This window comes from Acetobacter cibinongensis (assembly GCF_000963925.1).
GTDB classification, from domain to species: Bacteria; Pseudomonadota; Alphaproteobacteria; order Acetobacterales; family Acetobacteraceae; genus Acetobacter; species Acetobacter cibinongensis.
Map to the genome: position 1 here is coordinate 170,520 of NZ_BAMV01000011.1, position 108,973 is coordinate 279,492.

Genomic DNA, 108,973 nt, shown 5'->3' on the forward strand with positions numbered 1-108,973 from the left:
GTACCGTCTGAAATATCCAGCCCGATAAACTCACCATCGGTTTTTACCTCGGCAGGGTTATTCCCTTGTTCGGCATAGAGGGGAACTTTACCGGGGACGGCAAACGGCGTGATGGTAAAACCGGCAGGGGTAAGGGCAAGCGGCTGCTCAAGTGCCATGCTGTGGCGTGGCACGAGCGTGCGGTCGAGCGCTTCAAATATGGGGTTGGCATCAAGCTGGGCCAGCACAGGTGCGGCCGCATAGAGATCGAAAGCCTGTTTTTCCCGCATGGTCAGCAGGCCGGTAATGGTATCAATCTCCCCGCTTGTCAGCACGACACCGCTGATGGGGGTGGAGCGCAAACCTGTTTTGGGGTGCAAAGCCGGTGTCTGGTTAATTTGCGTACGCAGGTCTGGTGACGCATTGAGCACATACCAGTGCGTACCATCACCACTGACAGCCAGAGACGCCTGCGTGCGGGCCGGTGCTGTGGGATCCTGAGCACGGGCGCGGTTACAACCCGGTGCGTTGGAGTTCCATTGAGGGAAACCGCCACCAGCGGCAGCGCCTAGAACGATAATATCAAGCATGGTGAAGGCTTAAACTAAAAATGCCGCCAGTGGGAACCCGAAAGGGCTGCACCACTGGCGGCATAGGGGAAGAAGATCTTACTTCTTCTGGCCGCAAACGTAGCTGTTGATTTCTGCGCCCAAAGGAATTTCGGTAACCTGTGGTGTGGTCCAAGCCATGATATGCTCCTGTCTCTGGTTCGTTAATGAGTGTGCCATGCAGGGAGATAACCCGGAAGCAGCCCCTGCAACCACGCTTGAATTTGGAGAAAACGAGCCCAAACGCAACCTCTGGCTGCGACACATGGGGGGATTTTCATGTTTTTCACGAGACTGTGAAAAGCGCTGTCTCAAGTATGAAACAGGTCTGGTTCTGCTTGGTAAAAAGGCCACCCCATCAGGAGTGGCCTTTCTGTAAGCGGTTTACTGTGCAGGGGGTGCTGGAGGCGGAGGGGGCGCACCGTCTTCACCCGGAGGAGGCGGGGGAGGAGGGCAGGTTGGGCCTTCGTCCTTGTGCTCAGCAATTTGTTTGAGCTGCTTTTTGGTCAACACGTCATGAATCTGCACTTCTTTTTGCAGTTCACGCTGCATGCGCTCGGTTTCATGTTGCGTGTGCAACGTAGAAAGTTGCTGCTGAAGTGTGCTGATCTGGGCAGTGTCAACAGGGCCTGGGGCCGTTAACAGGGCACGGATCTGCTGATGCAGGGCGCGTTCCTGTGTCATGTCTGGTTTGGTCGTGGGGCGGCTTGCCTCACGGATGGCGTCAATTTTCTTTTTCTGGGAAGCCGTCAGCTTAATATCATCGAGAGGCAGCATGGAACCGTGATGATGGCACAGACCATGGTGCGGAGGTGGTGGTGGGGGAGGTGTCGCTTCATCAGCCCGTGCGAGAGAACCCGCTGCGGTGAACATGCCAAAAGTCAGGGCGGTGGCTAGTAAAGCCTTTTTCATTTCAAATGCCTTTGTTGTCATTCAAAGAGAAAAATCCAGCAGTTTGGATTTCCCTGCTCTCACAGGATGCTCCAAGTTATGTGGTGACAAAATGGCGTTTTCGTGAACGAATGTAGAAAACATGACATCTATAAGAGGGGATGTCAGGAAAAATATAAAAAACGCCAGATGCTGAATATAAGTAATTAAAATTATTATTTTATACATAAATAACGGATTATCAGTGGGTTTAGGAAGAATTTTTATAAAATAGGGACGTTAAATCTTCCATTCTGCACTGTGCAAAACAATACTCGCCCGATTTTTAGAAATTGATAACGGGCAAGTATGGTCTGGAGATCTAAACTATGAGCGTATTTGTTAATTTTATTCTGATAGCGCTGGATATATTGGTGGTGGGGTTAAAATACGACACCATGAATTTTGTAGAATTCAGCGTAGCTTTTATTGTTCCTGTACTCCTTATGAGCACTTATGTCGCCTATGGTGCGAAACAGGACAATATTGATATTATAAAGCAACAATAAAAAAGGGTCCGATAGTCTGGTGCGGTGCGCCCTCTACCCCTGAAAACTAGGGGCTTGCTAGCAGGGGAGTTGGCGCACAGAACGCAGGGGTTTTGTCAGATATCAGATAAAATCAATATATTTAAAAATAAAATAAATAGAGGCTTTATATTTACAAAAACAAGAAAATAACGCCAAAAAACAGGACTAATTTGGTTCATTTATTCAAAAAATAGAATAAAGTTTGACTTTTTTGAATAGCAGAGGCAGATTTGCGCACATCAAAACACTCTTCTCGACAGGAATTGTGAGCGGGGATGTTTCTGAAAATTTTGGCAACACTTCCCGGCAGTTGACATAATCAACTGCAAGGCAAGAGCAGTCGTCTGGAAAGTATAAAGCAATGAGCTTATTTGTGTGCCTGATTATTTTTGGCCTTGATCTGATGCTGGTTGGGATCAAGCTGAATGATATGAGCTTCCCGCTCTTCTGCGTAGCATTCGTTGTGCCCGCTCTGCTGATGGGCGGATACGTCATTCAGGGCGTAAAGCAGGATAATATCGAACAGGCTTAACGCTTGGATTGGTCTACACGACAGGATACTACAAACACCCGTGTGGCACGCCGCCACACGGGTGTTTGTGTATTAGGTGTCCGTCACACTGTAGCAGGGCAAATCATTAAGACATGTTCGTTGTTTTGGGGGCCACAGGCCATATTGGGGGTGCCGTTGCACGGGCGCTGCTAAAAGCGCAAAAACCGCTCACAGTTGTAACGCGTAATGCGCAAAAAGCTGACTTATGGCGGCAGAACGGGGCGCAGGCTGTGGTGCTTGATCTGCTGGACACACCGGCCCTAAGCGCGCTGTTTCAGCAGGCTGAACGGGCGTTTGTGCTCAATCCTCCCGCCGCGCCAGACCAGAATACAGATTATGTAGAACGGCAGTCCGTACAGGCTATTCTCGCGGCTCTGAAAGCAGCCTCACTCCAAAAGGTGGTTGTGCAATCCACTTACGGTGCACAACAAGGTGAGCACTGCGCAGACCTTGGCGTGCTGTTTGAGCTGGAAGAGGGAGTGCGGCAATTAGGTGTTCCTGCCAGTTTCATACGCGCGGCCTATTACATGAGTAACTGGTGCACGGCTTTTGAGCAGGTACGCACCACAGGCCAATTGCTGACTTTTCTTCCGGTAGAAGAGCGCTTTCCGATGGTCGCACCTGAGGATGTGGGATTATACGCAGCCCATCACCTTTTGGCACCTGTAACAGAGACAGGCACGTTCTCCATCGAAGGGCCGAGTCTCTATACACCAGCAGATGTAGCGCGGGTTATGGGCCAGCTTGCGGGGCGTGACATACGTGTAACGACCATTCCGCAAAGTGAGTGGCTTGCAGCTTATCGGCAGAATGGGTTTTCGGAGCAGGCGGCCCACTCCTACACGACCATGACGGACATTTTTGTTCATAAACGCTATCCGTTGCCCGTAGCGCCTCATAAAGGGGGCACATCGTTGGCGCGTTATTTGCAGGCTGCATTGGCTGGTTAGCGCAGGAAAGTGCGTACAGACGGTTTACCTTCTGGCATGCTTCGGGAATAAGTGCCCGCACCTTTAGCCAGAAAGACCCCGTATGATCCGCCTTGATAACATCAGCAAACATAATGGCCAGCGGCTTATCTTTATTGAAGCCTCGGCCGCGCTGCAAAAAGGTGAGAAAATAGGGCTGGTCGGGCCTAACGGGGCTGGTAAGTCCACACTTTTCCGCATGATTACCAAGCAGGAAGAACCTGACGAAGGGCACGTGCTGACAGACCGCGGGGTGACAATCGGCTTCTTCAGTCAGGATGTGGGGGAAATGTCCGGGCGCTCCGCCGTGGCGGAGGTGATGAACGGGGCGGGTGCGGTCTCGGAAGTGGCGGCGGAACTGGCCCAGTTGGAAGCGGCTATGGCCGACCCGGAGCAGTTTGATCAACTGGATGCCATTCTGGAACGCTTTGGTGAGGTACAGGGCCAGTTTGAAGATCTGGGTGGCTATGCGCTGGATGGCCGTGCAAGGGAAGTGCTGCACGGGTTGGGCTTTAGTCAGGCCATGATGGACGGGGATGTTGGTAATCTGTCCGGTGGTTGGAAAATGCGTGTGGCCTTGGCCCGCATTTTGCTCATGCGCCCGGATGTGATGCTGCTTGACGAACCAAGCAACCATTTGGACCTTGAGAGCATGATCTGGCTGGAGCAGTTTCTGGTTGGGTATGACGGGGCGCTCCTGATGACCTCCCATGACCGTGCTTTCATGAACCGCATTATCAATAAGGTCATTGAAATTGATGGTGGCAGCCTAACCAGTTTTTCAGGCGACTATGAGTTTTACGAGCAGCAACGCGCCATTACGGAGAAGCAGCAGCAGGCCCAGTTTGAGCGGCAGCAGGCCATGCTGGCAAAGGAAGTCAGCTTTATTGAACGCTTCAAGGCGCGTGCCTCTCATGCGGCGCAGGTACAAAGCCGGGTCAAGAAACTGGATAAAATTGACCGGGTTGAGCCCCCGAAACGGCGGCAGGCCCTGAGCTTTGAATTTCCACCGGCCCCACGGTCAGGGGATATTGTAGCCAATTTTCAGGGCGTTGATAAAAGCTACGGTGAAAAGGTCATTTATAAAGGGTTGGACCTGTTGATCCGCCGTGGAGAGCGGTGCTGTATTATGGGGGTAAACGGGGCTGGGAAATCAACCCTGTTGAAGCTTGTGGCGGGCACCACCCAGCCAGATGCCGGTACGGTTACAATCGGCAGTAACGTCAAAATGGGCTATTTTGCCCAGCATGCCATGGACCTGCTGGACGGTGACCGGACGATTTACGAAACGCTGGAACACGCCTTCCCGCTGGCCAATCAGGGCGCCTTGCGGACTCTGGCTGGCGGGTTCGGTTTTTCAGGCGATGAAATAGAAAAGAGCTGCCGTGTATTGTCAGGGGGCGAAAAAGCCCGCCTTGTTATGGCGCTTATGCTGTACGATCCGCCAAATTTTCTGGTGCTTGACGAACCAACCAACCATCTTGATATGGCAACCAAGGAAATGCTGGTCAAAGCACTGGCCAACTATGAAGGCACCATGCTGTTTGTCTCGCATGACCGGCACTTTCTGGCGGCACTGTCCAACCGTGTGCTGGAGCTGACACCGGAGGGCATTCATCAATATGGTGGCGGCTACACGGAATATGTTGCCCGCACCGGGCATGAAGCGCCGGGCCTTCATTAAAACCGTCATGCAACGGGGCGGGGGATTATCCGTTCAGGTCTCGTTTACCACTCAACCCGGAAGGCAGCATCTTTGAGCGTGACATGGAACGAGCCTTATCTGGAAACCTGTTGCCGCTCGGCCCTGCATCGGCTGTGCCTGGCTGGGGCTACAGGCCGCCCGACAGGGCTGCGGGACGACCCCTGCCTGGAGCGTATGGAACGTATGGGTTTTGTAACCCGCCTGCCACAAGGCCGGTTTGTTGCGACAGATGCAGGTAAGGCCCGCCACGCGCAGGAAGTGCTGACATCGGGTAAAAAACTTACCTTGCACCCATGAGCATCACGCCGCTTGCCCTATGGCAGGCATTAGATGATCTGGCTTTTCAGCGGGGGCTTAGTCCGTCTGGTCTGGCAAAGGCGGCAGGATTGGATGCAACAACCTTTAACCCATCCCGCAGGCGTGGGGCACAAGGCGCTTATCGCTGGCCTGCCCTGAGCAGCCTTCTGGCCGCACTTGCTGTTTTAAACGTGTCTCTGTCTGCATTTGCACGGCATGTTGAGGGGGGCGAGGGTACAGGCGTATCCCAACGCTCCAGCCGCCTTATTCCCAGCCTGTATTTTTCCCAGTTATCCGGCAACAGCCTTTTTGATGAGTTGGGGCATCCTGCCGGGCTGGAATGGGAGCCTGCGGCCATACCCGGTGGGGCACCGACGGGGGCCTATGCAGTGCGCGTAGATAACGCCATGCTGGAGCCTGTTATACGGGAAGGTAGTTCGTTGATTGTCCTGCCAGACCTGACGCCGCGTTTGTCAGACCGCGTGCTGCTTACGCAAGCCGGGCAGCCCCCGCATGTGGGGATATGGCATGGCGGAAGCCCAGCCAGCATTGCCCCATTGCTGGAGACTTTGCAGGACTCGGCCCCTCAGGGGCAGATGATCGTGTCGGAAGGGCCTCCTGCGGTGTGGGTACACCGTATTATTATGATCACCCTGTAGGGAGAGGCGGGATAAAACAGGCTTTGGCATGGCTGACACCGGGCAATGCGTAAAAATTTACAGCAAAACAGACATTGCTGAGGATAGAACCGGCTGACTTTTGTTTCCGTATCGCTTAAAGGGAGCAGCATGACCGACACACCCCTTTCGCTGATCCGTAATTTCTCGATTATTGCTCATATTGATCATGGCAAATCGACACTGGCAGACCGCCTGATTCAGGCTTGCGGCGCATTGACTGCCCGCGAGATGTCTAATCAGGTGCTCGATAACATGGATCTCGAGCGCGAGCGGGGCATTACCATCAAGGCCCAGACCGTACGTCTGACCTACCCGGCCAAAGACGGCAACACCTATGTGTTGAACCTGATGGACACGCCCGGACATGTTGACTTTGCCTATGAAGTCAGCCGCTCGCTTGCCGCGTGTGAGGGGTCTCTGCTGGTGGTTGATGCGTCACAGGGTGTGGAAGCGCAGACACTGGCCAACGTGTATCAGGCCATTGATGCCAACCACGAAATTGTGCCCATTCTCAACAAGGTTGACCTGCCTGCGGCAGAACCTGAGCGCGTAAAAGCGCAGATTGAAGAAGTTATTGGCATTCCGGCCGATGATGCCGTTGAAATTTCCGCCAAGACAGGCCTGAATATTGAAGGCGTGCTGGAAGCCGTGGTGACCCGCCTGCCGCCGCCTGTGGGCGATGCAGAAAAACCGCTTCAGGCCATGCTGGTAGATAGCTGGTACGACCCTTATCTGGGCGTTATCGTGCTGGTACGTATCAAGGAAGGCCGCCTGAAGCGCGGCATGAAAATCCGCATGATGTCCAACGGCGCCGTTCATCTGGTGGATCAGGTGGGTGTGTTCTCCCCGCGCATGACCAACGTGGAAAGCCTTGGGCCGGGTGAGATGGGCTACATTAACGCCGCCATCAAAACCGTGGCGGACTGTAACGTGGGTGATACCATTACGGATGACCGCCGCCCGGCAGAAACGGCTTTGGCAGGGTTCAAACCCTCCATTCCGGTGGTCTGGTGTGGTCTCTTCCCCATTGTCGCAGATGACTTTGAAAAACTGCGTGACAGCCTGTCCAAGCTGCGCCTGAACGATGCGTCTTTCCATTATGAGGCCGAGACATCAGCCGCACTTGGGTTCGGGTTCCGCTGTGGCTTCCTTGGGCTGTTGCATCTGGAAATTATTCAGGAACGCCTGTCCCGCGAATTTGACCTTGACCTGATCGCGACAGCCCCATCTGTTGTTTACAAGTTAACCTTGACCAACGGTGTTGAGGAAGAACTGCACAACCCGGCGGATATGCCGGACCTCTCCCAGATTGAGACCATTTACGAACCGTGGATCAAAGCCACCATCATGGTGCCGGACGAATATCTGGGTGCCGTGCTGACCCTCTGCACGGAGCGCCGTGGTGTTCAGGTTGACCTGACCTACGTTGGCACACGCGCCATGGCCGTGTACCGCCTGCCACTGAACGAAGTGGTGTTTGATTTCTATGACCGCCTGAAGTCTCTGACGCGCGGCTATGCCAGCTTTGACTACCAGATGGATGGATATGAAGAGAGCGACCTCGTCCGTATTTCCATTCTGGTGAATCAGGAACCGGTAGATGCGCTCTCCTTCATTGCGCATCGTTCAGCAGCGGAAACCCGTGGCCGTGCTATTTGCGCCCGGCTTAAGGACCTTATTCCGCGCCAGCTCTTTAAAATTGCGGTTCAGGCTGCCATCGGCAGCAAAGTTATTGCGCGTGAGACCATCGGCGCTCTTTCCAAGGACGTGACGGCCAAATGTTACGGGGGGGATATCTCCCGTAAGCGCAAACTGCTTGAAAAGCAGAAAGAGGGCAAAAAGCGTATGCGGCAGTTTGGCAAGGTGGAAATTCCACAAAGCGCCTTCCTTGCTGCCCTGAAAATGGATAGCTGATTTTATACGGCGAGAGGGAGCAAAAAGCCTCTCCTCTCGCCTGTAAAAGGGTGGACGCAGGGGCTTTTGCTCCCACGCAGCGCTTCTTCCTCACCCTGTTGCCGCACCTATGTTGGACCTCATCCTGCTGGAGTTGTAGAGCAAGCCATGAACAGCACAGCCCCTCTTGATGGTGGTGACCATCCTCATTTTACTTTTCCGGATGGGTTGGACCTTGAATGTGGTGCCCATCTGGCATCGCTGGATGTAGCCTACTGCACATACGGCACACTTTCCCCCAAGCGCGATAATGCCATTGTTGTCTGCCATGCCTTCACTGGGGATCAGTATGTGGCGGAAAATCACCCGCACACAGGCAAACCCGGATGGTGGTCCCGGATGGTGGGGCCAGGGCGGCCAATAGACACAAATCGTTTCTTCATCATCTGTATGAACGTGTTAGGCGGATGCATGGGGTCAACTGGCCCCAGATCTTTGCGTACAGATGGCAAGGGCCATGGCACAGAACGGTGGGGGACAGATTTTCCGCCCATTACCATCCGTGACATGGTGCGGGCACAATACAAATTGGTCCGGCATCTGGGGATAGAAAAACTGTTTGCCGTGGTGGGTGGCTCCATGGGCGGCATGCAGGTGCTGGAATGGACCGTCACCTACCCGGACATGATGCTGGCGGCCATGCCCATTGCCACAGCGCCGTATCATTCTGCCCAGAATATTGCGTTTAACGAGGTTGGGCGTCAGTCCATTTTTGCAGACCCGGACTGGCATGCAGGGCGCTATTGGCAGCAGGGGGTTGTGCCCGCCCGTGGTCTGGCCGTGGCGCGCATGATGGCACACATCACCTACCTGTCCGAGGAAGCTCTGACCCGTAAATTTGGCCGCCGGGTGCGCAGGGACCCTGCAAATGCGCAGGCACCAGAAGCGTCACTCTCCATGTTCAGTGATGTGTTCGAGGTGGAATCCTACCTGCGTTATCAGGGCTCGTCTTTTGTACGGCGTTTTGATGCCAACTCCTATCTGACCATCACGCGGGCTATGGACTGGTTTGATCTGGCAGCCGACTATGGCGGGGAACTTCCCGCAGCGTTTGCCGGAACACAGGTAAAGTTCTGTGTGGTCTCTTTTTCTTCTGACTGGTTGTTCCCCACGTCCAGTTCACGTTATCTGGTGCGTTCGCTCAATCAGGCGGCGGCCAACGTGTCCTTTGTGGAGATAGAGACAGACAAGGGCCATGATGCCTTCCTGCTTGATGAACCGGATTTTGACCGCACAGTAAGGGGCTTTCTGTGTGGTGTTGCTGACCGTGCGGGGCTTGCCTGATGCGTCTGGACCAACGCCTGATTGCTGAGATGATTCAACCCGGAACCCGCGTGCTGGATATTGGCAGCGGTGATGGCGCTCTGCTGGACCATCTGTCCCGCTTCCGTGGGTGCGATGCGCGAGGGATTGAAATTGATATGCGGGAAGTGTCCCGCTCCGTGGCGCATGGCCTGCCGGTGGTTCATGGGGATGCTGACCACGATCTTGCACATTACCCCGATAGCGCGTTTGACTATGTGGTGCTGCAACGCACGCTTCAGGCAGTGGAGCGGCCCCGTGAAGTGCTCCGCCAGATGCTGCGTATAGGCCGCCATGCCATTGTGTCCTTCCCTAACTTTGGTCACTGGCAATTGCGTTTGATGATGCTGTTTAGCGGCCGGATGCCCATGACAACCGTGTGGCATACCCCGTGGTATGAGACACCGAATATCCACCCCTGTACCATTCGTGACTTTCTGGCGCTCTGTCAGGAGGAGGGATATTGTGTGCAACAGTGGATGGCCGTGGATGAAGACGGGGAGCGCGCACCGTGGCGGCGGTCTATCCGATTGGCTAATTTATTTGGGGAGCAGGCTCTTTTCCTGCTGGGCCGGAAGGAAGACTGCCTGCCAAAATAGTGGAAGGCCCCTTAAATTCTGACCCGCACAGGCGCGGCCAGAGGTTAGAACGATTCATAGGTTGAAAATTTCTTCTTAAAAATTTGTTAGGTTTCATATTTTTGCCGGATTGAAGTAGAGTAAAAATCTGCCCGTTCCGCAAAAAAGTGAATTAAAACATCCGAATATCAAGTATTCAAAAAAAAATCAGAGTAAAGCCTTGCTCTGTGCGTGCAGGGGAACGCCATCGCCTTTCAGTACCATTTTGGTACTGAAAGCTTGCGGGACCAAAAAAGTCCTCTTATATGAAATGCGAGAGGGCAGGGTTTCAGACGTTTTTTCAAAACAGGCGACACTGCCAGCATTATTACAAAAGTTTCATGAGCGTGTATGCGGGTTTGAATCCTCAAGCCAGCCAGAGAGCACGCTTTGAAAAATAGCAGTGCGAACTGAAGCAAGCTGGTTTTGCCTTGTCTTGTCAGGTGGCACAAAGAGGTTTTCGCCCCGATGACGACGTTCTTAGACCTGAAACTTGAAGCCCCATTATTAAAAGCTCTGGCTGATGAGGGGTATGAAACACCTACCCCTATTCAGGCGCAGTCCATTCCGCACCTTTTGCAAGGGCGCGACTTACTTGGTTTGGCACAGACAGGCACCGGTAAAACCGCTGCTTTTTCTTTGCCAATTCTCGATTATCTTATCAAAAACCCTAAAGCTGCAGGCCCTAAAAAAGCCAGAGTTTTGGTGCTGGCGCCTACCCGTGAGCTGGTTTCCCAGATCAGCGACAGCTTTAAGGCCTATGCCCGCTACATGAAGTGCACACAGGCTGTTGTGTTCGGTGGTGTAGGGCAGGGCCGTCAGGTTGAAGCCATGCGCCGGGGTGTGGATGTTCTGGTAGCTGCTCCCGGTCGTCTGCTGGACCTGATCGGTCAGGGTTATATTGATCTGTCCGCACTGGAAGTCCTGGTGCTTGATGAAGCTGACCGTATGCTGGATATGGGGTTTGTGCGCGATATCCGCCGCATTATGACCTACCTGCCAGAAAAACGTCAGACCCTGCTGTTCTCTGCCACAATGCCCCGTAGCATTGCAGATCTGGCAAGCTCCCTGCTGCACGATCCTGCACAGGTTGAGGTAACGCCGCCGTCCAGCACGGTTGATCGTATCCAGCAGGCTGTCATGTTCGTAAACAGCCCTGACAAGCGCGATGCGCTGCTGACCCTGGTTGAATCACCCAAGGTGGCACGTGCCGTTGTGTTCACGCTCATGAAGCATGAAGCCAATAAGGTTGCTGAGTTTCTGAACAAGAACAACATTGTTGCGGAGGCTATTCACGGCAACAAGTCACAGGGGGCTCGTGAGCGTGCCATGAAAGGTTTTCGCGCCGGGAGCGTGAAGGTTCTGGTCGCGACCGATATTGCCGCTCGTGGTATTGACGTTGATGAAGTCAGTCACGTTTTCAACTACGACCTGCCAAATGTGCCGGAAAGCTATGTGCATCGCATTGGTCGTACCGCGCGTGCTGGCCGTGATGGATGGGCAGTGTCTTTCTGTGACCCAGAACAGCGGGCTTGGCTGCGTGACATTGAAAAGACAATTGGCAAGCCCATTCCTGTTGTTCGGGATCACCCTTGGCACTCAACCGATGCAGAGAATTCTACCCAGCGCCCACCGGTCCTTGGCGGTGGTGGTGGCCGTGGTCGTGGTGGCCCGCCGCGCGGTGGTCGTCCGGGTGGCGGTGGCGGTCGTGGTGGCCCACAGAGTGGTGCGCCGCGCAGGTCAGGCAGTGGCGGTGGCCGCGGGCATGGCGGTCGTGCAGCGGCTGGCCCACGTTAAGTTCTGTTTAAAAAACTGGACGGCTACCATGCCGGTTAGGTGAGAAACTAGGCCACTTCGGGGAAACCGAGGCGGCCTTTTTCTTGTGCTAGTCAGGAAGTTGCAGGTGTACGGAAACAGGACAGTGGTCTGACACAACGGCCTGTTCATCAGGGGTGTAGAGCATGGTGCGTAAAGAGTTGGGTTGCAGCCAGCCAAGCGCTGCTCCTCCCACCAGAACATGGTCTATAAAATAACTGCCGCCTGCGCAGGGGCTGGCAAAGCCTGCGGTCGCCAGTTTTAGTGTGCCAGCCTTGCCCAGTACCTGAAAAAACGGATCATGCTGTGTCATGCGGCGGTTGAAGTCACCCAAAATGACAAAGGCTTCGCCGTTTTTCTGGCGTTCTGAAATCCAGTTTTGCAAAACAAGGAATTGTTGCAGGAGGAGGGGGCAAGCGTGAGCTTTCTCTGTGGGGGGATTGTCCCAGCACCCTGTTTTTAAATGAACAACCAGAAGTCTGAGCGTTGTAGCCCCGTGCACAACCGTGAGGTCCAGCCCGCTGCGAAGGGGGTGAGGTGCATTTTGCCCCGTGACGTTCAGCGCAGTCAGGTCAGGGTGAGTAACAACCTGTAGTCCACGCCTGAGCGCCACGCCTGTGCGTTGCAGCACTGGGTCGTGAGTTATGTAGAGCGTATAGCGGTCGGGTGGGAAAATATGTGCGGCAATTTCCGGTGTCGCCACTTCTTGAAAGCCAACAATATCCGCGTTCAGGTGGCGGGCGTAAGCAGCGAGAGTTGTGAGGTCTGCTGGCGTACGATGTGGAATGCCAGGCGGTGCCGTAGCGGCCAGAGGCGCGTTAGCGTCCAAAAGCCAGTCCATATTCCAAGTAGCAATTTTTAGGGGGAATGCTTGCGCGGTAAGTGGCAGCAGGAGGCTGGCAACAGCGCAGAGAGTGGGAATGCCACAGTAAAAAAGGGTCGAGAGAAGAGGGGGAAACCGACGGCACGTTTGTGCCGCCGGAGCCAAAATCAGGGTATCAGGCTGTTTCTTCCGCGTTTTCCAGCCGTGTAATGGTATCAGCAATAGAGACAGTCTTTCGGCTCTGTTCATCCAGAATGCTGATGACACCTGACCCGATGTCATAAAACCAGCCCTGTAGATACAGTGTGCCACGGGCCAGCCCGGCTGCAACAGCAGGATGTGTACGCAAATGCGCAATTTGCAGCAGCACGTTCTGTTCAGACAGGCTGCGTACCGTGGCTGGGCCAGCATCTTCTGCATTGAAGTCACCCAGTGATGCGCGGGCAGCTTCAGCATTACGCAGCCAGGAGGCAACGGTCGGCATTTTGTCCAGACCGGCTTTTTCCGGAGCCATCAGGGCTTTCATTGCGCCACAGTCTGAATGACCGCAGACAATGATGGCAGACACACCAAGACCCAGAACCGCGTATTCAATTGCGGACGAGACGCCGCCCAGCATTTCGCCGTAAGCGGGAACAATGTTGCCAATGTTACGCAGAATGAACAGGTCGCCCGGTTCGGTCTGGGTAATCAGGTTAGGGTTAATGCGGCTGTCAGCGCAGGCAATGAACAGAGCGCCGGGTGACTGGCCGTCTGCGAGGCCTGCAAACAGGCTCTCTTTGGCGGGAAACACCTCAGTATTGAAATGTTCAACGCCGCGAAGCAGCGAGATAAGGCTGGATCGGGCTTCAGAACATGTGGGCATACGGCAAACTCCAGATAAATAATCAGCATTCAGCCCGTGATGAGCGTGTGCTCATCATGGTAGAGTTGCTTTAAACGCATGACATCCCTTTTTTTTCCAGAACTTTAAAAATAATTTTAAAGGACATTTTTTCCGGAAATAATGTTCTTTATCAAAGAGGTAATAGGGAAATGCGCCTGTGTTGATAACAAAAACGTGATGGCCTTCCAGGAAAACCATCACGCTTCTCTTGAGAACCTACCCCAAAATTTCTGGCTTTACACCAGTGGATCGTCTTCTTCCGGTTCACTCATCTGGTCTGCCGGGTGCCGGATGGGGTTTGCTGGCCGTGTGGCCCGGACCGGTGCTTCCGTCTGGCGGCGTGTAAAGTTGGCCCCCAGCGTTGCCAGTTCCAGGAACTGATCAGCCTGACGGCGCAGGTCATCGCCAATCAGGGGGGGGCTGGACCGCATGGAAGACACAACGGACACGCGTGTTCCCTGCCGCTGTACGGCCTCCACAACCCGACGGAAGTCTGAGTCGCCAGTAAACAGTACAGCGTGGTCAATATGGGGTGCCATTTCCATCATATCGACGGCAATTTCTATTTCCATATTCCCTTTGACGCGGCGCTTGCCAGTGGCATCCGTAAATTCACGCGCAGGTTTGGTAACCAGAAAATAGCCGTTATAAGACAGCCAGTCCGTCAGAGGTTTAAGAGGAGAGTAATCTTCCGTGTCCAGAATGGCTGCGTAATAATAGGCGCGTATAATATGGGTTTTTGAGGCAAAGAAATCGAGCAGCTTTTTATAATCAACATCAAAACCTAGACTTCTTGATGTGGAGTAAAGGCTTGATCCATCAATAAAAAGACAAGTTCTTTCATCTTTTTGTAGGTTCATTTGATGTGTGTCCTTTAATATAACATCCGAGGATATTGTGAAAATTTGTTAAAAATTAGTCCATGTTAGACCGTGAAAACATAAGAACTGCTAACTTATACTATCGTTTCATAAAAAAGATATATTCCTGAACATGAAATTCTGGAAGGGAACTGGAATGGTCCTGATTGCTGTTGGTGCCAACCTACCGCTGGGTGAGGGGAGTGCACTTTCAACGTGCAAGGCCGTTGTGAAAAACCTACAGGCGACGCCCAATCTGGAGGTTTTAGCTGTCTCTCACTGGTACGAGAGCGCCCCTGTCCCGCCCTCCGGTCAGCCGCCTTATGTAAATGGTGTCATAAAGGTTCGGACCAGTTTGTCGCCCGATGCGCTTCTTGCGCTATTGCAGCGTATGGAGGCGGAGTTTGGGCGTGAACGGTCTGTGCCCAATGCGGCCAGAACGCTGGATCTGGATCTGATTGCTTATGATGACCTGTGTCAGGATGACGCTCATTTAACCTTGCCTCACCCCCGCGCGCATGAGCGGGCTTTTGTGTTGCTGCCACTGTATGACGTTGCGCCAGACTGGGTACACCCTGTCTCTCAGCGGCCTGTTGTAGAGTTGCTTGCAGCGGTCTCAGGGCAGGAAATAAGCAGAATCAAGTAAACAGCCCTTCCTTGTGGTGGTTTGATGCGCTACAATGCTCTTTCTATCTTTTATAGCTGAATTGTCTGGAGGCTCTTCGTAATGGCCCGCGTCACCGTCGAAGACTGCGTAGAGAAAGTCCCTAATCGTTTCGAACTGGTGCTGTATGCAGCCCAGCGCGCCCGTAACATCTCTCGTGGTGAAGAGCTTACCATCGATCGGGATAATGACAAGAATCCGGTTGTCGCACTGCGTGAAATTGCAGACGAAACCGTGAAACTGCCAGAACTGCGGAACGACCTCATCCGGTCTCAGGCTCGTGAGCCCGAGCCAGAACCTGTGGATGAAGAAGTGCAGGATCTGGTGCCGACCGAACAGAACATCTTTGGTCTTCAGGAAGTCTCTCCAGAAGAAGAAGCCGCTGACGATGCTGGCGCTGTTGAAGCTGCACTCAGCGGGCGTACACGTCGGTAAGAGCGTGTGACGCAGGCGGCGCGCGATACTCTGACGGGCACCCTGGCAGTGGTGCCTCAAGACGCAAAAGACACGCTGCCGCCTGATGTGCATAAGGATGCACAGGACGCTTCCCCCATAGCACGGCCTGAAAAGGTGCGGGGGGACGTAGGCTGCGAGCGCCTGCTCTCTGTGGTGCGGGACTACGCACCACAAGCGGATCTGGACTTGATCCGCCATGCTTTTGATGTGGCCAAAGCGGCCCACGAAGGCCAGCTTCGTGACAATGGTGACCCCTACATAACGCACCCGTTGGCTGTGGCGATGATTCTGGCCGGTTTCCGGCTGGATGTGCCCTCCATTCTAACGGGGCTTCTGCATGATACGGTGGAAGATACCGGTATTTCGCAGGAAGAGCTGCGTACCCAGTTTGGTGGAACTGTAGCTGATCTGGTGGATGGCGTAACCAAGCTGACCCGGCTTGAGCTACAGTCAGACCGCACCAAACAGGCTGAGAATTTCCGCAAGCTTGTGCTGGCGATGTCTAAGGACATTCGCGTTCTGCTGGTTAAACTGGCGGACCGGCTGCACAATATGCGCACCCTCCATTTTGTGGAGCGTACAGACCGCCGCCAACGCATTGCGCGTGAAACGCTGGATATTTATGCCCCCCTTGCCGAGCGTATCGGTATGGATAGGGTCAAGACCGAACTCCAGAATCTGTCCTTTGCCCAGCTTGAGCCAGAAGCTGACGCGACCATTCGCGCCCGCCTGAACTATCTGCGCGGTCAAGGGGCCGATGTTATTGAAGAAGTGCGGCGCGAACTGCTGCGTTTGTGCCATGAAGCCGGCCTGCAGAACGTTCACGTCTCCGGGCGTGAAAAGTCTCCTTATTCCATTTGGGAGAAAATGCAGCGTCGGAATGTAGCGTTCGAGCAGCTTTCAGACATCATGGCGTTTCGTGTCCTCGTGGAAACACGGGAAGACTGTTACATGGGGCTGGGTGCAGTTCACGCGGCCTATCCGGTGATTGCTGGCCGGTTCAAGGACTATATCTCCACCCCCAAGGCCAACGGTTATCAGAGCCTGCATACGGGTGTTACGCTTCGTTCCCCGCGCAACCAGAAGATTGAGGTGCAGATCCGGACCTCAGCCATGCATGACGTGGCTGAAAACGGTGTGGCAGCGCATTGGGCGTATAAGGAAGGTACTGCGGAGGATGAAAGCGGTCCGGCTGCCTTCCGCCGCCCGCGCTGGGTGCAGGATCTTCTGGAAATTCTTGAAGCCTCGTCTGCGCCGGATGAGTTTCTGGAAAATACCAAGCTTGAACTGTACCAGGATCAGGTTTTCTGTTTCTCACCCAAAGGTCAGCTTATCTCTCTGCCACGCGGGGCTACACCGGTTGACTTTGCTTACGCCGTGCATAGTCAGATTGGGGATTCCTGCGTAGGCGCAAAGATTAACGGTCGCCTCATGCCTTTGCGGCATGAGTTGCAGAACGGTGATCAGGTCGAGATTATGACCGCACGCGGCGGTGCGCCATCGCCGTCGTGGGAACGGTTTGTGGTGACCGGCAAGGCGCGGGCGCGTATTCGCCGCTTTGTGGCAGCGGCGCAACGACAGACCTATCTGGATAACGGGCGCGCCGCTCTGGCCAAAGCCTTCCGGCAGGAAGGGGTTGATGGCTCTGAAAAAATTATTGAGACAACCCTCAAGGGCCTGAAGCAGAGCAGCCTGCAAGATCTGTATGTGTCGGTCGGGAACAATAATCTCGGGGCGCGGGATGTTGTCTATGCCGCCTATCCTGAGCTTCGCCGGGCCTCCCGTGCGCCGCGTATGGTGCCCGGCCTGCCGGGTGTTCTGGGGACAGCCGGTCCACGCCCACGCGGGCAACTGGGTACAGGCAGTGGTGGCCGCCGTGCCGGTGCGAGCATTCCGCTTATTGGGCTGGGGCCGGGTGTTGCTGTGCATTTTGCAGCCTGCTGCCACCCTCTGCCGGGTGACCGGATTGTCGGGGTTGTGGCAACGGGGCGGGGTGTGACCGTCCATACCCGCACATGCCAGACGCTGGAAAGTTTTGCCGCAACGCCGGAGCGTTTTCTGGATGTTGACTGGGACTACGATGCCATGTCCCGTGTTGGCACTGGTGAAATGCGGATTGGGCGTATCAGTCTGGTGGCAGAAAATGAGTCGTCAGTTCTGGCCACAGTCACCAATACCGTTTCCAAATGTGATGCCTCTGTCGTTAACCTGAAAATTGTTAACCGGCAGCTCGATTTCATGGAAATTCTAGTGGATGTCGAAGTACGGGACCTACGGCATCTGTCTTCAGTTATCGCCGGTTTGCGGGCTGCATCTGGTATTGCTCAGGCTGACAGGGCGCGGTCATGACCTTGATTGCCGCCGGTGTTGATCTGTGTGACATGCGCCGCATTGAACAGGCTATTGAGCGGTTTGGTGAGCGGTTTCTGCTGCGTGTGTTTACCCCGGCGGAGCGTGCACGCGCAGAGCGCCGCTCCGGGCAGGCGCGTATTGGCGCGTACGCCAAGCGATGGGCCGCCAAAGAGGCCTGCGCCAAAGCGTTGGGCACTGGTTTTGCCGAAGGGGTGGCGCATAGCCTGATAGGGGTTGAAAACCTGCCGTCCGGTCAGCCGACCCTTGTGCTGAAAGGGGGCGCGCTTACACGGTTGCAGTCCCTGATGCCGGCAGGAACAGTGCCGCATATTATGCTGAGCATGACGGATGAGCCCCCTTATGCCTTTGCTGAGGTGATTATATCGGCCAATCCGGGTTGACATCACCCGGAGCGCACGGCTTGATCCCGTCATATTTTCTTTTTCCAACACCACCACAAAACAGGCGATGCAGGACATGATCAAACCGGAACATCCTCCCCTAGAGGCAGGCGTGGATCGTCCCGCATCAACCGGGCAGGTCATTTTGGAATATGCCCGGACCATTATTACCGTGGCTATTGTGGTGACGTTTGTCCGGACATTTCTGTTCGAATCCTTTGTCATTCCATCCGGGTCCATGATCCCCAGCTTACAGGTGGGGGACTATATCTGGGTCTCCAAATATAGTTACGGCTATTCAAAATACGCTCTGCCGTTTTCGCCCAACCTGTTTGAAGGGCGGATTTGGGGGAGTGAGCCGCATCGTGGGGATGTCGCTGTGTTCCGCTTCACCAAGGACACGTCTATTGACTATGTGAAGCGTGTTGTCGGCCTTCCGGGTGACCGTATCCGCGTGACACAGGGGCATTTGTTCCTGAACGGTGAGCAAGTACCGTGTGTTGATGTGCATCCATATACCGCCATAGATGAATCCCATGTCGCTATGGAAGGGGAAGCCTGTCAGGAAACGCTGCCCGGCAGCGGCGGACATGCGCCTGTTCAACACGCCATCCTGAAACTGATGGATGACGGCCAGCAGAACAACACCCCAGAATATGTGGTGCCTCCCGGCTACTTTTTTGCCATGGGCGATAACCGTGATGATAGTGCGGATAGCCGGTTTATGGGCGATGGCCCAAAAGACCTTGGGTTCGTGCCACAACAGAATTTGGTGGGCAAAGCGCAGATCGTCTTTTTCTCAACAGATGCCACGGCACCTTTCTGGCAGTTCTGGCATTGGCCAGCGGAAATTCGCTGGGGTCGTCTGTTTAGGGGTGTCTCGTGAGCCGTACTGGCGCGGAGCAACCCGTGTCGTCACAGGTTGAACAACTGCAACGGCGTCTTGGGTACATATTTAAGAATCAGGCCCTGCTGCTTGAAGCACTGACGCATCGATCTGCGGCTTATCAGAATGCTGGTGGCCGCCGTAGAGGGCAAAAAGCCAAGGGCGCTGGGTCTAACGAACGTCTGGAATTCATGGGCGACCGCGTTCTGGGGTTGCTGATGGCAGAATGGTTGCTGGAGCGGTATCCGGATGAGCAGGAGGGAGCCTTGGGGTCCCGGTTGGCGCATCTGGTCTCGCGCACAACGCTGGTTGCCATTGCTGAACGTCTGGATATAGCAACCAGCCTCACGGTTGCGGTGCATGAGGCCCGTGTGGGGGTTCAGGCAACAGCCAGTGTGGTGGCAGATGCTATGGAAGCCATTCTGGGGGCTGTTTTTCTGGATGGTGGGCTTGAGCCTGCCCGCAAAATCATGCGGACAGCGTGGAAGCCCTTGCTGGATGCGCAAGCCAAGCCGCCGAAAGACCCTAAAACTGCCTTGCAGGAATGGGTTCTTGGCCGGGGGCAGGCCTTACCTGTTTACAAGACTATTGGGGCAGATGGTCCGTCACACGCGCCTCTGTTTGTTATGGAAGTTCAGGCCGGGGGCCAGAGTGCTGAAGGTCGGGCTGGCAGTAAACGTGCGGCGGAAAGTGCTGCAGCAGCCAGTTTATTAGAGAAATTAGGGAATACTCGGCATGGGTGAAACAACACGTTGCGGTTTTGCAGCATTGGTGGGGGCACCAAATGCGGGCAAATCAACCCTGCTGAACTGCATGGCAGGGGCTAAACTTTCCATTGTCAGCCCCAAGGCGCAGACAACCCGTTTCCGGGTTCTGGGTATCCTGATGCGTGGCCTGACGCAAATCCTGCTGGTAGACACACCCGGAATTTTCCAGCCGCGTCGTAAGCTGGACCGCGCTATGGTGGCCGCTGCGTGGACCGGTTCTGATGATGCCGACATCACATTGCTGCTGATTGATGCCAAGACTGGCATGACAGATGCCGTGCAGGAAATTATGGACCGCCTTGCCAGCACAGGCCGTAAGGTGTGGCTGGTCTTGAACAAGACAGATCTGGTGCAGCGTGATGCATTATTGCCGCTGACTGCGGCCATAACAGAAAAACTGCCAGTTGAGCATGTCTTTATGGTCAGCGCCAAGTCAGGCAACGGCGTAAATGACCTTCTGGACCGCTTGGCCGCGACTCTGCCCGAAGGCCCTTACCTGTATCCGGAAGATGACCTGACCGATCTGCCAGACCGTTTGCTGGCTGCAGAACTGGTGCGCGAGCAGGTGTTCATGCAGACGCATGAAGAAGTGCCGTATGGTGCCACGGTCGAGACAGAGAGTTATAAAGAGCGTCCGGACGGATCTGTGCGTATTGACGCCACCATTTATGTCTCCCGTGCAGGCCACAAGGCCATTCTTATTGGCGAAAAAGGGCAGAAAATCCGCCAGATTGGGGAAAAAGCCCGCAAGCAGCTTTGTTCTCTGCTGGAAAGGCCCTGCCATTTGTTCCTGAACGTCAAGGAACGGTCAGGTTGGGATGAAGAACGGGCGCGTCTGCGGGCCATTGGCCTGGATGATGTGCCCTAAGCTGCCTCTTGCCCGCTTGTGGCCTGCGGCCATGAAGGATAAGAGAAGGGCACCATGCCCTGCTCCTTGTTGAGCAGGGCCTTCTTCAGACTGTCTGCATGATCGAGGGCTAATGACTGCTTCCACAGGCGAAACGCCAAGCCGCAAACGTGTGTTGCTCAAGGTTTCCGGTGAAGCCCTGATGGGCGACGGAGCCTTCGGGGTCGATCAGAAAACAGTAGAACGTATTGCCGGAGATGTCTCTGACGTTGTGCGGGGCGGAACGGAAGTCTGTCTTGTTGTTGGCGGCGGCAATATTTTCCGTGGGGTTGCTGCGGCAGCCAAAGGCATGGACCGTGCACAGGGTGACTACGCCGGTATGCTTGCAACGGTTATCAACGCGCTCCTGTTGCAAAATGCACTGGAACGGGAGCAGATTCCCACCCGCGTCATGTCCGCTATTCACATGTCTTCCATTGCTGAGCCCTATATCCGCCGCCGCGCCGTGCGGCACATGGAAAAAGGCCGCGTGGTTATTTTTGCGGCAGGTACGGGCAACCCGTTCTTTACAACCGATACGGCTGCCGCCCTACGCGCTGCGGAAATGGAATGTGATATTCTGCTTAAGGGTACACAGGTAGACGGCGTCTATTCTGCAGACCCTAAAAAGGACCCCACCGCAAAACGCTATGACCAGCTGACCTACATGGATGTGCTGGCCAACCAGTTGAGCGTTATGGATGCTGCGGCCATCAGCTTGTCGCGTGAAAACAAACTCCCCATTATTGTGTTCAATATTGGAGAATCTGGGTCTTTTGGCCGCGTGTTGCGTGGCGAAGGGCCGTTTACACAAATTATCGAAGCCTCCTGAGGAAAAATCCCTCAGTTTTTGCTTATGGAAAGAGCGGTAAAATGGCCGCTCGGGAAACGGGAGAAAAAGAACCGTGTCTGATCTGAATGCTCTTATGGATGACCTGACGCGCCGTATGGATGGCGCTCTGGAAAGCCTGCGTCGTGACTTTGCTGGCCTGCGCTCTGGCCGTGCCAGTCCTGCGCTGCTTGAGCCCGTGCGTGTGGAAGCCTATGGCGGTGAAGTGCCGTTGACACAGGTTGGCTCCATTGCTGTGCCAGAAGCCCGTATGTTGACGGTGCAGGTGTGGGACCGTGTCCTGGTTGGTGCGGTTGAACGCGCTATTCGCGATGCAGGTCTTGGCCTGAACCCTGCTGCTGATGGTCAGGTTGTGCGCGTACCCATTCCGCAGTTGACAGAAGAACGCCGCCATGAACTGGCTCGTGCTGCGGCCCGTTACGCTGAAGGGGCAAAGATTGCTGCCCGTGGTGTGCGTCGTGACGGTATGGACAAAGCCAAGGCCTTTGAAAAGAAGGGTGACATCAGCCAGGATGACGTCAAAACCTGGTCGGATGCCATTCAGAAGCTGACAGACCAGTATGTGAAAAAAATTGACGACATGCTGAGTGATAAAGAGCGCGAGATCAAACAGGTCTAACGCTACGTGGCGTCAAGCATATTTTCCTTGGTTCGTGGTAATGGGTCAGCGCCAACTATGTCAGCGGTAAAAGCAGACAGAAAAGCTCCGGTGCCAGCGCATGTTGCCGTCATTATGGACGGTAACGGGCGGTGGGCGCTGGAGCGCGGGCTGCCGCGTCTGGCCGGGCACAAGGCCGGGGCGGAAGCTGTGTCCCGCTGTTTGCGGGCCGCTATTACCCGTGGCGTAAAATATCTGACACTCTACGCATTTTCCTCAGAAAACTGGTCGCGTGAGCCTGCTGAAGTCGCTGACCTGACCAGTCTTCTGCGCTATTATCTGCGGCATAAAGTTGCAGAATTACACCGTGAAGGTGTGAGAATCCGCTTTATCGGTGACCTTGCGCGTTTTGACGAAAGCCTGCGCGCAGAGCTTGCCAAGGCGGAAGCAAAAACGCGCGATAACACGCGTATCACTCTTCTATTGGCCCTGTCCTATGGTGGCCGTGGAGACATTGTTCAGGCAGCCCGCAGGCTTGCGCAGGCCGTGCAGAAGGGTGACTTGCAGCCTGAAAACATTACCGAAGCCCTTTTTACCGATAAGCTGTGGACTGCGGGCGTGCCGGACCCGGATGTTGTGGTGCGTACAAGCGGTGAATACCGGCTTTCCAATTTTCTTCTGTGGCAAAGTGCTTATGCAGAACTGATGTTTCTGGATGTGTTCTGGCCTGATTTTAACGAAGGTCATTTTGCGACAGTGCTGGACAATTTTGCCCGCCGTGAACGGCGGTTTGGGGCGCGGCCTACGGTATGAGCACGGCTAAACCGACAGCATGGCGTGACCTCAAACCCCGCCTACTTTCTGCCCTTGTGCTTGTGGCTGTAGCAGGGCTGGCTATTGGGGCAGGCGGCTGGGTCTATAAGGCTCTTATTCTTGCAGCCATGGCTGGCATGGCTGTTGAGGCCGCAACACTCTTTGATCTGCGCGTAAAGTCCTGGCGCGGCTGTCTGTATGTCTTGTGGGCCGTGGGTGCATGGCTTGCGGCGGCAACAGGCCGGTGGGATGCCTTTCCGGCTTTTTGCGTCACGGCGCTCGTGTTCGGGGCACCTCTGTGTCTTATCATGTGTATTGTCGTTCTTGCGGGCAATGCGCTGCTCTGGCTGCGGGTTGGCGGTATAATGCCGGTTCTGTTTGTCATATGCGTTGTGGTGGCCAGTGATAGCTGTGCCTATCTGACAGGCCGCATACTGGGTGGGCCAAAGCTGGCCCCCCGCATTTCCCCCGGTAAAACATGGTCAGGCTCTTTTGGTGGGTTGGTCGGGGCCGTTCTGTTCGGGGTGGGTCTGGCTGTGCTGTCAGGGCAGGGTGGGCTAATGCAGGCTGGTCTGTGGGCCGCCGCACTTGGTGTGGTTGCTCAGGCAGGAGACCTGGCAGAAAGCGGCATGAAGCGCTCTCTGGGGGTTAAGGATTCCGGGACCATGTTGCCGGGGCATGGTGGCTTGCTGGACCGGTTTGATGGTCTGGTGTTTGCAGCCCCCCTCGCAGCGCTGGTTTCCCTTTGTGTGGCGCCGTCTGTTCCGTTCTGGGCAGCGGGGCTGCAAGATATTTTTGCGGCTTTGGCAGGTCATTTGCCAAGGTGAGAAGCTGAAGCGGTCCGAAATGACGTACCGCGTTTTGTGAAGGTTAAGAGTAAGGCGCATGAAAACCGTAACCGTTCTGGGTAGCACTGGCAGTATTGGCTGCTCCACAGTCGATCTGCTTGAACAGGCACGCGACCAGTACCGGGTGCGGGCGCTTGTGGGCGGTAAAAATGCCTCTCGTTTGGCCGAACAGGCTAAAAACCTGAATGCTGAAGTGGCTGTTCTGGCAGACGAAGCTGCGTTTGACGAACTGCGGGCTTTGCTGGCTGGCACCTCTATTCGGGTCGCCTGTGGCCGTCAGGCTGTGATTGATGCAGCAGCTCTACCTGCGGACTGGACAATGGCGGCCATCACGGGTGCCGCAGGGCTGGAGCCAACACTGGCTGCCGTCAAAAACGGCAATTCAGTAGCCCTTGCCAACAAGGAAGCTCTCGTCTGTGCAGGGGACGTTATGCTGCGCGCGGTTAAAGAGGCTGGCGCAACCCTCCTGCCTGTCGATTCCGAGCATAACGCTGTGTATCAGTCCCTTGCTGACCGTCAGTATGATCAGGTTGAAAAAATTATTCTTACGGCCTCTGGTGGCCCCTTCCGCAACGCAACACTTGCGGAAATGGAAGCAGCCACCCCGGCACAGGCCCTGAAACACCCAACATGGAGCATGGGTGCGAAAATCAGCATTGATTCCGCCACCATGTTCAACAAGGGGCTGGAAGTTATTGAAGCCGCCCGTATCTTTAATCTGACAGAAGACCGGATTGACGTGCTGGTGCACCCTCAGTCTGTTGTGCACGGTATGGTGCAGTACACGGATGGCAGCCTGATTGCCCAGATGGGTTCTGCTGACATGCGTATTCCCATTGCGCACACGCTGGCCTGGCCGCAGCGTATGCCAACAACATCGTCCCGCCTTGACCTTGCGGCCTACGCCACGCTGGAATTTAGCGCACCGGATGAGCAGCGTTTCCCGGCGTTGCGTCTGGCGCGTGAGGCGCTGCGTGCAGGCGGGGCTGCTCCAGCTATTCTGTCTGCCGCCAATGAAGTGGCCGTTGAAGCATTCCTGAACGAGCAGATCGGCTTTCTGGACATTGCGAGAGTGGTGGAAAAAGTCATGCTGCAGCTCGGTGCACCGGCTGCTGACACACTGGAAGCCGTACTGCATTGGGATGCCGAAGCCCGCCAGAAGGCCAGTACCTTTATTCCTGCGGCTGTAGCTTGAGTTTCAGGCTGCAAACGCCGATATTTGGATCATCATGATACACGAATACCTCCGTACGCTCGTTTCCTTCGCCTTTGTGCTGGGTGTTCTCGTGACAATTCACGAGCTTGGTCATTACCTTGCCGCCCGCTGGCGCGGTGTGCATGTGGAGGTCTTCTCGTTAGGGTTTGGTCCGGCCCTGTTCCGCTGGCACGACAGGAGCGGTACGGAATGGCGTATATGCCCCATCCCGCTTGGTGGCTATGTGCGCCCGCATGGGTTTGAAGACCCGGAAGATGCAACGCCAGAACAAAAAGCTACCTGGATTCCCGGCCGTACGTTCCATGACAAGCCCGTTGGTTCACGCGCTATCGTTATTCTGGCGGGGCCGGTCTTTAACTTCCTGCTCGCTATTCTGCTGTTTACTATCCTGTTCGTCTCTACGGGGCAGCCCAAAGTGCGTAATCAGGTGGCAGAGGTCGTTCCCAACGGTGCAGCCGCGACTGCGGGTGTACAGAAAGGCGACGAACTGCTGAGAATCGGTACGCACACCATCAAGGATGTGCCGGATATTCAGGCAACCGTTACAAACCAACCTGGCGCGCAAACCACGCTGACGGTGCGCCGTAATGGTGCGGACGTTGATCTCCCCCTCACCATTGGCTCCGTCACGGATTCGACCAGCGCTGCACCGCATGGGCAATTGGGTGTCTTGTTTGCAACAGAAATTGGTAAACCTCTGCCTCTTCATAAAGCGGTTGTGGCAGGCGTTGCCCAGACCTGGACCGTTTCTGTCCAGACATTGCATGGTGTGTGGCAGATCATAACGGGCCAGCACACCGCCAAAGACCTTGGTGGGCCGCTCAAAATTGCACAGTTGTCGGGGCAGGTGGCGCAATATGGGTTCGCAAGCCTTCTGTCTTTCATGGCTTTGCTTTCTGTGAATCTGGGGCTAATAAATCTATTCCCGATACCGCTTCTTGATGGTGGGCGGCTGGTATTCTATGTCATAGAGGCAGTAAGAGGGCGTCCGGTTTCCAAGCGCGTACAGGAAGTTAGTTTTCAGGCTGGTTTTGCTGTTCTTGCTGGTCTTTTTCTGTTTTCCACGTTTAATGACCTTTCCAGCTTTGGGTTGTTTAAATGGGTTGCCTCTCTTGTAAGCTGAGATTCGGCTAGCTCAGAACGGAAGAACTTGCGTGACAAGGGTTATATCGGATACGTCCGCTTGCGGGCGCAACACCAACGGGAGAAGTCTCCCGGCTACGGAACGACCCGGATGGAGGGTGGTAAATCTTGACGGGTAAGCGTTCAGCCCTTTTTGTATCCGCATGTGTGTTTCCTTTCCTGATTCAGGAAGGGCGTGCATCTGCGGCTACGGCATCCCACTACAGCCGCGTTCAGCCTCCGGCGAGTGTCTCTGCTGTACGGCACGGCTCCTCCGCACGTTTGCAGAGTACCGAAGGTGCCTCCATTCGTCCTGGCTCGGTCATTGAGGATATTGAGGTCTCGGGGAATACCCGTATCGAGACCAATACAGTTCTCTCCTACATGGTCGTGCGCGCAGGGGACCCCTTTGCTCAAGACGATCTGGACCGCTCCCTGAAGACTTTGTACGCCACAGGTCTGTTCAAGGATGTCAGCCTGCGCCGTGAAGGCAACGTGCTGAAGGTGCGTCTGGTTGAAAACCCGATCGTCAATCGCATTGTGTTCGAGGGTAACCATGCGGCCAAGGATGAGGACCTGCGCAAGGTTATCTCTCTTCGCCCTCGTGCTGTGTTCTCTGCTGAAAACACAGCAGATGACCGGCAGAAAATTCTGGAAGTTTACGCGCAGAAGGCCCGTTATGCCGCTGTTGTAACGCCTCAGATTGTCAAGCTGGCCCATAACCGTGTGGATGTGGTGTTCCAGGTTGTAGAAGGGCCGCAAACCCTTATTCGCAAGATCGCGTTTGTCGGCAACAAAGCTTACGGCGAAAACCGGCTGGCTGGCGTTGTTTCCTCCAAGGAAACCGCTTGGTTCCGCTTTTTCTCGTCAGCGGACGAATATAACCCGGAGCGTTTGAAGTACGACGCAGAACTGCTGCGCCGCTTCTACCTCAATAACGGGTATGTTGATTTCCAGATCAAGAATGCTACGGGCGAACTGTCTCCAGACCGCAAGTCTTTTAACGTGACCTTCACCATGGAAGAAGGAACACGGTACCGGCTGGGTAAAGTGGACATTCGCTCCAGCCTGCGCCATGTGCCAGCTAAATCCTTGCGTAAATATATCGAGCTGTTTGCGCACCAGTGGTACGATGGCAAGGCCGTGCAGGATAACGCGACAGACATGGAAGAGCTGTTGCAGTCCCAAGGTCACCCCTTTGCAATGGTTCGTCCAGAAATTGCCCGTAACCCTGAAAAGGGTGTGGTCAATCTGCTGTTTGACGTAAGCGAAGGCCCTCGCAGGTACATTGAGCGCATTGATGTGAACGGGAACACCGTTACGCAGGATGACGTCATCCGCCGTCAGTTGCCGTTTGCCGAAAGCGACCCGTACACCCCAAGCTACAAAAAATACGCGAAGGCCGCTCTGCAGGATCTGGGTTTCTTCAAAACGGTTTCCATTGACGAAACACCGGGCTCCGCGCAGGACCGCACCAACGTGGCGGTGAGCGTCGTTGAAAAGCCTACGGGTGAATTCTCGCTTGGTGGCGGGTATTCAACAGACGTCGGGGTGATCGGCAACGTGGGGCTGAAGCAGCATAACCTGCTGGGTACCGGGGTTGACGCAGGTCTGTCCGGCACCATGTCCCAGTGGCAGAAGCAGGTTGACTTCTCTGTAACCGACCCGGCTTTCCTTGGTCGTAACCTTGTGGCTGGTCTGGACCTGTTCGGTATCCAGAACAAGTACATGACGTACCAGAACTACTCTGAAAGCCGGTATGGTCTCACCCTTCGTATGGGGTATGCCTATAACCGCTTCCTGTCACAGTCCTGGAACTACACTCTGACACGTCGTGGCGTGGGAAGTGTCTGGGATGGCTCATCAATTTACGTGATTGATCAGAAAGGCCACTCCACACTCTCCCAGTTGGGCACAACCCTCGTGTATGACACCCGGGATAACCACATGAACCCGCATAGTGGGTATATGGTGTCTCTGGGCGGTGACTTCGCGGGTATTGGCGGTAATGAACGCTACCTGCGTGGCAAGGTGAATGCCGCCTATTACATTCCGCTGGATGACCTGACGAATAGCCACGAATGGACGGTCGCGTTCCGTGCCGGGTTTGGGTATATGACCGACTGGGGCGGTGGGCGTCACGATATCATCGATAACTTCTATCTTGGTGGTAACAACCTTCGCGGCTTCCTTGACGGGGGTGCCGGCCCACGAAGTGTAGGCGGCGGCGCGCATCCGGGTGAGGATCTGTTGGGTGGTCGTACAATGTATACGGCGTCCGCTCAGTTGAACTTCCCCATTCCGTTCCTGTCCGATATGGGTGTTAAAGGGCGTGCGTTTGTGGATACAGGTAGCCTTGCAGGTCTGCGTGTACGCCGGAACCTGACCAACCCTGTAACCGACCAGCCGGACTACACACGCGTCAGTGGTAACTCCATCTCTCCGCGTGTCAGTGCCGGTGCGGGCTTCTCCTGGAAAAGCCCGTTCGGCCTGCTGAATATTGATCTTGGTGTGCCAGTTCTGCGTAGCCATAACGACCGCACACAGCTTCTTCGTTTTGGCTTCGGCCAGCAATTCTGAGGTAATGATGCCCTATTCATACAGAAAAGCCCTTTTCGGAGCGGCTCTCCTGTCATTTTCCGTTGCACTTGCGTCTGTTGCAAAAGCTCAGAACGCAGGTGGCGGCTGGTTCGTGCCCAAGGCGTCTCAACCCTCAGCGCCGCCAGTTGCGCATGCACCGCAGCGCCACGTTGCAGCCTCAGCGCCTGTCGCTATGCCTGGCCCCGCGGCTGAAGGTGGTGAATCTGATCAGAACCCACCCGTTCTGCCGCTGCCCCCCATTCCCAATGCACCGGAAATGCCTAAAGGCGCAGCTCCTCCGCCCACAGTTATGGGTGTTATCAGTGTTTCTGGCGTCATGAGCCAGTCTTCCGCAGGTATGCAGGTTGAGCGTATTCTGGGTGCACGGCGTGATGCTCTGGCGCAGGATCTTCAGAAAGAGCAGGCTGGCTGGCGTGATGAGCAGCAGAAGCTGCAGGCACAAGCCAAGTCCATGACGTCTGACCAGATCCAGACGCGTGAACGCAGCTTGCAGACGCGCGTCATGAAGGCACAGCAGAGCTTCCGTAACCGCAACCGTATTATTCAGGAAGCGGCTCAGGTTTCTCTGGGCCAGATTGAACGTGAGCTGGTACAGGTCATTCAGAAAGTTGCCGCAGCCCATGGCATGAATCTGGTGCTGCACAGTGAACAGGTGGCCCTGCACGTTGATGGGCAGGATATCACTAACGAAGTGGCAAAGCAGCTGAACGCCATTTTGCCAGCAGTTTTTATTCCTGAAGCCAATGTGGACCCGGAAGAGCTGGCAAAAACAGGTAAAATGCCCACCACGGCTGATGCAGGCCAGCAAGGTCCTGCAACAGGTCCGGCTCCGGCTGTGGCACCCGCACCGGCACCTGCTGCTGGCCCGAAAAAATAAGCATGACGGCGCAGCAGACATCGCTTTCCGGTACGGCTGACCCACGTTTCTTTACCCGGTCTGGCCCGTTTGATGCGCAGGCTCTGGCAGATGCTGCCGGAGCCACGTTAGTTCAGCCAAAAAATGCAGGGGTACTTCCAGCGTTTACTGGAATTGCCCCTCTGCAGAATGCTGGCCCGAATGACGTCAGCTTTCTGGATAACCGTCGCTACGCACATTTGCTCGAAAAAACGCAGGCCGGACTGATTATTATTGCCCCGGCATTTGCAGACAAAGTGCCAGCACACTCTGCGGCTCTCGTTTCATCTGCGCCGTATCTGGCGTGGTCACGTGTGGCTCGGCTTTTCCACCCTAAAGATCCAGCCGCTCCGGGTATTCATCCAACAGCTTATGTGGATGCCACGGCGCAGGTTGATTCCTCATGTGAAATCGGACCATTTGTTGTGGTTGGACCACATGCTGAAATAGGGCCACGCTGTATTATCGGGTCTCACGCGGTCATAGGGCAGGGTGTCCAGTTGGCAGCAGACTGCCGCATTGGCAGTCATGTCACGCTCTCTCACGCTGTGATTGGCGAGCGCGTCATTATTCTTCCCGGTGCGCGCATTGGGCAGGATGGCTTTGGGTTTGCCGTTGGCCCGCAAGGGTTTGAAACCGTGCCACAGCTTGGTCGTGTTGTGCTTGAGCACGATGTGGAAATTGGTGCCAACACCACAATTGATCGTGGCTCTGTAACAGATACGGTTATTGGTGCTGGTTCGCGGCTCGATAATCTGGTGCAGATTGGTCACAACGCCAAGCTTGGCCGGTGTTGCATTGTGGTTTCTCAAGCCGGTATTTCCGGCTCTACCGTGCTGGAAGACTTCGTAACCGTTGCTGCTCAGGCTGGGTTGATCGGCCACATCCGCATTGGCGCAAAAGCGCGGATTGGCGCCCAGTGCGGTGTGATGTCAGATGTCGAAGGCGGCGCTGACGTGATTGGTAGCCCGGCCATGCCGTTCCGCGAATTTTTCCGAAATGTTGCGGTATTGCGTAAATTGGCTAAAAAAGCGTCCGGACCGGCAGAAGACGGTTCGGGTAAGTAAGTAAACAAACGCCGGTTATCCGGCCGAACAGGGTGGTCCAGGGGACGTGGAGACGAAACAAGAGTCGCAGCAGAGCGTGCAGACGATCGAGAAAATTGACGTCAACCGTATCATGCAAGCGATTCCGCACAGATATCCTTTTCTTCTTATCGACAGAATGGTGGATATTGTTCTGGGGGAAGAGGCAACTGGTATCAAGAATGTTTCGGTCAACGAGCCGTTCTTTCAGGGGCACTTTCCCGAGCGCCCGGTGATGCCCGGTGTATTGCTGATTGAAGCCATGGCGCAGACAGCAGCCACTCTTGTCGTGTTGACCTTAGGGGAAGCATTTGAGGGCAAGCTGGTCTACTTCATGACAATCGAGGGTGCCAAATTCCGTCGTCCGGTTGAACCAGGCGATCAGGTGCGTATCCATGTCAAGAAAGAGCGCCACCGCTCCAATGTTTGGAAGTTTGGTGGTGTGGCCAAGGTTGATGGCGTGACAGTTGCCGAGGCAACCTTCAGCGCCATGATTATGGGCTGAGAGTGGCCTTTTTCATCAGGCAGCCTACAAAAATAAAATCGAACTGCCCGGAAAACGCCAGCTTTCCGGGATACGATGACCTGTACCTTTCTTGCTCATGCAAGGAAGGGCAGTGCAAGCATAAGAGGAGCTGAGGTGGTGCACGCTGTAGAAGAAAGCAAGGCGGCAGTTGTTCATCCCACTGCCCTTGTCGCACCGGGAGCCCGGCTTGGTCGTGGGGTTGTTATTGGCCCGTGGTGCACGGTTGGCCCAGATGTCGTGATTGAAGACAATGTGGAACTGATTTCCCACGTTGTGATTGACGGTCACACTCGGCTGGGTCAGGGGTCGCGTTATTTTCCCTTCTGCACTGTTGGCATGGCCCCACAGGATCTGAAATATAAAGGTGAGCCAACCCGGTGTGAGGTTGGTGCCCGGACCGTTATTCGCGAGCATGTCACCATCCACCGTGGTACCGCCACGGGCAGCGGCGTGACGCATGTGGGTGACGATGTGCTTATTATGGCCAATGCCCATGTAGCGCATGACTGCTGGCTTGGAGACCGCGTTATTATCGTCAACAACGTGGTCATGGGTGGCCATGTGGTGATCGAGAACGATGCCCGCGTCATGGGGTCCGCTGCTATTCACCAGTTTGTTCGTATTGGCCATGCCGCCCTTGTGGGGGGTGTTGCTGGTGTTGAAGCAGACGTTATCCCTTACGGCAGTGTGCTGGGCAACCGTGCGCGTCTGGTAGGGCTACACTGGATATGGCTGCGCCGTAATGGCGTGCAATCTTCTGAAATTCACCGTATGCGTAAGGCGTTTTTCACGCTTTATCCCAAAACGGATGAAGAAGGTACATTCGCTACCCGGCTTGAAGCCGTTAAACGCGATTACAGCAATGACCCTCGCATTGCAGAAATTCTGGCGTTTATTGATGCGCCAAGCAGGCGTGGTCTGGTGCGTATTGCACGGGGTGATTACAGCGCGGCAGAAACCGAAGGCGCATGACATTTGCCATGGGAGCCGTTGGCATTTTGGCAGGGGGAGGGCCTCTTCCTGCTAAAGTGGCTGAGGCTGCCCACGCGCAGGGGCGCCCCGTTTTTATTCTGGGTTTTGACGGGTTTGCAGAGCCGGACGTTATTGGTCCATGGCCGCATGAAATGGTCAGGTTAGGCGCTGCCGGCCATATGCTCTCCCTGCTTAGGCAGCACGGCTGTACCGACCTGGTTCTAATAGGCCCTATCCGCAGGCCATCTCTCCGCAGTTTACGTCCTGATACAGAAGGTGCGCGTATTCTCACGCGCTTGGGTCGTGCTCTCTTTGCAGGGGATGACGGGCTACTGGCTGCTCTTGTTCGTATTTTGGCGCAAGAGGGGTTTACTGTTCGTGGAGCGCACGAATTTTTATCTCATGCAGTGGCACAGCCCGGTGTGCTGGGCACGGTTCAGCCGGACGCTCTGGCGCGTGCAGATATTCGACGCGGTATAGACGTTGTGCAGGCACTGGGCCGCATGGACATTGGGCAGGGATGTGTCGTGCAGAACGGCCTTGTTCTGGCAGTGGAAGCCATGGAAGGGACCGACCGTATGATAGCCCGCTCTGGTGAATGCCATCAGCCGGGAGAAGGTGGTGTGCTGGTCAAACTGCTTAAGCCAGGGCAGGAAAAGCGGGCGGATATGCCGACCATAGGCCCCGTAACCGTCCGGACCGCTCATGCTGCGGGTTTACGTGGCATTGCGTTTGAAGCAGCCCACACGCTTATGACTGATAAAGATGCCTGTATTCTGGAGGCAGACAAGGCTGGCATATTTTTGCTGGCAGTTGATCCAGACCAGTTTCAGCCCTGACAGAATAAAAATGCAGGCAGGTTACAGGCGCTCACAGTGCGTCCATGCTTTTAACCGCTGAACTTCTCACGGGTTGAGACTTTAAGACTCTGCTTTAAAGGAGATAGCTATGCCAAGTTACCTGCACACCATGGTGCGTGTTCGCAACCTTGAGAAAAGCATCGCATTTTATGCTTTACTGGGAATGCATGAACTCCGCCGCCGCGAGGTGCCAGAAGGGCAGTACACGTTGGTCTTTATAGGGTATGGAGATAATGCCTCCGGTCAGGCGGAAATTGAACTGACCTATAACTGGGGTCAGGACGACGGGTACGAAGTGGGCACAGGTTTTGGCCATTTTGCCGTTGGCGTGCCGGACGTGGCTGCCGCGGTGGAGGCTGTACGCGCAGGTGGCGGGAAGGTCACGCGTGAAGCAGGGCCGGTGAAATTCGGCACAAGCATTATTGCGTTTGTGGAAGACCCGGACGGCTATAAAATTGAACTCATCCAGCGCGCAGACTGACTGTTCCTGAGCTTATAAGTAAGAAACGCCCCCAGAGCTGCTTTGGGGGCGTTTTTTTATGACCCAATCAACTGCCGGGGCGCTGTTTGAGGCGCTCAAGCAGGCGATTAAAGGATGCATTGATTGTTCCGGCCGCTTTCTGCACTAGCGGATCGGTACTGGCATCCAGTTGCTCGGCTGCCAACATGGCTGGGGACAGAATGCCTTTAATATCATGTTTCAGTTTTGGGTCCGGGTCTTGCACGGTGACAGGCACCGTGGGTGCTACATCCTTCGACTCCGGTTGCAGAGAAGGCGGTATGTTGCGCAGTCTGCTACTCACCAGTGCTCCCACCACGGCAGCCAGCACAACAGGTAGCAGGCCAGCGGGGAAAGAAAGCCCCAATAGGCCAGAAACCAGCGCCCCAAGGACAGGAAGGCTGAAGAGGGCGGCCAGTGAGAGTAAAGATGGGGAGGGCTGGTGCATGAAAAGACACTCTTTTTAGGGTTGGAGGCGAAAAGACCTGAAGAGACTCTGCCGTTATGATTGACGTGCAGACATCTGAACAGTATAAGCCGCCCCTGATCTGGGTAGGTGGTTTTGTGCTGCCTGCATGACACTATAATGAAAAAGGAGTGCCGCAATGAAGCGCACTTATCAACCGTCCCGGCTGGTCCGCAAGCGCCGCCATGGCTTCCGCGCTCGTATGGCAACCGTTGGTGGCCGCAAAGTCATTGCAAACCGTCGTTCAAAAGGCCGTAAGCGTCTCTCCGCTTAAGTCTTTACCGGTTATCCGGTACCATGAACCGGTGTGAAGGCCAAGAAGACGCAGGGGTACGGCAGTGTCGTTCCCAGCGGCTCAAGAATCGGAAAGAGTTTCTCTTTCTCGCTTCCCGTGGGCGTAAAGCGCCTGCGCGGGGTCTTGTCCTTCAGCTTTTCCGGCGTCAGGACACGGGTGTAGCCCGTGTTGGATTTACAGTTACAAAAAAGGTCGGGAACGCCGTGGTTCGCAACAAGGCCAAGCGCCGGTTGCGGGAAGTGGTCAGAGTGGTGGAAGCCGACACGCCACTAAACGGACTTGATCTTGTTTTGATAGGTCGCGCTGCTACGGGTGAACGTCTTTTTACGGACCTGGTGGCGGATTTTCGTAAGGCATTGACACTTTGCCTTACCGAAGCCGACAGGAAAACTCCAACCAGCAAGAATTAAGGCACATCCTTGAGCATGTGCTTGTGTGCTGCTTTCCCGGCTTGCATTTCTCCTCATCCTGCGCTGGAACCAGAGTGCCGTTAAGACTCCGTGCCTTACGGTGTGATTTTTCTTAGGTTTCGTGCAAGGGGGCCAGCTGGCCAGCTAATGGATACAAAACGTCTCATACTGGCAACGCTGCTGTCAGCCTCGGTTTTTATCGGGTTTGACTATTTCTTTCCGCATGCGGCCAAAACACCAGATCCAGCAGCACCCCAACAGACAGCCTCAGCGCCTGCGGTTTCCCAGCAGCCTGCTGCGTCTGCACCTGTGGCTGATGCAGCAGCGCAGCCCGATGGGCCGGAAAGCCGGATTGCCATTGATGCACCGGCCGTACAGGGCAGCCTGAACCTGCGCGGCGCACGCCTTGATGATCTGGTGCTAAAAAATTACCGTGAAACCACGGACGCCAACAGCCCGGACGTACGGGTGCTTAGCCAGACAGGCAAACCCAATCCGGATTTTATTGATTTTGGCTGGCGTGCCCCGGCGGATGTAGCCGTTCATCTGCCAGACGCCACCACGCTGTGGAAAGCTGACAACACCCATCTGGACGCTACGCATCCGGTGACCCTGACCTGGGATAACGGGCAGGGGCTTGTTTTTGATGTTGCGCTGAGCATTGACCAGAACTTCATGTTCACGGTTACCCAGCGTGTGCACAATCAGACGGGGCAGGCTGTCTCTCTCTACCCTTATTACCGTGTCAATCGTGGTTACACGCCAGAGACCAATGGCGGCATGCTAGTGCATGAAGGGCCGATTTCCGTTATTGATGGACGCCTGAACGAAGGCTCCTACAAGTCTGTTCGGAATGATGGCGTCCCCCCCAACAACGTGTCCTGGAGTCATCAGGGTACAGGTGGCTGGGCTGGTATTACGGATAAATACTGGCTTATGGCCGTGCTGCCGGATCAGGCTGCACAGGTTGTTGGGACCTATGGGTATCAGCCACAAAACAGCACATATCAGGTTGGCTTTACCGGTACCGCGCCCATACAGGTTGCCGCAGGCCAGACCGGCAGCAGCGAAACGCATGTTTTTGCAGGTGCCAAGGAAGTGCGGCTGCTGGACCAGTATGAGAAAAACCTGCACGTTCCCATGTTCTGGAAGGCTGTTGACTTCGGGTGGCTGTCTTTCCTGACACGCCCGGTGTTCTTTGTGCTGGACTGGCTGTATTCTCTTTTCGGGAATTTTGGTCTGGCGTTGCTGACCTTCACGGTTATCGTGAAAATTGCCTTCCTGCCGCTGACAATCAAACAGATGCGCATGACATGGAAGACCAGCCGTCTGAAGCCCAAGGTTGATCAGCTGCGTGCCCGCTACAAAGATGACCCGATGGCCATGCAGCAACAGATGATGCTGCTGTACCGTCAGGAAGGTGTGAATCTGTTCGGTGGTTTCCTGCCGCTCTTTATTCAGGCTCCCGTGTTCTGGTGTCTGTACAAGGATCTGTACGTTACCATTGAAATGCGTCACGCGCCGTTTTTCGGCTGGATCAAAGACTTGTCTGCGCCGGACCCCACCAACATCTTCAACCTGTTCGGGCTTATCCCGTTTGACCCGTCACATGTTCTGGCTCTGCTCTCGCTTGGCGCATGGCCCATCATTTATGGTGGCACCATGTTCCTGATGCAGAAGATCAGCGCCAGCTCCACCAGCATGGATCCTGCTCAGCAGAAGGTCATGACCTTTATCCCGCTGCTGTTTACGTTCTTCATGGCGCACCAGCCGGTTGGTCTTGTGATCTACTATAGCTGGAGCAACCTGCTGACAGCCTTGCAGCAGGTTATCATTCTGGGGCGCTTTAAAGCCGCCGACAAAAAAGCCGTAGTGAGCAAGCCCTGATGCCTGATGCAGATGCCCCCTCAGCCACGTTCCGTGAGCTGAAAGAGCCGACCGATATCGCCGCAGCGCTTGAACAGGGGCGCTTGCTGTTTGCCGGGTCCTGCGAGTTTATTTTTGGTGCTCAGAAACTGGGGCAGTTACCGCCCCAGACCTTGCCGGAAATTGCCTTTGCCGGACGCTCCAACGTAGGCAAGTCCAGCCTGATCAATGCTCTGACAGGCCGTAAGGCACTGGCCCGTGCCTCTTCCGAGCCTGGACGCACCAAGCAGCTCAATTTTTTTAATCTGGCAGACCGGCTTATGCTGGTTGATATGCCAGGTTACGGTTACGCCAAGGCTGCCAAGTCCGTTAAGGAAGACTGGCAGGAAATGATGTTTGACTATCTGCGGGGCCGTCCCGGCCTCAAGCGGGTCATGCTTCTGCTGGACGCCCGGATTGAGCTGAAGGCCCATGACCTTGAAGTCATGAAACTGCTGGACAAGGCTGCTGTCAGCTTTCAGATCGTGCTCACCAAATGTGATGCCGTCAAACCGCAGGCTCTGGCGCGCAAGCAGGAAGCCATGCAGGCCCTGACAGCACGGCACCCGGCGGCTTGTCCTTTTTTGTCCCTCACCAGCAGTGAAGCTGGCGAGGGCATTGAAAGCCTTCGTGCCGAACTGGCCGAATTTGCCCTTCCGCCCACCTGAAAGCCCTCTGGCAGATTTAACAGCAGGAATAGTCCAGCATGACCCCAGCGCAGCCCCCACTCATGGAGCCTCAGCAAGAGGCCGCCGTTCTGGCCGGTGCCCTGCCTTACCTGCGCCGCTACGCGGGTGACACCATTGTGGTGAAATATGGTGGACATGCCATGGGTGACCCGGAGCTAGCCCAGACCTTTGGGCGGGATATTGCACTGCTCAAGCTGGTTGGTATCAATCCGGTTGTGGTGCATGGCGGCGGCCCGCAGATTAATGACATGCTGCGGCGTCTGGATATTAAATCCACCTTTGTTGATGGTCTGCGTGTGACAGACGCCAACATGGTGGATGTTATTGAGATGGTGCTAGCGGGCTCCGTCAATAAGGAAGTGGCTGAGCTTATCAGTCAGGCTGGCGCACTGGCTGTTGGTATTTCCGGTAAGGACGGTAAGCTGATTACCGCCCGTAAGCTTGAACGCACAGTGCGCGACCCGGACAGCCAGATAGAGCGCGTGCTTGACCTCGGGTTTGTAGGTGAGCCCATCAAGGTTGACCCGCGTGTTATTTATGCGCTGTCAGGCTCAGGGCTTATTCCGGTGATCGCACCGGTTGGGCTGGGCGAAGATGGCGCGACCTATAATATCAATGCGGATACGGCTGCCGGGGCTGTGGCCGGAGCAGTTCATGCCACACGCCTGCTTATGCTGACAGACGTACCGGGTGTTCTGGACGCCAACGGTGAACTGATCCCTGAGCTAACTGCCCAGCAGGCCCGTCAGGCCATTGCTGATGGGGTTATTACCGGCGGCATGATCCCTAAAGTTGAAACCTGCATTCAGGCCGTACAGGCTGGTGCACGGGCGGCTGTTATCATTAATGGTCGTATTCCCCACGCCTGTCTGCTGGAGCTGTTTACGACATCTGGCTCTGGCACCATGATCCGGGCAGACTGAGGTTTGGCCTGCCCATAGGGGCAGGCTTCCGCCTTTTTCCGTGTTGGGACCATATGTTGGCGTAATCCTGCTCTCTGGCCGATGTGCGTTGACAGCGGCGAGCCCTGTCCGCATGGTCCTTTCCGTCTTTTCGTATCGGGCTGACATCTCCCGGTTAACGTTCACCCTGTTTGACGGTGTCTTATGACTGAAGCAACTCTCCGCGCTCATATTGAAACTCTGTGGGATGCGCGCGACCGCGTGTCTTCCGCTACTGTTGGTGAAGACCGCAAGGCCATTGAAACCGCTCTTGAAGCGCTGGATTCCGGCCGCCTGCGCGTTGCTGCCCCCAGTGAAGACGGCTGGGTTGTGCATGAATGGCTGAAAAAAGCTGTTCTGTTGTCTTTCCGTCTGAATGACAGTGTGGTGGTGCCGGGTGCTGCCGCTGGTGCGCCTGCGTATGACAAGGTGCCAGTCAAGTTTCAGGGCTGGGATCAGGCCCGTTTTGAAAAAGCAGGATTCCGTGTAGTGCCGGGCGCTGTTGTCCGTTACTCCGCGCACATCTCACCAGGTGCTGTGCTGATGCCAAGCTTTGTCAACGTGGGTGCCCATGTTGGTAGCGGGACCATGGTGGACACATGGGCAACTGTTGGAAGCTGCGCCCAGATTGGTAGCAACTGCCACATTAGCGGCGGTGCAGGCATTGGCGGTGTGCTGGAGCCGTTGCAGGCAGCGCCGGTTATTATTGAAGATAACTGCTTTATCGGTGCACGCTCTGAAGTGGCTGAGGGCGTTATTGTTGAACGTGGGTCCGTACTGTCCATGGGCGTGTTCCTTGGTGCATCCACCAAAATTGTGGACCGTGCCACGGGTGAAATCTTCATGGGGCGTGTTCCGGCCTATTCTGTTGTTGTGCCGGGTACGCTGCCTTCTTCCAACCCGATTGGGGCCGATGGCAAACCCAACCCGCAGTTGGCCTGTGCCGTCATTGTAAAGCGTGTTGATGAGCGTACCCGCTCCAAAACGTCCATCAATGACCTGCTGCGCGACTAACGGCTAAAGAGACGACGGTAAAAACATATGAGCGGATCTGCTTCTGAGCCACAAACCGCCCCTATGCGGGATGATGCACAGGTTCTGCCTGTTGCAACCCATCCGGTCGCGGTGGCGCAGGCGTTGATCCGCCATCCATCTGTCTGTCCTGACCCCGGTCCGGCCCAGCACCTGCTGGCACGGGTGCTGGAACAGTTAGGTTTTACAGTTTGGCACTTGCCGTTTGGTGAGGGTGCGGAGCGTACCCCCAATTTTTTTGCCAGACTTGGTACAGCCAGCCCGCATATCTGTTTTGCCGGTCATACGGATGTTGTGCCGCCGGGTGATGAAGCCCTCTGGACGCACCCTCCGTTTGCCGCAGATATTCAGGATGATGTGCTGTACGGGCGTGGCGCCTGTGACATGAAGGGCGGCATTGCCGCCTATGTTGCCGCAGTGGCCCGCCTGTTGTCGCAAGGGAAGCAACCCGCAGGCTCCCTCAGCTTTCTTATTACCGGGGATGAAGAAGGTCCTGCCACATACGGCACACAAAAAGTGCTGGAATGGATGGCGCAGGAAAACCAGATACCCGATTATTGCGTGGTGGGCGAACCCACAAACCCCAGGACCATGGGGGATATGGTCAAAATCGGCCGCCGGGGCAGCCTGAACGCCCACATTGTTGTGCAGGGTGTGCAGGGCCATGTTGCGTATCCGCACCGGGCTGATAACCCGGTACACCGGCTCTTGTCCGTACTGGATGCCCTGCGTGCGCAGCCGTTGGATAAGGGGTCAGACTGGTTTGAACCGTCCAGCCTCCAAGTGACGAGCGTGGATGTCGGGAATACAGCCACCAATGTTATCCCTGCAAAAGCTGAGGCCCGGCTGAATATCCGTTTTAATGACCTGCATACAGGGGCAGCGCTAACAGGCTGGCTCAAGACAGTTTGCCGCCAACACGCACCAAGCGCAGATGTCAGTGTGAAAATCAGCGGGGAATCCTTCCTGACGGCTCCGGGCGCGGAAACCGACGCGCTGGTCAAAGCCATTGAAACCGTGACAGGCCGTACGCCAAAGTTGGATACGGGGGGCGGCACCTCAGATGCGCGGTTTATTGCGCTTTATTGCCCCGTGTCAGAATTTGGTCTGGTAGGAGCCAGCATCCATAAAGTGGATGAGCATACTCACGTGGCAGACCTTGAAACCCTGACCCAAATTTATCAGACCTTTCTGGAAGGGGTGCTGGCGTAATGTCGTCCTACTCAGTCAAACCGGGTGCTGTCCGTCAAGTGTTTCAGGGTATGCTGTTGCTGGCCTGTGGACGGCGGGAAGGCATGCAGAACTTCTCTGGCACGGTTGATTCCTTTGGGGCCGCACTGGCTCCCCAACTGGCTTTTCTGCTGATAGGCGCGTTTCAGGCTTTGCTTGCCCCCGGCAAAGCATTGGGCATGACAAAAGTTCTGCTGTCTTTGTGTGTTGTTTTGCTGCCGGCTGTTGTCTCCCAGTTTTATGCCAAAAAATGGGGTAAGGAAGAGCAGTGGTTGCGCTACATTACAGCGGCAACATGGAGCAACTGGGTCGTTCTGCTGGTCACCATTGCTGCAACGGTGCTGGCTGGGCTTCTGTTCCCGGCATTATTGAGCCAGCCCGGCTTTCTTAAGGCGCTGCTTGTTGTTGCTGCTGCCTATGAAATCTGGTTGCAATGGTTCGTGGCACGGGCGGGCCTAGGTGTCAGCGGGCTTCGGGCCTGTGTTCTGTATGCGTCTATCTTGTTGGTTACGTTTGCGCTCTATGCGCTGGCGGCTCTCTTACCACCGCATTACATGGTCCTTGCGGATCTGATGCAGTCGCCGGTTCCAGTCGCGGCGCACTAACACACCACCCAACAGCAAGCCCCGGCATTCAGGACCATTTCCTGCACTGCCGGGGCTTTTTTGTTTATACGGCAGGTGGGATAAACAGGGTGGGGCGCACCGGCTGTGCAGCCTTTTTCCTGGCTTTGACAACAGCCGTATCTAACGCAGACAGGAAGGTAGAACGGTCAGACTTGCTATAGCTACGACCGCCTTGCGTAATAGCCCCTGTAGAGCGAAGATCGTCCATCAGGTTTCTGACAGCCAAGGCCATCCCTATGGCGTTTTCATCCAACACCCGTCCACGGGCGTCCAGCACACAGGCCCCCTTGGCCACACATCGGGCCGCGAGCGGGATATCGCCCGAGATCACGATGTCATGGGCCTGTACCTGGTCAGCAATCCAGTTATCAGCCTCGTCCATGCCCTCAGATACAACAATGCGTTCAATGAGAGGGGAGGCCGGAACGCCTAAAAGCTGATTGGCCACAACATAGGTATGAAGGCCATAGCGTTGGGCCACGCGGTAGGTTTCGTCCCGCACCGGGCAGGCGTCTGCATCAATAAAAATACGGACAGTACGGAGAGCGGGACGGTCAGGCAAAGGGGTCTGGGTCATAACCAACACCAGTGAGGTACAGGCCATCAGGCGGCGCTGTAGGCCCTGCGGCACTCCGGTTTCGGGCAGCAAGTGCTTCCGCTATACGGTCAGGCGCCCAGCGTCTCTGACCGACCAAACTGAGCGTGCCTACCATGTTACGGACCTGATGGTGCAGGAAGGAGCGGGCCTTGGCACTAATCCATACTTCCTCCCCATGGCGTTCAACCGTCAGGACGTCCAGCGTGCGTATGGGGCTATTGGCCTGACAGGCGACAGCCCGGAAAGACGTAAAGTCGTGCAGGCCCAGCAGGTGGCGTGCACCTTCCTGCATCAGGTCAACATCCAGCGTGCCGCGTATGTGCCAAAGCTGGGATGCAGCAAGGGCAGGGCGTGTGGGGCGGTTGAGGATGCGGTAGCGGTAGGACCGCCATGAGGCGGAAAATCGTGCGCTCCAGTCTGGTGCAACACGTGCCGCCTGCAGGACAGCCACAGCATGGGGTTTAAGGTAATAGCTCAACCCGTCCCGGACCCGATGCGGCACGAGCGTCATATCCACAGGGAAGTCCAGATGGGCAACCTGCCCTGTGGCATGGACACCGGAATCTGTGCGACCAGCCGTAATGCTTTTTACGGGCCTGCCATTGGCCAACCGTGTTGCGGCCTCTTCCAGTAACGCCTGTACGGACAGGCCATCGTTCTGCCGCTGCCAGCCCACCAGGCCGGTCCCGTCATATTCCAGCTTAACGGCCCAACGTTGATAGGGCGGTGCGCTGTCAATTTCTGTAACGGGGTGTGCGCCGGAATTGGGAAAGGGCATGTCCAGAGTCTGAGGCATGGTCACTTAAGCTTGTGTGCCTGTTAAGTCCGGTGTGCTGCTAAAAATTGTGCCTTTGGGAAGGGAGAAGCCACGCAGGAAGGCATCAGCCTCCATCATGCCGCGGCCGGGTTTTTGCAGGTGCGTCAGTCGTAATGCCCCGGTGCCGCAGGCAATGGTCAGCGCGTCGTCCAGCACAGTGCCGGGTGTGCCAGTGTGGTTAAGGCTTGGCAGAGGCTGGGCTGCGCCAATTTTCAGCACGGTTCCATCCGCCATAAGCGTATAGGCACCCGGCCACGGGGTCAGGGCGCGGATGCGTCGGTCAAGAGCGGTCGCTGAGTCCTGCCAGTTGATCCGCCCGTCTTCCTTGGTGAGGCGTGGGGCATAGGTCACGCCTTCTTCCGGTTGCGGCACAGGGTCGTGGGGGGCTGCCAGAACCTTGGTAATGAGCGTGCTGCCCAGTGCAGACAAGGCATCATGCAGGCTGGTGGCTGTTGTGGTGGGGGTAATGTCCACAGCCTCACGCAGCAGCATGGGGCCAGTATCCAGCCCGGCTTCCATCTGCATGATGGTGACACCGCTCTGGGTATCGCCAGCCAGAATAGCGCTCTGGATAGGCGAGGCACCCCGCCAGCGCGGCAGCAGGCTTGCATGAATATTCAGGCAGCCAAGGCGCGGTGTGTCCAGCATGATCTGGGGGAGAATAAGGCCGTAGGCGGCTACAACCGCCACATCGGCGTCAAGCGCCTTGAAGGCCTCCCATTCCTCTGCATTTTTCCGCAGGGAGACGGGGTGGCGCACAGCAATGCCAAGCTGTTCCGCAGCCTGATGAACAGGAGAGGCCCTGAGCGCCTTGCCGCGCCCGGCAGGGCGGGGCGGCTGGGTGTAAACCGCAGCAATGTCGTGCCCGGCTGCATGGAGTGCTTGCAGGGCTGGCACGGCAAAGTCTGGCGTACCCATAAAAACAAGGCGCATGGTGCTTCCTGTTCCGTATTAGCTGCGTTTTTGCTTCTGTTCTTTTGCCAGACGGCGCAGGATCATGTTGCGGCGCAGGGTGGACAGGTGGTCCACAAACAGAATGCCTTCCAGGTGGTCAATTTCGTGCTGCATGCAGGTTGCAAGCAGGCCATCCACTTCACGCTCCATCACCTCACCGTCTACAGTGCGCCACTGGACGCGCACCTGTTCCGGGCGGGTCACTTCTGCATACTGGTTGGGCAGGGAGAGGCAACCTTCTTCCCGCGCAGCGAGTGTTTCCGTTTCGGCCAAAATCTCAGGGTTGATCATGATGATTGGCTCGCGGGCTTCCGGCTCACCAAGGTCCACCAGCGCAAAGCGCAGGCCCAGACCAACCTGTGGCGCAGCAAGACCTATACCAGGGGCTTCATACATGGCGGAGAACATGCTTGGCAGGATACGGCGAATATCGGCCATATCCTCAGGGCGCACGGTCCGGGTCTTGCGGCGCAGCACCGCATGCGGCGCAACAAGGATGGGCATGGGCGCGGCGTCCGCCGCAGCAGCGGCTATGGCTGCATCTGTCTGGGCTGCGTTTGTCATATCAGCGATGTAGCCTCCCGTGCCGCCAGATGCCAGAGGAACATGCACACAAAAGCTATTAAACCGTGTGAAATATGCCGCATTGTGGCTGCTATGGACCAGGTGCCATGCGTTTGAGGATGGCCCGGCTTGCGTTTTGTGCCGCCGGTCCCATATCGTAACAGGATCGGATGCCACATTGGGTCCGGTTTCTGTCTCGCTCAGGAAAGGAGGAGGCTCTTATGTCAGGCAGACTATTTGGTTCGCCCATGTTTTTGGGGTTTGACCATCTTGAGCAAATGCTGGAACGCGCCAGCAAAGGGACCAGTGATGGGTACCCGCCCTATAATATTGAGCAGATGGCATCCAACAAACTCCGCATAACGCTTGCCGTTGCGGGGTTCAGGATGGATGACCTGCAAATTACGCAGGAAGACAACCAGTTGGTTATTCGTGGCCGACAGGTGGAAGAGGGTGAGGAACGGGTTTACCTGCATCGTGGTATTGCCTCTCGCCAGTTCCAGAAAGCGTTTGTGTTGGCGGAAGGCATAGAAATTGGAGGCGCCTGGTTGGATAACGGGCTGCTGCACATAGACCTGTTCCGCCCGCAACCGGATGTGCGCGTTAAACGGATCGAGATTATGCAACCTGGCCAGAAAGCCGCAGAAACCGCGGCGGCTCCGGTGCTTAAACCGCGGTCTGCACGGATGCTGCATCGGGTTGAGGATATAGAAAGCAACTAAATGCCTGCCGGTACCTTATATGTCCGTAAGGTTCGGCGCATCAGATGTGTCATAAAGGCCTAACCGGAAAGGAGCCACTATGAGAGTCACTACCCAGAATGGGCGTGTGGTTCTTGCGCCAGACCAGCAGGAAAAGCCCGTAGATGTTCACGAGCTTTCTGAAAACCAGTTCCGTTCTCTTGGCCTGGCGAATGTAGCCTATATCCGCCCTGCCATGACGGAAGAAGGCGAGGAAGGCTGTGCAATTCACGCAGCAGATGGCTCCCCTCTGGCGTTTGTGGAAGATATTGAAACGGCATGGGGTGTCATTTTGCAAAATGACATGATCCCGGCCAGCCTTCAGTAAGATCCTGACATCACGTTGACACGAAAAACCGGCTTGTATGGCAGCACATACAAGCCGGTTTTTTTTATGTTGGAAATTATAAAGACCGTTTCAGAAGCAGAAAGTTTCCCGACACAGCTTTACTGAGGTTTAAGTTGGGCCGGTATCAACCCACCCGATATTGCCGTCATCCCGCCTGAAAACAACATTGATTTGCTGGTTTTTGCGGTTTCTGAACAGCAGAATGCTGGATGCGGCAAGGTCCAGCCGCATTACGGCTTCCCCTACACTGAGAAGCGGTACATCCGTTGTGTGCTCAGCAATAATTGCAGGAAAGGCTTCCTGCTCTTCAACTGCTTCAGGGGGTGTGGCGCTGGCGCCGCGTGCCTGCTTGCGTTTTGTGGGGGCTGCGGCGTCTCCGCTCAGCACATAGGAGCGGCCGGTTTCAGGGGCGGCTTCCGTTTTGGTGGCGCGGGCGTGGGTTGTTACGCGGCTATGGTACCGGCGCAGGCGTTTGGCGATGTGTTCGGCAGCGTCATCAAACGCTGCATTGGCATCGGCTGCCTCGCCTTCACCGCGGAGGGTGAGGCCGCGCCCGGCGTGAACATTGATGTCGCATGTAAAAAAGGAACGGGCTTTGCTAAAAGTGACTTTAGCTTCAAGAGCTTTGTCAAAATAGCGGTCCGCAAGGTTGCCGAGATGGGCGTTGACCCGGTGCTTGAGCGCATCGGACAGATCAATCTGTTTACCAGAAACATGAATATGCATTCGGGCGTCCTTCCTTGCCAGTTACAAGCAGGACCGTCGCACCGTAAAAGGGAACCAGACCGATAACCCGGCCCCTTGAAAGGCGCTGGCGGCTTATGACCTTGGGTGGCGGCAGACAACGGAGTCTGTTCACCACCGGATAGACATTGGGGCACGCTTTGCAGGTGCCTGTCTATGCTTTTGTTACAGATTTAATGCGTGGCCCGTCGGAGGGTTCCAAATTTTATGCAGTTTGGGGCAAAGGGTAAAAAACCAGCGCCTTGGGGTTGCTGCATAAGGGACAGCCAGCGCATACACACAGAACACACTTGGTAACCCAGACAGGATGCTATGCTTTTACGTTCCAACCCGCCGGTCAATATGCCCAAAATGCGTCCGGCATGGCGCATCAAGATGATTGTACTGTGTGTGCTGGCAGGGGGTTATGCGCTTTTTATGTGGCACGTGGTGACAACCAAACCACGCGTCCTGATGCAGCGTGTGCTGATACCGGTGGATGTTGTTAAGCCAAAAACACAAACTCTCAAAGGGCCACCCGCACCGCCAGTGCCCCTTATGGATGCTCCCGCCATCGTAGTACCGCCCCCACATATTCCAGCGCGGTAGGCGGCAAACACTTTACAGAGAGAAGCTTTCTCCCAAATACACACGGCGGACATCCTCGTTCGCCACAATTTCTTCCGGCACGCCCTGCATCAGAACCTGACCGCTATGCATGATATAAGCGCGGTCAATAACTTCCAGCGTTTCCCGCACGTTATGGTCGGTAATCAAAACCCCGATCTTGCGGTCTTTCAGGTGAGAGACGAGGTCACGAATTTCACCAACTGCAATGGGGTCAATCCCGGCCAGTGGTTCATCAAGCAGAATGTAGTTTGGCTGACTGGCAAGCGCTCGCGCAATTTCCAGACGGCGGCGCTCTCCCCCTGACAGAGCCAGAGACGGTGACCGGCGCAGATGGGAAATACCGAACTCGCTCAGCAGGCCATCCAGCATAACCTCACGTTTGTCCGGGTCCCGCTCTACCACTTCCAGGGCGGCCATGATGTTCTGTTCAACATTCAGGCCGCGGAAGATGCTGGCTTCCTGCGGTAGGTAGCCAATTCCCAGCCGAGCCCGGCGGTACATGGGCAGTTGGGTAATATCTGCACCATCCAGCGTGATGGAACCGGTATCTGGCTGCACCAGCCCGACGATCATGTAGAAACTGGTGGTCTTGCCTGCGCCGTTCGGGCCAAGCAGGCCGACAGCCTCCCCACGATGCACCTCGATCGAGACGTCTTTAACAACCTCACGCTTCTTGTAAGACTTGCCGATACCGCGTGCAAAAAGCCCGTGGCCAGGAATGTGAAGCGGGTTAAGAGAGACCGGATCAGGACCAATAATGGTTTCAGTTACGGTTTCCTCGGATGTCCAGGTGATTTCCTGAGTCATCGTTATTTCCTGTCCGATCCATCGCCATTATTGGGCACAACAACACCACTTACCCGGCTGCCGGGATGTTCGGTCATGGTTGCAATGCCCGTGTGCATATTAATAACTGCGGCAGCACCCTGAATTTGGTTGGGGCCACGCGTAATGTGTACGTTGCCAACTACGCGCGCGATGCCCGTGTCTGGCACATAAACGCCACGGTCTCCGGTGACAATTTCCGTCTGGGTCCGGACCCAGACATGCCCAAACGCATTCACTTTTTCCAGCTTGCCAGACCCATTGGCCAGCGGGTCTCCGCCAGCGGGTTTGGCGGCATCGGTCTGGGCGGGTTTGGGTGTGTTGTCCGGCGGAGCGCTGTACCCTACCAGCACGTCTGCCCGGATCTGGCGGTTATCATTAGTTGTAACCGTAGCGTTCCCGCGGCCAATGGAGATGCGCTGCTGGGAATAATACTCCATGGAATCCCGTGCAGTCAGAATATCCTGCGGTGTCACCAGCTTCATGGCAGAACCGGTCATGACCAGCACGGCCTGGTCCATATCATAAACGGCTTTATCACCCCAGGCCTGATCGGTCTGGGTGTAAATATGGACATGTCCTATGGCTTCCAGACGATAAATCTCGCTGGACCCCGAAGAGTCTGGGTCAGACCCTGTGCCGTCGGGCTTTTTGTCGGCGGGTGCGGCGTCAGCAGGGGGGGCAGCTGGCTCTGCGCCTGGTTCGGGTGTTTTTTTACGGTAATAGGCAATCAGCTTGTCAGCCGTAACAGTCACATCCCCACGGACGGCTTTTGCCTGATCATACGCGGTGACTTTTTTCTGGTTCTGGTCCCAGTCAAAGCCACCTACGGCAGTCACTGTAATCTGCCCACCGTGGGACAGATCAATGGATTGCGCGTGTGCTGCAACGGGAGGCAGCGCCGTAAGGCAGGTTGCCAGCGCAAGCGCCGCCAGTCCGTGCCAGCGGTAACGGAGGAGGGAAGAAGCAACAGGCTGCATGGTCAGGAGGCCTTCCCTTCCTGTGAGTGGCTACCGCGGTCGTCATTAAGAATCAGGCGTCCCGGCCCACGGAACTGCGCAACGCCATCATGTTGGGACAACAGATAGCCTTTTGCATCCAGTACGCCAAACGGCCCTTCTGCTCTTACCCAGGAATCAGAGGCAATGACGCCGCGCTTAAGGTCAATATCCGCCACGGGACTGCGCATCATCAGGCCATCATCACGATACAGGGTTACTTCTCCGGTCAGGTCGAGCAGGTTGGCATGCTGCATGTAAACGCCTTTTTGGGAGCGCACCAGCATCCAGTTATCTCCTTGAGACAGAACGTCTGCCGAAGGAGTGCGCAAATCCATCCGTTCAGACGTAACCTGATGGGCGCTGTCCGCCGTTATCATGAAGGGGCGGTTATGCTCATCCACACCCCGATAGGTGGCGCCCAGCAGGTTGCCGCTTTCAATTTTCACCTTTGCCATGTCCCGCAGGGCTGCGCTGTTGGCATTGATCAACCGGTCAACTTCAGGCCAGATAGCAATGGAACTGAGCAGCAGGAGCGCTGTTGCCGGAAGTGCCCATTTGGCCCAGCGCAAGACCGTACGCCTGCGCGCCAGAGCGGAGGCTGAGGGCAGATTGCGGGGGTAGGATGCCGCCGCCAGTTGGTCCCGTTGCTGCCGCGTGACTTCTTCCGAACGGGCAAAGTCCTCTCGGCGCGGGGGGCTGTTAGGGGGGGTGGGTTCTGTCATCCCACACCGGCGCGCAGCAGATCATGCATGTGCACCACGCCCAAAGGCTTATGGGTGGCGTCCAGCACAAAAAGAGAGGTTATGGGGCGGTCACGTTCGTTCATCACGCGCAGCGCCTCCACGGCAAACACATCAGGCCCAATGGTGAGCGGTTTGCGGTTCATGATATCCTTTGCCTGCGTGGTCGCGAGATCAAGGTCCAAAGCGCGGCGCAGGTCACCGTCTGTAATCAGGCCTGCCAGCAGGCCATTATGGTCCAGAATGCCTATGCAGCCTAGTGCCTTATGGGTCATTTCCATAATCACGTCCCGCATGGGGGTTTCCGGCAGGCCAACGGGCATGGCGGCACCCGTACGCATCAGGTCCCGTACCGTGCGCAGGCGCATGCCTAGCCTGCCACCGGGGTGATAGGTGCCAAAATCGTTGGCAGTAAAACCACGCTGCTGCAACAGGGCCACGGCCAGCGCATCCCCAAAGGCCAGTTGCATGGTTGTGCTGGTGGTGGGGGCCAACCCCATGGGGCAGGCTTCTTTCATGTTCGGTAGTGTCAGGGCAATGTCAGCCGCACAGGCAAGGGTTGATTGGGCGCGGCTGGTAACGGCCAGCAGGGGTAGGCCTGTCCGACGTGTATGCGCTGCAATATCGCCCAGTTCTGTTGTTTCTCCGGAATTGGAAAAAGCAATGACGGCATCTCCAGCCTGCAACATGCCCAGATCACCATGAGAGGCCTCGGCTGGGTGTACAAACAGCGCAGGCGTGCCGGTGGAGGCCATGGTGGCCTGTATCTTGCGGGCAATGTGCCCGGACTTGCCTATGCCCGTAACCACCAGGCGGCCTGGTAGCGTACCAATAAGCGTGACAGCCCGGGAGAACGCTCCCCCCAGTCCAGCTTCATCCTGCAAGGCAGCCTCCAGAGCCGCCAGCCCCTCACGCTCTGTACGCAGTACGGCCAGCGCATCAGCAATCTGTGTGGCTTGCGCCTGAGGGGACGGGGCCTTGAGGGGTACACCACTGGGGGAGTGCGTCATGCGTGTAGCGGTCCGGTCTCGAGCAGGTCAGGCCCGGTGGGAGAAGATATCTGGGTCTTCATATCCCAAAATATCAAGGCGGGCGCGTGCAGGCAGGAAGTCAAAACAGGCCTGCGCCAGTTCCCGGCGGCCTTCGCGTTCCAGCAGGGCGTCCATCTTGGCCCACAGAGCATGCAGGTACAAAACATCTGACGCAGCATAGGCAAGCTGTTCTGGCTTAAGGTCTTTGGCACCCCAGTCAGAGGTTTGTTGCTGTTTGCTGAGTTCCACGCCCAGCATGTCCCGGCACAGCGCGGCCAGACCGTGCCGGTCTGTAAAGGTGCGGACCAGACGGGCTGCAATTTTTGTGCAGACCGTGGGGGTGACGGTAATGCCCAGCGCATGCTGGAGAATGGCAACGTCAAACCGTGCAAAATGCATGATTTTGGTAATGGCAGGGTCTGCCAGAACCTTCTTGAGGTTGGGGCAGTCATAGCCCTTGCCACCAAGAGAGGGGGGGATGATCTGCACAAGGTGGGCTGTGCCATCACCAGCGGAAAGCTGGACAAGACAAAGGCGGTCACGATGAGGCTTCAAACCCATGGTTTCCGTATCAACGGCAACAGAGCCGTTAAAGGTCAGGCCATCAGGTAAATCGTTCCGGTGAAGAGTGATGGCACCATCGGACGAGGCCGGGGACGCATTCATGACCCGCTCCATGTCTAGCTGTTAACGTGGCCCAGACCGATACAGCCCGGAAAGGGGATTGTCCATTCTCATGAGCATATCCACCCTTTGGGGCAGATTGATGGTCTGGCCCTGCGCATAGCCCTCTCCCTACGATGATAGAGACACTCAGGCGTGTATGGCCTTGAGATGCGGTCAAGGCTTCAGGAAGATAACACACCTACTGCATAGTCTTTTTGTTGAGAGATATAGAACGACAAGACTGTAATAATGATAATATATGATCAATAAAAATTTTCGCGTTACAAAAGTCATGAAAAAATTAAGAGAAGAAAAAACAAAGATGACATTGGAATGAAAAAATTTAAATGGTTCTTGGATTTAATTGGTGGTAAATTTTTTATTTCAATTTTTATAGTATTCTGTCATACACCCTCCCCATATTTAATTTTTGGGTATTTTGCCTGAGCATTCGCGTTGCGGCACGGTGCGCAACATCTTGCGTCAGAGCGCGTTACCGCGGAAACGCGGACGCCTGTATGCGTAGAAGAAAGGAAACAACACTATGCAGGAGCCTGAATCGGCGCACGCCCATTTTGGGTGGTTCAAACGTCGTCGGCATATACAGGTGGATGATATCACCGTTGTAGATGGTGATATGCTTAAACGGGCCGTGGGCGCAGCAGCTCTTGGCAACGCCATGGAATGGTTTGACTTCGGGGTTTACGGCTACATTGCCATAACCTTGGGGCGTGTTTTCTTTCCGTCTGCGGATGCAGCGGCCCAAATTCTTGCAACATTCGCAACCTTTACGGTGGCATTTATTGTTCGCCCCATTGGTGGGGCCATTTTTGGCCCCTTGGGTGACCGATATGGCCGCCAGAAGGTGCTGGCCTTCACCATGATTCTTATGGCGATGGGCACATTCTCCATCGGGCTTATTCCGTCCTACGCCAGTATTGGCATCTGGGCTCCCATCCTGCTGATGCTGGCGCGTATGGTGCAAGGCTTCTCAACGGGTGGAGAATATGGGGGCGCGGCAACATTTATTGCTGAATACTCCACAGACCGCCGGCGTGGCCTTATGGGAAGCTGGATGGAGTTTGGTACGCTGGCGGGCTACGTGGCCGGTGCCGGTTCTGTCACTATTCTTCAGTTGGCGCTGACGGACAGCCAAATGCTGTCATGGGGGTGGCGCATCCCGTTTATGGTGGCTGGTCCTCTGGGGCTTCTTGGTCTGTATATGCGTACAAAGCTGGAAGAAACCCCGGCCTTCGCGGCCTATGCAGAACAGGCCGAGCAGCGTGAACAAGACAAACCGGGCTGGAAAGATCTGTTTCTTGTCCACTGGCGCCAACTGCTGAAGTGCGTTGGTTTGGTGCTGGTTTTCAACGTGACCTATTATATGGTTCTGACCTACATGCCCAGCTATCTGAGCGTGACTCTGGGCTACCCGGAAACCAAAGGCCTCCTGCTGATTATTCTGGTCATGCTGGTCATGATGCCTCTGAACGTGGTGGGCGGTTTGTTCAGCGATAAGCTGGGCCGCAGGCCGATGATCATTGGGGCCTGTCTTTCCCTACTCGTGTTGTCTGTACCCAGCCTATGGCTGATACAGACTGGTCATGACGGTCTTATTTTCCTAGGGCTGATGTTGCTGGGTGTATCCCTCGTCTGCTTCACCAGTTCCATGCCAGCAACACTGCCTGCGTTGTTTTATACGCCAGTGCGGTACACAGCTTTGTCTTTGGCATTCAATGTGTCTGTGTCCCTGTTTGGTGGCACAACGCCGCTGGTAACGGCGTGGCTGATACAGCGGACAGGCAACCTGATGATGCCTGCTTACTACCTGATGGGTGCTGCCGTGATTGGTATAGTCACGATGCTGACAGTAAAAGAAACAGCACGTCTGCCCTTGCGTGGCTCGCCACCCGCCGTGGCGACTGAAGAAGAACTGAAAGCCTTTATGAAAGGTGACAAGCCCTTGACGGTTGATCCGTCCTTGCCGCCTGTCCCATAAAAGCCACGAGTAAAAGCAGCCAGTTAAGATAAGGCCAATGGGAGGTGTACCATTGGCCTTATTCTATTGTGGGCATAGCGTACCGTATACGCCCACTCTATTAGGGCATTAGGAAAACCAGAGGGAGAAAGACAATCACCCTACAGAACCATCAGCCGCGTGTTGGGTGCGGAGCGGTGATACTGCGTGCCGGGAAAATGTTACTCGTGAAACGCAAACGCTCCCCTGAAGCAGGATACTGGGGCTTACCCGGCGGAAAAGTTGATCCGTATGAGACGGTGCCACAGGCTGTTGCCCGAGAAATTGCCGAGGAAGTCGCGTTAACCATTACGCCCGTCAGGCTACTGTGTGTTGTAGACCAGATAGACCAAGAACAGGCCTTGCACTGGGTAGCCCCTGTTTATCTGGTGGAAGACTGTGAGGGAGAACCGGTCGTGCAGGAGCCTGAGGCTTTGGCTGCCGCCGCATGGTTTGCGCTGGATGCACTGCCCACCCCTTTGACAGAGGCCACAAAGCAGGCCTTACAGGCCCTTGCCAACGAGAAATAAGAGATAGCCCGTCACCCTGCACATGCTGTAGGGGGAAGATAAATTGAGAGAAAGCAAAGGTTGCAATGCGTAATCCCCGTTCTGCCCGCCCGGCCCGTCGTCCACGCCCATCGTCTTCTACCGGGCGTGAAGGGGGAGGTGGTGCGCCAGCGGGGAGCGTGTGGCTGTTTGGGACCCACGCCGTTGCGGCCGCTCTTGCAAACCCTCAGCGCGTTTTCCAGCGCCTGCTTGTGGCAGAACCCGAACATCCGGCGTTAATTGCCGCGCGTGAAGCGGGGGCAACGCTGCGCATTGAACCTGAACTGACGCCCCGCGCCAAGCTGGACGACATGCTGGGTGCTGAGGCTGTGCATCAGGGTGTTGCCGCTCTGGTGAAGCAATTGCCCAACCTGTCTCTGGACGAAGCGCTGGAACGGCCGGGTCCGGTGCTGGTGCTGGATCAGGTCACAGACCCGCGGAATATTGGTGCCATCCTACGGTCCGCTGCGGCATTTGGTGCTGCCTGCCTTGTGGTGCAGGACCGCAATGCCCCGGAAGAAACCGCAGTGCTGGCCAAGGCTGCTTCTGGCGCGCTTGAAACTGTGCCTGTGGTGCGAGAAGTCAATTTATCCCGTGCCATTGAAACACTGCAAAAAGGTGGCTGCTGGACAGTCGGGCTGGATGCTGGCGGCGGCTTGTTGGATGGCCCTTCTTTTGAAGGGCGGCGTGTTGCGTTGGTGTTGGGGGCAGAGGGCAAAGGCCTGCGCCGTCTGACGCGTGAAAGCTGTGATGAAGTGGCAGGCCTGTATATGCCGGGTGATATGGAAAGCCTGAACGTTTCTGTTGCAGCAGCCGTTGGGCTTTACGAGCTGGCCCGGGTCCGCATGCCCAGCACATACCAGCCAGCAGCAACAAAAAAACCCACATAATAGCCAATATCGGCCCCGTTCAGCCAACGCGCTACGGGGCCGGTATAGAGTGTGCTTGTTGAAAACAGGGCGATGGTCAAGCTCGCGGTCACAACAAAAATAGTGGCTCCATAGGTCCAGCCCGGTGGCACGGCATGAACCTTGCGGTCCCCGCAATACCAGTCAGCCAGAACAATTCCCACCCAAGGGGCAATCCAGTACATCGTGACAAGCAGATAGTCCGTATAAAGCGCGGTATAGCGGCCTGCTCCGGCAACCGCCAGAACGTAGCCTAAAGCGGCAGTCAGAATTGCCGCCATAACACGCGGAATGCGTAAACCTGCGGAAATAAGGCTATAGCTGGCCGTATTGTCGTTAAACGCATTGCCAGTAATGGACGAGAGCGCGATGGCTGCCAGCGCCACAGCCCCAACTGGCCCCATGGCGTGCTGGAGCGAGGCAATAACCGCAGTTGGGGAGGGTTCGGCAACGGTGCTTGCCGTCAGAAGCCCCAGAATCTGGAACGGAATGGCAGAGCCAAGCAACCCGGCCAACGCCAGAAGAACAACCTTAACCGGGTTGGTTCTGGCTGGCAGATAGCGTGTATAGTCTGAAGAGTACGAGGCCCAGGACAGGTTGAAGCTTACCAGCACACCGGTTGCCAGCAGAAAGGTTTGCCATCTGACTGGATGATGGGCCGAGACGATGGACGCCCCTTGCGCCAGCTGCACACTCCCCATGAGCACAAAGGTGCCGAGCAGCAGAGCCCCCAGATATTTCTGCAAAATCTGTACAACATGGTGGCCGTAAATAGAGGCCGCCATCTGCACAAGGGCCAAACAGCCCAACGCCAGCCAGAACGGCGTGGAGAGACCTGCCATAAGCAGCAGGGCGATCAGCGCGGTTGCTGCGGGCACATTGTTTACGGCGTCCCACCCCACGCAGTAAATCCAGTTCAGGAAAGCCGGAGGGCGTACGCCCAAACGCCCCAGTGCCCTGCGGGATGCCTCCATTTGTGTAAGCCCCGTAGCAGGGCCAATGGAGGCCGCCAGCGCGACAGGCAAGGCCCCGATAATGTTGCCAAGTACAATGGCCATAACGCCGGTCCGGAAATCCAGCCCCATGCTGATGAGCAATGCCCCTGTAACCCAGCCCCCTGGCCCAAGATTAGGGGAGAAGTGGCTCCAGAACACGCTGTCCACCCGCATGGTTTTCAGGTGGTCCGGTACCGGTTCCCGCACGGAGGCCTCGGAGAGATCTTCCATCAAACGGCGAGGGGGTGATTGAGGCATGGGGGGTGTCTGGAGGCTCATGCCGGGGGTATTCCTTGGCGGGGTGAGTTCAGGTCATGACAGGTCTGGTTCCGGCATAGTGCCAGCCGCGCCCGTAGGTTGATGAGTATAGTAGCGTTCCGCCAGCGCAATGGGGAGGAGGTCCATAAACCTTGATCCTGCCGCAAGCCAGAGCGGGAACACAATACGCCTTTCATTGCGGCGCAAACCGCGCAGGATGCGTCTGCTGGCGTTTTCTACATCTGTCATGCCGGGCATGGGAAAGTGGTTACGGGCGGTCATGGGGGTATTCAGGAACCCGCACACAACGGAAGATAGCAGGATTCCAGCCTGCTTCATATTGCCGCCGGTTGCCACCATAAAACGGTCAACAGCGGCTTTTGTGGCGCCGTAAGCCGGGGTGCCAGGGTAGGAAACCAGCCCAGCTACGGAGGAAATGGCACAAATTCTGCCCCTCATGCCATCTGCTGCGCGGGGTTGTTGCCGCATGATGGAAAGGGCAGGCAGTACGGTGTTCAATACCCCATCACAATTGGTCTGGAAAAACCTGCGTACCTGTGCGTCTGGCTCATACGGTGCATCATCCGGGCTATCGGGCCTGCGGGTGCCGCCTGTAATACCGGCGCAGGCCAGCACAAGGTCCAGTGGTCCGCTAGTGCCAATCCAGTTTTCCATGTGGGTGCGGTCGCTAACGTCCCCCCGGCTTATTTCAACTCCGGCACCCCGGCTTATGCAGTGCTGCGCAACCTCCATCAGACGAGACTCGTTTCGGCCGCCCAGATGCAGGGTGCGCCCGGGCCGCGCAAGGGTAAGAGCAAGGGAGCGCCCCAGACCTGAGGACGCGCCTGTTATGAGAATGCGATCATGTTTCATAGTCGCCCTCTTACCCCGAGGCTGTTAGAAGAGCAGCAGGCCTGTGGCAAACCCGGCATGCATTTTGCGTGTGCCGCCTGTCCGGCCCGGCCTGCGGGCCGCAGAAAACACTAGGGAGAGATGGAATCCGGCATGGCTCATAGCAGAACATCAGGCACCATAGAGGGTATGAAACGGCGCGGAGTCTGTTTTGTGATCTCGGCTCCCTCAGGGGCAGGGAAGTCCACCATCGCCAATGCCCTGCGGGCGTCTGAACCACACCTGCTGCATTCCGTGTCCGTGACCACACGCCAGCCCCGCCCCGGTGAGGCTGAAGGTGTGCATTATCACTTCCGCACCATGGACCAGTTTGAAGACATGGCCGCAAAAGGGGAACTGCTGGAGTGGGCTACGGTGTTTGGCCGTGGTTATGGCACGCCCCGCGCTCCGGTTGAGGCGGCTTTGGCCGCCGGGCAGGACATGGTGTTTGATATTGACTGGCAGGGGCACCAGCAGATCCGTCAGGCGCTGCCAAACGATGTTGTAAGCCTGTTTGTGCTCCCGCCCTCGTTGCAGGAACTGGAACGTCGCCTGACCTCCCGTGCGTCTGACCACCCGGATGAAATTGCCCGCCGTATGGCGGCTGCGCGGGATGAAATTTCCCATTGGCAGGAATTTGATCATGTGGTGATCAATAAGGATCTCGATCGTGCCATTTTTGAAGCACGATCCATTTTAACATCCGGCCGCCTTAAAACAGGGCGGCAAACTGGCCTGACAGATTTTATCGCGACATTTGGAGCCTGATTTTTATGGATTTCTCCTCAGTTTCCGTTCTGTGTCTGGGTGATGTCATGCTTGACCGTTTTTTATACGGCAGCATGGAACGCATTTCGCCAGAAGCCCCGGTACCCGTGCTGTTGCTGGACAACCGGCGGGAAATGCCGGGTGGCGCGGGCAATGTGGCCAACAACATTACAGCACTTGGTGGCCACGCAGTACTGATCGGGCTGGTGGGGAAAGATGAGGCCGGGGGGCTGCTGCGGTCGGCATTGGCCAGACAGACCAGAGTGGTAGATGCAACTGTTGCAACCACAAGCCGACCTACTATTTGTAAAACGCGTTTTATTGCCGCCAACCAACAGGTTGTAAGAGCGGATGAAGAAAGCCGCCTGCCACTCCAGGCGACGGAGGCAGCTGCCCTCTGTGCCGCTATAGATGCCACGATAGAAGCGGTGCAGGCGGTTGTGGTGTCAGACTACGGTAAGGGTGTGTGCGGCCCACAGGTGCTGGAGCATGTGTTTTCTGCCGCCAAGGCACGCAACATTCCGGTGTTTGTAGACCCCAAATCTTCCGACTATCGCCTGTATTGCGGCGCAACCTGCATTACACCCAACGGGAAGGAACTGGCAGCCGCCTCTGGCATGCCTGTGGATACGGAAGCACTGACAGAAGCCGCAGCCCGCAAGGTAATGGCAGATGCCGAGGCAGACGCCATTCTGGCAACACGGTCGGAAAAAGGCATGATGCTGGTGCGCCGTACCGGTGAGGTCCTCTCTGTGCCAGCGCGGGCGCGGGAGGTGTTTGATGTCTCCGGTGCCGGGGATACGGTGATTGCCACCATGGCGCTGGCAACGGGGGCTGGTCATTCTCTGGAGCAGGCCATGCGTGTGGCCAACGCCGCTGCCGGTGTTGTTGTGGCCAAACTTGGTACGGCAACGGCGGATATTCAGGAAGTGCTGCATGAGCTGGATGAACAGTCGGGCCCGGATGAAATGCCACATCTTCTGCCGCTGGCCGCAGCCCGTGCTCAGGTGCAGCGCTGGCAGAGCCGTGGCCTGAAAGTTGGTTTTACCAACGGTTGTTTTGATATTCTCCACCCCGGCCATGTCAGCCTCTTGGCTGAAGCCAGAGCAGCCTGTGACCGGCTGATTGTTGCTTTGAATACAGATGACAGTATCAGCCGCCTGAAAGGCCCGGAACGCCCCGTCAATACGCTGGATTCGCGGGCGCGCGTCATGGCGGCAGTTCGTTATGTGGATGCTGTTGTGGCTTTTGCGGAAGATACCCCGCTGGAGGCCATTACCGCCCTGATGCCTGATGTGCTGATTAAAGGGGCAGACTACAAACCCGAGCAGGTTGTGGGGGCGGATGTTGTCATAGCTGCGGGCGGCTCTCTGGTTTTGGCTGATCTGGCACAGGGGCATTCCACAACGGCGACCATCGGTCGCATACGGCGGGTATGATGGTAGGGCAGTTTTCTCCCGAGCACCCATCGCTTCAGGGGGTGCACCAACAGTTCAGACACTGGTTGTTTGACCAGGCTTTGCCATTCTGGGCAACCGTAGGATGTGACGGCAGCACGGTAAACCCGGCGCAGTACGGTGCGCAGGAAAGCCTTACTCTGGCAGGGGAGCCTGCCTTACCCCCGTTTAAGCGGGTCAGGGTGCAGGCACGGCAGCTCTTTGTTTTTTCATGGGCCGTGCTGCAAGGGCAGACGCACTATCAGGCCTGTGCAGACAGCATTTTCAGGTTCCTCCTCAAAGCCCAGAAGCCGGAGGGCGGTTGGGCACGCAGTCTCACTCCGGATGGCGCCGTGTTGGACCCAACGGCAGATTTGTATGATCTCGCCTTCGTTGTGTTCGCTCTGGCATGGTATGCGCGTGTTGAACCGGACGGGCAGGCGGTCTCTCTGGCACGCCAAACTGTGCTCTGGATTGAGCGCGCCATGAGCACACCAGAGGGCGGTTTTCTGAATAGCCTCCCACAACCATCAGAACCCCGGCAGCAAAACCCGCATATGCATCTGTTCGAGGCTGTGCTGGCCCTGTATGAAACCACGCAGGACCCGACGGACCTCGCACTCGGCCATACGCTTTATGCGTTATTCAACAAGCATTTTCAGGATACACGCACAGGAACGCTGGGAGAGTTTTTTACCCAGGACTGGCACCCCGCATCAGGAGTGCAGGGCCAGTGGGTGGAGCCGGGCCATCATTTTGAATGGGTCTGGCTGCTGTCAGAATATGAGCGGCTGGCTGGAGTAGAAACAGGCGCTCAGGCTCGCCGGTTGTACGACTTTGCAACCCGCTATGGTGTTAAAGCAGAAACAGATCTGGTTTATGATGCCCTTGACCGTGATGGCGCGGTGCTCAAGGCCTCTTCCCGTCTATGGGTGCAGGGGGAAGCGCTTAGAGGGGTACTGGTGTTTGACCCGCAGGACCAGCAGGGCCTGGTGGCGCGTATGGTCAGGAATTTGCTGGAACGTTATTTCAAGGGCTGCCCGGCAGGCACCTGGCTGGACCAGATGGATGAAAAAGGGTTACCGATCTCTCACTCCATCCCCACTAGCTCCTTATATCACATTACAACGGCTTTTGCTGCGTTGGACAAAGCTGTGACATCTGCTCCCTTGCTGCCAAGCAGAGCAGGTACGGCGTGTGCTGACGCACAAAGCAAGACCTGCTAGACACACGGCGTGAGCATGACAAAAACAGACATAACGGCACAGGCTGACGACAGCATCCTGTCCCTTTCCCTCCGCCAGCCCCCCGCCAATATTGAAGCCGAACAGGCTTTGCTGGGGGCGTTGTTGACCAATAACCGCGCCTATGACCGCGTATCAGACTTTCTGACCGGGGCGCATTTTGCCAATCAGGTGAATGGCCGTGTTTACGATGCCATAGCCCGCCGTATTGAAAACGGCCAACTGGCAGACCCCGTAACCCTGCGTGCAGAGCTGGAAAACTCCGGTGTGCTGACAGAGGTAGGCGGCATGGCCTATCTGGGCAAATTGCTGACCTCCATGGTGGGGATCATCAATGCAGGTGACTATGGCCGCGCTATTCACGATGCGTGGATCCGGCGGCAGTTGATTGATATTGGGGAAGGTGTTGTCAACAACGCGTTTGGCGCAACATCCGCCCTGTCCGGCCCAGACCAGATTGCCGCAGGGGAAGAGGCTCTGTTCCGGCTTGCCACAGAAAAAGGGCAGGACGGCGGTTTTGTTGACTTTGACAGGGCTCTGACCAACGCCATTGCTACGGCCGAAAAAGCGTTCCAGAACGACGGCCATGTTGCAGGGTTGACGTCTGGCCTGCGCGATCTGGATAAAAAAACCGGTGGATTGCATCCGTCCGATCTTCTTATTCTGGCAGGTCGTCCCGCCATGGGTAAAACTGCTCTGGCAACCAAGGTCGCGTTTTCTGCTGCACGCGCGTTGTTGCAGGAAGCGGAAGACACAGGGCCGGGTGTACAGCCAAAGGGCACCGTTGCGATCTTCTCGCTCGAAATGTCAGCCGAACAGTTGGCCGGGCGTATTCTGTCCGAGCAGGCCGAGGTGTCGGGTGAGCGTATTCGTCGTGGTGACATCGGGCAGAAGGAATTTGACCGCTTTGTGCGTGTCAGCCGCGAATTGGCCCGCCTGCCGCTGGTCATTGATGATACACCAGCTATCTCCCTTTCCGCCATGCGAACCCGCTGCCGCCGCTTAAAGCGTACACGTGGTTTAAGCTTGGTGGTGGTGGACTATTTGCAGCTTATGCGTCCCTCTGTCGGGACAAGGCCAGAAAGCCGCGTTCTTGAAATTTCCATGATTACGCAGGGTCTTAAAGCAATTGCAAAGGAACTTGAGGTGCCGGTTATTGCCCTCTCCCAGCTCTCTCGTCAGGTGGAATCACGCGAAGATAAACGCCCCATGCTGTCTGATCTTCGTGAATCCGGCTCTATTGAGCAGGACGCAGACGCCGTGATGTTTGTGTACCGTGACGAATATTACCTGCAACAACGTATGCCTAAGGAAACAGCCTTTGATTCCATGGAAAAATACGGAGCAGCATTGGACGACTGGCAGCGTAAAATGGGTCTTGTGCATAACAAGGCTGAGCTGATTTTGGAAAAACAGAGGCATGGTCCCACAGGCACAGTGCATCTGTTCTTTGAAGGCGAATATACGCGCTTTGCTGATTTGGAAACACAACACGAAGATCAGCCCCACCATTAAACAGGGCTGATCAGAAGACAACGTTTTGAATGGGGAGTGATGCACACTGTCTATGTGCATCACTCAGTTGTCGGCTTAAGCGGTCAGTTTTTTGCGGCGGTTTTTTTCTTGCAGGCTATAAGGGCCAGCCGCCAGTACTTCTACGGTAAGCAAGCTAAAGCCTTTAAGTGTTCCCTCGCCAAGAGACAGAGTGGCATCCCCGTTTGTCCAGCGGCAGGATGAAACTTGCTGCCCATGCCATCCCTGTAGATCCTGCTTGTCCAGATGGCTGGTGATGGAAATTTTCTTGTTAGAGCCTAGTAGGGTAACAGCGCCGACCAGCACCCCAAGCTTACGGCGGTCATCTACAAACGGACCAATCGTGTCACAAGGGCGGCTTGTGCGTGAAACCAGACGAACAGTTTTGATGTTGGCTGGCAACATGAAAACAACGGTATGATCTGTTGTGCGGATCTTGCGGATAATCTGACCGTTGTCAGTGACAATATGCAGGTCGGATTCCGGCGTGAGGGGGCGGGAGGGAGTCTGCTGGTGGTTGTCCGTGACGGTAAGGGAGCGCTGTTTTAGGGTGTGGAAAATTGTTTCCACAAAGTTGCGTTCAACACACAGGGGTGCGGCAGCATCTTTCTCCCATGAGCTCATTTTACCGTGCAAAGTCACAACTTTGCCTGGCTGCTGAAATGACAACCTATTGCCAGTATCAAGATAGCTTTCCGTCAGCATACCATTCGCTGTGATGACTGACTGATGCTCAGTCTCAATATGATAGTAGTTATAAGACTGTATGGTTTTATCATAAAAAATGGATATGCCGTTAACTAGCATCCGTGCTGGAATAAATTTGCCCTCAAAAAACAAGCAATGTTCTGATGTAATCAGCAAATCTTTGTAAGGGACGCCATCGGAGAGGGCACCTTTGAGAATACGCACGGGATAACCTGATTGATCATCCGGCAGGTTAGGTTGTGCATTAACATGGCCAGTCCCAACCCAGACAACCCGACGCGTTACGTCCTTGTTGTTCTGCCAGTCAAAAGTGACGACCTCATCGCCAATTTGCAACGTTTCAACGGCCATATCTCCTTCAGGCGTGCGCAGCATGCTGCCACCCAGAAAGCAGACAATGACAGTGTCTGCCGTAAGGTAGGTTTTGCCATTCACTGATTTGACAATAAAGGTTGTACCTTCGTTTTCAGCCGGGAGCTGAAATGATGAAGTGCCTGAAATAGCCTGACCTTCGTCAGTAAGTGTGTAGACACCGTTAGTATAAACATAATTGTCTGCTACAAGGCCGTCTATTATAATAGTATCTCCTTTTTGTATATTGGTAATGTAACCAATAATGCTAGCAGTTGTTCCTGCCGCAATTTCGACTGTGCCGCCTGTTCCATCAAACTGGATGAGGCCCGCAGTGGTTGTGGCGTACCCCCCCAATATAAGCGTCCCGCCGTTGCTGACCACAACTTTGGAACCATTGGCGATAGCGTCTGCGTTGGTTAATGTTAAATTACCATTAACTGTTACAGTGGCAGGATGATCCGTATTGCCAACAGTCCAGCCCTTGCCATTAATGCTGGTGCCATCAGCAATAACAACGTTTACGCCGGACGTTTCACCAGAGACGGTGTCACCACTCTGCTCGTCAGTAATGGTGATCGTGCTGTTTTCTGGTGCTGTGTAAGTTCCGTTTGTGCCCCAGCCAGAATCAGGAGAAGACCCATAATTCAGGGAGACAGAAGGGTTTGCGGGAAGCTTTCTGGCCATATTTCAAACCTTTATAAAATCTTAATTTCCGCAAAGTTTTTTTTGGTTTTTTGGCTATCAAAATTAACTTTCTTATTGCTTCCGAAACTTGTGTAGTATAAGGCTGTTAACGAGTTGTTAACCAAATGAGAGACGTTTTGTCTCTTGCATAAATCAAGAATTACGCAAGAAACTCCCCTTTGTTATTGGGAGTTTATGTCTTGGCCAACACAGATCAGTTGTATGATAAAATTGGATATGCCCGGGTTAGCACTGTGGGGCAGACTCTAGAGCTTCAACTGAAAACTCTCCAAAGCTATGGGTGCCGTAAAATCTATCGGGAAAAAGCAAGTGGTGCCAATTCCGATAGAGTAGAACTAAAAAAATTATTAGAAAAATTAAAAGAAAACCAAATAATTGTTGTTACAAGGCTAGATAGGATTGCGCGAAGTACTTTTGATTTATTTGCAATAGTGAAAGAAATTACAGATAAAAAAGCACAATTTTATTCCTTGGCGGAGCCGTGGACTGATACATCAACTAGTACGGGCCGCCTTATGCTTGCCGTTCTTGGTGGGTTAGGCGACGTAGAGCGTGATTTGATCCGTAACCGCACGGCAGAAGGGCGGGCTAGGGCAATGGAGCAGGGGAAAAAAATGGGGCGCCCTCCACGCATTACAGAGGGACAAAAAAAGGAAATACTTAAAAGGCGTGAGAATGGCGAATCTTTAAGCGCGCTTAGTCTTGCATTTGGGGTTAGCGAAAGCACCGTCTCACGGATTGGAAACGGGAAATATCTTAATATTAAAAAATAATTAGACTCAGAATTTATTATTAATTCTGTTGCTATAACGTTTTGATTTCTGCTTCTGGAAAATGTCTCAATATTCTTTGGCCGGAGTGGGGGAGAGAGCACTTATTTTAAGGTCTCGGCCTGTCGACTGGTACGCTCCCGGTTTATTAGGCCGTTGGTTTATGACCCTCAACAGCAGAGCAAACTGACTCATACTTATAGCCAGCTTGCGCTGTTTGTTTTCCCTACGACTGAGACGGCGCGAGAGAATTGGGCACGGTGATAGGAATATCGTGCTGCTGAAAAGCCTGCCACAAATCAAATAAGGCTTCACTTCGCACTTTTGCAACGTCCAGTCCTTGCCGGGCACGGGCGGTGCCGGTCAACAACGCAGACCCATCAGTAATGGCTGTAATACTGGCGGTTGGTGCAAGTTGTGGATCTACGTTTTCACTGGCGGCCAGAGTTTCCACCATAACCTGCATGGCTTTCTGCAAATCAGATGAAAACGGAAGTTGCAGAACAGTTGTGAAAACTCCCGGCTTTTCAGCGCGTGTAGCGTTACGCACAGCAGAGGTAATGAACTGGGAGTTCGGGACAATCATGGTCGATCCATCCGCCAGTTTGATGTTGGTGGAACGCACGCTAATACGGGCAACTTCACCATGCGCACCGGCAATATCCACAACATCCCCAATGGAGACAGGGCGTTCCGCCATAAGAATAATGCCGGAGACGAAGTTCTGCACGATGGATTGCAGGCCAAAACCAATACCGACCGACAGGGCACTGACAACCCATGTCATGCTCTTCATGGTAACACCCAGCGCAGACGCCATGCTGAGGCCAATTAAAATCCAAGCAGCGTAGGTAATCACGTTCAGGATGGAGCTTTGTGCCCCAATATTGAGACGCGTTGTCGGGAAGAAGCGCTGCATAAACCATGTTTTGACGATTTTGATGGCGTAGTGCCCGATAACCGGCAAAATGGCACACAACAAGAGTGTGTCGAGCGAAATGGAAAAGCTGTCATCTGCTGGTTTCCCGCTCTGTCCACGGAAAATGTACAGAATGCGGTTGCCAACTTGTGCGGGGTCAAAGTCTGCCCCTGCCGTTGCAACAGATGAGGCAAGAATAAGCAGGAAAACGCTAATCAGCCCGGGAATAACAACGCTTGCCTGGTCCACAAGCCGGGCAGGTAGCCCAAGCTGCACCAAATGGTGCCCTATGGGGCCTTCAGACGGGAAAACGCTGCTTCCCAAAGCCGTTGCCAGTAGCGAGATCAGAAGCAGGCCCGTCAGGGTAATGGCCATGACGGAAATCCACGAAATAATCGTATAGGCCAACGGAATATAGCCGGACAGCACCGCCAGCCAGCAGACGATAGAGACTGTCATGGCCAGCGTGCGGAGCAGCGGCGCGACCGTTGGGGGAGCGCCTGTTCCTTCTTCCGCAGAAATGCGGAGCTGCCGGGGGATCGCAAACAGCAGCGGGCTGACGGCAAGCGTATAAAGCCCGTCAAAAAACTGGACATGCAGAATGCTCAGGCCGCTCTGGGTGTCTACGTACCGTAAAATACCCCGAATAATAAGAGCAACAGCAAACCAGATGGGGAAGAGGCGTAGATGATGCGCCACCCGGTCGGGCATGGGGAAGACACGCCATTCTGCTTTGCGAGAAAGCAGGCTAATGCCTAACTCCACCACAAACCCGCACAGCGGAACCTGTGCCGCGACCATTTCAGCCAGATTGTCGAGGTCTTCACCCAGGGCGGGGTTGTCGAGCGCAATGCCCGCCCAGGCCAGACGGAACGCAAAAGCCCAGGCGACGATACTTATAACTGCACACAAAACTGTCGCGGCAATTGGCCTGATGCGGCCGGTGGGCAGAATGCGCGCCACCAAAATACGTACTGGCTTATGGCAGAAAAAATACGCTGTCAGCAAAAGAGCGGAAAGCAGGAATGCCCCAAGAGTAATAAGGGCGTGTCGGCCAGTAAAGGCGTGCGCCAGAACAGCACGAGCCTCCTGCATCAGGTCGTTCGCACTGCTGGACGTTGCGGCGGACTCACTGCTCAGCTGAGACCAGAAGGTCACGCCAAGAGGGGATGGAAAGCGCTGCGTCAGGGTTGCTTGCTGGATGGCTGTACCATGTTGGCGTAACTCACCAACAAGTTGCTGTGCTTCAACCTGATACAGTTTCAGCCGGGTAATACGGTTGGAAATATCGCGCTGTTTTGCGGTCAGAGCCTTACGTTGGGCGGTAATGGCCGCAGGTTCAGCAGGGTCATCCTTGCCAGGTGGTTTGCCCAGCACGTCCAGAAAATTCTGATAGACAGACTCATAAGGTTTGATTTTTGCAGCCAGAGCGTCGGTTTGTGAAGAAACCGCAGTTGCCCGTTTGAGCAGGGAGGCAAATGCCGCCGCATTATCAGTCTTGCTATAGGGTTTTAAACTATCCTGATATATCGAATGAATTTCAGCCCCGATCTTCGCGAGCGTGTCATCAGAGACCGCGAGGGAGATGTCTGAAATAAGCGGCGTAACGGGCTGTGCATCAGCAGGGGATGCTGCGGCCGGAGACGGGGTATCCGCGCCAAATGCCTGAGGGGCTGAAAGAGGCAGGGCGGAAAGAAGCCCACCCCACAGAAAGATCATGGCAGGAAGAAGTGCGCGCAGCATCGATTTAGACATTAATTTTTTCTTCACCCCTCAGGGAAAAACACAGTTCGGAATAAACGTGGTGACCAGCAAGGGGGTTGCGTTCCCCCGCAGGAAAAGCAGCCAAACTGTTATGGTAGGGGCGGGAAAGTGCCTATGGAATTTCCGCCTTTAGAAAAATGGTTTGGCAACCTGTTTCAAAAAACAGAAGGCTGGGCCACCACAGGCTAAAAAGAGCCGCTATGATTTTTGATAAGCAGAAATAATTTTGAAATATTCCGCCCGCGCGAATGAACACCATATGGCATAGGTTTTTTCAAGTTCAGACAAAGGTGTGCCGCGTACAATTTCCAGCGCCAGCCCGCGTAGCATTGTTGTGGCCAGCAGGCGCAGCGGCTCCCATACGGTGGGGGGCACGTTGGATGTCAGGTTGGCAAGCCAGCGTGTCATGAAGGAATCAATGCGGGCCAGCACCGGGGCCGTGGCCTCAGCCAGTTCGGCATCACTGCGGCGGGCAAGTTCTATTTCAATGGTGGCAATAAATTCCGGCCCTTCGCAGATCAACGTCCACAAAGCCCCCAACATGGCATCTATTTTTTCTGCGGGTGTTATCTTGTGGGTCATGGCGCGCCGGTAAAGGCTGGCCCGTTTAAGGCCATAGTGCCGTAGCACCGCCGCCATCACCAAAGCTTTTGTGGGAAAGTGGTGCTGCATGGCACCAAGGCTTATGCCGCCTTGCCGTGCAATGGCCTGTACGGTTGTGGCCGCATAGCCGTTGGTTTGCAGTAGGGCGGCCGCAGCGTGAACAACCTTTTCCTGAGTGGCAGCACTACGGTCAAGCTGCTTACGGCGGCGTGGGGCGGCAGGTGGGGGCAGTGTCATAGAGGTGTGTTATGTCTCATCCGGACAAAGGCTGTCTGGCGCGTGTAGTGTGCGCGTGGCGCTGTGGTGTGCTCGCGCCAAACCCGACAGCGGCGACGATGTAACAGTTATTTGTGATTGCTGTGCAAGTTGTCGTGGTACCCGAACTTTTCCCATTCCTGCGGGGTCGTCATGCGTTTTGGCTCGCCTTTGAACATGCCACAGGCAGAAAGCGCAACAGCACATACCAGCATTAATACCACATGTTTCATGGTCTTATTTCCATTCAGGTCTACCACCCTGTCTCTATCTCATTCACAGGGCGGGTGGGCAAGCAATTAGACTGTAAAAAGCAACGTTAGACGGCAGAGTATTTATTTGCGGAGTTCCATGCCAATAGGGCCTTCGCGTCTGCCATGTGTAAACTGGTCCACCATAGGGTTGCCACTGTTCATCAGGGAAGTAGCAGGCCCCTGCCAGATAAGTCTGCCTTTGTATAACATGGCGGCTTCATCCCCAATGCGCTGGGCGGAGGCCATGTCGTGCGTAATGGCTATGGCGGTTGACCCCAGTTTTTTGACGCAATCCACAATCAGGCCGTCAATAACGGCCCCCATAATGGGGTCCAGCCCCGTTGTGGGTTCATCAAAAAACAGGATGTCCGGCGTTGCGGCAATGGCACGTGCCAGCCCAACGCGTTTTTGCATGCCGCCAGACAGTTCGGATGGGTAAAGCTCACCGACAGAGGGGTCCAGCCCCACCTGTGCCAGAATGGTTCCGGCGTGTGTCCGGGCATCAGAGCGCTTCAGGCGTTTGCGTGCCAGAAGACCAAAGGTCACGTTTTCCCATACGGGCAGGCTGTCAAACAGGGCGCCGTTCTGGAACAACATGCCAATTTCGCTGCGTAGGGCTTCACGACGTTTGGTAGAGGCCGTGAGGATATTTTCCCCATCAATTTCAATGCTGCCGGAATCAGGAACAATCAGCCCCAGAATGCAGCGGAGCAGTACGGATTTCCCACTGCCTGACCCACCGATAATAACAAAAGACGTGCCTTGCGGTACGTCCAGCGTAATGCCGTCCAGCACCTTCTTGGCACCAAAAGACTTGTGCAGATCACGGATGCGGATCTTGGGGGGGCGGGTATCTGTCATTGTGAGAAGAACAGGTCTGTCAGGAGATAATCAAACGCCAGCAGCAGGATGGACGCCACAACAACCGCAGCCGTAGTGGCAGAACCGACGCCCTCAGCGCCGCCCTTGCTGTTGTAGCCATAGTAACAGCCCATCAGCGCGATCAGGAACCCGAAGAGCGCGGCCTTGACCAGCCCGACTGTTACGTCAATGGCTTTAAGAGAGTTGAGGGTGGACACGATATAAGCATGGGGCGAGAAGCCCAGCTTCATGACGCAGACCGTAAACCCACCAGCCACACCCAATACGTCTGCAATCAATACCAGCAGGGGCAGGGCAATAAGGCCCGCCAGCAGCCGGGGGGCGACCAGATATTTCATGGGGTTGGTGGACAGAGTGGTGAGTGCGTCCACCTGGTCTGTCACGCGCATGGTGCCAATTTGTGCGGCCATAGCAGCGCCCACGCGGCCGGCAACCATCAAGCCTGCCAGCACGGGCCCAAGTTCACGCGTAACAGCCAGCACAACAATGCCTGCAATGGCGTTCTGCACATGGTACTGCGCAAAACCGGTGTAGGATTGCAGGGCAATGACACCACCTGAAAACAGGGCTGTCAGCGCCACAACTGGAAGGGAGAAAAAACCCGTTTCCATAAAAGCGCCAAAAAACACCCGTCCGTAGAAAGGCGGCCGCACAATATGTGAAAGACCTTCAAGCGCAAAGAGAGCCAGAGACCCGGCTGCCCGTATAAGCGCAAGCGTGGCACGGCCCAGTCTGGCCACAAGGTTGAGCACAATATCCATACGCTGCGGCTGTCGCTCCTGATAGCAGTGTGGCAGGTCAATCAAGCCTACTGCCGTAGCCTGATACGCAGGGCACGTCAAAGCCTGAGTGGGTGTGTGGTGGGTGGACTGCGGTTTGGGGCACAAAATCACGGCTGTATTGGTGTTAGCCATTGCAGGTCCCGGCGGCTGAGGGCATGTGTTGGGCACAAACAGGCCTGTTGGGCCGGACAATAAAAAGGCGGGAGTGCTGCAAATGCGTATAGCCATGATTGGCGGCGGGTATGTCGGGCTGGTGTCAGGCGCATGTTTTGCCGAATTTGGCATTAACGTGTCTGTGGTTGAAACAAACCCCACCCGTCTCTCCGCCCTGCGTGAAGGGCGTATTCCCATTTATGAACCCGGGTTGGATGCTCTGGTTGCCTCCAATAGTCAGGCTGGCCGTCTTACCTTTGGGGATGACATTGCACAGGCTGTTGCCGGGGCCGCCGCAGTTTTTATTGCTGTTGGCACCCCACCGCGCAATGGGGATGGTGCCGCGGACCTGCAATATGTTCACGCTGCCGCCCGCCAGATTGCGGAAGCCCTGACGGGCTATGCGGTTATTGTGACCAAATCAACCGTGCCTGTTGGCACCAGCCGCCGCATTGCTGAGATTATCCGCAGAACCCGGCCAGAGGCTGACTTTGATGTAGCCTCTAACCCCGAGTTTCTGCGTGAGGGCAGTGCTATTGGTGACTTCATGCGTCCTGACCGTGTGATTATCGGGCTGGACCAGAAGCGCCCGGAACGTGCCGCTCAGGCTGAAGCCGTGCTGCGCCAAGTGTACCGCCCCCTTGCCAGCAGCGAGGCCACTTTGCTGTTCACCGGCCTGGAAACGGCCGAGTTGACCAAGTATGCCTCCAACTCGTTCCTTGCCATGAAAATCTCGTTTATTAATGAAATGGCGGATCTGTGCGAAAAACTGGGTGCGGATGTGCATGAACTTGCACGTGGCATGGGGCTGGATACGCGTATTGGGCGGGACTTTCTTCAGCCCGGCCCAGGGTATGGTGGCTCCTGCTTTCCCAAGGACACGCTGGCTCTATCCCGCATAGCGCAGGAAGCCCACAGCGCCAGCCGTCTGGTTGAGACAACTGTGCAGGTGAACGAGGCCCGCAAGGCTGGCATGGCTGGCCGCATTGCCAGTGCATGTGGTGGCTCTGTTGCAGGCAAGACCGTAGGGGTGCTGGGGCTGACTTTCAAACCGGAAACGGATGATATGCGGGAGTCAGCGTCCATTCCCATCCTGCACCGTCTGGCAGAAGCTGGAGCGACCATTCGTGCATTTGACCCTGTTGGTATGGATGCAGCCAAGCCGTTGCTGCCTGAGGGGGTTGTGTATTGTGCCGATGCGCTGGAAGTGGCGGATCAGGCAGACGTACTGGTTGTGCTGACGGAGTGGAATATTTTCCGTGCACTCTCCCCCAATGAAATTGCAAAACGGATGCGTAGCGGTGTTGTGGTGGACCTGCGCAATATTTTCGACCCGCAGGCCATGCGGGCTGCGGGGCTTACCTATCAGTCTGTCGGGCGGCCTTGAGGAATGTGTCATCAGGCACCAGATTGCCTGATGTATGACAGGGAGAAGTAAGCGTGGCTAAAAAACCGTCCCGCCAGTTTGTGTGCCGCAATTGTGGGACGGCTTACCCCAAGTGGGTTGGCCAGTGTGAAGCCTGCGGTGAGTGGAACACGCTGGAAGAAGAAACAGTTGAGCCGCTGGCAGCCTCCACAGCTTCGGGTTCTGCAAAAGGTCGGCGGATCAAACTGGAGGGGTTGGACGGTATAGCCAAGCCACCGCCCCGCATTGAGACGACCATTGCAGAGTTTGACCGCGTACTAGGGGGCGGCCTCGTACCGGCCTCTGTGGTGCTGGTAGGGGGCGACCCCGGAATTGGTAAATCGACCCTGCTGCTGCAAGCCGCGTGCCGCCTGGCGGGCAATGGCGAGCGCGTTCTCTATATCTCCGGGGAAGAAGCTGTTGATCAGATCCGCCTGCGCGCCCTGCGTCTTGGGGTGGGGACGACAAAACTCGACCTCGCGGCTTCCATTAACGTAGCCGATATCGTCTCAACCCTTGAGGCAGAGACAGACGTTAAAGCTGTGATTATCGACTCTATCCAGACCATGTGGCTGGAAACCGTGGCCAGTGCGCCCGGGACGGTCTCGCAGGTCAGGGCGTGTGCGTTTGAGCTTATCCGGCTGGCTAAACGGCGAGGGTTCAGCCTTATTCTTGTGGGGCATGTCACCAAAGAAGGGGCGTTGGCTGGCCCTCGTGTGCTGGAACACATGGTGGATGCCGTGATGTATTTTGAAGGCGACCGGGGGCATCAGTTCCGCATTTTGCGGGCGGCCAAAAACCGCTTTGGCGCTACGGATGAGATTGGCGTTTTTGCCATGACAGATCGAGGGTTGGAAGAAGTCAGCAACCCGTCAGCATTGTTTTTGGCAGAGCGGCGGGGAAACATTGCCGGGTCTGCTGTTTTTGCAGGCCTTGAAGGGACACGGCCTGTACTGTTGGAAGTGCAGGCGCTGCTCTCTCCCAAAAGTGGCGATGGCGCACCACGCAGGGCTGTTGTGGGGTGGGATACAGGGCGGTTGTCCATGCTGCTGGCCGTGTTGGAAACCCGATGCGGCCTTAAATTATCGGGCATGGATGTTTATCTGAACTTTGCCGGTGGGTTGAAAGTGGCGGAGCCAGCAGCCGACCTTGCTGTGGCAGCCGCGCTTATTTCCGCGGCCAGTGGCGTCCCCACAAGCTCTGGCGAAGTCTATTTTGGTGAAGTCGGTTTGTCAGGTGAGGTCCGGCAGGTCGCGCAGGCAGATGCCCGTTTGAAAGAAGCGGCCAAACTGGGTTTTGATCAGGCAACCTTGCCTCGGCGCGTTGCGCGGGGGACTGTCCGCAATAAGCCGCCCGAAGGTCTGGCCCTGCGTGAGTTGGGGCATTTGTCTGATTTGATTGGCGCAGACATGGACGCTGAATAAGCCAGCAGGCGATAAAAGTGGATTGTCAGGGCGTGTGAAATCAGTATAGTGCGCGTCACACGCTTACGCGGATGTAGTTCAATGGTAGAACGGCAGCTTCCCAAGCTGCATACGGGGGTTCGATTCCCCTCATCCGCTCCAGCCTGTTTTTCCCTAAAAACACACAGTTATATGGCTCTTGTCAGTGTTGTCGTGCGCTGAAGAGCGCGCTCACCTGCGTGTGAGAATACGCCCTCAGATTGGCGTCTTAAAAAATGGCTTAGTGCCTAATGTTCCACGCTGGATGGCGCATTCCTTCCAGACAAGAGCCTTTGGGATATGGCACTTAGAGTTTTGTATCAAATTTATGTGACGTTTCTTCTTTGTAAATATTCAAAATCTTTTATTTTATTTCAAAATCGAAATAGAGTCTTTTCACCCAAGAAAATTCCAAAAACACTTTCGCGCAGACTACAAACGCAAAAAAAATTAAGAATTTTTGGGCATAGAATCGTTTATAATTCTCAATTCCGGCCATGAAACGATCACGATGTATTGAGATATATTTTGATTTATTTATAATGTTACAAAATGCATCACCTTGTATTTGGGTGAATCCGTAGAAAAATCGCCTTGAAAATAATATATCCTCATGTAGAGTTTATATTACGTTGAAGATAATATATGGTCTACTTTGTTCGTGATTGTAACCATGCTCAGGAATTTCTTGAGCAGGAGGAGTGAAGCCGCTTTTTGCATTGGGTACCTCACAAAAATAACAAGAATCATGAGGGAGGGCATAGGCATGGAGAACGCACAGTTGAGGGCAGGCGTGTCAGATCAGGCAGGGAGACGCTGAAGAGTTATGCGTCGTTTAGTGTATTCAAGCCTGGTGCTCGGTGCTGTTGCATCCCTGTCGTCTTACGCGAAGGCGGAAAAAACGCTGGTATCCGTTGGGGGGCTAACGGTGCAGGGTGGTCTGGACATTGGTGGCGCGGCCTTTTACCTGCCCGATGTCAATTTTGGCGCGGGGTCTTACGCTCCCCACTCTGATGGCCAGTATAAACGTACCAAAAGCCCTGCATCTGGCGAGTTATATGGCAAGCCTATACTGACAGGTCGGTGGGACTGGGGGCACGGCGTTGCCGTTATTGGCACGGCATCCGCGCTGGGTGCAGCAACACTTGGGCATGGGGACGGACAAATCATGTCCCAAACCTCAGGGTCGCCACACTCCATTTATCTTGAAGAAGCCAACATTGGCCTGACCATGCCTGTGCGGATTGCCCACGCCCCACATACCCTCACAGTGCTCGGTGGCAGGCAGGCTTTTATTGTTGATGATGGTTTTTTGATTGGTAAGGGCACCTATAGTGCAGGCCGAAGAGGGGCATGGTGGTATGCGCCGCGTTTTGCCTTCTCTGGGCCGGGCGTTATCAAACTGGAAGGCCAGTCTGTCAGGGCAGATGCCTTTATGCTGGAGAGCAATACGGATAACGATATTGACAGAGGCTATGACAGGCCAAAAACTAAGTTTGTGGGTTTTGATGTCAGTTGGTTTACCAGCACACCCGGCGGGCATGGCGGGAGTGTGTATGCGGAGCGTGCCTCTTATGTAACGCTCACATATTTTCATGTGCGGGATGCAGATACCTCGTCAGGATATGATCGCTCAGCCCGCGCAGACCGTAACGGCATGAATGTAGCATCCCTCAGTTGGGGTGGGACATTGTTCCCTGTAAAAGCACTTGGAATTTCAAAAAATTTCACATTTTACGGGAGCTTCGTTGCTGAACAGAATAGCCATGCGGGCAATGGCTACAAATCTGTAGAAGCATACGGCATGTATTTTGAACCGGGATACCGGTTTACGATGCTGCCATGGCAACCAAAGATTTTTTACCGCTACACGCAGTTTGGTGGCGGTAAAAACCCTAACGGCACAGTCAAGAGAAGTTACGATACGTTCTTCCTGTACGATGGCAAACGCTATTGCTACGGCGGGTATTGGCCGGGTGAAATTGTAGGTATGTATCTTGCGCCTCTCTCAAACCTCAAGGTGCAGCAGTTTGACCTGACCGTGACGGCGCCCTTTCATCTCATGAAACCGGAAGATGGCTTGAAGCTTGGGGTGCATTATTACAATCTGTCCTTGTTGCACCCATCAGGCGCAGGGTTGCGGAATGTGGCCAACCATATTTCTGACGAGGTTGATGTCACGGCAGAATACGCAATGAATGCAACTACATCCGCAGCGCTTGCTGGAGGGATGGCTTTTTCCGGACCATCAGGCAAGGCGCTTGCACAAGCCGGATTGCCCGGGGGGTACCCTATGCCAAAAATAAGCAGGCATTCCGGTATTCTGGAATTCTATTTCTACAAACACTTCTGACAAGACAAATGCGGGGTAGAAATTTCTTTCCGTTTGATAAATGATCTGAGCAAGAAACGAAACTAAGGGACACCAGCATATGGCCGAACAGGGCAGCACCACCACACCGGTTTCTGCATCCGGAGGGTTAAAAAACCGGCATATTGCCATGATCGCACTGGGCGGCATTATTGGGGCAGGTCTGTTTGTTGGCAGCAGTGCGGCCATAGCCACAACCGGCCCTGGTGTGCTGGTTGCTTTTCTGGCGGTTGGTCTGCTGGTTATTCTGGTTATGCGTATGCTGGGCGAACTGGTTGTAGCTGACCCTGGCCGAGGTTCTTTTGTTGAATATATTCGTGAAGCCCATGGCAACCGTGCAGGGTTTACCGCAGGGTGGCTCTACTGGTTTTTCTGGGTTGTTGTGTTGGGAAGTGAGGCCATAGCAGGCGCATTGCTGGTGCGGGACTGGGTGGCTTTGCCAGTATGGCTACTCTCACTGCTGCTTATTGTTGCTTTAAAGCTCATCAATTTTGCAGCACCCCGAATTTTTGGTGAGTGCGAGTTCTGGTTATCCCTCATCAAGGTCCTCAGCATTGTTGCGTTTATTGGTGTAGCGTTGCTGTATGTGTTGCATGTCTTCGGCCCCGGTGTGCCAGCACTCCATAACTTTATTGGGCATGGCGGGTTTTTCCCGCATGGTATTGTTGCGGTTCTTGCCATTATTCCAACCATCCTGTTCACAATGATGGGGTCTGAAATTGCAACAGTTGCTGCGGCAGAGTCCTCTGAGCCATCTAAAAATGTTGCGCGGGTTACGCGCACAATCGGCACGCGTGTAACACTGTTTTATCTCTTCTCTGTGGCCATGGTACTGCTGGTGGTGCCTTGGACGAACATTGTGCCCGGTAAGTCTCCGTTTGTGACGGCTATGGATACAATGGGCATCCCAGGTGCTGGGCTGTTCATGCGCATTGTTGTCTTGAGCGCTATTTTATCCTGCCTGAATTCCAGCATGTATATCACATCCCGTATCCTGACAGAGCTGGCGGGCCGTGGCGATGCACCCTCCAGTCTGGCACGGTCTAACGCGACTACGGTGCCGCGTATGGCGGTTGTGGTCAGCAGCATTGTCGGGGCATTGGTTGCGTTTTCATCTATCCTGTCCCCAGACACAATTTTTGCGTTTTTGCTGAGCTGTAGCGGCGGGGTTATTCTGGTTGTCTATTCGATGATTGTGAGCGCGTATCTGGTAACACGCCGTAGAGCAGAAAAAGCAGGGCAGGCTGAAGGCTTTAACTTACCTTTTTTCCCGGTCTGCAATTATGTAACCCTGCTGGCTGTTGCGCTGGTTTTCGTTGCTATGATCTTTAATGATGCTGAGCGCATGACGGCCCTTGCCAGCCTTGGTACATCCATTGCGTTTTATGGCGCAGCATGTGTTTGGAGCAGGCGGTCCTGAACCAGCCCGCACAGGCTGTTCTTTGCACCCCTGCCGCATAACTGTGGCAGGGGTATTTTTTTGTGTGAAGAGCCGGGCCGCCTTTTGGCGTTAATGCACGATCAGATTATCCAGACCCGCTAACAACCGATGCTCACGTAGGTACAGCAATGTGCCAGCGGACAAAATGGTGCCACCTGCGACGGCAATCGCTAAAGAGATGCTGTGGCTGGAGACAAGAGTGCCAATCACGGCACCAACAAAAAGACCGCAGATGGCTGAAAGCCTACGCCACGTTCCGGGGTTTTTGCCGCCCGCAAACGGGCTATTATGGGCAAGGCCGTGCAGCAACATTGTGGCGGCGGGCAGGCTCATATCAGCTACTTTTGCGTGGCGTGTGGCAGACGTTTGCATCCCCATGGCAAAAGCCAGCAAGGCAAGCGTGATATAGGTTCTGCCAGGCGGGTTGGCTGCCCAGACCAATGCGGTAAGCCCCACCAATAGCCCCACGCGTAACAAAATATCGCCTACCGCATATCGGATGCTGCGGTCACGCCGCGTAAGCCTGCCGCCGGTCATGGCGCCCAGAAGGTAAAAGCCAATAGCCTCAAACCCGGACAGAACAATGGTTTCTGATGTTGCTATATGGACGGCCATCAACAGCACTGTTGCTGTCATATAGCCTGCAAAAATTTTCAGATGCAGCAGGGAAATGGCGTCGAGCATGCCCATGGCCATGGTTACCAGAATAATGGCGGCAACCAGTCTAGGGTCATGTCCTGCGCGGGTGCTCATGATAGCTCCAGATTTATATATTGAAGAAATGGATAAGAGAGAGGGGTCTCATACCACTTTCTGGCCCATTTGTATGTGTTTTACGGCAGGGCCGTGTTGCATCCGGTGCAGACCCGGCCTTGCAATGGCCCCCACGCCTGTCAGACAGGTGTGGGGGAGAACCATACGGGATTTGGTTAGGCGAGTGTCATCAGACTGGCGTTACCGCCTGCCGCCGTTGTGTTGATACTGCAGGACTGTTCCTCCAGCACACACTCAGTGCCCGGCAGGCTTGTGCCTGTGATCCATGCTGACGCAATGGGGTAATCACCAGCGGAGAGAGCTTTGCGTGCTGCGGCGAAAGCCTCATCATCCCGCTCGGCCAGCACAATAGCGCAAGGCCTTGCTGTAGCACTGCTGACAATTTCAATGACGTTTTGCAGGGTGGCGGGGAGGGAAGAATGCCAGACGGCAGCAGAGTCGTGGGCCAGAACCAGCGCTTTATTCCCGCCAGAAAGAGCAAGCGAGATCTGGTTATACAGTCCGGACTTGGTCGCTGGAATACACAGGATGTTTCCGCGTGGCATCAGGCTATACAGGTTTTTCTCACCAACGGGGCCGGGCAGGGTACATTCCCCTCCAACCAGAGGTGTTCGGCTTAGCGTTGCGGCGGTTGCAGCGCCGACGCTCTCGCCTTGCTCACGTAGCCAGTCCGTCCAGGCCCGCATGGAATCCGGCAGCTTGCCCCGTACCAGTGGCCCGACTGCTGGGGCCTGTGCCAGCAGGCGGCGTAGTATCAGTGGGCCGCCTGCTTTTGGCCCGGTGCCGGAAAGGCCACGCCCGCCAAAAGGCTGCACGCCAACAACAGCCCCAATGGTGTTGCGGTTTACATACAGGTTACCGGCCTCAACATGCGAGAGCACATGCGTGACGGTGGACTCAATCCTTGTATGCAGCCCGAATGTCAGGCCGTATCCTGTACCATTAATGTCTGTCAGCAAACGGTCCAAGTCTGTCCGGGCATAGCGTAAAACATGCAGAACCGGCCCAAAAACCTCAGCCCCCATTTCCCGCACAGAGGTAATTTCAATTAACGTTGGCGGTACAAAGCTGCCATTGGCGCAGGCTTCAGGCAGAGGCAGTGCGTAAACGGGTGCTTTTTTGGCGCGGAAGGCTTCAATATGTTTGGTAATGCCGTCTGCTGCCTCTGCTGTAATAACCGGCCCAACATCCGTGGCAAGATGTGCGGGGTTGCCAAGGCGCAGCTCGCGCATGGCCCCTCGGAGCATGGTGAGAATATGGTCAGCACAGTCTTCCTGCACGCAGAGCAGCCGCAAGGCGGAGCAACGCTGTCCTGCACTGTCAAATGCTGAGGCCACGACATCTGCCACCACCTGTTCCGCCAGAGCTGAAGAATCAACAATCATGGCGTTCTGGCCACCGGTTTCCGCAATAAACGGAATAGGCTGGCCCGTGTGTGTACGGCGTGCTTCAATCTGACGGTTGATGATTTGTGCGACAACGGTTGAGCCGGTGAACATAACACCAGACACATGCTCATCCCCAACCAGAGCGGCACCGGTTTCTCCATCGCCCGTCAAAAGCTGCACGGCACCCGCAGGCACACCGGCTTGGTGCAGAATATCAACTGCAAGGGCTGCAATAAGGGGTGTTTCTTCAGCAGGTTTTGCCAAAACAACGTTACCAGCAGCAAGGGCCGCAGCAATCTGACCAAGGAAAATGGCCAGCGGAAAATTCCAGGGGCTGATGCAGGCCACAATGCCAAGGGGCACATGGGTAGCGTTCGTGAAGTCTTTGCGGATGGTTGCGCTGTAATAGCGCAGGAAGTCCACCGCTTCCCGTACCTCTGCAATACCATTTGGCAGAGACTTCCCGGCTTCACGGGAGAGAAGAGCCAGTAATTCATCCTGGCGTTCTTCCAGAAGATCAGAGGCTTTTTCCAAAATATCAGCGCGTTGCGCCGGAGGTGTGTCGGCCCAGGCCGTTTTTGCTTTCTTGGCGGCTATAGCCGCTTTTGCCACGATCTCTGGTGTTGCCTGAATAACGGTTCCCACACAGTCCGAGCGGTCAGCCGGGTTGGTGACGGGCTGTGCGTCCCCTTTAGGTTTGAGGCCTGCAACCAGAGGAGCAGACTTCCAGCTTTTGGGGGCTTTTTCTATGCCAGCAGCAAGATCCGCTAACACTTTGTCATCTGCCAGGTCTGTGCCTGCGGAATTGCGGCGTTCTGGCGCAAACAGATCTGTGGGTTTATGAATTTCTGTATGCGGTGCTCCATACGGCGTAAAACCATGCGCTACTTCCAGCGGGTCTTCAATCAGGGCTGAAACAGGAATGGCTTCATCACCAATTTGATTGACGAAGGAAGAGTTGGCTCCGTTTTCCAGCAGACGGCGTACAAGGTATGCAAGCAGGGTTTCATGCGTGCCTACCGGAGCATATATGCGGGCAGGGCGTGCCAGTTTGTCTGCGCCAACAACCTGCTTGTACAGCGGTTCACCCATGCCATGCAGGCATTGAAATTCGTAAGACCCAACTTGAAAGTCCTCGCCTGCAAGGGTGTAGATGCTTGCAAGGGTTCGGGCATTGTGGGTGGCAAATTGCGGGAAAATAACATCGCGGGCCGCAAGCAGTTTACGGGCACAGGCCAGATAGCTGATATCAGTGTGGCATTTACGCGTATAAACGGGAAAGTCAGATTGCCCTTCAATCTGCGCTTTCTTGATTTCACTGTCCCAGTAAGCCCCTTTAACAAGGCGGACCATCAGGCGGCGGTTGGTGCGGCGGGCCAGATCGATAATATAGTCCAGCACAAATGGGCAGCGTTTGCCGTAAGCCTGAACCACAAACCCAATACCGTTCCACCCTTCAAGGCCCGGTGTGTGGCACAGAGCCTCAAGCAGGTCGAGCGACAGGTCAAGGCGTTCGCTTTCCTCGGCATCTATGTTGATGCCGATGTCATATTTGCGGGCCAGCAGGGTGAGTTCCTGCACAACGCTCAGCAGTTCTGTCATTACCCGGTCGCGCTGGGCGCGAACGTAACGTGGGTGCAGGGCGGAAAGCTTTATGGAAATACCGGGACGTTCATAAACATTGCTGCCAACCGCACTGCGGCCAATGGCGTGAATGGCGTTCAGGTAGTCCTGCCGGTAGCGTTCAGCATCCTGTGCTGTAAAGGCGGCTTCGCCCAGCATGTCATAGGAGTAGGAGAAGCCTATATCTTCCAGTTTTTTACTGTTTTTACGGGCCTGCTCAATGGTTTCGCCCAGCACAAACTGTTCACCCATCAGGCGCATTGCTGCATCAACGGCTTTGCGAATAACGCCTTTACTGCTGCGGGCAACAAAACCGAGCAGTAAGTTGGTCAGGTTTTTTTCGTCCCGCTCTGCAACAAGGCCGCCTGTCAGTGCCAGCCCCCATGCAGCGGCATTGGCAAATAGCGGCCGCCCGCGTGAAGCGTGGGCCAGCCAGTCGCCCTCACCAATCTTATCCTGAATTAAGGCATCACGCGTTGCCGTGTCCGGAATACGGAGCAAAGCTTCTGCCAGGCACATCAGGGCGACACCCTCAGCGGAAGACAGAGAGAATTCCTGCACCAGTGTTTCCACCAGACCCGGCTTACGGTCCGCACGCAGGGTTTCTGCCAAGCGGGTTGCAAGAGCTGTTGTGGCTTGAGCCTCTGCTTCGCTCAGGGTGGCGGCAAGGGTCAGGGCGTTCACGCAAGCTGCTTCAGGCTGGCGGAAGGCCTCAATAATGGCCTTGCGCAGCGGCGTGCGGGACGAAAACACAGGGGCAGATGTGTCGCTCATGGGCATAGGCTATTCTTCCAGCGTGGTGGCAGCGCAAGACATCTCTGATGCAATACGGTTTCAGGAAGTTTTGGCTAAATAACGATTTTTCGTCCTTCGCATGATAATATATTATTTGCAATATCATATATTACGCAAAAAAAACGCATATGGACTGTCCAGAGAACAGCCCCGTTTTCTGGCTAGCGAACGCGCATTCCCATGGGATTGAAAAATAAGGAAAATCTACCCTGTCGCCTGCATTTTGGGCGCGGTGTGGGTAGATTTTAGGCAGCGTTTTTGTGCGCTGAAAATGGGGTTGAAGAGGCGGTTGGTCTATGAGAGCCGGGTTCGGGCCTCAACCGGTTTGAGATAGCCGTCTTTTTTGGCGGAACACCTGTACGGAAATATCAGCAGCATGGAGGATGTGCGTGCGTGTCAAACTGGCAGCCAAGTCAGCATCCTTGGCGCGGCATGCTTCCAGAATGGCAAGATGTTCCGAGTCAGTCGTGTCTTTACGGCCCTCAATGCGTAAATGCCCGCGAATATAACGGTCCAGCCGAATATGCAGGTCATCAATCATGGCCAGAAGGCGTGGCTTGTTGGCTGCCGCATAAATGGCATTATGAAAGGCCCGATTGAGCGCCCCGGATTTTACCGCTCCATTACTGCCGCGAGTACCTTCTACAAAGGCCTCGTAAGCGTCTTCTATGCGGGCCAAGTCTACGCGGGTCATGTTCTGCACAGCAAATGCCGCGGCCTGTTCTTCCAGCAACGCGCGAATTTGCGAGTATTCCAGCACATCTGCTTCTTCCAGCCCCACGACCGTTGCGCCCCGATTGGGTAGAAAGGCCACAAGCCCTTCGGCTTCCAGATGTTTGAGGGCTTCACGCACAGGAATAATGCTGACCCCAAACCCGGCAGCCAATTCTGACTGAGGCAGTGGTTGGCCCGGCTCCAGCACATCTTCCAGAATGGCAGTGCGCAGGGCTGTGCGGATGGTTTCAGAGGCCGTGCCGTGTCCTGCAAACTCCGTTTTAAGAAAAAGGTGTGCAGGCAACATGCTTATAACGGGCTCCGGTTCGTTTCATTATCGTGTCGTTTTGCATCATAGAGAGCGTAACGGCTTTATGCCAAGGGGCCTTTGCAGGTTGTCATGGCACGGGGGTTTCAGGCTTCTGGGCTGTAAGGCCTGTGTGAACAGGCACACAGCGTGGTCACTATCGCGTGAGGCGGCAGCCAGAAAGCGACATGTTAGGGCTGTTATAGCAAACGCACGACACAAGATAAACATGGCCGTTGCGGAGGAGGGAGCGGCTGTGGGCAAGTGGTAGTACTACAAACGCTTGTTGGCACGCAGTCAAAACCCGTAACGCCGAAGATGCTGGCTCCATCAAAACTTTTCAGTGCTCAGATCATTTTATGAGGGATGAAAACGCGCACTCTGGAGCTGTAGAGAAAGGAGACATTTTGCCGATAACGCTGCTTTTGCCCCACCCATCAGGCAGGATTTTTTGAGGGCGGGCGTAAAAAAGCCAGCGTTATCTAGGGGCTGCCATGTTCCGTCCGCGCAGTCCGCCCGCTTGATCTTTCAGCATTTTGCGGGGCAGTTTGGCGCAATATTCCGCGAGGGAGATTCTTGATGAAGCTGTTTTCTGTCCGCGCCCTGCCGGCGCTTGCTGTTACCACCCTGTTGGCTGCTGCCCCTGTTTTTGCTCATGCAGCAGACACACCCGCCCCTGTCTCCAAAGGGGGAGAGCAGGCAGAAGCCGGTTCAAAAACTGCCACCCTGACTGACACAGACCTGTCCGGATATGTGGGTGGGGTTCACCCGGCCGAACTTGGTGGCCTGCTGAACTACTGTAATCAGGGTTCTTATGTTGATTACGATGACAGCTTTAAGGTGCTGCAGTCTTACAACAAAAAGACCAATGCCGTGCCAGATGGGCAGGAAGGCAACATGTACTACGCACGTGGTACGGCTGGCCAGTTGCAGGTGAACGGCAAGACGTACTCTATTGCGACCTCCAGCATTCCGGTACGCCAGAAAACCTGCAAAGCTGTGCTGGAACGTGCTAAAGCCGCTCTGTAATACTTGCCGTAGTAAGGTGCCTTTCTGTGTAGGAAAGGCGCGATAACTACAGTGCTAAAAGGCTGGCTTCTCTAAGGGAAGCCAGCCTTTTTGTTATTATAAAGAAATATTAATGTTGCGCGATGGCGCAGCCTCTCTTTCCCCCATGACCTGAATGTGACAAAGCCGACAGACCCCTGTCCGCAGGATGTCAGGGGCGTATAAGCACAGGAAAGGTGGGAGAACGTGTCAGAAGCGTTTGGAACCACCGGCGTGACACCACAGCGCGCCGGACAGTATCACGACATGGTGCAGGAAGCCGCCGCACACCCGGAGGCTTTCTGGCTACAACAGGCGCGCGGTCTGACATGGCATAAACAGCCTACTCACGCCTCCCGCAGTGATTTTTCCGGGGATGTTACGGTAGAATGGTTTGCTGACGGGCGTTTGAACGCGTCAGAAAACTGTCTTGATCGTCATTTGAGTACCCAGCCTGATAAACCTGCTCTGATATGGGAAGGGCAGGAAGACGGGCAGCGTGAAGTGCTGACCTATCAGCAGCTTCATGCCCGTGTGTGCAGGCTGGCCAATCTTATGCGTCGGCTTGGCGTCAAGAAGGGGGAATGCGTGGCAATCCATCTGCCTATGGTGGCAGAGGGGGTTATCGCCATGTTGGCCTGTGCACGTATTGGGGCCATTCATGTTGTGCTGTTTGGTGGCTTTTCTGCGGAAGGTCTGGCAGAGCGGCTGACAGATAGCGGGGCCGTGCTTGTTCTTACAGCGAACAGTGCCCGCCGTGGCGAAAAGCGCATACCCAGCAAAGTCACGATTGATGATGCCATTGTGCGGTGTGGCCAATCCTCCTGTGTAAAGCATGTACTGGTTGTGCCGGTAACGGATGATGTGGTGTCCATGCAGTCGGGCCGTGACCTGGATTATGCAGAAGCAGTAAGCCAGGAAGCGCCTGAGTGTCCGGCTGAGTCCATGAGCGCCCTTGACCCGCTTTTTCTGCTGTACACGTCAGGCAGTACGGGCCGCCCAAAAGGGCTGGTGCATAGTACCGGGGGCTATATGGTGTGGGCGGCATTTACGCATGCCACCGTCTTTGACCATAAACCGACTGATGTTTTCTGGTGTACGGCGGATATTAGCTGGATAACGGGGCATACTTACGTGGTGTACGGGCCACTGGCCAATGGCGGGACCATTATGGTTTATGAAGGCCTTCCTTCATGGCCGCAGCCGGGGCGTTGGTGGGACGTTATTGACCGCAATGGTGTCACCACATTTTATACGTCTCCCACGGTTGTGCGTGCCGCCATGCGGGAAGATGAGGCCGTTGTACGCAGTCGCTCCCTGAAAAGCCTGCGAATTCTTGGGACGGTAGGGGAGCCTATCAGCCCGGAAGCATGGCATTGGTTTCATGATGAAGTTGGGAAAGGCCAGTGCGCCGTCGTGGATACATGGTGGCAGACGGAGACAGGCGGGGTCATGATTACGGCAGCCGCTAACGCCATCACGCCTCGTCCGGGTGCGGCATCTCTTCCATTGCCCGGTGTTGCGGCAACGCTGCTGGACGCCCAGGGCGTTGAGGTAACGGGTGCCGGTGAGGGGCTGCTTTGCATGGCGCAGTCGTGGCCGGGGCAGGCCATGACAATCTGGCAGGATCATGCCCGGTATAGGCAAACCTATTTTACAACATGCCCCAACCATTATTTTACCGGGGACGGCGCACGGCGTGAGGCGGATGGGTATTACTGGATAACGGGCCGTGTTGATGATGTGGTGAATGTATCCGGGCACCGGATTGGCACAGCAGAAATTGAGGATGCCATTGCAACGGACCACGAGGTCGTGGAAAGCGCTGCTGTTGGTATTCCGCATGACCTGAAGGGGCAGGGGCTTGTTGTCTTTGTCGTGCCACGTGAAGCAGGCGTCTTCCATCCTTCTGCCGTAAACAGTGCGGTCTCAAAAGGGGTTGGCCGCTATGCTGTGCCCGAGAAAATATATGTTGTCAGGGACCTCCCAAAAACACGTTCAGGCAAGATTGTGCGGCGTTTGCTGCGTAAAATTGCGGCTCATGATCTGGAGGGCCTTGGGGACCTGTCTACTCTGGCCGACCCCGATATTGTGTCTGAACTGATTGCTGCCGTGAAGGAACAACAGGACGGCTAACAGCAAAAAGCGGGGCAGACGTAAATCGTCTGCCCCGCTCCTTTATCCGGCCCTCAAAGAAGGCTGGTTTTTATTTGCTGTCTGCTGGTGCAGGAACAGGGTTCAGCTGTGCCCGGACTTCACCATGTGGGTGCGCTGCTGTGCCAAGGCTGATGTAAAGTTTGCCATCTTTATACTGTTTGATCTCATCCGCGCTCAGCGTGATCGTGCCTTCGAGCGGAGATTTGAACGGACCCTTCAGCGTTTCAACCGGCTCAGCCGTGTCAGCCAGTGATTTTGCAGCCAGAAGTTCTGCTGCAACAACCGGACCAGACAGGTTGTTCCATGTCACGGTGTAGCTCAGCGCATTGTTACGCGTTTCCAGTGTGGCGCGTGCGCCGCCGGTCGCTTCGGAGGCCACTGCTTTCTGCGGTGCAAAGTGCCCCTGGGAAGCGATGGTTTCTGCGTGGGACAGAGCTGGCGCAAAAGCCAGAACGCCGGTCAGAAGAGCTGCACCAAAAGTAATAGAACGGTTTGAAATCATAGTATCCTCCTAGAATCGAAAGTATTCACTTTCTACGAAGACCTAAACGAGCACCCCCGAATAAGGTTCCATGACCGTTCATAAAATAAATGAATGTTAAAAATAAAATACCTCTATGATTTGGGCGGTATAGAATTTTTTATGGTTCGGTTTCGCAACTATAGCTGTGTTGTGGCCTCTATAAACGCAAAGCGGGGAACGCCATTAACTTGCTCTTGCCACATGGCCAAAGGGCGTACCCAATAGCTGCCAAGGGCTTCGCTACGGTATGTCACGAGCCATTCCTCGGTTTCACTGTGGCGTCCGACACAGAGAACAGTATAAAGTCCGCCTTTATAATGTCTGTACAGACCGGGTTTGGGGTGTTCGGGCAGTATCATGGTGTGTGTATTTTCAGGATGGGTATTCATGGTGAACAGGTTTTCCATAGCTTGCGGCAAGATCGCAACCTTGAACCGGTATTTTATGGTGCCCTCAGCTCTGGCCGTAGCTGTCTTAATTGCAGGGCCTGCTGCCGTACAGGCAAAGCGCCAGACACAGAAAGCCACGTCACAGGCGGCAGATCCGGTTATCATGACCCATCAGCCGGGTAGCCCGCTGGAAGCAGAAGTCAAAAAACTCAGCGGGGAAGATCTGGCAGCCGCGGCGCGCCATCATGAGACTCCGCTTATTCTTATAGGCTCAACACCTCTCTCAAAAGACAATAAGACCATTGGTCTGTTTGTGCAGGTGCAGGCGGCAAGCCTGTGTGGGTCCGCTGGTTGTTCAACAGACGTTTATATGAAGCGTGGTGGGCAATGGGTGAAAATTCTCGATTCCGTCAGCAGCCCGATCAGCCTGTTACACACAACGCATGAGGGGATGCGGGATATTCTGATTGATGGATCAGACCGCTGGATCTGGAGAAACGGGACTTATCACGATACGCTGGCAGCAACGGACCTGCCGGGTTTTAAAACATCTATTAAGAAACATCAGGCTGAAATGCGGAAAGAGGGACACCAGATTACTCAGTAAGTGTAATCCATAGATGTCAGGATCAGAATGACCAAGCCCTCTTCCTCTAAGCCCTCGGTCGCGGCTAGCCTGAAATATATCGTTCTCAAAACTCTCATCACCGTTGGGGTGACGGTATTGCTCATTGCGTTGCTGCGGGAGGGGCTGGCCGGTTTGCCCTGGGTGGACCATGTGTCTGGCGGGCATGTTGGGGCCACCATCCTGCAAACACTAGCGGTGGATGGCATAGCCCAGAGGCAGCAGGCTGTGGCGATAGGGCTTATGGTGGTGTGTTTTGCTGGTGCGGTATTGATCGTGCGGCTGGGGGAGCGCCTCTGGCGGCGCTCCTGACCCTTCCAGTCTTTACGATGCGGGTTTTTGCCAGAAAAAAGTCAGCTCATGCTTGTTTTGCGCAAGGTGCATCAGGTGCCCACCCTGGATGGCTTCAAACGCGGACACGGTTTCATGGTCTGTTTCGCCCTGAAACTTGACCGTCAACACAAGGCGTTCCGTCCGGCCTGACTCAATCCAGCGGTTGGCGAGGGCAAGCAGCCGTTTGGGGTAGGCGATGATGTCAGAAAACACCCAGTCGGCCTCAGGCAGATCTGTAGGTTCCAGACCAAAGGCGCTTCCCTGTTGAAAGCTGACTGTGGGCATTGCGGCAACGCGTGGGTCCAGCGGGGCGCGGTCTATTGCAGTCACGTTTGCACCAAGTTGCGCTATGGCCCATGTCCACCCGCCGGGAGTTGCGCCCAGATCAAAGCATTGCTGTCCCACTTGCGGCCAATGGCCCAGCCGTGTGCAGGCTTCCCACAATTTAAGGTAAGCGCGGGACGGAGGGCCAACCCGGTCTTCAATGAACTGGGGTGTCCCGTTCACGAAAGGGGTGGATTTCTTGGCGGAAAACAGGAGGGTTCCTGCATCCAGCAAGGTCCATGCTCCAAGCGGGCTGCTTGGGGGCAGGGTTGGAAAAACAAGAGGGGCCGCCTTGACCGGAGGGAGCTTCTCTTCAATCAGGCTGGCGCGGCGGAAACAGTCCGCAGCATAAAGGCTCCAGTTCCGCTGTATAGCGCGGAGTGTCTCGGCTGCATGACGAATGGACGTGATGCTGACGCTTTGTGGTTCCAGCCAGATATCCAGCGCCCATGGAGAATATAAAGCAGCCTGATGTGACAGCGCCAGACGGCCATGCCAGCGGTCAATTTGCACGCCGCGCCGGTTGAGGTCCTGCTCCAGAACAGCTTCCAGCCCTTCAGGTGCCAGCCATACCCCTTTAATCGGCTGTGTCATGCCCGGAGCGCCCAGGCAACGGCGAGTGTACACCAGGAGATAATAAGCAGGCTTCCCCCCGTAGGCGCGACATGGGCGGCATGATGGCCTGTCAGCGCGGTATAATAAACGCCCCCGCAAAACAGGAGTGTGCCAAGAAGCAGACCACACCCGGCGACGGCGATTAGCCGCGTAGGCCGTTGGCTAAGGGACACACCAAGTGCCAGAAGGGCGAGGGCGTGCCACATCTGGACTTCCATGGCATTATGCGCAATGGCGCGGCCGCCTTCTGCAAAGCGTGCATCAGGCAGGTGGGCGGTCAATGCACCCACTATGGTGCCGCTTGCGGCCAGAAGCGCACCAGAGATGCGCCATAAACGAGGGAAAGAAAATGTGCTGGGCATGATGGGCTGTATATAGGCGCATCTGCCTCCAGCGGAAACAGATAAAGCCATCCGGACCAAAAGGAAGAGAGACGTATGAGTATTCGTATAGACCGTGTTGTGACGCGTGGCGGAGATACGGGGCAGACCTCGTTGGGCGATGGGTCCCGTGTTTCAAAGGCTGCTGCGCGGATCGAGGCCATAGGCAGTCTGGATGAACTGAACGCCGTGGTGGGTGTTGTAAGGGCTCATAGTAAGGAAGGCAGTGCCGTCTATACAGAATTGATGCATGTGCAGAATTTGCTGTTTGATATGGGGGCCGATCTTTGCCAGCCTGATAACACAACGGGTAAAAAGGTGCCCCGGCGCGTTTCTGAAGACGCCGTATTCCAGCTTGAGCAACAGATTTCAGAATTACAGTCAGGCCAAGCACCCCTCACCAGTTTTGTGTTGCCGGGCGGTAGTCTTGCCGCCGCATGGGCACACATGGCCCGCACACAGGCCCGTAAAACTGAACGATGCTGCGTTGTTTTGGCGGAACAGGAGACTATTAATCCAGTATTGTTAAAAATACTAAACCGATTGTCAGATTATTTTTTTGTTTTATCGCGTCATTTTAATAATGATGGTCAAATGGATGTACTATGGGTGCCAGGTTAACAGAGTATTGTGGCGTTGAAGACCTGTTTTTTTGCCCGGTTTTATAGAATATCTGCACCAACATGCAGTGTAGATATGGCTTTTATAAAAAAGACCAAGTCAGTGTGTACGGGGGCGACAGAAAGTGATGTGACGGAATTGTTAGAAAAAACAGCAGAAATGATACAAAAAAGGCTAATTTCTGCGGGTTCTTTCTGTTGGAAATTAAGGCATGCTATGCTAAAACGAAAGCACGGAAAGGGTGGCGTGCTTTTATAGGTACAAAACATTTCCTGTATTTCACAATCTTCTATCGTGTTAAGGTTCCCAAAGTGCACCGTGTCTGAGTGCTCCTAAAAGCAGTCTGCTAAAATATTGCTCACTCTACCTTGTTGTGTTGAGTATTGAGCTAGTAGCAAAGACATGCGGGGAAATCTTGCAGTACCAGGAAAGTATAAAGCAGAGTGACTTCCGAATTCATGAAGACACCATCTTTTTTTTCAACATCCGTGGCTGATAAAAGCCAGGAAGAAGCATTTGAAGAAGCCTCATTGCGCAACGCTCTTGAGCGTATGGGGGCTGGTGGGCCTGCTCGCTCTCGTCAGCAGCAGCCGTCTCAGCGTCCCGCAGCTGATAACGCACAGAATAAACGCCGTCGTTTTGTAAAAGATGGTGATGTGCAGGTCGAAAAACATTCCCTGACGCGTACGCAGCCCCGTACACTGGCTGTGCCAAAAACATTTACAACATCTCGTGCCGCACATTTTTCTGATGATGAGGCAGGAGAAGTTTCAAAAATCCGTCGTCAGTTGGCGGAAGAGCGCCTGCGTGCGGAAGACGCTGAACGTCAGTTGGAAAACTTGCAGTCTGCCCAGAAGGGTATGGAAACACGGCAAGCCCACGCTGACCTGATGGTGCGGGAACTGACTGCCAAATTACAGGAACGCGATGCTGAGTTGAGCGAGCAATCCCGTATGGTGCGCAGCTTGCAGCGTGACCTTGAGCGCATGGAAGAAGAAGCGCAGGACCTGCGTAAAAAGCTTGAAGCCAAGCCGCGTGGTCGCCCCCGGATACGCCCGGTTGCAGCAGAAGCTGCAGAACTGGATGCCGAGCAGGATGATGACATCAGTGCAGATGAACCGCAGCCTGTAAAATGGTGGAAAGACTAAAAACAAGCCTGTAGGGTGACGGTAATGAAAAATAACTCCGTAACACCTGCACTGGTTTTTTTAATTGCTGATATTGCCGTAGGGGTAGCATTTATACTGCTGCCTCCACTGGTCATCAGTTTTTTGTTGCTGTTAAAAGATATTTTTGGCGTTCTGGTTCTGCCTTTCACCTTTCTATTTGGTCTGGCGGGGTGGTCGTCAGATATGTCGTCTCTGGATAGCGTGATGGGGGGGCTTACGCCTAACGTCACGCATCATCCTTTTCAGGCAATTTCTGCAGCTGGTTTATTGGCTGTGAGTGGACTCTGTTCCGTTCTGGCCTGTGCTGCGCCTTATGGTGCGCGCGTTGAGCGAGGTTTGGCGCCAGTCTTTACTGCTCTTGCGATGGTCTTGGGTGGGCTGGAGCTAAGCTTTATTCTGCTGCCGGGCCTGATTATTCAGCTTTATGCGTTGCGTCGACCCGAGATGGATTTTCTCTCCCGTAAAAAATAACGCCGTCAGACCGCATTCTAAGCATAAATTTGAAAGCCGCACTGCGCCACAATGCAGTGCGGCTTTTTTAACACACTCTATTTGTTTGTGTCGAAAAAGAAATAATTGGCATGGTGGTAAGATTAATTTTCCGTTACGCAATATAATTAAAGGTAATGAATTCAAAGAGAAAGCTACTTAAATGGTTCGTTTACGAAATTTGTCCTGCCGGATGTTTTTTCTAAGCTGCATTTTTGCCTGCCATGAACATCAGGCGCGCGCGGCAGAAATTCCGTTGGATATTATTACGGAAACAGACGTTGGTTCAGATGGCACGCAGTATATGTTTGGCCGTCTTGGCATCAAGGCAGGCGTAAACGGAGCAGACGCTAAAGAGTATTTTTTTGATACAGGATCTGATTCTTTCAATATTGCTGTTGGCATGGGGGGAAGCGCTCCGTCATGGTTCCCAACGCAAGCCGGAACACCCGTCAGTGCACCTTACGGCTATATGTATGGTGACGGCACATATGGTTATTTGCAGTCGGACACCACGGTATCCAGCGTCCAGTTTTATAATGGCACGACAGGCAAGCAGGTTGCAGACTATGCAACCTCCGGCGGTCTGGGCGTGGCACTTATTCAGGCGTCCATTGATACGGCAGACCGGCTTTATGGGGACACGCCCGGACAAATTATTCCCGGCACCACCCCAGGTCTGGACTCCTCCCAAACCTATTATCAGAACCTGACATGGCAACAGACACTGGATGCCGGACAGGCGCCTGACGAGGGGCATTTTTACGGTATTATGGGGGCCGGTGACTTCATATATCCCGGTGACAACGGCGGTGTGCCGGGGCAACTGACCAAAACGGGGTATATTGTAGAGGCAAATGGCACGGCGGCTACACCGGGTGACTGTGGTCAGGGCTGTCTGATTATGGGGCTCAATGCTGCCCTGCGGGCACAGTTTTTTGCGCAGGTGCCATGGCGTGGGGTGGTGGGTAAATTTCCGCTCTCGGGCGCAAATGCGGGCCATCAGTTCGATGTCATGTTCCAGTATGCGCTGGATAACGGGCCTAAAACGGTGGGTATGCCCACATTGCTGGATTCAGGTACCCCAACCATTTATGTCGGCTCTTCAGCCTTACTGGACCAGGCGCTTAAAGCCGGTATTACTGGCAGCGATGGTGGGCCGCAGGACGTGAACCCCGGCCATACGCTGAGCATTACTGGCAGCACGCCAAACGCGCAGACTGTCACGGTTACGACCGCAGATGGTAACCAGGGTGACCAGAGCGCACTGCTAACGGTTGGCTCCAATCCGTATACGCCTGATGGCTACACGCTGGAGGGTATTTCCTTTTTCCAGCATAACGCCGTTATGTATGACCTGGAAAAAGCAGTAACGGGCTACACGCCTTTTTATGTTTCTGACAGTAATTTTTCCAATGGCCTGACCATTACCAACGCTATGGGCCCCTTGGGTCTGGCAGGCGTTATTTCAGGCACGCAAGGCGTCAGTGTTGAAAGCGGCGGTATAGCCTATCTCACCAATGCAAATACCTATACGGGTGCTACCTCTGTTGCGCAGAATGCGTGGTTGGGCGTTGGCGGCCCTGGGAGTGTTGCACAGTCTTCCACTGTAAAAGTGGATGGCACGTTGGATATTGCCCATTCAGATGCAGGGCAGAGCATCCGCTCTCTTGATGGCGCAGGAACCGTGGTGCTGGGAGACAGCACGCTCATGCTCAGTCAGGCATCCGGCACGTTCGCAGGCTCTTTGAGAGATGATTATACGGATGGCGTAACGCGTCCGTCTGTCGTGCCGCTACCGGTTTTAACCGGTGGGGAAGGGCAAACCCATGGTGGCCTTATTATTGCCGCCGGGCAGGAAACCCTGACAGGCAACAGCAGCTACACAGGTAAAACCGGCATTTCTACCGGGGCGACACTCGCCCTGACCGGCACGCTGGAACAGACCCAGGTTGAAAATGCAGGCCATTTTCTAAATAACGGCACAACAACTGGCCTTGTGGCCTCGACAGGGTTCGTCAACGGCACAGGTAATTTTGCTGGTGGGTTGTCCGTAGTGCGTGGTGTTGTAACCCCAGGTGATACGAGTAACACTTTGGGCACCATGTCTGTTGCGCGTAACTTCACGTTGGGGGCCGGGGCCTCTTATCTTGTGCGCGTTGGGAGCAGCGCTGCCAGCCTGATTACCGTAAACGGTAAAGCGCAGTTGAACGGTGGCACGTTGGTCAGCACCGTGACCGCCCAAACCCGCGCACCCGAGTTGGGCCAGAGCTACACAATTCTGACCGCAACAGACGGCGTACAGGGGCAGTTTGGTAAAATTGAAAGTAACCTGACCGGGTCAACAGATTTGTATCCGTTCCTGACAACGGGAGTGGATTACGCCAAGAACAGCGTAGCGGTGGATGTTGCGCGAAGTGACATTGCTTTTGCGGCCGCTGCTCAGACCCGAAACGAGCAGAGTGTCGCAACGGCGCTGGATGGTATTGCACCAACAACCGATATAGCTCGGCCCATTACGTCTCTGAACTTTGCGCAGGCGCGTGGAGCGTTTAATGCGCTTTCAGGTGAAATTCACGCTTCAGCCCGTACGGCCCTTGTTCAGGATGCGTATGAAATTCGGGATGTGGCGATAGACCGCATGCGTGCTGCTGACTGTATGCTGGGCGCACAGAATGGTACCGCAAAAACCGCCGTGCATGGTCGCCTGAAAGCGCAGGACGCACATTGCCAGGCGGATGAAGGGGAAACCTTGTGGATGCAGGCTTATGGAAGCTGGAGCCATAATGGTAAAACCAGCAATGCAGCGGGCCTGAGCAATTCGACCAGTGGTTTTGTCATGGGTGCGGATACATCCCGGATTGAAAACTGGCATGTCGGGATGCTGGTTGGGTATGGGCATTCCAGCTTTTCTGCGAATGGCCGAGCCTCTTCTGGCCGCAGCGATAACGTAACGCTTGGTGGTTATGCCAGCACGCATTGGAACCGTCTGGCATTACGCATGGGCGCAACCTACACATGGAATATGCTGTCCACACGCCGTACAGTTGCATTTCCAGGCATGATGGACCGGCAGAACAGCAGCTATAATGGTGGCACAGCACAGGCTTTTGCTGACCTGGGCTACAGGTTTGATCTAGGCCGCGTCATGATCGAGCCGTTTGGCGATGTGGCTTATATCAACCAGCAAACCAAGTCTTTTCATGAGCGCGGCGGCGTTGGTGGGCTGCACGGATACGGGCTGGATACGGGTGTAACATACGCCACGTTTGGCTCCCGCATGGCAACCAGCCTGCATGTTGGAAAAGCGGTGCTTATTCCGGGTCTGACCTTGGGCTACCGCCATGCATTTGGCGCTCTGACGCCCACAACACGGTCAGCCTTCCTTGCTGGCAGCCAGGATTTTGAAGTCTCTGGTGTGCCATTGGTGCAAGATGCAGCTTTGGTAAAAGTGGGCGTGCAAACACACCTTACAAAACGCCTGCGGATTGGTATTTCCTACACCGGACAGTATGGCGGACATTATTCTGAAAGTGGCCTGAAAGGCTCTCTGTCCTGGGTTTTTTAAGAACTATGAGCGTGCTGCAAAAAGGATATTCCCCATTGCAGCACGGTTTTTCTAATCTGTTCTGTAAAAATCTATATTAAGTAAGTAGCTTTAAGAAATAGCGCAGGCCTTGGGGGCGGTGGATGTGTGAAAAACACCCACCGCCTTTTTTAATTGAGCTTTACTCGGCGTCGGGGAAAATTTTTCCGGGGTTCATAAGGTTTTTCGGATCCAGTGCGGCTTTGATTTTACGCATACTGTCCAGCTCTGCTCCGCCGCGCCAAGAGGGCATCATGTAGGTTTTTAATTGTCCTACGCCATGTTCTGCGGAGAAAGAGCCACCCAACTCCCGCACAATGCCAGCCACCGTGTCCATCATGGCGTGGTCCTGCGCCAGAAACGCAGCAGCGTCTGCACCCTCAGGCTGAACAAGGTTGAAGTGAATATTACCATCCCCAATATGGCCAAATGGCGCAACCCGTATGCCGGGTATCAGGTTTTCACAAGCAGCAGTGGCGCGCTCAATGAAGTCCGGAATGGTTGCCAGCGGTACGGACACGTCATTTTTCACAGAGGCACCAGCCCGCTTCTGGGCTTCTGCATGTTCTTCACGAATCATCCAGAGAGCCTGGCGCTGGGTTTCGCTTTCTGCCAGCACGGCGTCTGATACAAGACCATTTTCAAAAGCGGTGCCCAGGGTTTCTTCCATCAGGGTGCGCAGGCTGTCATCAGCACGGGGGCTTGCCAGTTCAACAAGCACATAAGCTGGAGCGGGCTCTGAAAGGGGCAGGGCACAGTTTTCAATAAGGCTGTTGACCAGCGCCATGCTGGTGCCGGACATATATTCGAAAGCCTGAATGGCTGCGGGGTCCTGTTTGCGGAAGGTTGCAAACAGGTCAAGTGCTGCCTGTGTATTCTGCACGGCGCAAAGTGCTGTTTCCCGAGAACGAGGCTGAGGCTGAAGCTGAATAACGGCTGTGGTGATAATGCCCAGCGTCCCTTCTGACCCAATCAGCAACTGGCGTAAGGCGTAGCCGGTATTATCTTTCCGGAGTTTGCGCATGACATTGAGCACGCTGCCGTCAGGCAGTACAGCTTCCAGGCCTAAAGCGAGTTCACGGGCATTGCCATACCGCACCGTATTGTTGCCGCCCGCATTGGTTGCCAGAACCCCGCCAATATCGGCAGAGCCTTCTGACGAAATGGAAAGCGGGAGCATTAACCCTTCCTTCAATGCTGCATCCTGTGCGGCTTTCAGGGTGACGCCAGCTTCCACCGTCATGGTCAGGTCTGCATGGTCTATGGCAATAATGCGGTTCATGCGGGTGGTGGAAATAACAACGGCTTTGCCGCTTGTGTCTGGCGTAGCGCCGCCCACCATGCTGGTATTGCCACCCTGCGGCACCATGGGCACGCCATACTGCACGCACAGGGCAACTGCCTTGGCGCAGGCCTCAGTTGTGGCAGGGCGCAGAACTGCGGCGCATTTGCCCTGATAGAGCATACGCCAGTCGGTACAATAGCTTTGTGTGTCAGATGTTTCCGTTAAAATGCCTGACGGGCCAAGCAGGTCTTGCAGGGCCGTGAGCAGCGGTGCGGGCAGGAATGTGTCAGGCATCGTGAAAAAACCTTCTGTTGTCAGGGCAGAACCAGAAAACGCCGGAGCCGTGTTTAGTAAAGATAGCGTGCATTTTCAGCCGCGCTATGAACAACATGGTGTGTAAAAAGGTGGAAGAGTTCAGTCCCGGCTATACCGCTCAGAATACCGGCGCCAAAAGCAATCATCAGCATCAGCAGGCTGGGGTAACGGGTTTGGGATAGTTCTTCGGAAAATTGCTGTGTGAGGTCTCTTTGGCCCTGAAGGGCTCTCTGCAATTGCGTGCGCAGGTTATCGTTTTGTGTACGTGCGCCGCGCAGGTCTGTATCCAGCCGTTGAATGCTCTCCGCCATCTGCCGTAATTGGGTGCGGTATTCATCTGGCGTAGGAGACGGGCGGGAGGAAGACCGGGTAGTCCGTTTGGGGGGATCTACCGCAATGGCCTGAAAAAGGTTTTTTAGCGCCCCACCGGTTATCTTGTCTTTCTGAGCGCGGTTTTTAAGGGCTTCCAGCGCACTGGCAGATTGACCTGACTGCTCCTCCAGCACCAGAGCCAGAATGTCAGACAGAATTTTCAGTTCTTTGGGGTCAAAGCTGCTCATGTCAGGTTTCCTTCCTCAGGTCGAGGCGCGGCAGCACGATGCAGGCGATCCCGTATAGCAAGACCCAGGCCCTGTGCGGGAATAGGGGAGACGGCAATGGCTTTTAGACCGAGTTCCGCCCCCTTTTTGTCCAGAAAGCGCAGCCCGGCAAAAAGCCGTGCTGCGGCTTCTTCCAGACTGCCTTGCTCGCTCAGGTTAAACACATAGCCTGCGCCACGAGCCGGAGTGGGGCCAAAGGCAAGCAGGGCATCTGTGGCCTCCGGATGCGTGACATCCAGCCGGACAGGTAGAGTGGGGGCATAATGTGAGAGCATACGACCCGGTGAAACGGGGGCGGTATCACTTGCTGTTTCCGGGTAGCTCAGCGGGCCGCACACGGCTTCCAGAGCCTCAGGCGTAATGCCACCATGGCGGAGCAGCACTGGTCTGTCAGGCTGAGTCAGGTCCAGTACCGTGCTTTCAATCCCTACCATACAGGGGCCAGTATCCAGCACGGCATCAATACGCCCATCCAACTCTTCCAGAACATGGCTGGCATCAGACGGGCTAATTCTACCGGAGCGGTTGGCGGACGGGGCGGCAATTGGCCGGTCCACCAGTGCAAGAAGGGTTTGCACGGCGTCTCCGCGCGGTACGCGTACAGCCAAAGACGTCAAACCATCTGCGGCAAGGTCGGACACCGTACTGCCGGGTGCACGGGGGAGAACCAGTGTCAGCGGTCCTGGCCAGAAGGTCTCGGCCAGTTTGCGGGCCAGAGGGGAGGCTGAAACCTGCTCAAATGCGGCGGCGGCTGTGGGAAAGTGGCTGATCAGCGGGTTGAAGCGTGGCCTGTTTTTGGCTTCAAAAATACGCGCCACAGCTTTGGGTTGAGACGCGTCTCCACCCAGCCCGTAAACGGTTTCTGTGCCAAATGCCACAAGCCCGCCGTCACGCAGAATATGGGCGGCGGCTTCAAGCCCGGAGGGTGTTGCGGCAAGGCGCAGTGTCATGGGTATGCGTATTTCTGTTCAAAGCATTGGAGGGCTTTAGAGTGCGCCGGTGCAGACAAAGGGAGGGTTCTTCCAGTCTGTTTTGCCATAAAGGAGCGGGCTGCCATCCAGCAAGGTCAGATGACCACCAGCGGCTTCCAAAATGGCATGGGGGGCGGCCGTGTCCCACTCCATCGTGGGGCCAAGGCGCGGGTAGAAGTCGACAGCACCTTCTGCAACGCGGGCAAATTTAACGGCTGAGCCAATATTGCCAATGGACGCAATGCGCCGCTCCCCCAGATACTCGGCCAATCTGGGGTCATCAGCGTAGTGACGTGAAGCCAGAACACTCAGGCCTTCTGGTGGCGGACGGCGAACATGAATGACCGTGGTGCCATTGCGGTCCGTACGGTGTGCAGGCAGGCCAACGCCCCCTGTATAAAGCTGGTGATACGCAGGCAAAGCCATGGCCCCTAGATACGCACGACCGTCACGGACCAGACCGATATTGACCGTAAAATCATCCCGTCCGGCAGCAAATTCCCGCGTGCCGTCCAGCGGGTCCACCAGCCAGTATTCCGGCGCTACCGTGCCAAGCAGGCCTGAAGCCACTTCTTCTTCTGCAATAACGGGAATATGGGGCGCTTCGGCCCGAAGCCCCTTGAGGATATGCGCTTCCGCCGCGTGGTCTGCTTCCGTCACCGGGGAGGCATCGGTCTTGGTCAGGGTCTTGAACCCACGGGCGCGAATGGTGCGGATAATCTCAGCGGCTTCTTCCGCCAGTCGGGCGGCAAGGGCCAGAAGATCTGCGTCAGTATGGCTGGTCATGGGGGCAGCATAGGGTAAATCTGGCGTTTCGTCATGTCCCCAAATACTGAGGGTCAGCCACGCCTGCCGTCTTGTAGTGTAAGAGATGAGGCCCATATTGCCACAGCATATGGTAGAGCGCTGCGAGCCATGCGATAAAGCGCACAGATTTTGAAAAACCCGAGGAGGCCAGATTTTTATGCTACATGTTACGTTCGCCCCAGAAAACCTACCACAGAATGGGGCTCTGGCACTTCTGGTTGCCGAGGGGCAGGATCATTCTTCTTTCTACAAGGCGCTGGATGACGCAACAGGCGGTGCGATAAGCCGCGCAGCCAAAGCAGACGGGTTTTCAGGCAAAGAAGGGCGCGTCACGACCATTCTGGCGCCCGGTGCAGGGCTGGACCGGGTTGTGCTGGTGGGCGTTGGCGCGAAAGACGCTTTTGGCCCTAAAGAGGCTGAGAACGCCGGTGGTGTAGCGGCCTCGGCACTGTTGAAGGCTGAGAAAGCGTCTGTTGCTGTGGCAGGACTGCCTCATGCTGCACACGTGGCGCTGGGTGCGACACTTGGGGCTTATCATTTCGGGCTGTATCAGAGCGTACCTGAGGATGATAAAAATCACGCCCTTGCCAAACTGGATGTTCTGACCTCAGACGTGGCGCAGGCTGACGCTGCATGGCCCGCACAGGCCGCCATCGCGCGTGGTGTGATCCTGACGCGTGATCTGGTGACAGAGCCCGCCAATGTTCTGACCCCCATTGAATTTGCTGAACGCATTACAACTCTGCGGAATCTCGGTTTGGACATTGAGGTGCTGGACCGCACTGCAATGGAAAAGCTGGGTTTTGGCGCGTTGCTGGGTGTGGCGCAGGGCAGTGAGAACGAACCACGCACCGTTATCATGCGCTGGAATGGCGGCGTGAAAGACGAAGCCCCGATCGCCTTTATCGGCAAAGGCGTGACCTTTGACTGTGGCGGCATTTCCATCAAACCAGCTGCTGGTATGGAAGAAATGAAAGGTGACATGGCAGGGGCCGCAACGGTTACCGGCCTGATGGCAGCACTGGCAGGCCGTAAGGCGCAGGTGAATGCCGTGGGTATTGTCGGGCTTGTTGAAAACATGGTGTCCGGTAACGCCCAGCGCCCTGGGGATGTTGTGCGTAGTGCTTCTGGCCAGACCATTGAAGTCCTGAACACGGATGCCGAAGGTCGTCTGGTTCTGGCAGATATTCTCTGGTACGCCCGTGAACGCTTTGCACCGAAACTGATGGTTGACCTCGCAACCCTGACCGGGGCCATTGTCGTCAGCTTGGGCCATGAATATGCAGGCCTGTTCTCTAACAATGATGCTCTTGCAGCCGATCTGGCACAGGCTGGTGAGGCAACAGGTGACCTGCTGTGGCGTATGCCTATGGGCAAAGCGTATGATGCCCTGATTAAATCCGACATTGCGGACATGAAGAACATTGGGGGCGGTCGTGCAGGCGGGTCTATTACCGCAGCACAGTTCCTGAAGCGTTTTGTGGGGGAAACACCTTGGGCGCATCTGGATATTGCTGGCACGTCCTGGCTGGCTAAAGGCAAGAATGGTCAACCCAAAGGGGCTACAGGCTTTGGCGTGCGCCTGCTGAACACATTCGTTCAAACCCGGCACGAAAAAGCGTAACTGACCGATATACAATCCAGCCACCAAGAAAAGGCTCCTTCGGGGGCCTTTTTTTGTGCCTGCTCTCAGGCATAGGATGATGACAGGAGCTTGCTTTTGGTTCGGATGCGAAATGCGCTATGATGGACAGGAAATAAACACAGGCGCAGGTCCCCATGAGCAGCAATCATCCTCTTTCTTTTGCACTCCGGCCCATTTCCTCTCACGGATGGCGTCAAAAAATGGTGGGGAGCGTTGCCTGCCTAGGGGTTTTCATGAGTGCTGGGGCCTTGGCCCTTCCGGCCTATGCCAGTTCTCATTCTGATGCGGCTTCCTACGCGCCAATCGACCCTCAGCATATGTCTGACACCATGCGTGTTCTGGCCTCTGATACATTTGAAGGCCGAGCACCTGGTACGCAGGGGGAAGAGCGCACGGTAGCATGGCTCATTCAAGCCTATCAGCAGCTTGGTCTGGAACCTGCGGGGGATAATGGTGGCTGGACGCAAACCGTGCCACTCCTGCGCACACAGGTTGGTAAACCTTCAGTGTCTAAAGTCAGTTTTCCTAGTGAAACGGTCTCTCTGGAACAAAACAAGGATATCTATTTTTCCACCAATCAGGCTGTTAAACTGATTGATATTGCACAGGCTCCTCTGGTGTTCGTGGGCTATGGTGTGCACGCTCCGGAACGGGGATGGGATGACTTCAAGGGCGTTGACCTTAAAGGCAAGATTGCCATTTTTCTGATTAATGACCCGGACTTTGAGGCCACGAAAGATGATGCGGCGTATGAGCGCTTTAATGGCCGCGCCATGACCTATTACGGCCGCTGGACCTATAAATATGAGGAAGCCGCACGGCGGGGGGCCATAGGTGCCCTGATTGTGCATGACAAACCCGGTGCCTCTTATGGTTGGGAAACGGTCATTGCACCCGGTGGGGAGTCTTTTGACATTGTGCGTGGGAAAAAAGACCGCCCTGTTCTGATGCAGGGCTGGTTGTCCGGGGATGCCGCAAACAAATTGTTTACAGCAGCCGGGCTTGATCTGGCAGAAGAACGGGTTAAGGCACGGCAGACCAGTTTTTCACCTATTACCATTCATAATGCGGGCTTTTCGCTTAAAGTGCCGGTTAAGCATGTTCAGGTCACAAGCCAGAATGTTCTGGGCAAAATAACCGGTGCCAAAAGACCGGATGAAAGCGTGATGTTCGGTGCGCATTGGGATGCGTATGGCATGAGCACGAACGCGCAGGGCCAGACTATTATTCGCCGTGGCGCGATTGATGATGGGTCTGGTATTGCGGGCGTGCTGGAAATTGCACGCGCGTTCAAGGCAGGTCCGCAGCCAGATCGTACCGTTGTGTTTGCCGCATGGACTGCCGAAGAACGTGGCCTTCTTGGGTCCGGCTGGTATGCAGCGCACCCGCTGGTGAATTTGCAGAAAACAGCAGCAAATTTCACAATGGATGTTTTGCAGATGGCAGGTCCGTCCCGCAATGGGTTCATGGTGGGAGCTGGGCAAAATACCGTGCAGGATGATGTTGCAGCCGCCGCAAAAAAACAGGGCCGCACCATGCAGCCGGAAGCCATGCCGGAACGGGGAGCTTTTTATCGGGCAGATCATTTGCCCTTCGCCAGAGTTGGTGTGCCTGTTGTCGCCATGATGGATATGGCGGGCTATCCGGACCTGCGTAAAGGTGGGGTAGAAGCAGGCAAGGCATGGCTCGTGGGCTATATGGCCTGCTACCATCAAGCTTGCGACAGTTGGAGTGCGGACTGGGATGTACGCGGTGCGGCTGAGGACGTAGCCCTTCTGTACACAGTGGGTAAAGATCTGGCTTTTTCAAAAAACTGGCCGGAATGGAATCACACGTCTGAATTCTACGGTGTGCGTGAAAGCAGCAAGGCTCAGCGCGCAGACTGAGTGTATGGGCGGAGCGGGTTGTTAACGCGCCCGCTTCCACCCCTGTGCTTCTTGGCGCCAGTAGGTTAGGTCATGCCCTGCGGCTTTCATGGCGGTCCAGCGGGTGCGGGCCGCAGCAACGGCGTTTTCATCATGCCCGTCAAACAGATCAAAAACACGCTCAAATTGACTGCAGTCTTCACACTGCCGGTTTTCAAGCAGGAACAGGAATTTAGCGTTATTGGGGGCCTCAGCCTCCACACTGAGCCAGATGGGTTGCAGGTCTGGCCGTAGTACGCCTGCGCTGCCGTGGGGTAACCATGTTGGGGTGGAGATTTTCCACAAGGTTTTATCAACATCGTCCAGTACGGTTTTTGTCTGGCACCAGATGGCGGCTTTCTGGCCACTGGCCAGTGTGCGGGTCAAGAGCGGGGGCAGGGCGTCTGTCACGCTGGTGCGGGTAAGGTGATAAAAACCAATCTGTGTCATGCTGCCTGCCGTTGGTGACGTACTGCGTATGTCTTGTTAGCATGTGTGCTACCTGATGGGGAACGCTTTACCCCGCCCTGCGCTGGGAACACAAAGACCCGTGCAGCACGCCACTGCCGTTACGGCGGTGCAGACTGGTCTGCCCAGATAGAGAGAAAGGCCCGATAGCCATGACCAAGACAGTAACTCTTGCCAACGGCACGGCTCTGCCCGCTTTGGGAATGGGCACATGGAATATGGGCGGCACCCCCGGCCCCAAACTGAAGCAGGAAATTGAAAGCCTGCGCTACGGTATTGAGGCCGGGCTAAAGGTTGTTGATACCGCGGAAATGTATGGAGATGGCCTGTCCGAATGTCTGGTGGGCGAAGCAACCTATATTATGCGGCAGGATGTTTTTCTGGTCAGCAAGGTCCTGCCGTCCAACGCCTCCGCCGCTGGGGTGGCTGAGGCTTGCCGCAAGTCTTTACGGCGGCTGGGCACGACTTATCTGGATTTATATTTGCTGCACTGGCGCGGCGCGACCCCGCTGGCAGAAACCGTGGAAGCCTTCCGGAAACTGAAACAGGAAGGGCTCATCCGCAACTGGGGTGTCTCCAATTTTGATGTGGATGACGTGTTGGAGCTTGAAGCCTGCACCAACCCCGGTGAATGTGCTGTAAACCAGATTCTCTACAGTCTGGAGCATCGGGGTGTGGAGTATGACCTGCTGGATGCAAACCGGTTCCGCAATATCGTTACCATGGCCTATTCGCCCATAGGGCAAGGGGGTGCTTTGCTGCACAACCCAACACTACAGGCTGTGGCGGCGCGGCACAAAACTGCAACAGGCCCTGCTACACCAGCACAGATTGCTTTGGCGTGGGTCTTGCGGCAGCGCAATATGCTGGCTATCCCCAAGGCAAGCTCCCTTGAGCACCTGAAGCAGAATATTGCCGCGCAGGATATTGTTTTGACAGAAGCGGACCTGACGGAGCTGGATGCAGCGTTTCCGCCCCCCAGCAAAAAAACGTCTCTGGAAATGATCTGAAGTGTTGTCGGGGTTTTAGTCTTCTGAGCGTGGCCGGTGGCCGATATGGATTGTCAGGTCAATGGGGGTCTTCTGACGCTGGACAGTGACCTGAATATCCGCATTTGGCCGGGCCGCCGCAACGGCACGGATTGTGCTGCGCGCTGAGTCCATATGCTCCCCGCCCATGGCAATAATAATATCGTCTTTCTTCATGCCACCCTTGGCGGCAGGACCGTTGCGGTCCACCTCTGCCACGCGGGCGCCATTGTGGGTGATAATATCTTCCAGCGTGGCACCCAGCCAGCCGCGTTCTATGTGCCCGTTATGGCGCAGAGCCTCCACAACCGGGATCACCAGTTCGGACGGGATGGAAAATCCCAGCCCAACGGACCCTCCGGTAGGGGAGACAATGGCCGTATTAAGGGCAATCACCTGCCCAGCCAGATTGAAGGTCGGGCCGCCGGAGTTGCCGGGGTTTATGGGTGCGTCCAGTTGCAGAAAGTCATCAAATGGTCCGGTCCCAATATCCCGACCGCGGGCGGAGACAATGCCCGCAGTGATAGAGGACCCAAGCCCGAAAGGGTTGCCCACCGCAACAATCCAGTCCCCCACCTGCACAAGGCGGCTATCTCCCCATTCAAGGTAGGGCAGCGGAGAAGGGCTTTGAATTTTGATAACGGCAATGTCTGTTAATTTATCAATACCAACAAGCTCTGCCGTAAACTCCTTTCCGTCCATAAGGGAGACGGTAATTTTGTCCGCGTCGTCCACCACATGACCGTTGGTGACGATAATACCGGACGGGTCCAGAATAAAGCCGGAGCCAGCGCCCAGAATTTCATCCCCATGGCGGCGGATACGTTCCCGCAAACGGCGCTCCAGCGGGGTGCCCTTTACTGCGGTAGGGAGTTTTTTGTGTTTGCCGGAGTCAGAATCCCGCGTGACGGCAATATTGACCACCGCAGGCACTACCTTGCGGACCAATGGCGCAAAAGAGGTGGGGCCGGGAGGGGCCACCAGAGGAATGGCCGGTGCAAACGCTGGGAGCGCTGGTGTGCGTGTTGCCGCCCAGCCTGGCTGAGCGCTGGGCAGGCAGGTGCTTGCAAGAACGGGCAGGCTACACAGAAAGCGCTTCATTTTGCCGTGATCAGGGTTCTGGACATGTTCTCTTTTGCCCTTCTTTTAAGAAAGAAAGCAATGGGCACACCTGCATGTTGTAACATGCTTAGCAAATCCCATGCCCCATCCGCACACTCTGTCACCCCTTGTCTTTACGCGGCGGTCGCGGTTTGGCAGGGGCAAGCGCCGGATTCTCTGGCCACTCATGCCGTGGGTAACGGCCCCGCATATCCCGGCGCATATCTGCCCATCCGCCGGACCAGAAGCTGCCAAGGTCTGCCGTAATGGCCTGTGGTCTGCCTGCGGGGGAGAGCAGCGCCAGCCGGAGCGGTATGCGCCCTCCGGCCAGTTCCGGTGTTGTGTCGGTCCCGTAAAAAATTTGTGCACGCCCTGCGGCTACTGGAACCGGCTGGGTGTAATCAACCGTTGCCGCTCCTCCGGGGAAGGGCTGGCTGGTGGGCAGGTGTTTGTCCAACCACTGCGTGCGGGCATACCCAAGATGCGCGCGCAAGACGGCCGTGAGGTCAAGGGATTTCAGTTCCGCCACGGAACTGAGCCCCTCTACCCACGGTGCCAGCCAGTCATCCACGGAGGAAGCAAGAGCCTGAGTGGAGAAATCTGGCCAAGGGTCTGTTTCGTTTGGAGGGAGGATTTCAAGGCTACGGGCAAACTCAACCCGCGCCTGAAGCTGCTGTGTGCTGTCTGACCAGTTCAGCACAGAGGCTGGAGCGGTTCTGGCTTGCGTCAACAAAAGCGCGGTGGCGTTGGCAGCTTCCACCTTTTCCGTTCGGTCACGCAAAATCAGGCACCCAATGCGGGTGCGGCGGCGGGCCAGAATAGCGCCCGATGTTGGGTCCAGCGTTGTTTCAACCTGTTCCTTGGTGCGGTCTAGCAAGGCAGTGGGCAGGGCGTTGAGGTCGAGAGGTGCCGCCAGCCGAATTTCAGCCGAAGTCCGCAAATGCAGCCCGGCCACGACTAGCAGTTTCTGTTCGGAGAGCGGGTCATCGCGCCGCAGGCGGGCATTGGTGCCATTGGACAGGCGAAAACTACCGGCTTCTCCGCGGGAGAGAGCTATCCGGTCAGGGAAGCCTGCCGCCAGCAAGGCTGCTGGGTCTCCTTCGGCCTCGTGGCGGCTTTTAAGCCCCAGCCTGACCCGGTAGCGGCCTGCCGCCTGCCGGATACGTGCCAGCGCGCCCCGGTCCGCATCCGGGTGGTGGTCCCCAGCAATAAGGTCCAGCCGCAGAGAAATATCAGAGGGAGGAACAGGCGGAGGGCCTCCTCGTCCTGCCACACGCGGGCGCAAGGGGTCCCGCTCTTCCAGCAAAGCGGCAAGATCTGCCGCCAGCGCCGCTTCTTCTTCCGTGTTGGCGGCCAGCATCATGGCCGCAAGACGCGGGTGCGCCCCCAGCGCTGCCATGTTGCGCCCTAAAGCCGTAATGACACCGGAATCGTCCAGCGCTCCCAGCATGATCAGCAGGTCTTTTGCGGCGTTAACAGCACTTGTTGGTGGCTGATCAGGCAGGGGAAGGGGGGCTTCCGGTGTGCCAACGCTATCTGCCCAGAGCGCTGAGGCCAATACAAAATCAGCAAGGTCAGCTTCCAGAATTTCGGGCCGGTCATGGTTGGGTAGGCCGCGTTCAGTGGCGGGGGTCCAGAGGCATATGGCGGTGCCGGGGGCTTCTCGGCCCGCACGACCCGCGCGCTGTCGAGCTGCTGCTTTGGAAATACGCAGCGTCTCCAGCCGGGAAAGGCCAGCCCCCGTGTCAAACCGTGGGGCCCGCCGGAACCCACCATCAATAACAACCCTGACTCCCGGAACAGTCAGGGATGTCTCGGCAATGGATGTAGCCAGAATAACGCGGCGTTCCCCTTCCGCGCCGGGGCGCAAGACACGGGCCTGCTCGGCGGGTGGCAGTTCTCCATGCAGTGGCAGAACAGTAGCGCTATAGCCCTCAAGTAATGCTGTTACACGCCGTATTTCCCCCGTGCCGGGCAGAAAAACCAGAATATCCCCCGTGGTTTCAACAAGGGCTGTTTTAACAGCACTTGCCGTGACCGCAGGAAGATCCCGAATGTGCGGAATATCCCGTTTTGCATGCTGAACTGTCAGCGGGTACATGCGGCCTTCGCTGGTTAAAACCGGCGCGTTCATCAGGGCGGCCAACCGCTCCGTTTCCGCTGTGGCAGACATGGCCACAAGCCGCAGGTCTGGCCGCAGGGTGCGTTGCAGGTCAAGGCACAGAGCGAGTGCAAGGTCTGCTTCCAGCGAGCGTTCATGCACTTCGTCAATAATCACGCAGGCAATATTTTCCAGGATGGGGTCACCTAACAGGCGGCGCAAGAAAAGGCCTTCTGTCAGAACCTCAATACGGGTGCGGTCGGAAATGGCGGAATCCAGACGGGTACGGTAGCCAACAAAGCCGCCTGCTTCTTCCCCCAATAGCCCTGCAATACGCTGGGCGGCAGCGCGTGCGGCCAGCCTGCGGGGTTCCAGCATGATGATGCGGTCAGCCTCCCCACGCCATGGTGCTGCTGCCAGAACAGGCGGGACAGTCGTTGTCTTCCCCGCACCGGGCGGTGCGACCAGAATGGCGGATGCCGGATGTTCGGCAGTGGCCTCTTGCGCCAGAGCGGCATAGAGCGCGGGCAGAACATCCTGCACAGGAAGGCCGTTTGCCAGTGTGGAAACAGAGGGGGGAAGTGCTGACTGTTGCATGGTTGTCGTTATGGCCGCAGCCGTGCCGAACGGCAATCTTTCCGGACGGAGGGGGCTTTGCTGACAGTTGCCGAGAAGGCGGAGGGTAAATTGCTCTCCGCCAAGCAGAGTTAGGGTGTTCAGTGTGTTATGGAATTAGGCCACGGCGAGGTTGATCCAACTGAGTGATGAGTTCTTTTTGGAGTAGGGCGTGATTTTATAAGGACCCGTCAAAATATTTTCTAAATACGCTGTTTTTTGAAAATATAGACTTTTGAAGGGCAAGAGGAAGCCCGGCTTTCTCTTGCCCTTCTTGCTTAATCAGTTGCCAGATGTTGCGGATTTGGTTTGTCCCGGCAGCTTCAGATACCCTGCTTTAGGGGACATGGTTTTGGCAGGTTTTGCGGTACTGTCATCGTCTCCCCCGGCAGGGAAAATGGCATCCGGCTCACTGGGGGCCACGCTGGTTGTGGCTTTTTGGGTGACGCCGCTTGTGTCTGGAACATTAACCTGTGGAGGCGTGATATCTGGCACGTCAACTTTGGGCATTGTGACTGTTGGTGTGGTGATCGGTGCGTTTTCCGGTGTGGTGGATGTTGGGATAGCACTGGTTGCCGCCGTGGCTGGCACCGTAACAGCCGTAGCACTCAGCCCTTGGGGTGCTGCTGATGTGGTGCCGGGTGCGCCAAGCTGTTGCGTTTGAATGGCGGCCCCCACGGGTGTGCCGCCTGCATCCACAAGCCAGGCGGAGAGGGAGTGGCGTATCTGATATTCCAGTTCCACATTCATGTGCTGCATCATGTCACGGGTCAGCTCATACAGGTTGGCCTGACTGTCCACGTCCCCTTTTGAGGGGTCGGGCCGCAGGTTGCTTGTGACATGAGCTTCCGCATGCGCTGTTTGTGTGCTGCCGGGGCTGAGAATGTCGAGGTGAACATCCATCTGCCCGGCCAGAGTGCCGCCCGCGTTATGCAGGATGGAGGCACGGTCAATCACGAACTGGGCCGTATTGCCATTTGAACTCCCGGCAGCCAGACGGTCCTGCGCCATTTGCCGCAGCGCTTGCGCCGGAGGGGTGGGGGCCCGGTTGCCAATATCGCCTGCAATCGGGTTGGTCTGGGTGTTATCCATAATATTAAGGGTGGATGCGTTCAGGTGCATCTGGCCCAGATAGTCATAGGTTAGCGGAGCAAAGGAGACAGGCTTTGAGTCTCCTGCACAGCCTGCCAGCAGGGCAGGGAGCACGAGAGCCGCTGTAAGAGACAGGCGAAGTGGACGAGAGAACAGCGTCATGGCGCGCACCCTTTCATGGCAGAAAATCTCAGGTAACAGAGACAGGGCAGCGTGAGGAGATCTGCCCGGAAAAATCCTGCCTTCGGGGGTGGCGCAGGTCAATATTGTGCAAAGCTATGAGGTATGATCACACCGCCTTTCTATTGTGCGAGCTATGCAGTAGAAACAGACCTACAACGTGAAAGGATAGCTATGACCACAACCCCACCATGCCCAACCTGCGGTTCCGAGCATGTGTACCCAGATGGCAGCCTGTGGATTTGCCCGGAATGCGGCAATGAGTGGAGCCAGGATAGCAGCCTGACCGCCAGCACAGAGGGCGAGCCGGGCGTTATTAAGGATGCAAACGGGAATATTCTGACCGATGGTGACACGGTAACAGTCATCAAGGATCTGAAAATAAAAGGGTCTTCTCAGGCCATTAAGGGGGGTACCAAGGTCAAGGGTATCCGCTTGACAGACGGTGCAGACGGGCATAATATTGCCTGCAAAATTCCCGGATTTGGTGCCATGAATTTGAAATCTGAATTTGTAAAGAAATCCTGATCCGGCCTTCCGGCCTTCCGGCCTTCCGGCCTTC

The 108,973-nt window shown here is 55.4% G+C and carries 105 protein-coding genes and 1 tRNA gene (1 of these 106 running past the window's edge); 66 read left to right on the forward strand and 40 right to left on the reverse strand.

What is annotated here, in order from left to right; translation table 11 throughout:
- The 3 genes from pqqB to Abci_RS07235 form a co-directional block, all read right to left on the reverse strand.
- Positions 1–569, reverse strand: the 5' portion of a protein-coding gene (gene pqqB / locus Abci_RS07225; protein ID WP_048838457.1) for a pyrroloquinoline quinone biosynthesis protein PqqB. Its footprint begins 343 nt before the window's first position; 569 of the gene's 912 nt are visible here — the first part of the coding sequence; it begins with the start codon at positions 567–569; its stop codon lies off the left edge, out of view.
- Between the two features lie 78 nt (positions 570–647).
- Positions 648–728 (reverse strand): pyrroloquinoline quinone precursor peptide PqqA, encoded by an 81-nt coding sequence (pqqA, locus tag Abci_RS07230; RefSeq protein WP_048838458.1) that lies wholly within the window; start codon positions 726–728, stop codon positions 648–650.
- A gap of 243 nt (positions 729–971) precedes the next feature.
- Complete coding sequence (locus Abci_RS07235; protein WP_048838573.1) at positions 972–1,499, reverse strand: Spy/CpxP family protein refolding chaperone; 528 nt, start codon at positions 1,497–1,499, stop codon at positions 972–974.
- Between the two features lie 347 nt (positions 1,500–1,846).
- Between Abci_RS07235 and Abci_RS07240 the strand changes: the two genes are divergently transcribed.
- The 10 genes from Abci_RS07240 (at position 1,847) to Abci_RS07285 (ending at position 11,919) form a co-directional block, all read left to right on the forward strand.
- Positions 1,847–2,026, forward strand: coding sequence for a hypothetical protein (locus Abci_RS07240; RefSeq protein ID WP_048838461.1), 180 nt, complete (start codon positions 1,847–1,849; stop codon positions 2,024–2,026).
- A gap of 382 nt (positions 2,027–2,408) precedes the next feature.
- Positions 2,409–2,579 carry a hypothetical protein gene (locus Abci_RS07245; RefSeq protein WP_158319785.1) on the forward strand — a complete coding sequence of 57 codons (171 nt, stop codon included), beginning with the start codon at positions 2,409–2,411 and terminating at the stop codon, positions 2,577–2,579.
- Positions 2,580–2,692: 113 nt separating this feature from the next.
- Positions 2,693–3,550, forward strand: a complete 858-nt coding sequence (locus Abci_RS07250) for an NmrA family NAD(P)-binding protein (RefSeq protein ID WP_048838462.1) — start codon at positions 2,693–2,695, stop codon at positions 3,548–3,550.
- Positions 3,551–3,632: 82 nt separating this feature from the next.
- Positions 3,633–5,252, forward strand: a complete 1,620-nt coding sequence (locus tag Abci_RS07255; protein ID WP_048838463.1) for an ABC-F family ATP-binding cassette domain-containing protein — start codon at positions 3,633–3,635, stop codon at positions 5,250–5,252.
- A 72-nt stretch (positions 5,253–5,324) separates the two neighbouring features.
- Positions 5,325–5,570, forward strand: coding sequence for a hypothetical protein (locus Abci_RS07260; RefSeq protein ID WP_181015825.1), 246 nt, complete (start codon positions 5,325–5,327; stop codon positions 5,568–5,570).
- Positions 5,567–6,229 (forward strand): helix-turn-helix transcriptional regulator, encoded by a 663-nt coding sequence (locus tag Abci_RS07265; RefSeq protein ID WP_048838465.1) that lies wholly within the window; start codon positions 5,567–5,569, stop codon positions 6,227–6,229. Before Abci_RS07260 ends, Abci_RS07265 begins: the two co-directional genes overlap by 4 nt.
- 129 nt (positions 6,230–6,358) lie before the next feature.
- Positions 6,359–8,164 (forward strand): translation elongation factor 4, encoded by a 1,806-nt coding sequence (lepA, locus tag Abci_RS07270; RefSeq protein WP_048838466.1) that lies wholly within the window; start codon positions 6,359–6,361, stop codon positions 8,162–8,164.
- A 147-nt stretch (positions 8,165–8,311) separates the two neighbouring features.
- On the forward strand, positions 8,312–9,487 hold the full coding sequence (gene metX / locus Abci_RS07275) for a homoserine O-acetyltransferase MetX (RefSeq protein WP_048838467.1): 1,176 nt from the start codon (positions 8,312–8,314) through the stop codon (positions 9,485–9,487).
- A complete protein-coding gene (gene metW / locus Abci_RS07280; protein WP_048838468.1) occupies positions 9,487–10,104 on the forward strand; it encodes a methionine biosynthesis protein MetW in 618 nt (205 codons plus the stop codon). The genes metX and metW overlap by 1 nt, the downstream gene beginning before the upstream one ends.
- 486 nt (positions 10,105–10,590) lie before the next feature.
- Positions 10,591–11,919 carry a DEAD/DEAH box helicase gene (locus Abci_RS07285; protein WP_048838469.1) on the forward strand — a complete coding sequence of 443 codons (1,329 nt, stop codon included), beginning with the start codon at positions 10,591–10,593 and terminating at the stop codon, positions 11,917–11,919.
- 88 nt (positions 11,920–12,007) lie between these two features.
- On the opposite strand, the gene Abci_RS07290 is transcribed toward Abci_RS07285, so the two are convergent.
- The 3 genes from Abci_RS07290 to Abci_RS07300 form a co-directional block, all read right to left on the reverse strand.
- Positions 12,008–12,766, reverse strand: a complete 759-nt coding sequence (locus Abci_RS07290) for an endonuclease/exonuclease/phosphatase family protein (protein WP_244877614.1) — start codon at positions 12,764–12,766, stop codon at positions 12,008–12,010.
- A 169-nt stretch (positions 12,767–12,935) separates the two neighbouring features.
- The gene (locus tag Abci_RS07295) at positions 12,936–13,625 is read right to left on the reverse strand and encodes a carbonic anhydrase (protein ID WP_048838470.1); all 690 of its coding nucleotides are present in this window, start codon (positions 13,623–13,625) and stop codon (positions 12,936–12,938) included.
- A gap of 257 nt (positions 13,626–13,882) precedes the next feature.
- On the reverse strand, positions 13,883–14,506 hold the full coding sequence (locus tag Abci_RS07300; protein ID WP_048838471.1) for a LabA-like NYN domain-containing protein: 624 nt from the start codon (positions 14,504–14,506) through the stop codon (positions 13,883–13,885).
- A gap of 157 nt (positions 14,507–14,663) precedes the next feature.
- On the opposite strand from Abci_RS07300, the gene folK reads away from it, so the two are divergent.
- The 20 genes from folK to gloA all read left to right on the forward strand — a co-directional run bounded on the left by folK (position 14,664) and on the right by gloA (position 33,785).
- Positions 14,664–15,152 (forward strand): 2-amino-4-hydroxy-6-hydroxymethyldihydropteridine diphosphokinase, encoded by a 489-nt coding sequence (folK, locus tag Abci_RS07305; RefSeq protein ID WP_084597567.1) that lies wholly within the window; start codon positions 14,664–14,666, stop codon positions 15,150–15,152.
- 81 nt (positions 15,153–15,233) lie between these two features.
- Positions 15,234–15,605 carry a DNA-directed RNA polymerase subunit omega gene (gene rpoZ / locus Abci_RS07310; protein ID WP_048838473.1) on the forward strand — a complete coding sequence of 124 codons (372 nt, stop codon included), beginning with the start codon at positions 15,234–15,236 and terminating at the stop codon, positions 15,603–15,605.
- Positions 15,606–15,692: 87 nt separating this feature from the next.
- On the forward strand, positions 15,693–17,975 hold the full coding sequence (locus Abci_RS07315) for a RelA/SpoT family protein (protein ID WP_048838575.1): 2,283 nt from the start codon (positions 15,693–15,695) through the stop codon (positions 17,973–17,975).
- Positions 17,972–18,379: a holo-ACP synthase gene (acpS, locus tag Abci_RS07320; protein ID WP_048838474.1), complete on the forward strand. Its 408-nt coding sequence runs from the start codon at positions 17,972–17,974 to the stop codon at positions 18,377–18,379. The genes Abci_RS07315 and acpS overlap by 4 nt, the downstream gene beginning before the upstream one ends.
- A 76-nt stretch (positions 18,380–18,455) precedes the next feature.
- Positions 18,456–19,265, forward strand: coding sequence for a signal peptidase I (gene lepB / locus Abci_RS07325; RefSeq protein WP_048838576.1), 810 nt, complete (start codon positions 18,456–18,458; stop codon positions 19,263–19,265).
- On the forward strand, positions 19,262–20,008 hold the full coding sequence (rnc, locus tag Abci_RS07330) for a ribonuclease III (protein WP_048838475.1): 747 nt from the start codon (positions 19,262–19,264) through the stop codon (positions 20,006–20,008). Before lepB ends, rnc begins: the two co-directional genes overlap by 4 nt.
- Positions 20,001–20,900 carry a GTPase Era gene (gene era, locus Abci_RS07335; RefSeq protein WP_048838476.1) on the forward strand — a complete coding sequence of 300 codons (900 nt, stop codon included), beginning with the start codon at positions 20,001–20,003 and terminating at the stop codon, positions 20,898–20,900. The genes rnc and era overlap by 8 nt, the downstream gene beginning before the upstream one ends.
- 112 nt (positions 20,901–21,012) lie before the next feature.
- Complete coding sequence (gene pyrH, locus Abci_RS07340; RefSeq protein ID WP_048838477.1) at positions 21,013–21,750, forward strand: UMP kinase; 738 nt, start codon at positions 21,013–21,015, stop codon at positions 21,748–21,750.
- 94 nt (positions 21,751–21,844) lie between these two features.
- A complete protein-coding gene (frr, locus tag Abci_RS07345) occupies positions 21,845–22,387 on the forward strand; it encodes a ribosome recycling factor (RefSeq protein WP_048838577.1) in 543 nt (180 codons plus the stop codon).
- Between the two features lie 57 nt (positions 22,388–22,444).
- Positions 22,445–23,179 carry a polyprenyl diphosphate synthase gene (uppS, locus tag Abci_RS07350; RefSeq protein WP_048838478.1) on the forward strand — a complete coding sequence of 245 codons (735 nt, stop codon included), beginning with the start codon at positions 22,445–22,447 and terminating at the stop codon, positions 23,177–23,179.
- The gene (locus tag Abci_RS07355; protein WP_048838479.1) at positions 23,176–24,006 is read left to right on the forward strand and encodes a phosphatidate cytidylyltransferase; all 831 of its coding nucleotides are present in this window, start codon (positions 23,176–23,178) and stop codon (positions 24,004–24,006) included. The genes uppS and Abci_RS07355 overlap by 4 nt, the downstream gene beginning before the upstream one ends.
- A gap of 58 nt (positions 24,007–24,064) precedes the next feature.
- Entirely contained in the window at positions 24,065–25,222 is a 1,158-nt protein-coding gene (gene dxr / locus Abci_RS07360; RefSeq protein WP_048838480.1) for a 1-deoxy-D-xylulose-5-phosphate reductoisomerase, read from the forward strand.
- A gap of 31 nt (positions 25,223–25,253) precedes the next feature.
- A complete protein-coding gene (rseP, locus tag Abci_RS07365) occupies positions 25,254–26,366 on the forward strand; it encodes an RIP metalloprotease RseP (protein ID WP_181015831.1) in 1,113 nt (370 codons plus the stop codon).
- Positions 26,367–26,494: 128 nt separating this feature from the next.
- Positions 26,495–28,945 (forward strand): outer membrane protein assembly factor BamA, encoded by a 2,451-nt coding sequence (gene bamA, locus Abci_RS07370; protein WP_048838481.1) that lies wholly within the window; start codon positions 26,495–26,497, stop codon positions 28,943–28,945.
- Between the two features lie 4 nt (positions 28,946–28,949).
- Positions 28,950–29,843 carry an OmpH family outer membrane protein gene (locus Abci_RS07375; protein WP_048838482.1) on the forward strand — a complete coding sequence of 298 codons (894 nt, stop codon included), beginning with the start codon at positions 28,950–28,952 and terminating at the stop codon, positions 29,841–29,843.
- Positions 29,844–29,845: 2 nt separating this feature from the next.
- Positions 29,846–30,928: a UDP-3-O-(3-hydroxymyristoyl)glucosamine N-acyltransferase gene (gene lpxD / locus Abci_RS07380; protein WP_048838483.1), complete on the forward strand. Its 1,083-nt coding sequence runs from the start codon at positions 29,846–29,848 to the stop codon at positions 30,926–30,928.
- A gap of 76 nt (positions 30,929–31,004) precedes the next feature.
- Positions 31,005–31,451, forward strand: coding sequence for a 3-hydroxyacyl-ACP dehydratase FabZ (fabZ, locus tag Abci_RS07385; RefSeq protein ID WP_261766284.1), 447 nt, complete (start codon positions 31,005–31,007; stop codon positions 31,449–31,451).
- Between the two features lie 138 nt (positions 31,452–31,589).
- Complete coding sequence (gene lpxA, locus Abci_RS07390) at positions 31,590–32,444, forward strand: acyl-ACP--UDP-N-acetylglucosamine O-acyltransferase (RefSeq protein WP_048838579.1); 855 nt, start codon at positions 31,590–31,592, stop codon at positions 32,442–32,444.
- Positions 32,441–33,283, forward strand: a complete 843-nt coding sequence (locus tag Abci_RS07395; RefSeq protein WP_048838485.1) for an LpxI family protein — start codon at positions 32,441–32,443, stop codon at positions 33,281–33,283. The genes lpxA and Abci_RS07395 overlap by 4 nt, the downstream gene beginning before the upstream one ends.
- A 109-nt stretch (positions 33,284–33,392) precedes the next feature.
- Entirely contained in the window at positions 33,393–33,785 is a 393-nt protein-coding gene (gene gloA, locus Abci_RS07400; protein ID WP_048838486.1) for a lactoylglutathione lyase, read from the forward strand.
- A 67-nt stretch (positions 33,786–33,852) separates the two neighbouring features.
- On the opposite strand, the gene Abci_RS07405 is transcribed toward gloA, so the two are convergent.
- A complete protein-coding gene (locus tag Abci_RS07405) occupies positions 33,853–34,251 on the reverse strand; it encodes a hypothetical protein (protein ID WP_048838487.1) in 399 nt (132 codons plus the stop codon).
- A 157-nt stretch (positions 34,252–34,408) separates the two neighbouring features.
- Between Abci_RS07405 and rpmH the strand changes: the two genes are divergently transcribed.
- From rpmH to Abci_RS07445, 8 genes are all read left to right on the forward strand, one after another.
- The gene (gene rpmH / locus Abci_RS07410) at positions 34,409–34,543 is read left to right on the forward strand and encodes a 50S ribosomal protein L34 (protein WP_025829074.1); all 135 of its coding nucleotides are present in this window, start codon (positions 34,409–34,411) and stop codon (positions 34,541–34,543) included.
- Between the two features lie 23 nt (positions 34,544–34,566).
- A complete protein-coding gene (rnpA, locus tag Abci_RS07415) occupies positions 34,567–34,974 on the forward strand; it encodes a ribonuclease P protein component (RefSeq protein WP_048838488.1) in 408 nt (135 codons plus the stop codon).
- A 147-nt stretch (positions 34,975–35,121) separates the two neighbouring features.
- Positions 35,122–36,861, forward strand: coding sequence for a membrane protein insertase YidC (yidC, locus tag Abci_RS07420; RefSeq protein WP_048838489.1), 1,740 nt, complete (start codon positions 35,122–35,124; stop codon positions 36,859–36,861).
- Positions 36,861–37,547: a ribosome biogenesis GTP-binding protein YihA/YsxC gene (gene yihA / locus Abci_RS07425; protein ID WP_084597569.1), complete on the forward strand. Its 687-nt coding sequence runs from the start codon at positions 36,861–36,863 to the stop codon at positions 37,545–37,547. The genes yidC and yihA overlap by 1 nt, the downstream gene beginning before the upstream one ends.
- A 38-nt stretch (positions 37,548–37,585) precedes the next feature.
- The gene (gene argB, locus Abci_RS07430) at positions 37,586–38,491 is read left to right on the forward strand and encodes an acetylglutamate kinase (protein ID WP_048838490.1); all 906 of its coding nucleotides are present in this window, start codon (positions 37,586–37,588) and stop codon (positions 38,489–38,491) included.
- 183 nt (positions 38,492–38,674) lie between these two features.
- On the forward strand, positions 38,675–39,523 hold the full coding sequence (gene dapD / locus Abci_RS07435; RefSeq protein ID WP_048838491.1) for a 2,3,4,5-tetrahydropyridine-2,6-dicarboxylate N-succinyltransferase: 849 nt from the start codon (positions 38,675–38,677) through the stop codon (positions 39,521–39,523).
- A 63-nt stretch (positions 39,524–39,586) separates the two neighbouring features.
- Positions 39,587–40,753, forward strand: coding sequence for a succinyl-diaminopimelate desuccinylase (gene dapE, locus Abci_RS07440; protein ID WP_048838581.1), 1,167 nt, complete (start codon positions 39,587–39,589; stop codon positions 40,751–40,753).
- Positions 40,753–41,376 carry a hypothetical protein gene (locus Abci_RS07445; RefSeq protein ID WP_048838492.1) on the forward strand — a complete coding sequence of 208 codons (624 nt, stop codon included), beginning with the start codon at positions 40,753–40,755 and terminating at the stop codon, positions 41,374–41,376. Before dapE ends, Abci_RS07445 begins: the two co-directional genes overlap by 1 nt.
- A 64-nt stretch (positions 41,377–41,440) precedes the next feature.
- On the opposite strand, the gene Abci_RS07450 is transcribed toward Abci_RS07445, so the two are convergent.
- The 4 genes from Abci_RS07450 to def are packed head-to-tail and all read right to left on the reverse strand — an operon-like array spanning position 41,441 to position 44,330.
- Positions 41,441–41,974: a YaiI/YqxD family protein gene (locus Abci_RS07450; RefSeq protein WP_048838493.1), complete on the reverse strand. Its 534-nt coding sequence runs from the start codon at positions 41,972–41,974 to the stop codon at positions 41,441–41,443.
- Entirely contained in the window at positions 41,952–42,773 is an 822-nt protein-coding gene (gene truA / locus Abci_RS07455; RefSeq protein ID WP_048838582.1) for a tRNA pseudouridine(38-40) synthase TruA, read from the reverse strand. Before truA ends, Abci_RS07450 begins: the two co-directional genes overlap by 23 nt.
- Positions 42,774–42,797: 24 nt before the next feature.
- Positions 42,798–43,745, reverse strand: a complete 948-nt coding sequence (fmt, locus tag Abci_RS07460; RefSeq protein WP_048838494.1) for a methionyl-tRNA formyltransferase — start codon at positions 43,743–43,745, stop codon at positions 42,798–42,800.
- Between the two features lie 18 nt (positions 43,746–43,763).
- Positions 43,764–44,330, reverse strand: a complete 567-nt coding sequence (def, locus tag Abci_RS07465) for a peptide deformylase (protein WP_048838583.1) — start codon at positions 44,328–44,330, stop codon at positions 43,764–43,766.
- A gap of 221 nt (positions 44,331–44,551) precedes the next feature.
- On the opposite strand from def, the gene Abci_RS07470 reads away from it, so the two are divergent.
- Complete coding sequence (locus Abci_RS07470) at positions 44,552–45,052, forward strand: Hsp20 family protein (protein ID WP_048838584.1); 501 nt, start codon at positions 44,552–44,554, stop codon at positions 45,050–45,052.
- Between the two features lie 79 nt (positions 45,053–45,131).
- Positions 45,132–45,398, forward strand: coding sequence for a DUF1150 family protein (locus Abci_RS07475; protein WP_048838495.1), 267 nt, complete (start codon positions 45,132–45,134; stop codon positions 45,396–45,398).
- A 129-nt stretch (positions 45,399–45,527) separates the two neighbouring features.
- Here the strand turns inward: Abci_RS07475 and hpf are convergent, their stop codons facing one another.
- Complete coding sequence (hpf, locus tag Abci_RS07480; RefSeq protein ID WP_048838496.1) at positions 45,528–46,145, reverse strand: ribosome hibernation-promoting factor, HPF/YfiA family; 618 nt, start codon at positions 46,143–46,145, stop codon at positions 45,528–45,530.
- A 330-nt stretch (positions 46,146–46,475) separates the two neighbouring features.
- On the opposite strand from hpf, the gene Abci_RS07485 reads away from it, so the two are divergent.
- Positions 46,476–46,751 carry a hypothetical protein gene (locus Abci_RS07485; protein ID WP_048838497.1) on the forward strand — a complete coding sequence of 92 codons (276 nt, stop codon included), beginning with the start codon at positions 46,476–46,478 and terminating at the stop codon, positions 46,749–46,751.
- 12 nt (positions 46,752–46,763) lie between these two features.
- Here Abci_RS07485 and lptB read toward each other — a convergent pair whose 3' ends face one another.
- Genes lptB through Abci_RS07510 form a run of 5 tightly spaced genes read right to left on the reverse strand, consistent with a single transcriptional unit; the run spans position 46,764 to position 51,035 of the window.
- Positions 46,764–47,579, reverse strand: coding sequence for an LPS export ABC transporter ATP-binding protein (gene lptB / locus Abci_RS07490; RefSeq protein WP_146806784.1), 816 nt, complete (start codon positions 47,577–47,579; stop codon positions 46,764–46,766).
- A 2-nt stretch (positions 47,580–47,581) separates the two neighbouring features.
- The gene (locus Abci_RS07495; RefSeq protein WP_084597570.1) at positions 47,582–48,577 is read right to left on the reverse strand and encodes an LptA/OstA family protein; all 996 of its coding nucleotides are present in this window, start codon (positions 48,575–48,577) and stop codon (positions 47,582–47,584) included.
- Between the two features lie 2 nt (positions 48,578–48,579).
- The gene (gene lptC, locus Abci_RS07500; RefSeq protein WP_048838498.1) at positions 48,580–49,320 is read right to left on the reverse strand and encodes an LPS export ABC transporter periplasmic protein LptC; all 741 of its coding nucleotides are present in this window, start codon (positions 49,318–49,320) and stop codon (positions 48,580–48,582) included.
- The gene (locus Abci_RS07505) at positions 49,317–50,348 is read right to left on the reverse strand and encodes a KpsF/GutQ family sugar-phosphate isomerase (protein WP_048838499.1); all 1,032 of its coding nucleotides are present in this window, start codon (positions 50,346–50,348) and stop codon (positions 49,317–49,319) included. Before Abci_RS07505 ends, lptC begins: the two co-directional genes overlap by 4 nt.
- 27 nt (positions 50,349–50,375) lie before the next feature.
- A complete protein-coding gene (locus Abci_RS07510) occupies positions 50,376–51,035 on the reverse strand; it encodes a ribonuclease D (RefSeq protein WP_048838587.1) in 660 nt (219 codons plus the stop codon).
- Positions 51,036–51,579: 544 nt separating this feature from the next.
- Here Abci_RS07510 and proP point away from each other — a divergent pair.
- From proP to rlmB, 3 genes are all read left to right on the forward strand, one after another.
- Entirely contained in the window at positions 51,580–53,034 is a 1,455-nt protein-coding gene (proP, locus tag Abci_RS07515) for a glycine betaine/L-proline transporter ProP (protein WP_048838500.1), read from the forward strand.
- A gap of 134 nt (positions 53,035–53,168) precedes the next feature.
- The gene (locus Abci_RS07520) at positions 53,169–53,582 is read left to right on the forward strand and encodes an NUDIX domain-containing protein (protein ID WP_261766295.1); all 414 of its coding nucleotides are present in this window, start codon (positions 53,169–53,171) and stop codon (positions 53,580–53,582) included.
- 65 nt (positions 53,583–53,647) lie between these two features.
- A complete protein-coding gene (rlmB, locus tag Abci_RS07525) occupies positions 53,648–54,490 on the forward strand; it encodes a 23S rRNA (guanosine(2251)-2'-O)-methyltransferase RlmB (protein ID WP_048838501.1) in 843 nt (280 codons plus the stop codon).
- Here the strand turns inward: rlmB and Abci_RS07530 are convergent.
- Entirely contained in the window at positions 54,424–55,761 is a 1,338-nt protein-coding gene (locus Abci_RS07530; RefSeq protein WP_048838502.1) for a purine-cytosine permease family protein, read from the reverse strand. The genes rlmB and Abci_RS07530 overlap by 67 nt on opposite strands.
- Before the next feature lie 54 nt (positions 55,762–55,815).
- On the reverse strand, positions 55,816–56,634 hold the full coding sequence (locus Abci_RS07535; protein WP_048838503.1) for an SDR family NAD(P)-dependent oxidoreductase: 819 nt from the start codon (positions 56,632–56,634) through the stop codon (positions 55,816–55,818).
- Between the two features lie 132 nt (positions 56,635–56,766).
- Between Abci_RS07535 and gmk the strand changes: the two genes are divergently transcribed.
- From gmk to Abci_RS07555, 4 genes are read left to right on the forward strand one after another with little or no spacing between them, the layout of a single operon-like run.
- Positions 56,767–57,420, forward strand: coding sequence for a guanylate kinase (gmk, locus tag Abci_RS07540; protein WP_048838589.1), 654 nt, complete (start codon positions 56,767–56,769; stop codon positions 57,418–57,420).
- A gap of 5 nt (positions 57,421–57,425) precedes the next feature.
- A complete protein-coding gene (rfaE1, locus tag Abci_RS07545; protein ID WP_048838504.1) occupies positions 57,426–58,859 on the forward strand; it encodes a D-glycero-beta-D-manno-heptose-7-phosphate kinase in 1,434 nt (477 codons plus the stop codon).
- On the forward strand, positions 58,856–60,082 hold the full coding sequence (locus Abci_RS07550) for an AGE family epimerase/isomerase (RefSeq protein WP_048838505.1): 1,227 nt from the start codon (positions 58,856–58,858) through the stop codon (positions 60,080–60,082). Before rfaE1 ends, Abci_RS07550 begins: the two co-directional genes overlap by 4 nt.
- A 15-nt stretch (positions 60,083–60,097) precedes the next feature.
- The gene (locus tag Abci_RS07555) at positions 60,098–61,615 is read left to right on the forward strand and encodes a replicative DNA helicase (protein WP_048838506.1); all 1,518 of its coding nucleotides are present in this window, start codon (positions 60,098–60,100) and stop codon (positions 61,613–61,615) included.
- Between the two features lie 75 nt (positions 61,616–61,690).
- Here Abci_RS07555 and Abci_RS07560 read toward each other — a convergent pair whose 3' ends face one another.
- Positions 61,691–63,379 (reverse strand): Hint domain-containing protein, encoded by a 1,689-nt coding sequence (locus Abci_RS07560; protein WP_048838507.1) that lies wholly within the window; start codon positions 63,377–63,379, stop codon positions 61,691–61,693.
- 200 nt (positions 63,380–63,579) lie between these two features.
- Here Abci_RS07560 and Abci_RS07565 point away from each other — a divergent pair, with 200 nt between their 5' ends.
- Positions 63,580–64,173, forward strand: a complete 594-nt coding sequence (locus Abci_RS07565; protein WP_244877616.1) for a recombinase family protein — start codon at positions 63,580–63,582, stop codon at positions 64,171–64,173.
- A 223-nt stretch (positions 64,174–64,396) separates the two neighbouring features.
- On the opposite strand, the gene Abci_RS07570 is transcribed toward Abci_RS07565, so the two are convergent.
- The 5 genes from Abci_RS07570 to Abci_RS07590 form a co-directional block, all read right to left on the reverse strand.
- The gene (locus tag Abci_RS07570; protein ID WP_084597571.1) at positions 64,397–66,844 is read right to left on the reverse strand and encodes a mechanosensitive ion channel family protein; all 2,448 of its coding nucleotides are present in this window, start codon (positions 66,842–66,844) and stop codon (positions 64,397–64,399) included.
- Positions 66,845–67,051: 207 nt separating this feature from the next.
- Positions 67,052–67,693 (reverse strand): TetR/AcrR family transcriptional regulator, encoded by a 642-nt coding sequence (locus Abci_RS07575; protein ID WP_048838509.1) that lies wholly within the window; start codon positions 67,691–67,693, stop codon positions 67,052–67,054.
- 107 nt (positions 67,694–67,800) lie between these two features.
- A complete protein-coding gene (locus Abci_RS07580) occupies positions 67,801–67,944 on the reverse strand; it encodes a hypothetical protein (RefSeq protein WP_181015826.1) in 144 nt (47 codons plus the stop codon).
- Positions 67,945–68,046: 102 nt separating this feature from the next.
- The gene (locus Abci_RS07585; RefSeq protein ID WP_048838510.1) at positions 68,047–68,826 is read right to left on the reverse strand and encodes an ABC transporter ATP-binding protein; all 780 of its coding nucleotides are present in this window, start codon (positions 68,824–68,826) and stop codon (positions 68,047–68,049) included.
- On the reverse strand, positions 68,823–69,608 hold the full coding sequence (locus Abci_RS07590; RefSeq protein ID WP_048838591.1) for an MlaE family ABC transporter permease: 786 nt from the start codon (positions 69,606–69,608) through the stop codon (positions 68,823–68,825). The genes Abci_RS07585 and Abci_RS07590 overlap by 4 nt, the downstream gene beginning before the upstream one ends.
- A 235-nt stretch (positions 69,609–69,843) precedes the next feature.
- Between Abci_RS07590 and Abci_RS07595 the strand changes: the two genes are divergently transcribed.
- The 5 genes from Abci_RS07595 (at position 69,844) to Abci_RS07615 (ending at position 76,420) form a co-directional block, all read left to right on the forward strand.
- The gene (locus Abci_RS07595) at positions 69,844–71,169 is read left to right on the forward strand and encodes a UDP-glucose dehydrogenase family protein (protein WP_181015827.1); all 1,326 of its coding nucleotides are present in this window, start codon (positions 69,844–69,846) and stop codon (positions 71,167–71,169) included.
- A gap of 53 nt (positions 71,170–71,222) precedes the next feature.
- The gene (gene radA / locus Abci_RS07600) at positions 71,223–72,611 is read left to right on the forward strand and encodes a DNA repair protein RadA (RefSeq protein ID WP_048838511.1); all 1,389 of its coding nucleotides are present in this window, start codon (positions 71,223–71,225) and stop codon (positions 72,609–72,611) included.
- Between the two features lie 67 nt (positions 72,612–72,678).
- Positions 72,679–72,752: transfer RNA gene (locus Abci_RS07605), tRNA-Gly, on the forward strand.
- 703 nt (positions 72,753–73,455) lie between these two features.
- Entirely contained in the window at positions 73,456–74,982 is a 1,527-nt protein-coding gene (locus Abci_RS07610; RefSeq protein ID WP_048838512.1) for a hypothetical protein, read from the forward strand.
- A 79-nt stretch (positions 74,983–75,061) separates the two neighbouring features.
- Entirely contained in the window at positions 75,062–76,420 is a 1,359-nt protein-coding gene (locus tag Abci_RS07615; protein ID WP_048838513.1) for an amino acid permease, read from the forward strand.
- Positions 76,421–76,510: 90 nt separating this feature from the next.
- Here the strand turns inward: Abci_RS07615 and Abci_RS07620 are convergent, their stop codons facing one another.
- The 3 genes from Abci_RS07620 to Abci_RS07630 form a co-directional block, all read right to left on the reverse strand.
- Entirely contained in the window at positions 76,511–77,194 is a 684-nt protein-coding gene (locus tag Abci_RS07620; RefSeq protein WP_048838514.1) for a YoaK family protein, read from the reverse strand.
- 176 nt (positions 77,195–77,370) lie between these two features.
- Positions 77,371–81,000 carry a bifunctional proline dehydrogenase/L-glutamate gamma-semialdehyde dehydrogenase PutA gene (putA, locus tag Abci_RS07625; RefSeq protein WP_084597572.1) on the reverse strand — a complete coding sequence of 1,210 codons (3,630 nt, stop codon included), beginning with the start codon at positions 80,998–81,000 and terminating at the stop codon, positions 77,371–77,373.
- A gap of 337 nt (positions 81,001–81,337) precedes the next feature.
- On the reverse strand, positions 81,338–82,042 hold the full coding sequence (locus Abci_RS07630) for a GntR family transcriptional regulator (RefSeq protein ID WP_048838516.1): 705 nt from the start codon (positions 82,040–82,042) through the stop codon (positions 81,338–81,340).
- Positions 82,043–82,621: 579 nt separating this feature from the next.
- Between Abci_RS07630 and Abci_RS07635 the strand changes: the two genes are divergently transcribed.
- Positions 82,622–83,071, forward strand: a complete 450-nt coding sequence (locus Abci_RS07635; RefSeq protein WP_048838517.1) for a hypothetical protein — start codon at positions 82,622–82,624, stop codon at positions 83,069–83,071.
- Positions 83,072–83,296: 225 nt separating this feature from the next.
- A complete protein-coding gene (gene acs / locus Abci_RS07640) occupies positions 83,297–85,225 on the forward strand; it encodes an acetate--CoA ligase (RefSeq protein WP_261766287.1) in 1,929 nt (642 codons plus the stop codon).
- A gap of 70 nt (positions 85,226–85,295) precedes the next feature.
- Here the strand turns inward: acs and Abci_RS07645 are convergent, their stop codons facing one another.
- Positions 85,296–85,748, reverse strand: a complete 453-nt coding sequence (locus Abci_RS07645; protein ID WP_048838518.1) for a CHRD domain-containing protein — start codon at positions 85,746–85,748, stop codon at positions 85,296–85,298.
- Positions 85,749–85,906: 158 nt separating this feature from the next.
- Positions 85,907–86,158 (reverse strand): DUF1653 domain-containing protein, encoded by a 252-nt coding sequence (locus tag Abci_RS07650; protein ID WP_181015828.1) that lies wholly within the window; start codon positions 86,156–86,158, stop codon positions 85,907–85,909.
- Here Abci_RS07650 and Abci_RS07655 point away from each other — a divergent pair.
- Positions 86,157–86,765 carry a hypothetical protein gene (locus tag Abci_RS07655; protein ID WP_244877617.1) on the forward strand — a complete coding sequence of 203 codons (609 nt, stop codon included), beginning with the start codon at positions 86,157–86,159 and terminating at the stop codon, positions 86,763–86,765. The two genes, Abci_RS07650 and Abci_RS07655, sit on opposite strands and share 2 nt — an antisense overlap.
- A 27-nt stretch (positions 86,766–86,792) precedes the next feature.
- Positions 86,793–87,095: a hypothetical protein gene (locus tag Abci_RS07660; RefSeq protein WP_048838520.1), complete on the forward strand. Its 303-nt coding sequence runs from the start codon at positions 86,793–86,795 to the stop codon at positions 87,093–87,095.
- A gap of 12 nt (positions 87,096–87,107) precedes the next feature.
- Here the strand turns inward: Abci_RS07660 and Abci_RS07665 are convergent, their stop codons facing one another.
- The gene (locus Abci_RS07665; RefSeq protein ID WP_048838521.1) at positions 87,108–88,034 is read right to left on the reverse strand and encodes an SAM-dependent methyltransferase; all 927 of its coding nucleotides are present in this window, start codon (positions 88,032–88,034) and stop codon (positions 87,108–87,110) included.
- Positions 88,031–88,417 carry a DUF423 domain-containing protein gene (locus tag Abci_RS07670; RefSeq protein WP_084597578.1) on the reverse strand — a complete coding sequence of 129 codons (387 nt, stop codon included), beginning with the start codon at positions 88,415–88,417 and terminating at the stop codon, positions 88,031–88,033. The genes Abci_RS07665 and Abci_RS07670 overlap by 4 nt, the downstream gene beginning before the upstream one ends.
- A 75-nt stretch (positions 88,418–88,492) precedes the next feature.
- Here Abci_RS07670 and Abci_RS07675 point away from each other — a divergent pair, with 75 nt between their 5' ends.
- The 4 genes from Abci_RS07675 (at position 88,493) to Abci_RS14155 (ending at position 94,282) form a co-directional block, all read left to right on the forward strand.
- A complete protein-coding gene (locus tag Abci_RS07675; protein WP_048838522.1) occupies positions 88,493–89,056 on the forward strand; it encodes a cob(I)yrinic acid a,c-diamide adenosyltransferase in 564 nt (187 codons plus the stop codon).
- A 458-nt stretch (positions 89,057–89,514) separates the two neighbouring features.
- Positions 89,515–90,204: a hypothetical protein gene (locus Abci_RS07680; protein ID WP_048838524.1), complete on the forward strand. Its 690-nt coding sequence runs from the start codon at positions 89,515–89,517 to the stop codon at positions 90,202–90,204.
- A 24-nt stretch (positions 90,205–90,228) separates the two neighbouring features.
- A complete protein-coding gene (locus Abci_RS07685) occupies positions 90,229–90,696 on the forward strand; it encodes a hypothetical protein (protein ID WP_048838525.1) in 468 nt (155 codons plus the stop codon).
- 181 nt (positions 90,697–90,877) lie between these two features.
- Complete coding sequence (locus tag Abci_RS14155) at positions 90,878–94,282, forward strand: autotransporter outer membrane beta-barrel domain-containing protein (protein WP_048838526.1); 3,405 nt, start codon at positions 90,878–90,880, stop codon at positions 94,280–94,282.
- Positions 94,283–94,442: 160 nt separating this feature from the next.
- Here the strand turns inward: Abci_RS14155 and Abci_RS07695 are convergent, their stop codons facing one another.
- The 4 genes from Abci_RS07695 to Abci_RS07710 are packed head-to-tail and all read right to left on the reverse strand — an operon-like array spanning position 94,443 to position 98,256.
- Complete coding sequence (locus Abci_RS07695; RefSeq protein WP_048838527.1) at positions 94,443–95,879, reverse strand: FAD-binding oxidoreductase; 1,437 nt, start codon at positions 95,877–95,879, stop codon at positions 94,443–94,445.
- Positions 95,880–95,932: 53 nt separating this feature from the next.
- Positions 95,933–96,460 carry a hypothetical protein gene (locus Abci_RS07700; RefSeq protein ID WP_048838528.1) on the reverse strand — a complete coding sequence of 176 codons (528 nt, stop codon included), beginning with the start codon at positions 96,458–96,460 and terminating at the stop codon, positions 95,933–95,935.
- A complete protein-coding gene (locus Abci_RS07705) occupies positions 96,457–97,449 on the reverse strand; it encodes an L-threonylcarbamoyladenylate synthase (RefSeq protein ID WP_048838529.1) in 993 nt (330 codons plus the stop codon). Before Abci_RS07705 ends, Abci_RS07700 begins: the two co-directional genes overlap by 4 nt.
- A gap of 36 nt (positions 97,450–97,485) precedes the next feature.
- Positions 97,486–98,256: a 3'(2'),5'-bisphosphate nucleotidase CysQ family protein gene (locus tag Abci_RS07710; protein ID WP_048838596.1), complete on the reverse strand. Its 771-nt coding sequence runs from the start codon at positions 98,254–98,256 to the stop codon at positions 97,486–97,488.
- A gap of 178 nt (positions 98,257–98,434) precedes the next feature.
- Here Abci_RS07710 and Abci_RS07715 point away from each other — a divergent pair, with 178 nt between their 5' ends.
- Both Abci_RS07715 and Abci_RS07720 read left to right on the forward strand, forming a co-directional pair.
- A complete protein-coding gene (locus Abci_RS07715; RefSeq protein WP_048838530.1) occupies positions 98,435–99,901 on the forward strand; it encodes a leucyl aminopeptidase in 1,467 nt (488 codons plus the stop codon).
- 254 nt (positions 99,902–100,155) lie between these two features.
- Positions 100,156–101,808, forward strand: coding sequence for a M28 family metallopeptidase (locus tag Abci_RS07720; protein WP_048838597.1), 1,653 nt, complete (start codon positions 100,156–100,158; stop codon positions 101,806–101,808).
- A gap of 21 nt (positions 101,809–101,829) precedes the next feature.
- Here the strand turns inward: Abci_RS07720 and Abci_RS07725 are convergent, their stop codons facing one another.
- Positions 101,830–102,276, reverse strand: a complete 447-nt coding sequence (locus tag Abci_RS07725; protein ID WP_048838531.1) for a DNA polymerase III subunit chi — start codon at positions 102,274–102,276, stop codon at positions 101,830–101,832.
- Positions 102,277–102,446: 170 nt separating this feature from the next.
- Between Abci_RS07725 and Abci_RS07730 the strand changes: the two genes are divergently transcribed.
- Positions 102,447–103,304 (forward strand): aldo/keto reductase, encoded by an 858-nt coding sequence (locus tag Abci_RS07730; protein WP_048838532.1) that lies wholly within the window; start codon positions 102,447–102,449, stop codon positions 103,302–103,304.
- A 15-nt stretch (positions 103,305–103,319) separates the two neighbouring features.
- Here Abci_RS07730 and Abci_RS07735 read toward each other — a convergent pair whose 3' ends face one another.
- The 3 genes from Abci_RS07735 to Abci_RS07745 form a co-directional block, all read right to left on the reverse strand.
- Complete coding sequence (locus Abci_RS07735; RefSeq protein ID WP_048838533.1) at positions 103,320–104,423, reverse strand: S1C family serine protease; 1,104 nt, start codon at positions 104,421–104,423, stop codon at positions 103,320–103,322.
- A gap of 121 nt (positions 104,424–104,544) precedes the next feature.
- Complete coding sequence (gene hrpB, locus Abci_RS07740; protein ID WP_048838598.1) at positions 104,545–107,121, reverse strand: ATP-dependent helicase HrpB; 2,577 nt, start codon at positions 107,119–107,121, stop codon at positions 104,545–104,547.
- A 300-nt stretch (positions 107,122–107,421) separates the two neighbouring features.
- Positions 107,422–108,393 (reverse strand): hypothetical protein, encoded by a 972-nt coding sequence (locus Abci_RS07745; protein WP_048838534.1) that lies wholly within the window; start codon positions 108,391–108,393, stop codon positions 107,422–107,424.
- Positions 108,394–108,585: 192 nt separating this feature from the next.
- Between Abci_RS07745 and Abci_RS07750 the strand changes: the two genes are divergently transcribed.
- On the forward strand, positions 108,586–108,939 hold the full coding sequence (locus tag Abci_RS07750; RefSeq protein ID WP_048838535.1) for a zinc ribbon domain-containing protein YjdM: 354 nt from the start codon (positions 108,586–108,588) through the stop codon (positions 108,937–108,939).
- Positions 108,940–108,973 lie beyond the last annotated feature (34 nt).

Excerpts from the sequence above, each read along its gene's own strand:
- dapE (WP_048838581.1), top strand. The coding sequence starts at position 39,587 with ATGCGGGATGATGCACAGGTTCTGCCTGTTGCAACCCATCCGGTCGCG.
- rnpA (WP_048838488.1), top strand. The coding sequence starts at position 34,567 with ATGAACCGGTGTGAAGGCCAAGAAGACGCAGGGGTACGGCAGTGTCGT.
- Abci_RS07645 (WP_048838518.1), bottom strand. The coding sequence starts at position 85,748 with ATGATTTCAAACCGTTCTATTACTTTTGGTGCAGCTCTTCTGACCGGC.
- Abci_RS07295 (WP_048838470.1), bottom strand. The coding sequence starts at position 13,625 with ATGCCCACATGTTCTGAAGCCCGATCCAGCCTTATCTCGCTGCTTCGC.
- Abci_RS07745 (WP_048838534.1), bottom strand. The coding sequence starts at position 108,393 with ATGACGCTGTTCTCTCGTCCACTTCGCCTGTCTCTTACAGCGGCTCTC.
- Abci_RS07255 (WP_048838463.1), top strand. The coding sequence starts at position 3,633 with ATGATCCGCCTTGATAACATCAGCAAACATAATGGCCAGCGGCTTATC.
- dxr (WP_048838480.1), top strand. The coding sequence starts at position 24,065 with ATGAAAACCGTAACCGTTCTGGGTAGCACTGGCAGTATTGGCTGCTCC.
- yidC (WP_048838489.1), top strand. The coding sequence starts at position 35,122 with ATGGATACAAAACGTCTCATACTGGCAACGCTGCTGTCAGCCTCGGTT.
- Abci_RS07615 (WP_048838513.1), top strand. The coding sequence starts at position 75,062 with ATGGCCGAACAGGGCAGCACCACCACACCGGTTTCTGCATCCGGAGGG.
- Abci_RS07575 (WP_048838509.1), bottom strand. The coding sequence starts at position 67,693 with ATGACACTGCCCCCACCTGCCGCCCCACGCCGCCGTAAGCAGCTTGAC.
- gloA (WP_048838486.1), top strand. The coding sequence starts at position 33,393 with ATGCCAAGTTACCTGCACACCATGGTGCGTGTTCGCAACCTTGAGAAA.
- Abci_RS07355 (WP_048838479.1), top strand. The coding sequence starts at position 23,176 with ATGAGCACGGCTAAACCGACAGCATGGCGTGACCTCAAACCCCGCCTA.
- Abci_RS07475 (WP_048838495.1), top strand. The coding sequence starts at position 45,132 with ATGAGAGTCACTACCCAGAATGGGCGTGTGGTTCTTGCGCCAGACCAG.
- Abci_RS07265 (WP_048838465.1), top strand. The coding sequence starts at position 5,567 with ATGAGCATCACGCCGCTTGCCCTATGGCAGGCATTAGATGATCTGGCT.
- Abci_RS07695 (WP_048838527.1), bottom strand. The coding sequence starts at position 95,879 with ATGCCTGACACATTCCTGCCCGCACCGCTGCTCACGGCCCTGCAAGAC.
- hpf (WP_048838496.1), bottom strand. The coding sequence starts at position 46,145 with ATGCATATTCATGTTTCTGGTAAACAGATTGATCTGTCCGATGCGCTC.
- era (WP_048838476.1), top strand. The coding sequence starts at position 20,001 with ATGGGTGAAACAACACGTTGCGGTTTTGCAGCATTGGTGGGGGCACCA.
- pqqA (WP_048838458.1), bottom strand. The coding sequence starts at position 728 with ATGGCTTGGACCACACCACAGGTTACCGAAATTCCTTTGGGCGCAGAA.
- Abci_RS07750 (WP_048838535.1), top strand. The coding sequence starts at position 108,586 with ATGACCACAACCCCACCATGCCCAACCTGCGGTTCCGAGCATGTGTAC.
- Abci_RS07560 (WP_048838507.1), bottom strand. The coding sequence starts at position 63,379 with ATGGCCAGAAAGCTTCCCGCAAACCCTTCTGTCTCCCTGAATTATGGG.
- proP (WP_048838500.1), top strand. The coding sequence starts at position 51,580 with ATGCAGGAGCCTGAATCGGCGCACGCCCATTTTGGGTGGTTCAAACGT.
- acpS (WP_048838474.1), top strand. The coding sequence starts at position 17,972 with ATGACCTTGATTGCCGCCGGTGTTGATCTGTGTGACATGCGCCGCATT.
- lpxD (WP_048838483.1), top strand. The coding sequence starts at position 29,846 with ATGACGGCGCAGCAGACATCGCTTTCCGGTACGGCTGACCCACGTTTC.
- Abci_RS07485 (WP_048838497.1), top strand. The coding sequence starts at position 46,476 with ATGCTTTTACGTTCCAACCCGCCGGTCAATATGCCCAAAATGCGTCCG.
- fmt (WP_048838494.1), bottom strand. The coding sequence starts at position 43,745 with ATGCGCCTTGTTTTTATGGGTACGCCAGACTTTGCCGTGCCAGCCCTG.
- rfaE1 (WP_048838504.1), top strand. The coding sequence starts at position 57,426 with ATGGATTTCTCCTCAGTTTCCGTTCTGTGTCTGGGTGATGTCATGCTT.
- Abci_RS07635 (WP_048838517.1), top strand. The coding sequence starts at position 82,622 with ATGAAGCTGTTTTCTGTCCGCGCCCTGCCGGCGCTTGCTGTTACCACC.
- Abci_RS07535 (WP_048838503.1), bottom strand. The coding sequence starts at position 56,634 with ATGAAACATGATCGCATTCTCATAACAGGCGCGTCCTCAGGTCTGGGG.
- Abci_RS07705 (WP_048838529.1), bottom strand. The coding sequence starts at position 97,449 with ATGACACTGCGCCTTGCCGCAACACCCTCCGGGCTTGAAGCCGCCGCC.
- Abci_RS07715 (WP_048838530.1), top strand. The coding sequence starts at position 98,435 with ATGCTACATGTTACGTTCGCCCCAGAAAACCTACCACAGAATGGGGCT.
- folK (WP_084597567.1), top strand. The coding sequence starts at position 14,664 with ATGGTCCTGATTGCTGTTGGTGCCAACCTACCGCTGGGTGAGGGGAGT.
- hrpB (WP_048838598.1), bottom strand. The coding sequence starts at position 107,121 with ATGCAACAGTCAGCACTTCCCCCCTCTGTTTCCACACTGGCAAACGGC.
- dapD (WP_048838491.1), top strand. The coding sequence starts at position 38,675 with ATGACTGAAGCAACTCTCCGCGCTCATATTGAAACTCTGTGGGATGCG.
- Abci_RS07570 (WP_084597571.1), bottom strand. The coding sequence starts at position 66,844 with ATGTCTAAATCGATGCTGCGCGCACTTCTTCCTGCCATGATCTTTCTG.
- Abci_RS07555 (WP_048838506.1), top strand. The coding sequence starts at position 60,098 with ATGACAAAAACAGACATAACGGCACAGGCTGACGACAGCATCCTGTCC.
- metW (WP_048838468.1), top strand. The coding sequence starts at position 9,487 with ATGCGTCTGGACCAACGCCTGATTGCTGAGATGATTCAACCCGGAACC.
- Abci_RS07660 (WP_048838520.1), top strand. The coding sequence starts at position 86,793 with ATGACCAAGCCCTCTTCCTCTAAGCCCTCGGTCGCGGCTAGCCTGAAA.
- Abci_RS07670 (WP_084597578.1), bottom strand. The coding sequence starts at position 88,417 with ATGCCCAGCACATTTTCTTTCCCTCGTTTATGGCGCATCTCTGGTGCG.
- Abci_RS14155 (WP_048838526.1), top strand. The coding sequence starts at position 90,878 with ATGGTTCGTTTACGAAATTTGTCCTGCCGGATGTTTTTTCTAAGCTGC.
- Abci_RS07735 (WP_048838533.1), bottom strand. The coding sequence starts at position 104,423 with ATGAAGCGCTTTCTGTGTAGCCTGCCCGTTCTTGCAAGCACCTGCCTG.
- pyrH (WP_048838477.1), top strand. The coding sequence starts at position 21,013 with ATGACTGCTTCCACAGGCGAAACGCCAAGCCGCAAACGTGTGTTGCTC.
- Abci_RS07685 (WP_048838525.1), top strand. The coding sequence starts at position 90,229 with ATGAAAAATAACTCCGTAACACCTGCACTGGTTTTTTTAATTGCTGAT.
- def (WP_048838583.1), bottom strand. The coding sequence starts at position 44,330 with ATGACAAACGCAGCCCAGACAGATGCAGCCATAGCCGCTGCTGCGGCG.
- yihA (WP_084597569.1), top strand. The coding sequence starts at position 36,861 with ATGCCTGATGCAGATGCCCCCTCAGCCACGTTCCGTGAGCTGAAAGAG.
- lepA (WP_048838466.1), top strand. The coding sequence starts at position 6,359 with ATGACCGACACACCCCTTTCGCTGATCCGTAATTTCTCGATTATTGCT.
- Abci_RS07450 (WP_048838493.1), bottom strand. The coding sequence starts at position 41,974 with ATGACCCAGACCCCTTTGCCTGACCGTCCCGCTCTCCGTACTGTCCGT.
- Abci_RS07395 (WP_048838485.1), top strand. The coding sequence starts at position 32,441 with ATGACATTTGCCATGGGAGCCGTTGGCATTTTGGCAGGGGGAGGGCCT.
- Abci_RS07405 (WP_048838487.1), bottom strand. The coding sequence starts at position 34,251 with ATGCACCAGCCCTCCCCATCTTTACTCTCACTGGCCGCCCTCTTCAGC.
- lptC (WP_048838498.1), bottom strand. The coding sequence starts at position 49,320 with ATGACAGAACCCACCCCCCCTAACAGCCCCCCGCGCCGAGAGGACTTT.
- Abci_RS07730 (WP_048838532.1), top strand. The coding sequence starts at position 102,447 with ATGACCAAGACAGTAACTCTTGCCAACGGCACGGCTCTGCCCGCTTTG.
- gmk (WP_048838589.1), top strand. The coding sequence starts at position 56,767 with ATGGCTCATAGCAGAACATCAGGCACCATAGAGGGTATGAAACGGCGC.
- lepB (WP_048838576.1), top strand. The coding sequence starts at position 18,456 with ATGATCAAACCGGAACATCCTCCCCTAGAGGCAGGCGTGGATCGTCCC.
- rlmB (WP_048838501.1), top strand. The coding sequence starts at position 53,648 with ATGCGTAATCCCCGTTCTGCCCGCCCGGCCCGTCGTCCACGCCCATCG.
- Abci_RS07590 (WP_048838591.1), bottom strand. The coding sequence starts at position 69,608 with ATGGATATTGTGCTCAACCTTGTGGCCAGACTGGGCCGTGCCACGCTT.
- Abci_RS07495 (WP_084597570.1), bottom strand. The coding sequence starts at position 48,577 with ATGCAGCCTGTTGCTTCTTCCCTCCTCCGTTACCGCTGGCACGGACTG.
- Abci_RS07720 (WP_048838597.1), top strand. The coding sequence starts at position 100,156 with ATGAGTGCTGGGGCCTTGGCCCTTCCGGCCTATGCCAGTTCTCATTCT.
- Abci_RS07550 (WP_048838505.1), top strand. The coding sequence starts at position 58,856 with ATGATGGTAGGGCAGTTTTCTCCCGAGCACCCATCGCTTCAGGGGGTG.
- Abci_RS07675 (WP_048838522.1), top strand. The coding sequence starts at position 88,493 with ATGAGTATTCGTATAGACCGTGTTGTGACGCGTGGCGGAGATACGGGG.
- Abci_RS07610 (WP_048838512.1), top strand. The coding sequence starts at position 73,456 with ATGCGTCGTTTAGTGTATTCAAGCCTGGTGCTCGGTGCTGTTGCATCC.
- Abci_RS07235 (WP_048838573.1), bottom strand. The coding sequence starts at position 1,499 with ATGAAAAAGGCTTTACTAGCCACCGCCCTGACTTTTGGCATGTTCACC.
- Abci_RS07505 (WP_048838499.1), bottom strand. The coding sequence starts at position 50,348 with ATGACGCACTCCCCCAGTGGTGTACCCCTCAAGGCCCCGTCCCCTCAG.
- Abci_RS07245 (WP_158319785.1), top strand. The coding sequence starts at position 2,409 with ATGAGCTTATTTGTGTGCCTGATTATTTTTGGCCTTGATCTGATGCTG.
- Abci_RS07285 (WP_048838469.1), top strand. The coding sequence starts at position 10,591 with ATGACGACGTTCTTAGACCTGAAACTTGAAGCCCCATTATTAAAAGCT.
- Abci_RS07580 (WP_181015826.1), bottom strand. The coding sequence starts at position 67,944 with ATGAAACATGTGGTATTAATGCTGGTATGTGCTGTTGCGCTTTCTGCC.
- Abci_RS07530 (WP_048838502.1), bottom strand. The coding sequence starts at position 55,761 with ATGCCTCAATCACCCCCTCGCCGTTTGATGGAAGATCTCTCCGAGGCC.
- truA (WP_048838582.1), bottom strand. The coding sequence starts at position 42,773 with ATGCCCTTTCCCAATTCCGGCGCACACCCCGTTACAGAAATTGACAGC.
- lptB (WP_146806784.1), bottom strand. The coding sequence starts at position 47,579 with ATGACTCAGGAAATCACCTGGACATCCGAGGAAACCGTAACTGAAACC.
- metX (WP_048838467.1), top strand. The coding sequence starts at position 8,312 with ATGAACAGCACAGCCCCTCTTGATGGTGGTGACCATCCTCATTTTACT.
- Abci_RS07710 (WP_048838596.1), bottom strand. The coding sequence starts at position 98,256 with ATGACCAGCCATACTGACGCAGATCTTCTGGCCCTTGCCGCCCGACTG.
- Abci_RS07620 (WP_048838514.1), bottom strand. The coding sequence starts at position 77,194 with ATGAGCACCCGCGCAGGACATGACCCTAGACTGGTTGCCGCCATTATT.
- argB (WP_048838490.1), top strand. The coding sequence starts at position 37,586 with ATGACCCCAGCGCAGCCCCCACTCATGGAGCCTCAGCAAGAGGCCGCC.
- Abci_RS07470 (WP_048838584.1), top strand. The coding sequence starts at position 44,552 with ATGTCAGGCAGACTATTTGGTTCGCCCATGTTTTTGGGGTTTGACCAT.
- Abci_RS07665 (WP_048838521.1), bottom strand. The coding sequence starts at position 88,034 with ATGACACAGCCGATTAAAGGGGTATGGCTGGCACCTGAAGGGCTGGAA.
- frr (WP_048838577.1), top strand. The coding sequence starts at position 21,845 with ATGGATGACCTGACGCGCCGTATGGATGGCGCTCTGGAAAGCCTGCGT.
- Abci_RS07510 (WP_048838587.1), bottom strand. The coding sequence starts at position 51,035 with ATGAATGCGTCCCCGGCCTCGTCCGATGGTGCCATCACTCTTCACCGG.
- Abci_RS07630 (WP_048838516.1), bottom strand. The coding sequence starts at position 82,042 with ATGTTGCCTGCACACCTTTTTCTTAAAACGGAGTTTGCAGGACACGGC.
- putA (WP_084597572.1), bottom strand. The coding sequence starts at position 81,000 with ATGAGCGACACATCTGCCCCTGTGTTTTCGTCCCGCACGCCGCTGCGC.
- Abci_RS07240 (WP_048838461.1), top strand. The coding sequence starts at position 1,847 with ATGAGCGTATTTGTTAATTTTATTCTGATAGCGCTGGATATATTGGTG.
- Abci_RS07595 (WP_181015827.1), top strand. The coding sequence starts at position 69,844 with ATGCGTATAGCCATGATTGGCGGCGGGTATGTCGGGCTGGTGTCAGGC.
- rpmH (WP_025829074.1), top strand. The coding sequence starts at position 34,409 with ATGAAGCGCACTTATCAACCGTCCCGGCTGGTCCGCAAGCGCCGCCAT.
- Abci_RS07700 (WP_048838528.1), bottom strand. The coding sequence starts at position 96,460 with ATGAGCAGCTTTGACCCCAAAGAACTGAAAATTCTGTCTGACATTCTG.
- Abci_RS07725 (WP_048838531.1), bottom strand. The coding sequence starts at position 102,276 with ATGACACAGATTGGTTTTTATCACCTTACCCGCACCAGCGTGACAGAC.
- Abci_RS07680 (WP_048838524.1), top strand. The coding sequence starts at position 89,515 with ATGAAGACACCATCTTTTTTTTCAACATCCGTGGCTGATAAAAGCCAG.
- Abci_RS07585 (WP_048838510.1), bottom strand. The coding sequence starts at position 68,826 with ATGACAGATACCCGCCCCCCCAAGATCCGCATCCGTGATCTGCACAAG.
- Abci_RS07375 (WP_048838482.1), top strand. The coding sequence starts at position 28,950 with ATGATGCCCTATTCATACAGAAAAGCCCTTTTCGGAGCGGCTCTCCTG.
- Abci_RS07300 (WP_048838471.1), bottom strand. The coding sequence starts at position 14,506 with ATGAACCTACAAAAAGATGAAAGAACTTGTCTTTTTATTGATGGATCA.
- uppS (WP_048838478.1), top strand. The coding sequence starts at position 22,445 with ATGTCAGCGGTAAAAGCAGACAGAAAAGCTCCGGTGCCAGCGCATGTT.
- rpoZ (WP_048838473.1), top strand. The coding sequence starts at position 15,234 with ATGGCCCGCGTCACCGTCGAAGACTGCGTAGAGAAAGTCCCTAATCGT.
- Abci_RS07445 (WP_048838492.1), top strand. The coding sequence starts at position 40,753 with ATGTCGTCCTACTCAGTCAAACCGGGTGCTGTCCGTCAAGTGTTTCAG.
- Abci_RS07250 (WP_048838462.1), top strand. The coding sequence starts at position 2,693 with ATGTTCGTTGTTTTGGGGGCCACAGGCCATATTGGGGGTGCCGTTGCA.
- Abci_RS07655 (WP_244877617.1), top strand. The coding sequence starts at position 86,157 with ATGGTGAACAGGTTTTCCATAGCTTGCGGCAAGATCGCAACCTTGAAC.
- Abci_RS07650 (WP_181015828.1), bottom strand. The coding sequence starts at position 86,158 with ATGAATACCCATCCTGAAAATACACACACCATGATACTGCCCGAACAC.